At 63.2% G+C, this 115,343-nt stretch carries 93 protein-coding genes and 1 tRNA gene (1 of these 94 running past the window's edge); 63 read left to right on the top strand and 31 right to left on the bottom strand.

The window, feature by feature from the left end:
* The 5 genes from CDV46_RS21495 to CDV46_RS21475 all read left to right on the top strand — a co-directional run.
* Positions 1-929, top strand: the 3' portion of a protein-coding gene (locus CDV46_RS21495) for an Ldh family oxidoreductase (RefSeq protein WP_087724851.1). Its footprint begins 109 nt before the window's first position; 929 of the gene's 1,038 nt are visible here — the last part of the coding sequence; the start codon falls outside the window, past its left edge; its stop codon occupies positions 927-929.
* Positions 926-2,158: an iron-containing alcohol dehydrogenase gene (locus CDV46_RS21490; RefSeq protein ID WP_087724849.1), complete on the top strand. Its 1,233-nt coding sequence runs from the start codon at positions 926-928 to the stop codon at positions 2,156-2,158. The genes CDV46_RS21495 and CDV46_RS21490 overlap by 4 nt, the downstream gene beginning before the upstream one ends.
* 8 nt (positions 2,159-2,166) lie before the next feature.
* Positions 2,167-3,621 carry an NAD-dependent succinate-semialdehyde dehydrogenase gene (locus CDV46_RS21485; protein WP_087724847.1) on the top strand — a complete coding sequence of 485 codons (1,455 nt, stop codon included), beginning with the start codon at positions 2,167-2,169 and terminating at the stop codon, positions 3,619-3,621.
* Between the two features lie 119 nt (positions 3,622-3,740).
* The gene (locus CDV46_RS21480) at positions 3,741-5,189 is read left to right on the top strand and encodes an MFS transporter (protein ID WP_176399149.1); all 1,449 of its coding nucleotides are present in this window, start codon (positions 3,741-3,743) and stop codon (positions 5,187-5,189) included.
* A gap of 63 nt (positions 5,190-5,252) precedes the next feature.
* A complete protein-coding gene (locus CDV46_RS21475; protein WP_087724844.1) occupies positions 5,253-6,059 on the top strand; it encodes an acetoacetate decarboxylase family protein in 807 nt (268 codons plus the stop codon).
* Positions 6,060-6,645: 586 nt separating this feature from the next.
* Here CDV46_RS21475 and acnB read toward each other — a convergent pair.
* From acnB to CDV46_RS21455, 3 genes are all read right to left on the bottom strand, one after another.
* Entirely contained in the window at positions 6,646-9,231 is a 2,586-nt protein-coding gene (gene acnB, locus CDV46_RS21465; RefSeq protein WP_087724842.1) for a bifunctional aconitate hydratase 2/2-methylisocitrate dehydratase, read from the bottom strand.
* 221 nt (positions 9,232-9,452) lie between these two features.
* The gene (locus tag CDV46_RS21460; RefSeq protein ID WP_058378073.1) at positions 9,453-10,238 is read right to left on the bottom strand and encodes an AraC family transcriptional regulator; all 786 of its coding nucleotides are present in this window, start codon (positions 10,236-10,238) and stop codon (positions 9,453-9,455) included.
* A 132-nt stretch (positions 10,239-10,370) separates the two neighbouring features.
* Positions 10,371-11,672, bottom strand: a complete 1,302-nt coding sequence (locus CDV46_RS21455) for an MFS transporter (protein WP_087724841.1) — start codon at positions 11,670-11,672, stop codon at positions 10,371-10,373.
* 246 nt (positions 11,673-11,918) lie between these two features.
* On the opposite strand from CDV46_RS21455, the gene CDV46_RS21450 reads away from it, so the two are divergent.
* The 8 genes from CDV46_RS21450 to CDV46_RS21415 all read left to right on the top strand — a co-directional run bounded on the left by CDV46_RS21450 (position 11,919) and on the right by CDV46_RS21415 (position 21,860).
* Positions 11,919-13,712: an FAD-binding protein gene (locus CDV46_RS21450; RefSeq protein WP_087724839.1), complete on the top strand. Its 1,794-nt coding sequence runs from the start codon at positions 11,919-11,921 to the stop codon at positions 13,710-13,712.
* Between the two features lie 61 nt (positions 13,713-13,773).
* Positions 13,774-14,739, top strand: a complete 966-nt coding sequence (locus tag CDV46_RS21445; protein ID WP_087686973.1) for a succinate dehydrogenase/fumarate reductase iron-sulfur subunit — start codon at positions 13,774-13,776, stop codon at positions 14,737-14,739.
* Positions 14,736-15,641, top strand: a complete 906-nt coding sequence (locus CDV46_RS21440) for a CoB--CoM heterodisulfide reductase iron-sulfur subunit B family protein (protein WP_087724837.1) — start codon at positions 14,736-14,738, stop codon at positions 15,639-15,641. The genes CDV46_RS21445 and CDV46_RS21440 overlap by 4 nt, the downstream gene beginning before the upstream one ends.
* Positions 15,642-16,224: 583 nt before the next feature.
* Positions 16,225-17,187, top strand: coding sequence for a hypothetical protein (locus tag CDV46_RS21435; RefSeq protein WP_254916152.1), 963 nt, complete (start codon positions 16,225-16,227; stop codon positions 17,185-17,187).
* A complete protein-coding gene (locus CDV46_RS21430) occupies positions 17,187-18,317 on the top strand; it encodes a hypothetical protein (protein ID WP_254916151.1) in 1,131 nt (376 codons plus the stop codon). Before CDV46_RS21435 ends, CDV46_RS21430 begins: the two co-directional genes overlap by 1 nt.
* 49 nt (positions 18,318-18,366) lie before the next feature.
* Positions 18,367-19,017, top strand: coding sequence for a hypothetical protein (locus CDV46_RS21425; protein ID WP_087724831.1), 651 nt, complete (start codon positions 18,367-18,369; stop codon positions 19,015-19,017).
* Between the two features lie 21 nt (positions 19,018-19,038).
* Positions 19,039-20,457 (top strand): CsgG/HfaB family protein, encoded by a 1,419-nt coding sequence (locus CDV46_RS21420; RefSeq protein ID WP_254916150.1) that lies wholly within the window; start codon positions 19,039-19,041, stop codon positions 20,455-20,457.
* A gap of 83 nt (positions 20,458-20,540) precedes the next feature.
* Complete coding sequence (locus tag CDV46_RS21415; protein WP_176399148.1) at positions 20,541-21,860, top strand: alpha/beta hydrolase; 1,320 nt, start codon at positions 20,541-20,543, stop codon at positions 21,858-21,860.
* Positions 21,861-21,884: 24 nt separating this feature from the next.
* Here the strand turns inward: CDV46_RS21415 and CDV46_RS21410 are convergent, their stop codons facing one another.
* Positions 21,885-22,589: a TetR/AcrR family transcriptional regulator gene (locus CDV46_RS21410; RefSeq protein ID WP_087686977.1), complete on the bottom strand. Its 705-nt coding sequence runs from the start codon at positions 22,587-22,589 to the stop codon at positions 21,885-21,887.
* 184 nt (positions 22,590-22,773) lie between these two features.
* Between CDV46_RS21410 and CDV46_RS21405 the strand changes: the two genes are divergently transcribed.
* The 8 genes from CDV46_RS21405 to CDV46_RS21375 all read left to right on the top strand — a co-directional run bounded on the left by CDV46_RS21405 (position 22,774) and on the right by CDV46_RS21375 (position 30,701).
* The gene (locus CDV46_RS21405) at positions 22,774-24,060 is read left to right on the top strand and encodes an alpha/beta hydrolase (protein ID WP_087724824.1); all 1,287 of its coding nucleotides are present in this window, start codon (positions 22,774-22,776) and stop codon (positions 24,058-24,060) included.
* 57 nt (positions 24,061-24,117) lie between these two features.
* Positions 24,118-24,765 (top strand): VOC family protein, encoded by a 648-nt coding sequence (locus CDV46_RS21400; protein ID WP_369597121.1) that lies wholly within the window; start codon positions 24,118-24,120, stop codon positions 24,763-24,765.
* Complete coding sequence (locus tag CDV46_RS27675; protein ID WP_369597120.1) at positions 24,762-25,019, top strand: hypothetical protein; 258 nt, start codon at positions 24,762-24,764, stop codon at positions 25,017-25,019. Before CDV46_RS21400 ends, CDV46_RS27675 begins: the two co-directional genes overlap by 4 nt.
* A gap of 28 nt (positions 25,020-25,047) precedes the next feature.
* Positions 25,048-26,769: an AMP-binding protein gene (locus CDV46_RS21395; RefSeq protein ID WP_087724822.1), complete on the top strand. Its 1,722-nt coding sequence runs from the start codon at positions 25,048-25,050 to the stop codon at positions 26,767-26,769.
* Entirely contained in the window at positions 26,766-27,278 is a 513-nt protein-coding gene (locus CDV46_RS21390) for an acyl-CoA thioesterase (RefSeq protein ID WP_087724819.1), read from the top strand. The genes CDV46_RS21395 and CDV46_RS21390 overlap by 4 nt, the downstream gene beginning before the upstream one ends.
* A complete protein-coding gene (locus CDV46_RS21385) occupies positions 27,275-28,072 on the top strand; it encodes a maleate cis-trans isomerase family protein (RefSeq protein WP_087724817.1) in 798 nt (265 codons plus the stop codon). Before CDV46_RS21390 ends, CDV46_RS21385 begins: the two co-directional genes overlap by 4 nt.
* 34 nt (positions 28,073-28,106) lie before the next feature.
* The gene (locus CDV46_RS21380) at positions 28,107-29,255 is read left to right on the top strand and encodes an FAD-dependent monooxygenase (protein WP_087724815.1); all 1,149 of its coding nucleotides are present in this window, start codon (positions 28,107-28,109) and stop codon (positions 29,253-29,255) included.
* 69 nt (positions 29,256-29,324) lie between these two features.
* Entirely contained in the window at positions 29,325-30,701 is a 1,377-nt protein-coding gene (locus CDV46_RS21375; protein ID WP_087724813.1) for an MFS transporter, read from the top strand.
* Between the two features lie 62 nt (positions 30,702-30,763).
* On the opposite strand, the gene CDV46_RS21370 is transcribed toward CDV46_RS21375, so the two are convergent.
* The gene (locus CDV46_RS21370; RefSeq protein ID WP_087686984.1) at positions 30,764-31,690 is read right to left on the bottom strand and encodes a LysR family transcriptional regulator; all 927 of its coding nucleotides are present in this window, start codon (positions 31,688-31,690) and stop codon (positions 30,764-30,766) included.
* A gap of 170 nt (positions 31,691-31,860) precedes the next feature.
* On the opposite strand from CDV46_RS21370, the gene CDV46_RS21365 reads away from it, so the two are divergent.
* A complete protein-coding gene (locus CDV46_RS21365) occupies positions 31,861-33,264 on the top strand; it encodes a dipeptidase (RefSeq protein WP_087724811.1) in 1,404 nt (467 codons plus the stop codon).
* Between the two features lie 24 nt (positions 33,265-33,288).
* Positions 33,289-34,614 carry an MFS transporter gene (locus CDV46_RS21360; RefSeq protein ID WP_087686986.1) on the top strand — a complete coding sequence of 442 codons (1,326 nt, stop codon included), beginning with the start codon at positions 33,289-33,291 and terminating at the stop codon, positions 34,612-34,614.
* Between the two features lie 65 nt (positions 34,615-34,679).
* Here CDV46_RS21360 and CDV46_RS21355 read toward each other — a convergent pair whose 3' ends face one another.
* From CDV46_RS21355 to CDV46_RS21335, 5 genes are all read right to left on the bottom strand, one after another.
* Positions 34,680-35,381, bottom strand: coding sequence for an alpha/beta hydrolase (locus CDV46_RS21355; RefSeq protein ID WP_140413449.1), 702 nt, complete (start codon positions 35,379-35,381; stop codon positions 34,680-34,682).
* A gap of 150 nt (positions 35,382-35,531) precedes the next feature.
* Positions 35,532-36,221: an AroM family protein gene (locus CDV46_RS21350; protein WP_087724807.1), complete on the bottom strand. Its 690-nt coding sequence runs from the start codon at positions 36,219-36,221 to the stop codon at positions 35,532-35,534.
* A gap of 10 nt (positions 36,222-36,231) precedes the next feature.
* Positions 36,232-37,173, bottom strand: a complete 942-nt coding sequence (locus CDV46_RS21345) for a DUF1177 domain-containing protein (RefSeq protein ID WP_087724805.1) — start codon at positions 37,171-37,173, stop codon at positions 36,232-36,234.
* Positions 37,174-37,217: 44 nt separating this feature from the next.
* Positions 37,218-38,864 (bottom strand): OPT/YSL family transporter, encoded by a 1,647-nt coding sequence (locus CDV46_RS21340; RefSeq protein ID WP_087686990.1) that lies wholly within the window; start codon positions 38,862-38,864, stop codon positions 37,218-37,220.
* 34 nt (positions 38,865-38,898) lie between these two features.
* On the bottom strand, positions 38,899-39,675 hold the full coding sequence (locus CDV46_RS21335; RefSeq protein ID WP_176399147.1) for an IclR family transcriptional regulator: 777 nt from the start codon (positions 39,673-39,675) through the stop codon (positions 38,899-38,901).
* Positions 39,676-39,863: 188 nt separating this feature from the next.
* Between CDV46_RS21335 and CDV46_RS21330 the strand changes: the two genes are divergently transcribed.
* From CDV46_RS21330 to CDV46_RS21295, 8 genes are all read left to right on the top strand, one after another.
* A complete protein-coding gene (locus CDV46_RS21330; protein ID WP_254916149.1) occupies positions 39,864-40,715 on the top strand; it encodes a MurR/RpiR family transcriptional regulator in 852 nt (283 codons plus the stop codon).
* A 245-nt stretch (positions 40,716-40,960) separates the two neighbouring features.
* Positions 40,961-42,421 (top strand): MFS transporter, encoded by a 1,461-nt coding sequence (locus CDV46_RS21325; protein ID WP_087724799.1) that lies wholly within the window; start codon positions 40,961-40,963, stop codon positions 42,419-42,421.
* 64 nt (positions 42,422-42,485) lie between these two features.
* A complete protein-coding gene (locus CDV46_RS21320; protein ID WP_087724797.1) occupies positions 42,486-43,163 on the top strand; it encodes an aspartate/glutamate racemase family protein in 678 nt (225 codons plus the stop codon).
* Between the two features lie 109 nt (positions 43,164-43,272).
* Positions 43,273-44,631: an MFS transporter gene (locus tag CDV46_RS21315; protein ID WP_087724795.1), complete on the top strand. Its 1,359-nt coding sequence runs from the start codon at positions 43,273-43,275 to the stop codon at positions 44,629-44,631.
* 173 nt (positions 44,632-44,804) lie between these two features.
* Positions 44,805-45,650 carry an STN domain-containing protein gene (locus CDV46_RS21310; RefSeq protein ID WP_087724793.1) on the top strand — a complete coding sequence of 282 codons (846 nt, stop codon included), beginning with the start codon at positions 44,805-44,807 and terminating at the stop codon, positions 45,648-45,650.
* The gene (locus tag CDV46_RS21305; protein WP_176399146.1) at positions 45,647-46,165 is read left to right on the top strand and encodes an RNA polymerase sigma factor; all 519 of its coding nucleotides are present in this window, start codon (positions 45,647-45,649) and stop codon (positions 46,163-46,165) included. Before CDV46_RS21310 ends, CDV46_RS21305 begins: the two co-directional genes overlap by 4 nt.
* Before the next feature lie 96 nt (positions 46,166-46,261).
* The gene (locus tag CDV46_RS21300) at positions 46,262-47,272 is read left to right on the top strand and encodes a FecR family protein (protein WP_087724790.1); all 1,011 of its coding nucleotides are present in this window, start codon (positions 46,262-46,264) and stop codon (positions 47,270-47,272) included.
* 183 nt (positions 47,273-47,455) lie between these two features.
* Positions 47,456-60,076, top strand: a complete 12,621-nt coding sequence (locus CDV46_RS21295) for a filamentous haemagglutinin family protein (RefSeq protein ID WP_176399145.1) — start codon at positions 47,456-47,458, stop codon at positions 60,074-60,076.
* Between the two features lie 43 nt (positions 60,077-60,119).
* Here the strand turns inward: CDV46_RS21295 and CDV46_RS21290 are convergent.
* Positions 60,120-60,209, bottom strand: a tRNA-Ser gene (locus CDV46_RS21290).
* Between the two features lie 314 nt (positions 60,210-60,523).
* Between CDV46_RS21290 and CDV46_RS21285 the strand changes: the two genes are divergently transcribed.
* Positions 60,524-62,275 carry an acyl-CoA synthetase gene (locus CDV46_RS21285; RefSeq protein WP_087724786.1) on the top strand — a complete coding sequence of 584 codons (1,752 nt, stop codon included), beginning with the start codon at positions 60,524-60,526 and terminating at the stop codon, positions 62,273-62,275.
* Between the two features lie 118 nt (positions 62,276-62,393).
* On the opposite strand, the gene hemW is transcribed toward CDV46_RS21285, so the two are convergent.
* Genes hemW through rph form a run of 3 tightly spaced genes read right to left on the bottom strand, consistent with a single transcriptional unit; the run spans position 62,394 to position 64,968 of the window.
* Positions 62,394-63,614 (bottom strand): radical SAM family heme chaperone HemW, encoded by a 1,221-nt coding sequence (hemW, locus tag CDV46_RS21280; protein ID WP_087686997.1) that lies wholly within the window; start codon positions 63,612-63,614, stop codon positions 62,394-62,396.
* Between the two features lie 5 nt (positions 63,615-63,619).
* Positions 63,620-64,237 carry an RdgB/HAM1 family non-canonical purine NTP pyrophosphatase gene (gene rdgB / locus CDV46_RS21275; protein ID WP_087724784.1) on the bottom strand — a complete coding sequence of 206 codons (618 nt, stop codon included), beginning with the start codon at positions 64,235-64,237 and terminating at the stop codon, positions 63,620-63,622.
* Between the two features lie 2 nt (positions 64,238-64,239).
* Complete coding sequence (rph, locus tag CDV46_RS21270; protein WP_087686998.1) at positions 64,240-64,968, bottom strand: ribonuclease PH; 729 nt, start codon at positions 64,966-64,968, stop codon at positions 64,240-64,242.
* A gap of 179 nt (positions 64,969-65,147) precedes the next feature.
* Here rph and CDV46_RS21265 point away from each other — a divergent pair, with 179 nt between their 5' ends.
* The 4 genes from CDV46_RS21265 (at position 65,148) to CDV46_RS21250 (ending at position 69,551) form a co-directional block, all read left to right on the top strand.
* A complete protein-coding gene (locus CDV46_RS21265) occupies positions 65,148-66,077 on the top strand; it encodes a YicC/YloC family endoribonuclease (RefSeq protein ID WP_058378104.1) in 930 nt (309 codons plus the stop codon).
* Positions 66,078-66,082: 5 nt separating this feature from the next.
* Complete coding sequence (gene gmk, locus CDV46_RS21260; protein WP_087724782.1) at positions 66,083-66,760, top strand: guanylate kinase; 678 nt, start codon at positions 66,083-66,085, stop codon at positions 66,758-66,760.
* A 100-nt stretch (positions 66,761-66,860) separates the two neighbouring features.
* Positions 66,861-67,067, top strand: coding sequence for a DNA-directed RNA polymerase subunit omega (gene rpoZ, locus CDV46_RS21255; protein WP_039397582.1), 207 nt, complete (start codon positions 66,861-66,863; stop codon positions 67,065-67,067).
* Positions 67,068-67,130: 63 nt separating this feature from the next.
* Complete coding sequence (locus tag CDV46_RS21250; protein ID WP_058378106.1) at positions 67,131-69,551, top strand: RelA/SpoT family protein; 2,421 nt, start codon at positions 67,131-67,133, stop codon at positions 69,549-69,551.
* Positions 69,552-69,630: 79 nt separating this feature from the next.
* Here the strand turns inward: CDV46_RS21250 and greB are convergent, their stop codons facing one another.
* On the bottom strand, positions 69,631-70,191 hold the full coding sequence (gene greB / locus CDV46_RS21245; RefSeq protein ID WP_058378107.1) for a transcription elongation factor GreB: 561 nt from the start codon (positions 70,189-70,191) through the stop codon (positions 69,631-69,633).
* Between the two features lie 163 nt (positions 70,192-70,354).
* Here greB and CDV46_RS21240 point away from each other — a divergent pair, with 163 nt between their 5' ends.
* A complete protein-coding gene (locus CDV46_RS21240) occupies positions 70,355-71,272 on the top strand; it encodes a pirin family protein (protein WP_087724780.1) in 918 nt (305 codons plus the stop codon).
* 83 nt (positions 71,273-71,355) lie between these two features.
* Here CDV46_RS21240 and CDV46_RS21235 read toward each other — a convergent pair whose 3' ends face one another.
* Positions 71,356-73,917, bottom strand: a complete 2,562-nt coding sequence (locus CDV46_RS21235; protein ID WP_087724778.1) for a cation:proton antiporter domain-containing protein — start codon at positions 73,915-73,917, stop codon at positions 71,356-71,358.
* Positions 73,918-74,179: 262 nt separating this feature from the next.
* Here CDV46_RS21235 and trxA point away from each other — a divergent pair, with 262 nt between their 5' ends.
* The 11 genes from trxA (at position 74,180) to sugE (ending at position 87,304) form a co-directional block, all read left to right on the top strand.
* Complete coding sequence (gene trxA / locus CDV46_RS21230) at positions 74,180-75,034, top strand: thioredoxin (RefSeq protein WP_441339349.1); 855 nt, start codon at positions 74,180-74,182, stop codon at positions 75,032-75,034.
* 46 nt (positions 75,035-75,080) lie between these two features.
* Positions 75,081-75,668 (top strand): AAA family ATPase, encoded by a 588-nt coding sequence (locus tag CDV46_RS21225; RefSeq protein WP_087687002.1) that lies wholly within the window; start codon positions 75,081-75,083, stop codon positions 75,666-75,668.
* 325 nt (positions 75,669-75,993) lie between these two features.
* A complete protein-coding gene (locus CDV46_RS21220) occupies positions 75,994-76,926 on the top strand; it encodes an amino acid ABC transporter substrate-binding protein (RefSeq protein ID WP_176399144.1) in 933 nt (310 codons plus the stop codon).
* Between the two features lie 99 nt (positions 76,927-77,025).
* Positions 77,026-78,000, top strand: a complete 975-nt coding sequence (locus CDV46_RS21215; RefSeq protein ID WP_087724773.1) for an amino acid ABC transporter substrate-binding protein — start codon at positions 77,026-77,028, stop codon at positions 77,998-78,000.
* A gap of 330 nt (positions 78,001-78,330) precedes the next feature.
* Positions 78,331-78,423: a K(+)-transporting ATPase subunit F gene (gene kdpF / locus CDV46_RS21210; protein ID WP_064675054.1), complete on the top strand. Its 93-nt coding sequence runs from the start codon at positions 78,331-78,333 to the stop codon at positions 78,421-78,423.
* Positions 78,420-80,225: a potassium-transporting ATPase subunit KdpA gene (gene kdpA / locus CDV46_RS21205; protein WP_087724771.1), complete on the top strand. Its 1,806-nt coding sequence runs from the start codon at positions 78,420-78,422 to the stop codon at positions 80,223-80,225. Before kdpF ends, kdpA begins: the two co-directional genes overlap by 4 nt.
* A 28-nt stretch (positions 80,226-80,253) precedes the next feature.
* Positions 80,254-82,380, top strand: a complete 2,127-nt coding sequence (gene kdpB / locus CDV46_RS21200; protein ID WP_087724769.1) for a potassium-transporting ATPase subunit KdpB — start codon at positions 80,254-80,256, stop codon at positions 82,378-82,380.
* Positions 82,381-82,432: 52 nt separating this feature from the next.
* Positions 82,433-83,017, top strand: a complete 585-nt coding sequence (kdpC, locus tag CDV46_RS21195) for a potassium-transporting ATPase subunit KdpC (RefSeq protein WP_087724767.1) — start codon at positions 82,433-82,435, stop codon at positions 83,015-83,017.
* Positions 83,018-83,234: 217 nt separating this feature from the next.
* Positions 83,235-86,072, top strand: coding sequence for a sensor histidine kinase (locus tag CDV46_RS21190; RefSeq protein WP_087725078.1), 2,838 nt, complete (start codon positions 83,235-83,237; stop codon positions 86,070-86,072).
* The gene (gene kdpE / locus CDV46_RS21185) at positions 86,065-86,775 is read left to right on the top strand and encodes a two-component system response regulator KdpE (protein ID WP_087687006.1); all 711 of its coding nucleotides are present in this window, start codon (positions 86,065-86,067) and stop codon (positions 86,773-86,775) included. The genes CDV46_RS21190 and kdpE overlap by 8 nt, the downstream gene beginning before the upstream one ends.
* A gap of 211 nt (positions 86,776-86,986) precedes the next feature.
* Complete coding sequence (gene sugE / locus CDV46_RS21180) at positions 86,987-87,304, top strand: quaternary ammonium compound efflux SMR transporter SugE (RefSeq protein ID WP_058378116.1); 318 nt, start codon at positions 86,987-86,989, stop codon at positions 87,302-87,304.
* Between the two features lie 30 nt (positions 87,305-87,334).
* Here the strand turns inward: sugE and CDV46_RS21175 are convergent, their stop codons facing one another.
* On the bottom strand, positions 87,335-87,589 hold the full coding sequence (locus CDV46_RS21175; protein ID WP_087724765.1) for a hypothetical protein: 255 nt from the start codon (positions 87,587-87,589) through the stop codon (positions 87,335-87,337).
* On the opposite strand from CDV46_RS21175, the gene CDV46_RS21170 reads away from it, so the two are divergent.
* The 3 genes from CDV46_RS21170 to CDV46_RS21160 are packed head-to-tail and all read left to right on the top strand — an operon-like array spanning position 87,588 to position 91,202.
* Positions 87,588-88,184 (top strand): DUF4126 domain-containing protein, encoded by a 597-nt coding sequence (locus tag CDV46_RS21170; protein WP_058378117.1) that lies wholly within the window; start codon positions 87,588-87,590, stop codon positions 88,182-88,184. The two genes, CDV46_RS21175 and CDV46_RS21170, sit on opposite strands and share 2 nt — an antisense overlap.
* The gene (locus CDV46_RS21165) at positions 88,171-90,720 is read left to right on the top strand and encodes an ABC transporter permease (RefSeq protein ID WP_254916148.1); all 2,550 of its coding nucleotides are present in this window, start codon (positions 88,171-88,173) and stop codon (positions 90,718-90,720) included. Before CDV46_RS21170 ends, CDV46_RS21165 begins: the two co-directional genes overlap by 14 nt.
* Before the next feature lie 35 nt (positions 90,721-90,755).
* Entirely contained in the window at positions 90,756-91,202 is a 447-nt protein-coding gene (locus CDV46_RS21160; RefSeq protein WP_058378118.1) for a group II truncated hemoglobin, read from the top strand.
* Between the two features lie 27 nt (positions 91,203-91,229).
* Here the strand turns inward: CDV46_RS21160 and CDV46_RS21155 are convergent, their stop codons facing one another.
* Positions 91,230-92,132 carry a hypothetical protein gene (locus CDV46_RS21155; protein ID WP_087724760.1) on the bottom strand — a complete coding sequence of 301 codons (903 nt, stop codon included), beginning with the start codon at positions 92,130-92,132 and terminating at the stop codon, positions 91,230-91,232.
* 26 nt (positions 92,133-92,158) lie between these two features.
* The gene (locus CDV46_RS21150) at positions 92,159-92,674 is read right to left on the bottom strand and encodes a tetratricopeptide repeat protein (RefSeq protein ID WP_140413448.1); all 516 of its coding nucleotides are present in this window, start codon (positions 92,672-92,674) and stop codon (positions 92,159-92,161) included.
* A 302-nt stretch (positions 92,675-92,976) separates the two neighbouring features.
* On the opposite strand from CDV46_RS21150, the gene CDV46_RS21145 reads away from it, so the two are divergent.
* Together CDV46_RS21145 and CDV46_RS21140 are read left to right on the top strand one after the other, a co-directional pair.
* Positions 92,977-93,708, top strand: coding sequence for an alanyl-tRNA editing protein (locus CDV46_RS21145; RefSeq protein ID WP_087724757.1), 732 nt, complete (start codon positions 92,977-92,979; stop codon positions 93,706-93,708).
* 43 nt (positions 93,709-93,751) lie between these two features.
* Positions 93,752-94,396, top strand: a complete 645-nt coding sequence (locus CDV46_RS21140; RefSeq protein WP_087724755.1) for a DUF924 family protein — start codon at positions 93,752-93,754, stop codon at positions 94,394-94,396.
* Between the two features lie 39 nt (positions 94,397-94,435).
* On the opposite strand, the gene CDV46_RS21135 is transcribed toward CDV46_RS21140, so the two are convergent.
* The 11 genes from CDV46_RS21135 to CDV46_RS21085 form a co-directional block, all read right to left on the bottom strand.
* Positions 94,436-94,966 carry a DUF2062 domain-containing protein gene (locus tag CDV46_RS21135; RefSeq protein WP_087724753.1) on the bottom strand — a complete coding sequence of 177 codons (531 nt, stop codon included), beginning with the start codon at positions 94,964-94,966 and terminating at the stop codon, positions 94,436-94,438.
* A gap of 194 nt (positions 94,967-95,160) precedes the next feature.
* Complete coding sequence (locus CDV46_RS21130; protein ID WP_087724751.1) at positions 95,161-95,757, bottom strand: TIGR00730 family Rossman fold protein; 597 nt, start codon at positions 95,755-95,757, stop codon at positions 95,161-95,163.
* Between the two features lie 3 nt (positions 95,758-95,760).
* Positions 95,761-96,429 carry a TetR/AcrR family transcriptional regulator gene (locus CDV46_RS21125; RefSeq protein WP_058378125.1) on the bottom strand — a complete coding sequence of 223 codons (669 nt, stop codon included), beginning with the start codon at positions 96,427-96,429 and terminating at the stop codon, positions 95,761-95,763.
* 141 nt (positions 96,430-96,570) lie between these two features.
* A complete protein-coding gene (locus tag CDV46_RS21120; RefSeq protein WP_058378126.1) occupies positions 96,571-97,005 on the bottom strand; it encodes a diacylglycerol kinase in 435 nt (144 codons plus the stop codon).
* Positions 97,006-97,043: 38 nt separating this feature from the next.
* The gene (locus CDV46_RS21115) at positions 97,044-98,081 is read right to left on the bottom strand and encodes a glycosyltransferase family 4 protein (protein WP_087687014.1); all 1,038 of its coding nucleotides are present in this window, start codon (positions 98,079-98,081) and stop codon (positions 97,044-97,046) included.
* Between the two features lie 113 nt (positions 98,082-98,194).
* Positions 98,195-99,121: a UDP-2,3-diacylglucosamine diphosphatase gene (locus CDV46_RS21110; RefSeq protein ID WP_371328734.1), complete on the bottom strand. Its 927-nt coding sequence runs from the start codon at positions 99,119-99,121 to the stop codon at positions 98,195-98,197.
* Between the two features lie 269 nt (positions 99,122-99,390).
* Complete coding sequence (locus CDV46_RS21105; protein WP_087687015.1) at positions 99,391-100,377, bottom strand: esterase/lipase family protein; 987 nt, start codon at positions 100,375-100,377, stop codon at positions 99,391-99,393.
* Positions 100,374-100,877 (bottom strand): RDD family protein, encoded by a 504-nt coding sequence (locus tag CDV46_RS21100; protein WP_087687016.1) that lies wholly within the window; start codon positions 100,875-100,877, stop codon positions 100,374-100,376. The genes CDV46_RS21105 and CDV46_RS21100 overlap by 4 nt, the downstream gene beginning before the upstream one ends.
* A 262-nt stretch (positions 100,878-101,139) precedes the next feature.
* Positions 101,140-102,018, bottom strand: coding sequence for a DUF3106 domain-containing protein (locus CDV46_RS21095; protein WP_176399143.1), 879 nt, complete (start codon positions 102,016-102,018; stop codon positions 101,140-101,142).
* Between the two features lie 22 nt (positions 102,019-102,040).
* Positions 102,041-102,472 carry a DUF3619 family protein gene (locus tag CDV46_RS21090; protein WP_058378131.1) on the bottom strand — a complete coding sequence of 144 codons (432 nt, stop codon included), beginning with the start codon at positions 102,470-102,472 and terminating at the stop codon, positions 102,041-102,043.
* Positions 102,469-103,041, bottom strand: a complete 573-nt coding sequence (locus CDV46_RS21085) for an RNA polymerase sigma factor (protein ID WP_058378132.1) — start codon at positions 103,039-103,041, stop codon at positions 102,469-102,471. The genes CDV46_RS21090 and CDV46_RS21085 overlap by 4 nt, the downstream gene beginning before the upstream one ends.
* 447 nt (positions 103,042-103,488) lie before the next feature.
* On the opposite strand from CDV46_RS21085, the gene CDV46_RS21080 reads away from it, so the two are divergent.
* The 8 genes from CDV46_RS21080 to CDV46_RS21045 all read left to right on the top strand — a co-directional run bounded on the left by CDV46_RS21080 (position 103,489) and on the right by CDV46_RS21045 (position 112,686).
* Positions 103,489-105,258 carry an acetolactate synthase 3 catalytic subunit gene (locus CDV46_RS21080; RefSeq protein ID WP_058378133.1) on the top strand — a complete coding sequence of 590 codons (1,770 nt, stop codon included), beginning with the start codon at positions 103,489-103,491 and terminating at the stop codon, positions 105,256-105,258.
* An 87-nt stretch (positions 105,259-105,345) separates the two neighbouring features.
* Complete coding sequence (gene ilvN / locus CDV46_RS21075; protein ID WP_023595471.1) at positions 105,346-105,837, top strand: acetolactate synthase small subunit; 492 nt, start codon at positions 105,346-105,348, stop codon at positions 105,835-105,837.
* A 79-nt stretch (positions 105,838-105,916) separates the two neighbouring features.
* Complete coding sequence (gene ilvC / locus CDV46_RS21070; RefSeq protein ID WP_058378134.1) at positions 105,917-106,933, top strand: ketol-acid reductoisomerase; 1,017 nt, start codon at positions 105,917-105,919, stop codon at positions 106,931-106,933.
* A 222-nt stretch (positions 106,934-107,155) separates the two neighbouring features.
* Complete coding sequence (locus CDV46_RS21065) at positions 107,156-107,791, top strand: phosphatidylserine decarboxylase (protein ID WP_058378135.1); 636 nt, start codon at positions 107,156-107,158, stop codon at positions 107,789-107,791.
* Between the two features lie 181 nt (positions 107,792-107,972).
* Entirely contained in the window at positions 107,973-108,851 is an 879-nt protein-coding gene (locus tag CDV46_RS21060) for a CDP-alcohol phosphatidyltransferase family protein (protein WP_058378136.1), read from the top strand.
* Between the two features lie 222 nt (positions 108,852-109,073).
* A complete protein-coding gene (gene lysM, locus CDV46_RS21055) occupies positions 109,074-109,559 on the top strand; it encodes a peptidoglycan-binding protein LysM (RefSeq protein WP_058378137.1) in 486 nt (161 codons plus the stop codon).
* Positions 109,560-109,774: 215 nt separating this feature from the next.
* Positions 109,775-111,319, top strand: a complete 1,545-nt coding sequence (locus tag CDV46_RS21050) for a 2-isopropylmalate synthase (protein WP_058378138.1) — start codon at positions 109,775-109,777, stop codon at positions 111,317-111,319.
* Between the two features lie 224 nt (positions 111,320-111,543).
* Entirely contained in the window at positions 111,544-112,686 is a 1,143-nt protein-coding gene (locus CDV46_RS21045; protein WP_087724747.1) for a MerR family transcriptional regulator, read from the top strand.
* Positions 112,687-112,695: 9 nt separating this feature from the next.
* Here the strand turns inward: CDV46_RS21045 and CDV46_RS21040 are convergent, their stop codons facing one another.
* The gene (locus CDV46_RS21040) at positions 112,696-113,211 is read right to left on the bottom strand and encodes a hypothetical protein (RefSeq protein WP_058378140.1); all 516 of its coding nucleotides are present in this window, start codon (positions 113,209-113,211) and stop codon (positions 112,696-112,698) included.
* Between the two features lie 142 nt (positions 113,212-113,353).
* Between CDV46_RS21040 and CDV46_RS21035 the strand changes: the two genes are divergently transcribed.
* Both CDV46_RS21035 and rpsO read left to right on the top strand, forming a co-directional pair.
* On the top strand, positions 113,354-114,628 hold the full coding sequence (locus CDV46_RS21035; RefSeq protein WP_087687020.1) for a branched-chain amino acid ABC transporter substrate-binding protein: 1,275 nt from the start codon (positions 113,354-113,356) through the stop codon (positions 114,626-114,628).
* 251 nt (positions 114,629-114,879) lie between these two features.
* Positions 114,880-115,149 (top strand): 30S ribosomal protein S15, encoded by a 270-nt coding sequence (gene rpsO, locus CDV46_RS21030; RefSeq protein ID WP_087687021.1) that lies wholly within the window; start codon positions 114,880-114,882, stop codon positions 115,147-115,149.
* Positions 115,150-115,343: the final 194 nt, after the last annotated feature.

Genomic DNA, 115,343 nt, shown 5'->3' with positions numbered 1-115,343 from the left:
TCGAAGCGGAGTTGAGAGGGCGGGCCTCGCACGGTTTGCTCCGCCTGCCACGTATCGTCGAACGTCTTCGGAAAGGGCTCGCGCATCCGCTAAGCCATGGCGTGCACCAATGGCGCGGCTCGTCGCTGCTCGATGTCGATGGTGAGCGCGGGCTGGGGCCGGTGGTGGCATTCGCCGCCCTTGAAAAAATCTCGGCGCGCGCCAAAGAAACGGGTCTTGCCGCCGCGATGGTCCGCAACAGCAACCACTTGGGCATGCTGGCGCTTTATGCCGAGCGCATCGCGGCACAAGGGCAGGTGCTGATTGCGCTTTCCACCAGCGAGGCGCTCGTGCACCCGTGGGGCGGCAAGCACGCCATGCTGGGCACCAATCCCGTGGCGATCGGTGTGCCCGCGTTGCCGCATCCGTTTGTGTTCGACATGGCGACGAGCGCCGTGTCGATGGGACAGATTCACGACTATGCCAATCAGAACCGCCCACTGAAACCCGGCTGGGCGCTCGACGCCGAAGGCAATCCGACCACTGACGCTCATGCGGCCAAAGCCGGTGCCATCGCACCGTTTGGCGACGCCAAGGGCTATGCGCTCGGCATTGCGTTCGAAGTGCTGGTATCGAGCCTGACGGCGGCCGCACTCGGCACCGATGTGCGCGGCACGCTGGACGCCGAGCACGTCTGCAACAAGGGCGACGTGTTCATCGTGCTTGAGTCGGCACCGGGCGGCATGGCCGGGCAAATCTCCGCGTATCTCGATGCGGTTCGCGCGTGCGAACCCGCCGACCCAGACCGACCCGTTGTCGTGCCGGGCGACCGCGCACAGACGCAACGCGAGCGCAGTTTGCGCGATGGCTTTGCGCTGGCCCCCGACGTCTGGGCACGCATTCGCGAACTCGCCGGTATTTCCTCCGACTCCGTACAGGATCAGAAATGAACCCACTATTCGGCACTATGAGGGCGCCTGCCAACGTCATTTTTGGCGAAGGCCAGCGCTTCGGCCTCGGCACTGTCACGGCCCAGATCGGGCGCCGCGCGCTGATCTGCACCGACGAACGTCTCGGTGCTTCGAAAGAACTTCAGGAGATGCTCGGCAGCCTGCATGAGGCGGGTGTCGAGACGAAGGTCTCCACGCACACGCTGCCTGAACTGCCGTCCGCCAGCATCGAGCAATGCCTTGCATTCGCCTCGGCCTTCGACCCCGACGTGGTCATCGGCATTGGCGGTGGAAGCTGCATGGACATGGCCAAGCTCGTGAGCTTGCTGCTAGCCCACGGCGGCCCGGCGAGCCAGTTCTATGGCGAGCTGAAAGTGCCGGGGCCGATTCTGCCGGTCATCGCCATCCCGACGACGGCAGGGACGGGCTCGGAAGTCACGCCGGTGGCAGTGATGGCAGATGAAAGCCGCGATCTCAAGGTCGGCATCTCCAGCCCGTATCTGATTCCGCACATTGCCATTTGCGACCCGGAACTGACGCTGACGTGCCCGCCGGGGCTGACGGCCATCTCAGGTGCCGATGCGCTCACCCATGCCATCGAGGCGTTCACGGCGGTGCAGCATCCGCGCACGCCGACCTTGCCGCACGAACGTGTCTTTGTCGGCAAGAACCTGATGAGCGATCAGTTCGCTTTGGCGGCTATCAGCGCGCTCAGCGAGTTCTTGCCGCGCGCCGTACGCGACGGCAGCGATCGCGAAGCCCGCTCGATGGTGATGTACGGCTCGCTGTGCGCGGGTCTGGCGTTCGGTGCGGCGGGTACCGCTGCGGCGCACGCGATTCAGTACCCGATCGGTGCACTGACGCACACGGCCCACGGGCTGGGTGTGGCGGCGTTGATGCCGTACGTGATGGCTTACAACGCGCCGTCGTGCGCCGGTTCACTGGCGGAAATCGCCAAGGCGATGGGCGCGCAAGGTACCGATGTGCAGGCACTGGCCGAAGAAAGCATCGTCCGCGTCCGCGCGCTACTGGCCGAGATCGGCATTCCGTCGACGCTAGCCGGTCTGGGGCTGAAGGCGATCGATCTGCCTTGGGTTTCCGAGCAATCGATGCTCTCTGCACGACTGGTCAACAACAACCCCCGTCCGCTACAGGCGGCCGATATGGCCGAAATTCTGGAAGACGCCTTCCGTGGCCGTCTACGCGACACCCAACCCTCCAACGCTTGAGAACTGAAATGTCGACACTTGCTATTGGTATTGAAGTCCCTACCGACTTGTTCATTGGTGGTCAGTGGCGTGCACCGGCCTCGGGGCGTCGCATCGACGTCATCAATCCGTCGAACGAAGAAGTGCTGGCGACCGTCGCTGACGCGAGCGTTGAAGAGGCCATGCAAGCCGTCGATGCCGCTGCCGCTGCTGCGCCCGGTTGGGCGGCGACGTCGCCGCGCGCGCGTGCCGACATCCTGCGCCGCGCGTACGAACTGATGGTGCGCGACGCCGATAGCCTCGCCCGGCTGATCTCGCTGGAAAACGGTAAGGCGTTGGCCGATGCGCGGGGTGAAGTGGCTTACGCCGCGGAGTTCTTCCGTTGGTTTGCCGAAGAGGCTGTGCGCATCAACGGCGATATCAGCATCGCCCCGTCAGGCGCCAGCCGGATCATCGTGCAGTACCAGCCGGTGGGTATTGCGCTGCTGATCACGCCATGGAATTTTCCGGCCGCGATGGCCACGCGAAAGATCGGTCCTGCGCTGGCAGCCGGCTGCACTTGCATTCTGAAGCCCGCGACGGAGACGCCGCTCACGGCTTATGCACTCGCTAATCTGCTGGCCGAAGCCGGTGTGCCGGCAGGTGTGGTCAACGTGCTGACGACGTCGTCGGCGGGCAAGTTCGCCAATGCGATTCTGGACGACGCTCGCGTCAGAAAGTTGTCGTTCACCGGTTCGACGGAAGTCGGCCGCGTGCTGCTGCGCAAGGCTGCCGACTCGGTGGTGAACTGCTCGATGGAACTGGGTGGGAACGCGCCGTTCATCGTGTTCGACGACGCATCGATCGACGCCGCTATCGAAGGCGCCATGCTCGCCAAGATGCGCAATGGCGGAGAAGCGTGCACGGCGGCTAACCGCATTTACGTGCAACGCGGCATTGCCGGCGAATTCAGTCAGCGTCTGGCGCAGCGCATGGGCGCGCTGACGGTGGGCGACGGCTGTCTCGACACCACGCAGTGCGGACCGCTGGTCAACGCCGGCGCGGTCGCCAAGGTGGCATCCCTCGTTGACGACGCGGTGGCGAAGGGCGCACGCGTCCTCACGGGCGGCGAGCGGCTGGATCGCAACGGTTATTTCTATCAGCCGACGGTGTTGGTGGACGTCGCACCGAACGCCGACCTGCTCCATGAAGAGATTTTCGGGCCGGTCGCACCGATCGTCATCTTCGACGACGAAGATGAAGTCGTCGCGTTGGCCAACGCGACCGAGTACGGTCTGGTTGCCTACGTGTACACCGGCGATCTGGCGCGCGGCCTGCGTGTGTCGGAGCGAATCGAGAGCGGCATGATCGCGCTCAATCGCGGCATTGTGTCCGACCCGGCCGCGCCGTTCGGCGGCGTGAAGCAAAGTGGTTTGGGCCGTGAGGGCGCTCACCATGGGCTGCTGGAGTTCTCTGAAGCCAAGTACATTTCGACGCAGTGGTAAAACCCCCGGGCGGTGGGGCGGGGCGTTTGCCGGCGTCACCACCGCATTTGCAATAGCCATAGCAACAGCCATCGCGAAATCTGCGGGACAGCAGAGCGCCAGCGTTTCAGGAGACGATTGTGAGTTCGAATCAGTCATCGATACCGCCCATCAACATCGCATCGATCAACGATGTGATCCGATTCATTGATTCACAGCCTCGTCTTGTCGGCGTTGCCCGGTTTGCGTGGCTGGTGGCCCTTGGGGGCCTGTTTCTGGACGCTTTCGCCAACTCGGCGCTGGGCTCCGCACTCGGGCCGCTGACTGCGCAGTTGGGTCTGAGCCCGCGCGAAGTCGGTTTGCTCACGGCGTCATCGGCGTTCGTGGCGCTGATCGTGAATCCGTTCGGCGGCTGGCTTGCCGATCGGTTCGGCCGCGTCAAACCGCTGATCGCGACGAAGCTGATCTACATCGCCGGGGCCATCATCGCGGCCGTCGCCGTGAATTTCGAGATGATTCTCGCCGGCCGGGTGCTGGTGGGCATCGCGTACGGGATCGACTTCAGCATTGCCATCGCCTTGCTTGCCGAGTACACGCCGGCCAAACACCGCGCAAAACTGAATCTGTGGAATGGCGTGTGGTACATCGCCGTCATCGGCAACTTGCTCGTCACGTTGCTGTTCAGCCAGTTGGGCATCGGGCAGAACATCTGGCGCTATTCCATCGCGTCGTCCGGCATTCTGGCGCTGGTGATTCTCGGTTTGCAGATCAAATATCTCTCTGAGAGTGCCACGTGGCTGGCGCGCCTCGGGCGGATGAAAGAGGCCGCGATCAGCCTCGGGAAATTGTTTCCGGACCACCGCTTCGTCGCACGCGAAACCGCGCGCAACGACGTGAACGAGAAGACGAAACGCGCGGGCAACTTTGCGCAATTGTTCCGGGGCAGCTATCTGCGCCGTACCGTGCTTTCCGGTGTGATTTCGCTCTGTCAGTACATGCAGTATTCGGCGGTAGGTTGGTACCTGCCGGTGATCTCGTTGCTGCTCTTCTCGAACAACTTCATCCACGCCACAATTGCTGCGATCGTGTTCAATTGCTTTGGCGTGTTGGGCGGCTTCTCGTCACCGTTTTTCGGACGTCTTTTCGGGTTGCGCAAGGCGGCGCTTTACGGCTTCGGCATCGTCTTTCTCGTGCTGGTCGGCATGGGGCTGCTCGACGGCAAGGTCGATCCGATGCTGCTCTCCATCTTCCCCGCGATGCTGATCTTCGCGCACTCCGCTGGCCCGGCATCGAACGGAAAGTCGATCGCCGCGCTGTCCTATCGATCGGAAGTTCGCGCGACGGGGACGGCTTTCACGGGCTTCCTCGCGAACGTGGGCGCTGCGTTCGGTCTCTTCGCGTTCCCGGTGCTGCGCGGCAGCTTTCCGCTGGGGACCGTGTTGCTCATCTTGAGTGTCGTACCGCTGGTCGGGTTGATCACCTGCATCGTCATTCAGTGGGACCCGACGCGCAACGGCTTCTCGGCGGACGAAGAGGCCGAGAGCGATGTGCCTTCCGGCCGTTCGGCGGCCATTCCCGCCCAACAATGAATCGTCTGAACAACGAGCAGAACAACGATGCCTGAGTGGCCTCAGGCAATTACGGAGAACGTTATGAGTCAATTGAAAGGATTTCTATTTCCGCAAACCCCGACGGGCGTGGCATCGCTGATTCCCGATCCGCCTTGGTACTACTCCGGCACGTGGCTGACCGTGGAATACCGCACGAACCCCGATCGCATCAAGGCGCTGTTGCCCGCGCCGCTGGAACTGGCCGACGAAGACCCGGGCCGTGTCGCGATGGTCTGGGCCGACTGGCAGTCGTGCTCGACCGGCGGTGCCGAGATGCTCGACCCCGTTCGCGCGCAGTATGCCGAGGCGTTTCTCGCCGTGAAGGTGAAGTTTCAGGGGCAGACATTTACGCGGATCGTGCACATCTGGGTCGATCGCGACTTCTCGCTGGGGCGTGGCATTCACATGGGGTATCCGAAGAAATTCGGCTCCATCTACCAGACGCGGCCGTTCCCCTATGGCCCGGCCCCGCGACTGGCGCCGGGCGGCCGCTTCGGCGCGAGTCTGACAACGTATGACCGCCGCATTGCGCAAGCCACGATCACGCTGCGCGAGCAGGTGAAAACGGGCGGCCCCACGGTCAACATCTATCCGCTGCTGCATACGCGCGTGCTTCAGTCGATCGAGAAGGGCGGCGGCGAGTCGCTCAACGAACTGGTGACGCACAAGCCCGCGAAAGCCGAGTGCGGCGACCCGTGGGTGGCCGACGCCGAACTGGCCCTGTTCGAATCGCCGACCGAGGAACTCGCGACATTGGCCGTCGAAGAAGTCGTGGGCGGGTACTACCAGCAGATGGGCACGGTGTGGGACGGCGGCGAGTTGCTGCTCGACAATCGCCAAGGCGGCTGATTGCATCACCCGCGGGCTACCGACCGGCTTCGCTTCTCGATAGAGGGCGAAGGCCGGCGAGTCGACGTTTGCGTTTGGCTGGTATTCCGGAAAAGTCTACTTTCTGAAATAGGATTTCTTTCCGCTGTCGGAATAGCAGAACGTTCCGCCTCGCGGGCCAGTGCAGTATTGCCCGGATCGGCAACTGCATTGGCTGTCCGAACTAAGCGACAGCGATTTGGAGTGTGACGCCGAAGCAACCGCCTCTGGCATGGAGCACACACGTTTTGACGCGCTGATCGATCCGTCACGGCAAAGGAATTGCTCGCCGAGACAGCGGTCCACGCCCCCTTTTACTTCCTGAGCAGGGGTAGTTCGCCGAATAAGCGTTCGCCGCGAAACAAGCGGTAAGCACTAACAGGAGAAAACGCATCGTTATCCTGATCAAGACAAGAATGAACGCATATTACGCTGGGCCGCCAAGATTTTCTGCGCGGGTTCAACGTGTTGCACCAGATGTGAAAATGGCGCCCCGAGTATTACACTCGGGGCGCCATTTTCTTTTGATGCTACGGCGCCACCTGCACGCCGTAACCCGACCGCAGGCTTACGCCTTGACGGTGTCGGCCACTTCCTTGAAGTCTTCGATCTGGTCGAAGTTCATGTACTTGTAGATCTTGTCGCTGTCGGCGCTCAGCACGCCCATGTCGGCCATGTACTCTTCCTTGCTCGGAATCTTGCCCAGACGCGAGCAGATTGCCGCCAGTTCCGCCGAGCCAAGGTACACGTTGGTGTTCTTGCCCAGACGGTTCGGGAAGTTACGGGTCGAGGTCGACATGACCGTCGCACCTTCGCGCACTTGTGCCTGATTACCCATGCACAGCGAGCAGCCCGGCGCTTCGGTACGGGCACCGGCCGTGCCGAAGACACCGTAGTGGCCTTCTTCGGTCAACTGCTTCTGGTCCATCTTGGTCGGCGGGGCGACCCACAGCTTGACCGGAATGTCGCGCTTGCCTTCGAGCAGCTTCGAGGCGGCACGGAAGTGACCAATGTTGGTCATGCACGAGCCGATGAACACTTCGTCGATCTTGGCGCCGGCCACGTCCGACAGCGTCTTCACGTCGTCCGGGTCGTTCGGGCAGGCCACGATCGGCTCGTGAATGTCGGCCAGATCGATCTCGATCACGGCAGCGTACTCGGCATCGGCGTCCGGGCCCAGCAGTTGCGGGTCAGCCAGCCATTGCTCCATGGCCGAGATACGGCGCTGGATGCTGCGCGGGTCTTGGTAGCCTTCGGCGATCATCCACTTCAGCAGCGTGATGTTGCTGGTGATGTACTCGATGATCGGTGCCTTGTTCAGGTGAACCGTGCAACCGGCGGCCGAGCGCTCTGCCGAGGCGTCCGACAGTTCGAACGCTTGCTCGACCTTCAGATCGGGCAGGCCTTCGATTTCAAGAATGCGGCCCGAGAAGATGTTCTTCTTGCCTTGCTTGGCGACCGTCAGCATGCCTTGCTTGATGGCATACAGCGGAATGGCGTTGACCAGATCGCGCAGCGTCACGCCCGGTTGCATCTTGCCCTTGAAGCGGACCAGCACCGATTCCGGCATGTCCAGCGGCATCGTGCCGGTCGCAGCGGCGAAGGCGACCAGACCCGAACCTGCCGGGAAGCTGATGCCGATCGGGAAGCGGGTGTGCGAGTCGCCACCGGTGCCGACGGTGTCGGGCAGCAACATGCGGTTCAGCCACGAGTGGATCACGCCGTCGCCCGGACGTAGGGCGATACCGCCGCGCGTGCTGATGAAGTTCGGCAGCGTGCGATGCGTCTTCACGTCCACCGGCTTCGGATACGCCGAGGTGTGGCAGAACGACTGCATGACGAGGTCGGCCGAGAAGCCCAGGCAGGCCAGATCCTTCAGTTCGTCACGGGTCATCGGGCCCGTGGTGTCTTGCGAGCCAACCGAGGTCATCTTCGGTTCGCAGTACGTGCCCGGACGCACGCCTTGACCTTCCGGCAGGCCGCAGGCGCGGCCGACCATCTTCTGGGCCAGCGAGAAGCCACGACCGCTGTCGACCGGTTGCTGCGGCAGGCGGAACAGGGTCGACGGGGCCAGACCCAGCGCTTCACGTGCCTTGGCGGTCAGGCCACGGCCGATGATCAGCGGAATACGGCCGCCAGCGCGCACTTCGTCGAACAGCACGTCGGACTTGACCTGGAACTCGGCGATCACTTCGCCGTTCTTGAGGGCCTTGCCGTCGTACGGGCGCAGCTCGACCACGTCGCCCATTTCCATTTGCGACACGTCGAGTTCGATCGGCAGGGCGCCGGCGTCTTCCATCGTGTTGTAGAAGATCGGGGCAATCTTGCTGCCCAGACACACGCCGCCGAAACGCTTGTTCGGCACGAACGGGATGTCTTCGCCCGTGAACCACAGCACCGAGTTGGTCGCCGACTTGCGCGAGGAACCCGTGCCGACCACATCGCCCACGTAGGCGACCAGATGACCCTTGTCCTTCAGCGATTCGATGAACTTGATCGGGCCGCGCTTGCCGTCTTCTTCCGGGGTGATGCCGGGACGCGTGTTCTTCAACATGGCCAGCGCGTGCAGCGGGATGTCCGGGCGCGTGGTGGCGTCAGGGGCCGGCGACAGGTCGTCGGTGTTGGTTTCGCCCGTGACCTTGAACACGGTGATCGTCAGGCTTTGCGGCACTTCCGGACGGCTGGTGAACCACTCGGCATCAGCCCAGCTTTGCAGCACTGCGCGCGCGTTGGCGTTGCCCTTGTCGGCCAGTTCCTTGACGTCGTGGAACTGATCGAACATCAGCAGGGTTTTCTTCAGTGCGTCGGCAGCCACGGTGCCCACTTCGGCGTCGGCGAGCAATTCGATCAGCGGGGCGATGTTGTAGCCACCCAGCATCGTGCCGAGCAATTCGGTCGCGCGGGCGCGCGAGATCAACGCGCACGGCGTCTGACCCTTGGCCACGGCGGCCAGGAAACCGGCCTTCACGCGGGCGGCTTCGTCCACGCCGGCGGGCACACGGTGGGTAATCAGATCGACCAGCGTTTGTTCTTCACCGGCGGGGGGATTCGTCAGCAGTTCCACCAGTTCGGCGGTCTGTTGAGCCGACAGCGGCAGGGGAGGAATACCGAGTGCGGCGCGTTCGGCCACGTGAGCACGAAAGTTTTCAAGCATTTGGGGACCTGCTGGTATTGAGTTTCAGGAGAAGGCCTTGTGGGCCTCCATGGGTGTTCCGGACACTGCTTTGCCCGCGATTTTAGTCCCCACAACTCATAAGGTCAAATGTCTTATGTCTTATATAAGAGTTGAAAAAGCAACAGTTGCCCGGCGGGTGCCGGGCAACGTGGATTTCAAGGGGGGGCGGCGCAGGCGCGCACGCGGGCGCCGGTGCGGGCTCAGGTGAAGTACTGGCCGGGCGTGCGTCCGAGGGATTTGCGGAACATTTCGATGAAACCGGTCGTGCTTTCGTAGCCGAGTTCGTTGGCGACCGCCGAGACGGCCCGGCCTTCGGCCAGCCGGTAAAGCGCCTCTTGCAGGCGCACGTGGCGGCGCCATTCGTCGAAGGTGAGATTGAGTTCGCGGGTAAAAAGCCGCGACAGCGTGCGTGCGCTGGCGCCGACGTGGTCGCCCCATTCCTGCAACGTGCGGTTATCGGACGGCTCGCGCAGGAACTCGGTGCACAAGCGGGCGAGGCGCCGCTCGCGCGGAATTTCGAGCGAGAGCGGAATCTCATCGCTGAATTCGAGCTCGTCGCGGATGATCTCGAAGAACTTGTCGACGTGGCGCTTGCGCAGCATGGGCTCGTCGGTGGCGGCGGCCCGCAGGATCAGTTCGCGCATCAGGTTCGAGACGACGAGTGGTTCGCAGGTCTTCGGCAGGTCGGCCACGACGTGCGGCGAGATCAGCAGGTTGTGCATGCCGAACGACGCACGCAAGCGCACGGCGTGCAGCGTCATCGGCGGAATCCAGACGGCGCGCTGCGGCGGCACGACCCAAGTGCCACGAGGCGTGTCCACGGTCATGATGCCTTCGCTGCCGAACAAGACTTGCCCATAGGGATGCACGTGGGGCTCGACCCCGCCGCCGGACGGAAACTCGAACGCCAGCCCGACCATGGGGGCGGGCGAGATTCGCGACTCGAAGAACTCGACATCCTGTGCGGTGATGATCCGGGTCTGCATGACGTGCCACCTGGCTTCAGGGGAAAGGAATGCGCGTTTCATTCTTTCCTTAACGTCGGTTGCAGGACATGGGGGTTAACACGAGGCTGGAGGGGGCGAGCCTCCAGCCTGCAACTGCCTGATTGGCAACGGTTATTCGAGCGCTCGGCCGCGCGTTTCCGGCATCCAGAGCACTGCGGCCACCGTCAACAGGTTGAGCGCAATCAGATACGCGGCGAACCACCCCAGATGCCCGTGATCGGCCAGCCAGTTCTGAAGGTACGGGGCCGTGCCGCCGAAGATCGCCACCGTCAGCGAGTAAGGGATGGCGACGCCCGTGGCGCGAATGCGCGTGGGGAACAACTCCGCGTAGACCGCCGGGGCGATGGCGGTCCACGCGGCCAGCACGACCAGCCCGATGCAGATTGCCAGCGTCAGCCGCACGAACGAGCCGTCGATGAGCATCAGCGCAGGCACGATGACCAGCGCCGATCCGCCCGCGCCCAGCAGCAGGTTGGGCTTACGCCCGATGCGATCGGAGAGCGCGCCCCAGAAAGGCTGCACGGCCATATAGACCAGACAGCCGATGCACAGCGCCCATAGCCCCTGACGCGCATCGACACCCTTGAAGTGCGTGGCGAACGTGATGGCCCCCGACATCCACGTGTTGAACGTCAGCGTCGGTCCGGCCGTGAGGGCAATGATCCGCAGCACCGACGTGCGGTGTTCCCAGATGGCCTGCGCCATCGGCTGCGTCGGCACGCCTGCGCGCGCCTCGCTCTGCTCCTGTTCGAACGCGGAGGTCTCTTTCAGGCGGCCGCGCAGGAACAGCGCGTAGACCCCGAGAGCGGTGCCGAAGAAGAACGGGATGCGCCAGCCGTACCGGGTCATCTCGTCGGCGGAGAACACCTGCGTGAGCACCAGCCCGACGGCGGTCGCCAGTAGCGAGCCGCCGGTAATGGCGATGAACATGCTGCTCGACCACAAGCCGCGCCGGTTCACGGGGGCGCTTTCCACGAGGAACGTGAACGATGCGCCAATCTCGCCGCCCAGACCGAAGCCTTGAAGCAGTCGCCCGAACACGAGCAGCGCCGGGGCCATCAGTCCGATGGACGCGTAGGTGGGCGACACCGCGATGACGAGGCACCCGGCGGCGGTGACGGCCATCGAGGCCACCATCGCAAAGCGGCGGCCACGCCGGTCGGAGAGCCAGCCGAAGTAGATGCCGCCGATGGGGCGCAGCAGAAAGCCGACGGCGAAGACGGCCAGCGTTGACAGAAAGGCGGCGGTCGGATCTTCGGCGTGAAAGAACTGCGTCGAGAAATAGCGCGAAAAGAGCACGAACGAGGCGAAGTCGTACCACTCGAGCGCGTTGCCGATACCCGCGCCCAAGATGACTGACTTCGCCGGCGAACCGCGCTCGTTGCGGGCGACGGCTTGCAGGGTCGCATCCATGGTGTGTCTCCTCTTACCAGATAGTCGTTGTTATGTGTTTTACGGCCCTGTTCACATTAGCGTGACTTGTCCGCCCGACACACCGCGCGCGGGACAACACATATCGCAAAGCGGACAAAATTTTCTGCCGAGGCGGCCGGTCTCGTCCGGGAGCGTTCGGGGCGTTCTTGCCGCGCCGCGCACTTTGGCCGCTTTGGTGGATGACGTGTCCCGATCGCTGCATCGGTGCCGGGCGGGCTGCCCACAATGGACACATTCGATTCCACACGTTTCGACAACCGGCCCGAGGAGGGCGCTGCTGCGATGAGGGTGATCCAGTGCGATGTAGTGGTCGTTGGCGGGGGCGGGGCTGGCACCTATGCCGCGTTGCGCCTGCACGATCTGGGCCTGAAGCCGATGCTGATCTCCAAGGGGCTGGTCGGCAAGAGTGGCGCGTCGATCATGGCGGGCGCAGTCATCGTCGGCTCGAAGATGCTCGGCGGCACCGACCAGAACGCGGCCGCCTCGCTCGAATTTTTCGCGAAGTACTACAGCCATTTCCTCGTCGATCAGTCGTATCTGGCCGCCGCCGGTCACTGGATCGAGAACACTTTCTATCCGGAGATGGAATCGCTGGGGTTGCTGTTCTCGCGTGAGGCCGATGGCCAGATCGCGATGAGCCATTCACCCGTGCGCTGGGCGGTCGCCCCCATGCAGGGACAGACTGGCATTTTGCTCATGGACATCCGGCGCAAGCAACTGCAAGCGCGAGGCATTCCGATGCATGAGGAGTGTGTGGTCACGGCGCTGCTGCGCAACGCGAATGGCGAAGTCTGTGGCCTGACGGCGCTGGACTATGTGCACGGCGAGATGTTTGCCGTGCATGCGAAGGCGGTCGTCATGGCGACGGGGCACGCGGACCGGTTGGTGCGCCGCTCCACGGGCACGCGCGAACAAACCGGCGACGGCATTGCGCTGGCGCTTCGCGCGGGGGCCGAGATGAGCAATCTGGAGATGCAGTTCTGGCACATCAGCGATTTCGCGAACCCGCCGACATGGCAGCGCCTGCACGTGTATCCGAACCCGCTGGTAGGGACCGACCAGAGTTCGCGTGTGTACAACGCGCAGGGCGAATGCTTCTTCGAGCAGGCACGCGATGCCCCTGCCGCACTCGCGCCGTATTCGCTTCAGGTGAAACGGCTCACGCAGCAGGTGCTCGCGGGCAAGGCGCGCTTTAGCGGCGGCTATTACACGTCTTACAGCCACATCGACGCCGATGTGCTGCGGCGCTATCAGTACGCCGGGTCAGCGTTCGAAAAGCTGGGACTGGACATCACACGCGACAAAGTCGAAGCCCGCACCACGATGCACTACCGGCAGGGGGGGATCGAGTCCGACCCGCACTCGATGCGCACCAGCGTCGACGGCTTGTGGGTGGCGGGCGGCGTAGGCGCTCACGTGACGGGCAGTCTGGCCGTCGCGATCTACGACGGCGGGCTGGCAGCGGAGTCGGTCGCCGGGGGCTTGCCAGACCGCCATCGCCACGACGATCTCACGGAACAGCAGATCCGGGCGGAGGAACAACGGGTCGAGGCGCTTCGCACAGGCGCGGGGGCTGACGGTAGCGGTCAGCAGCCTCTGGCCCCCATGCACGTCAAGACCGGCATCTGGGACGCAATGGGCGAAGCCTACGGCCTGATCAAGAGCGGCGACGCGATGCGCGAGGGACTGGCCCGGCTCGCCGTGTTCCGCGAGCGCGAGTTGCCGCGCATGACGCCGCCGAGTGCGTCGCGGCGCTTCAACACGGCGTGGCTCGATGCGCTGGATGTTCACAACCTGATCGATGTATGCGAGGTCACGCTGCAAAGCGCATTGAAGCGCGAGGAGAGTCGCGGCACGTTCTATCGGACCGACTTTCCGTACGTCGACAACACTGAATGGCAGTGCAAGAACATCGTGGCGCGTGACGGCAGCGACTACCGGTTCAGGAAGGAGCGCTATCCGGCAGGCGGCATCGCGCCGGGGTTCGACCGGCAGGAGTATTTCAGCGTGCCTTGGTGACCTGCGGCCATCCCGAATTTAACGATCCATCAATAACCACCCATTCGCGAAGAGGGCACCCATGCATTCGGACGTCAGGCAGTTTCGGGGCGACATCGGCAGCGGCAGTGAACTGACGACGGTGACGCTGCACATCTCGCGCTTCGATCCTGAGACGGACGCTGCGCCTTACGTTGAAACCTTTGCGGTGCCGGGGGTGCCGCACATGCGCATCATTGACGCTCTGAATTACGTGCAGGAAGCGCTCGCCGTGGATATCGGCTTTCGATGGTATTGCGGCACCAAGAAGTGCGGCACCTGCGCCGTGCGGATGAACGGACGCGAAGTGCTCGCCTGCTGGGAGGCGGCCGAAGCCGAGATGCATATCGAACCGCTGCGCCATCTGCCGCTGATTCGCGATCTCGCGGTCGATCGCGCGCCTGCCGAAGCGAAATTGGTGTCGTTGCAGACATGGCTTCAGCGGTCGAAGCCTTATGGCGGGTTTCCCGAACCGATTGACGCGGCCAACGCCGCGACGCTGCGCGCCACGATGGACTGCCTGAGTTGTCTGGCCTGTTATTCGGCATGCCCGGTGCTCGATTTTCCCGATGACATTGCATTTGCCGGTCCTGCACCGCTCGTGCATCTGGCCCGCGTCGCGCTGGACGCCCGCGACGACGCGCCCCGTCTGCAAGCCATTCTGGACGAGGCGCACGTTCACCATTGCGTGTCTTGTTATCAGTGCGAAGCCGTTTGCCCCGCGCACATTCCGATCGTGAGTGCCGCGATCGAACCGCTCAAGCAACTGGCTTACGCGCATGCCCGCGATGCGTCGCCGCATGCGCGCACGTTCATGGATATCGTCGCGCGACGCGGGCGTATCGAACCCATGCTGCTGGTGCTTGGCACGCGTGGCTGGCGTGCGGTGCTGCAACGCCCCGGCCGCACGCTCAAGCTGATGCTGCGCGGCAAAGTCAGCCCATTGGCGGCGCTACTGCGCCGGCCGGTAGACGGCATCAAGACGATCCGGCGAATTTTCTTTAAATGAGTGCTTCCCATCAAGGCCCCAACATGCAAATCGCCTTCTACCCCGGATGCAGCGCACGTACCACTTGTGGTGAGTTGCTGGAGGCCACACACGCTGTCGCCGACCGGCTGGGCATCGCGCTCGAAACGCTGAGTTCCGCCACCTGCACCGGCAGTCGCGAGATTCGTGCGGCCGACCCGGAGCGCTTCGTCGCGCTTAACGTGCGCATCATCGCGCTGGCCGAGGCGAAAGGCCTCGATCTCATGACGATCTGCAATACCTGTACGTTGAACCTGATCGAAGCGAAACAGCGCGTCGACAACGATCCGGCGTTGCGTGCTCGCGTGGACCGCAAGCTCGCCGAGGAGGGGCTGGTCTACCGGGGCACGGCACGTGTGACGCACTTTCTCTGGTATCTGCTGGAGGAAGTGGGGGAGGCGCGGTTGCGTGCGCTCGTGAAAACACCGCTGTCGGAACATCGGATTGCGGCGTTCTACGGCTGCCACATCGTTCGGCCACCGTCGATTTTCGGCGACACGGATGCGCGTGACGTCAGATCGATCGAAACGCTCGCACAGATTCTGGGCTGCACGACCGTCGACTATTCCGGCAGAACGGCATGCTGCGGTTTCCACTGTTCGGCGCAAAGCGACGTGATTCCCATCAAACTTAGCGGGCGGCATGTGGCGTCGGCAAAAGCGGCGGGGGCGGACGCAATGGTGACACCGTGTCCGCTGTGTCATACGGTGCTCGACACTTATCAGGACGACATGGCGCGCGATCTGAACACCTCGCTCGATCTGCCGGTGTTGCATCTGCCGCAGCTCGTCGGGCTCGCATTGGGCATCGATGCGGCAGCGCTCGGTCTCAAGCGGCACGTTGTGCCGGTGCAGGAAGTCCGGTGGGTTCAACGAGGTGTGTAGCGTTGGAAAAACGTAACCCTCACCGCCGTAATTCCTCCGAATGTAGGAAGAATGTATGTGAAATAACGAGATGCTTGATTGGCACAAAATATGTTGATCAGGCAACCTATCATTTCAAGTAGTCATTCGGCGAAACGCGCGGCCGAATTTAAACAAAGACGGCTGCATGTCATTGGCGGCCTTGGTTGTCAAAAGGCGATCATGTGAAATGATTTTTATTGATAGTGAGTACTACCATCTATTTTCGATATTCTCCGGTTTATCAGAATTTCACATCGAAAATGATTGACTGAAAAACGATACTCCGACAGTATTCGGCGGCTCGCGTCCATTGTTGTGGGCGCTAATGGGGGAGTCAAAGAATATGAAGGTGGGCGGATTGTTTTTCCGTCTTGCATTTGCATTTGCGATTGCATTTTCGGGGTGTGCGAAAGCACAAATCACTGATAAATCAGTGACATTTGCGGGCGCGGCATATGGCGGTGACGCCGCGAGTCTTGCCAAACGGTTTCCTTTTTCGCGCGCTTACGAAAACCAACTGAAAGCCGCTGGGGATTCTCCGTACAAGCGCCTTCTTGCTGCCGTGAATCAACATCCGGCACAAAACTTCAAACTTACGACCGAGCCGATCGAGCAACTCAAAGGCCGCGATCAGGCAATTGTGGTGTCGCTCGTCCTGAATTCCGAAACGGTGTCCGTCGAGCGCTTTGGCGCCGTGCGCAAGCTGTTCGTGATGCTGCGTGGACAAGCCTTGTTCTTCGATTTCAAGTCGATGACGGTGTTGCGGTCCTATCCGGTCAGCTTCGGCTATGTCGACAATCTCGATCATGAACCGACGCAGGCTGAAGTGCTCGATCGCGTGCGCATGGTCTACGACGGTGCCAACGGCAAACCCGGTTTGTATGCCCGTTTCGCGTCCGCCATCGGCGACGCGAAGCTGCCGGATCAAGCACCGCGCTATCTGCAAGTCGTCCATGTCGACGTGACGCCGGAAGCGGCCGCCGTGTTGCCCGATTACCTGAAGGCGACACCGACCAGCGCCCAGACGTGGGCGGCCGACATGGTCAGCGAGGCGATCTCCACGCGTATCGGTGTGCCGGTCATTCCGTATTCGAAGGGGCACGCCATCGGCAACGTCATGTCGATGCAGGTCATGGACGGTACGGTGTTCAACCTGACGCTGCCCAAGCCCGACTACGAAATCGACGTCACGCTCAAGAACTTCAAGAAGATCAAGTACAGCGAAAACGCGGTGGGTACGGCGTACATCTACGGTTCGTACGCCGACATCAGTATTCGCGAACCGCTCACGGGTGCCACGTATCTGAATACCTCGCTCAAGAACGGCGAGGTCAAGCCGGTGCCGGCTTCACAGACGTGGGTGGATGACTTTCCGGCTTACTACGACTCGATCAACGGGTTGTTCGTGAAGCTCTCGGAAGCGATCGCCGGCAAGGACGATTCATGGGTGAAGTCTGCCGCTTCGGCGTCGGACATTACGTCTCAGATTGATAAGACGACAGGGCTGATGAAGCTATGCAAGTAATGAAAAAACTGTTCCTTTTGCTGGCGGCGATGGTGTTCGCCTCAAGCGCACTCGCACAAGTGCAGCAAGCACGTGGCAAGGCGACCGTGACCTATGAAGGCTGGTCCATCTCCCGCGAAGACAAGGCGCGTGCGCTGTCTGCTGCGCAACTGAAGGCCGTGGAGTTCTATTACGCTGACGCGGGCGAAGCCGAGTCGGAGAACTTCGACGCGATTCGCCAGAAGATTCTCTCCGACCCGGATCGTTACATCCTCGACTCGACGATCCTCGCCGAGGACGAGAACTCCGACAAGAAGCAGTACACGGTGGCTGTGCGGGTCTCGCTCAACGTGGCAAATCTGCGTAACGCGGTGAAGGCGAATTCGGCTGTTGCCAAGGGCGGTGTGGCCGGGCGTTCGCCGCTGGCGTTCATCTTCGTCTCGCGCGAGGTGGAATCGTCGCGGGCGTATGACGACCGCGTCTACAAACGTGTCGACGGCAAGGTCGATGTGAAGGGGCAGTCGAATTACTCGGAGAAGGGCGTCGAGGGTGAAAGCATCCGTGGCGGCCAGATCGGCACCAGCGCGTCGACGAGCGCGCAGATGTCGGGTTCGATGCAGCGCTCAGTCTCGGTTGAAACCGGCGGCAGCCGGACCCGTCGCGCAACTGATTCGACGTTCCGTCTGATTCCTAGCGCAAACCTGTCGCAGGTGTTCACGTCGACCTTCGCGAAGGCCGGGTTCAAGGTCAATGAAGCCGCGCTGATCGAGCCGTACACCGGTGGTCAGTTCAAGGTGGCCAACGTCGAGAACGATTACCAGTCCGGCATGGACCTGAAGCCCGCCACGCTGGCATCGATGGTCGCCGGCATGCGCGTCGCGCACATGGCCTACATCGCACTCGGCACGCTGGACGTCGGTCTGGCAGACCGCGATCCGAATTCGGGCTTGATGCGCGTGGCCGTGACGGTCAACGCCAAGCTGCTCGATATCGGGCAAACCATTCCCGACACCATTGCGTCGGTGGGGCCTGTGCAGTATGCGGGCACCGGTCCGACCGAAGCAGAGGCGCGTAACAACGCGCTGCGTCTGGCCGCCAACAACGCTGCACGCGAGTTGACCAGCCAGATCACCAATCTCAGTTTGCGTTAATTGCGACATCCCTCCATTCAACTCGTAGACAACTCGTAGAAAAATCATCATGAAGAAAATTATTGCGTGTGCGGTTGCAGCTGCTCTGGTCGGTGCTTCGGGCGCCTCGTTCGCACAACTCGGCGGTCTGGGCAATCTGCTGGGCGGCAAGTCGTCGAGCGAAGGCTCGGCGGATCTGGGCGGTCAGCAAACCACGCTGGTGCGCAACTACGTTGCCGCCAACGTCGACGTGCTCAACGCCAACGCCAAGATGGGTGAAGCACTGGGCCTGAAGACGCAAGCCGAACAAGCGGCCGCTGTTGCGCAACAACTGTCGTCGGGTTCGACCGATGACAAGGACGCTGCCTCGAAGGCCGTCAGCGCCGTGGGCGATACGAGCGGTGCGATTGCCGCCAAGCTCAAGGAAAAGCCGGTGCTGGATGCGGCGAGCAAGAAGACGTTTGCACAAGGTCTGGGCCACCTGGCACTGGGCATGGTCCACTACACGGGCATGCGCAACGACGTGACGACCATGGGCAACAGCATGAAGAGCGCATCGCCGATGGCGCTGACGTCGCTGGGCGGTGCCGCTTATGTGGTGTCGAACTTCCCGGGTTCGGTGACGGAAGCTGGCAAGGCGCTGAAGAACGCCATCGACTTCGCCCGCAGCAACGGTATCGACGTGCCGGCAGACGCCACGAAGGCACTGGCAGCGCTGTAAGGCACAGCCACGAGGACACTCATGATGCGTAAGTCGCTCACGGGGGCCCTTGTGGCCCTCTTTTTTGTCGCCGGTTGTAGCGAAAAGCCGGCCGAGTCCACGCAGGCGCCGGCGTCTGCACCGAGTGCCGCCGCACCGGTGCCCGATGTCGGCAAGCTCGACACCGAAAAGGCAACCGCCGTTGGTTTCGGCACGACGGCTGGCGAAGCCATGCGCGAAGCCATGAAGATGGCGCTGCTTCAGGTCAACGGTGCTGTAATGCAGACCGATAGCGTGGCGGCCAAGTTCGGGCTCGACGTGAGTCTGGATCAGGATTCGGCATCGCTGCGCGGCAATGCGTTTGCCGAAGTCGTGCAGCAGCGCTCGGGCGGTGTGATCCAGCACCTGCGCGTTGTCAGTCTCGACGAGCCGGGCGTGCTGTCGAAGCGCTTCAAGGCGACCATCGAGGCGGACATCGCCAAGTTCAAGCCGTCGGCCGACATGCAGAAGCTCAAGGTGGTGGTTGGCCCGGTGGTATTCGATCAGCCGACGCTGCCGATGGGCGACATCACTGTGCCGTCGCGCGACGTTGCCGCAGCACTGCGTCAGCGCGTGAGCGACGCGCTGGTGCAGACCGGACGTTTCGCCGTTCTCGATCGCGAGATGAGTCCGGAACTCGAGCGCGAGCTGGACTTGATCGCGTCGGGGCAGGCACCGGGAGCTGAGCTCGCCAAACTGTCCCAAGCCGCCAGTGCCGATCTCGTCTGGAGTGCGCACGTCAATTCGTTTGCCTATAACCGCTTCGCGCGCCAACTGCGCACGAGCGACCGGCAGCTCGTGAGTTATTCGGGCGGTTGGGCGCTGTCGCAGAAGCTGGTGAATGTGGCGACGCGTCAGGTCTCGTCGTCGAGCACGCTGAGTGCGGCAATGCCGACGACGCCGCCGACGACGCTTGGCACCGGTGTCGACGGCCCGCGCATTCTCGCCGAGATGACCGATCAGGCCGGCAAGGCCATTGTCAGTGCGATTCTGCAATCGACGTTCCCGATTACGGTTGTGGCGCGCGATGGCACCAACGTGGTCGTCAGTCAGGGCGGACAGGCGTTGCGTGAAGGTGCACGCTACGCAGTCGTCGCGATGGGCAACGAGTTCAAGGACCCGCAGACGGGCCAGAGCCTAGGGCGTTCGGAGAATCCGTGTTGCGAGCTGGTGGTCGAGCGCGTGACGCAGAATCTCTCGTACGGGCATCTGGATAACGTGCGCGGCAGTCTGGATAACCTGCCGGTGGCCGGCTTGCAGGTGCGCGGCGAATTGGCGCGTACGGCATCGCAGGTGGCATCTCAAGCGGCACCTCAGGCCGCAGCGCCGGAGGGTGCTGCCGCGCCCAAGGCGGTGAAGAAGACGGCGCGGACGACGGAAGCACAGGCGCAGCCGGCGCCAGCCAAGGACGACAAGTGGTAAGCAGCAGGTAGTCGTTCAGTCGTAGAAAAGGCCCACATGTTCGCATGTGGGCTTTTTTATGGGCGGGGCAGTGGAACGGCTGCTTGAAGGGCTTCGACGGGCATGAGGTCATCGTCTGCCCTAGTAGGCGTGGGTTGGCGGATACGGTAGCGTTGCGCAAAATTGGTGGACCGCACTATCCACGCAAGCTGTCGTCAGAACAACGCATCGCGGAGGCTGCTATGAAACGGGGTTTGGGGCTCGGGGGAGTACTCGTGGGCACGCTGCTGCTTGCGGCGTGCACGTTGCCAACAGGGGTGTCTGACAAGACACTCAGCGCGGTGGGCTATCTGCCGCCGACAACCGCTGAAATTCCACTAAAGACCGGACCGACGGCGTCGACGTTCGACTATCCGGTCATGTTCGGCACGACACGCAAGGCATCGCCTGCTGGGGCGGGCTTCTCAGATGATCGGGATGAAGCGCTTCACTATGGCCGGGTGTTCGTGACGATCCCTAAAAATCACCGTGTGGGCTCGCTGGGGTCGGACATCGGGACGTACTTCGGAAGCGATCCGAAGCTGACGGTGAACCGTTTCGAGTCGATACCGGGCGAGGCGCAATTTCTTGCCATCGCGCAACGTGAACTTCGGCCGGTCACGGGCCCCGAAAACGGCTATGTCGTGGTCTTCATTCACGGCTACAACAACTCGTTCAACGACGCGGCATTGCGCGCGGCACAACTGGGCGCTGATCTGGATGTGCCGGCGAACAACATGTTCCTGTTCTCATGGGCGGCGAGAAGCGACGTCATCAAGTACACCTTCGACGAGGCAACCGTCGACACCAGCGAGGTGTATTTCCGGTCGTTTCTGGAGACGGTCGCCAAGGCGGCAAACGGACGAAAGATTCACATCGTGGCGCACAGCATGGGGAATCGGGCACTGCTTCGCGTGATTGCGTCCGGTGTGAACGCCGTCTCATCGGAGCGAGGGATTCGGTTTGGCCAGATCATCCTCGCCGCGGCCGACGTCGACCGCGATCTGTTTGCCCAACTCGCACCGAACTATCTGAAAGTGTCAGACAGAACGACGGTCTACCTTTCGCCGTACGACTTTGCGGTGGCGGCGTCCAGCCATGTTCACGACTATCCACGCGTCGGCTGCGGGACGGCCCCGCAGGTCATCGTCCCCGGCATCGACAACGTGGTGTCGAACCTGCCGGATGACTTCCCGTCGCATGCTTATTTTGCAGAGACGCTTCCGCTCCTGACGGATATCAAGAACCTGATGCTGCGCAATATGCCGGCGAGATCCGGAGATAAGTGGCAGCGAGTGGATGGCTACTGGGTAGTTGGCGGCAAGGCCAACAACGCGAAGGTTGTCTGCCGGACGCGCAATACGCTGACGCCCGCCGCCCGATAGCCATTCGCTGGGGCGGTGGGCGCGTTACGGCGCCGCTTTGCCGCGCTCGGTGGCGAGGTGCCGTTCCAGCAGGTCGATATCCTCGCGCAGCAGCTTGATCACGCCGGCGGCGCCCGGTTCCCCGGGTTGCCGCCCGGACGCCTGCTCGACCGTGCGCAACGCCATGTCGGCAATCTGCTCGGCGATCTCTTCGGCCTTGCGCGGGCCTGCGGGCGTGAACCACCACGCCGTCCAGTTGCACATGCCGATGATGGAAAACGCGGCGACCTTCGCATCCATCACCCGGAACTGACCCCGCTCGATCCCCAACTCGATGGCATGCCGGAACTGCTCCAGCACGGTGCGGCGGGACTGCTCGGCCAGCTTTTTCTGCTTGGGCGGCAAGTTGTCCTCATTGCGCTCGACGACCCGAAATTGCAGCGGGTGCGTGAGGATCAGATGCGCATGGCGCAGCACGAGATGGCGCAGCATCGCCGAGGGCTGCTGCAAGTTTTCCGGCAATGCCTCGGAAGCCAACTCCCCCGCCGCGCGGGTGACCACCGTGGTGAGGACTTCAAGAATCGCTTCCTTGCTCTTGAAGTAGTAGTACAGCGCCGGCCGGCTGACGCCGACGACATCGGCTATGTCGTTGAAACTCGTGCCGTCGAATCCACGGTCGATGAATAGCCGCGTGGCGACTTCCAGAATGTTTTCCCGCAACGCGTCGCTTTTGGTCTGTGCTTTGGTCATGGCCACTGTCTGGCGCGTCTTTTGACGCAGGCGTCAGAAAACCAACACCTTAACCAAATTCCCTCGCGGCGCAAAGCGCTGTGCCACGGTTGTTTACGGGTTTTTACTACTCCGTCAAATTTATGTAAAAATGTTTACTCATTCGTAAAAAATTAAACTAGTATGTAAAAAAAGGAGGTGGCAGATGAGTCAACAGCAACAGGGTCGCGGCGACGGCCAAAGCGCGACCGCAGGGTTTCTGAACACGGACTGGAATCCGCGCGACCTGCCGCTTGGCGCGAGCACCCGCAACGTGGTGCTGCGCACCGGCGACGGTGCGGCGACGAGCGGGTCGCTCTATACCGCCGGGTCGCCCGATACGGTGGTTTGCATCATGCATCCGCGCGAATTCATGGCGTGCCATTACCTGATTCCGGACATCGTCGACGCAGGCTTCGCAGCGTGGACGCAGGCGCCGCGCTCGGTGGGCAACGACATGCGGCTCGAGCATGAATTTGCGCTGTACGACGTGGCCGCCGGCATGCGCTTTTTGCGCGACGCGGGCTTCAAGCGCATCGTGCTTCTCGGCAATTCGGGCGGCAGCGGTCTTTACGCCCTTTATGTGCAGCAGTCGGGACTGGCGCCGGACGCGCGCATCGAACGCACCCCCGGTGGGCGTCCGACGAAGCTGGCGTCGCTCGACATGCCGGTCGTCGACGGCATGGTGTTCGTTGCCCCCCATCCGGGGCAGGGCGCGTTGCTGCAAATGTGTATCGACCCATCGGTTACCAACGAGCACGACGCACTGTCGGTCGATCCGGCGCTCGACCCGTTCGATACGGCCAATGGCTTCGTGCCGCGACAACCCGGGACTCCCGCATCGTCACGTTACGACGCCGACTTCGTCACGCGCTACCGTGCGGCGCAAACCGCCCGCGTGGCCCGGCTCGACGCGATGGCCCGCGATCTGATCGCCGCTCGTCAAGGCGCGCGCGAACGGATGAAACGCGACGGCGGCAGTGCCGACGGCGCACTGCGCCGCATGGCAGCCCACACGCCGCTGATGACCGTGTGGCGTACCGACGCCGACCTGCGTTGCTTCGACCTGACGCTCGACCCTTCGGACCGTCGCTATGGCTCGTTGTGGGGCAGCGACCCGTTCGCATCCAACTACGGATCGGTCGGCTTCGGGCGTGTCTGCTCGCCCGAAGCGTGGCTGTCGACATGGTCGGGACTGTCGTCAAATGCGCTGCTCTCGAAAACGGCGGCCGCCATCGTGCAGCCGACGCTCCTGATCGAATACACGGGCGATCAGGCGTGCTTCCCGCGTGTGATCGCAGACATTTACGCGAGCCTCGGCACGACACACAAATCCCATCGGCGCGTGCGCGGCGACCACCATGGCCGCGCGCTCGCGCCTGAGGACGAAGCCGGACGCTACGTCGCGGGACGGCTCTTGCAAGACTGGCTGCGCGAGACGTTTCCGCAATGACGGCATCGAGCGCTCTCTTTTAGCCAACCCATTGACCCGAACTTCGGGAGACACGACATGAAGTTGAATGACATCCCCGCTGCGGATCTTGCCTTGCGTCTGCATGGCGTTGATCACACCGCACGGCCGACGTGGCGCCTGCGCGAAACCGTCGAGTTTTATCGCGACGTGCTCGGACTGCCGCTGATCCACACGATCTCTGCACGCGGCTGGGGGCCTGCCACGCACCCCGACTTTCTGCATTTCTTCTTCGATAGCGGCAACGGCAGCACCATCGCCTTTTTCTACTATCTCGGCAGTGACGAGCCCGCGACGCTTGCTCGCCATCAGGGCAGCGCGCCGTTTCCCGACGATCACGTGTTCGACGCCACGCACACCGCATGGCTGGTCGACACGCAAGCCGATCTGCACGCGTGGAAAGTCCGTCTGGAAGCGCGCGGTGTCGAAGTGTCGGCCGAGACGGCACACGAGGTGATCGAGTCGATCTACTTCCGTGACCCGAATGGCTATTTCATCGAGATCACCCGGAAGCTGCGCGCGCTGGCGAGCATTGATGCGCGTGACGCTGCTGCCACGCTTGAGGCCGCGATGGAAATCGAAGACGAAGCCCGCGACGGCAGCGCACCATTCACGTGTATTGACGCCGTCTGGCTGCGCAAAGCGCAACACCTCAATCAACGCCTAGGCGGGGAGCGTCAGTCATGAGCGCCCAGCCGTTGCAGATTTTCGTATTGAACGTGCCGGAGTTCGCGTCGCTGATCGACGCGGCGCGGCGACTGCCTGAATGCCGTATCGAGACAGCCGGTGACTACACGGTGATTGCCAGCGACGTGCCGATCGCCTTCGAGCGCCGGGCGCTGGGGCTGAAGCCGGCCGTCTGGTATGGCCTTTTCACGGGCGGCCTCGACGGCCGGATCGATTACGAACGCGACATCGTGCGGATAGCCCCGCGCGCCTGAGTTCGCGACAGACCATGCAGGAGACAGCATGAGCGGTATTCATCACCGTATTTTTCATCGGATCGACGGCGTCACGTACTGTCCGCCGGAACTGGCGCAGCGATATTTTGCGTCGAATGCTTGGCAGGACACGACCCTTGGCGATGCGTTGCGGGCCACCGCTGCACGTGTGCCGGATCGCCCCGCCTATCTCAGCGATGAGGTCACACTGACCTTTGCCGAGCTGGACGCGCGTAGCGAGCGCCTCGGCGCGGCGCTGATCGAACTGGGCCTGCGACCCGGCGACCGCGCGATCTTCCAGATGGGCACGACAGTGGACACGGTCGTCGCGCTGATGGGCGCCTACAAGGCGGGCGTGGTGCCGGTTTGCGCCGTGCCGCAATACCGGGAAGTCGAAATCGGCCAACTGGCGGCGCAGTCGGGCGCTCGCGGTTACTTCGTTCAGGCGGATTTCTCGAGCTTCGATCTCGTCGCGTTCGCGCGTCAGATGATGGACCGGCATCCGTCGATCGAACACTTGCTGGTCGCCCGCGCAGCGAACGACAGCCTGACGAGCAGCGGTGCTCATGGCGTCGAGCGATTGATCGATGCCATGCCGGTCGAGCGAGCGCGTGCCGTGCTTTCCGATATCCGCATCGGCAGTGAAGACGTCTTGAGTTTTCAACTCTCGGGCGGCACGACGGGGGTGCCGAAGATCATCCCGCGCTTTCATGCGGAATATCTCGGCCACTCGCTCGCGTGGATGCGTCACATCGGCATGACCGAGCACAGCCGCATGATCTGGTCGTTGCCGCTGCTGCATAACGCCGGTCAGCTTTATGTGCTCGCATCGACCGTTGCCACCGGCATGACGACCGTGCTGATGCCGCGCGTCGACATCGCCCGCATGCTCACGCTGATCGAGATGCATCGCGTCACGCATGGCCTGTCGATCGGGCCGGTGGCGCCGCAGATGATCGCGTACAAGGACGTGGCCCGGCACGATCTGTCATCGCTGGAACTGTTCGGCACGATGAGCCGCGCCGACTCGCTGGAAGACCATCTCGGCGTGCCTTGCTTCAATCTTTACGGTACGACCGAAGGCTTGCTCATGGGCGCCGGGGCAGGGTTGCCTGCTGCTGTTCGACACCACACGCAGGGCTTGTCGGGATGTGAGGACGACGAGATTCGCGTGCTCGTCCCGGGCACCGACTTGCCGGTAGATGAGGGCACGCCGGGCGAGTTGTGCTTCCGTGGGCCGTCGAGCCTGCGCGGGTATTACCACGCCCCTGAAGCCACGGCGCAGACGCTCACGCCGGACGGCTTCGTGCGCACCGGCGACATGGTGACGGCGCGCGTCGTTGATGGTGTGCGCTGCTTCGCCTTCGAGGGACGCCTGCGCGACAACATTAATCGCGGCGGCGAGAAGATCGGTTGCGAAGAGGTCGAGGCGTTCGTGAGCCATCACCCTGCGGTGGCCGACGCCAAGCTGGTGGCCATGCCTGACGCGCTCTATGGCGAGAAGGGCTGTGTCTATCTGATTCTCCGGCCCGGGCATGCCGCGCCGACCGTGGCGGCGCTGGCGAGCTTTCTCGTCGGCCACGGGCTGGCGAAGTTCAAATGCCCGGAGCGCATCGAGACGGTCGACGAGTTTCCCGTCACGCGGGTGGGGAAGGTCGATAAAGCGTCGCTGCGTGCGGCGATTGCGGGCCGCATTGCCTCGGAGTCTGCCGAGTCGATGGCCGTGCATGCCGCGAAGGAGGGTAAATGATCAGCACCGAATACGTGTTGAGCGAGCAGCCCTTCGTCGTGCGCCGCCGGGTGCGCTGGGGCGAGTGCGATCCGGCGGGCGTCGTCTACACGGCGACGTTCTCCGACTACGTCATCTCGGTTGCCGAGTTGTTCTACGGGTCGCTCTTCGGCGGCACGCCGCAGGCCGTGAAGGATCGCCATGGCTTTGGCACGCCGACCCGCGCGCTCGAATTCGATTTCCGCCGCTCGCTCTGGCCCGACGACACCTTCGATATCAGTGTTGAAGTCGACGGTATCCGCACGCGCACCTTCACGTTGCTGATGACTGCGCGCAAGGCCGATGGCGAGATTGCATTCGTCGCGCGGCTCACGCCGGTCTGTATCCAGCGCGGCAAGCGCGAGTCCATCGAGATGCCAGCCGTTTTGCGCGAGGCACTTGACCAATACCAAACGCGCTGCCGAACGGACTGCCGAACGGACTGCGAAGCGGCAGGCGCGACCACATTTGCGGGAGAACCGACCCCATGACATCCACGAATTTTCGTAATTCTCAAAGTTTTCGCATCGGCCAGATCGTGCCCAGCTCGAACACCACGATGGAGACTGAGATCCCCGCGATGCTGCGTGCACGCGAGCAGGTGTTGCCGGAGCGCTTCACGTTTCATTCGAGCCGTATGCGTATGCATCGCGTGGTGAAGGAAGAGCTCGAAGCGATGAACCGTGAAGGGTTGCGCTGCGCTGCTGAGCTTGCCGACGCCCGCGTGGACGTAATGAGTACCGCGTGTCTGGTCGCCATCATGGCGATGGGGCCCGGCTACCACCGGCAGGTCGAGGAAGACCTGCGCCGCGTGGCGCGTGAAAACCATTGCGAAGCTGCGGTGATGACGTCGGCGGGCGCGCTCGTCGCTGGCCTGAAAACGCTTGGCGCTCGCAAGGTGTCGCTGATGGCCCCGTATATGAAGCCGCTCACGCAGGCAGTGGTCGAGTACATCGAGCACGAAGGTATCGAGGTGATCGACGCGCTGTCGTTCGAGATTCCGGACAACTTGGAAGTCGGACGTCGCGATCCGATGCAACTGCTCGACGACGTCAAGCGTTTGAACACGGCCAACGTGGATGCGGTGGTGCTGTCCGCCTGCGTGCAAATGCCGTCGCTGCCTGCGATTCAGTTGGCGCAGGACGCGCTCGGCTTGCCCGTGACATCGACCGCCGTGAGTACCGTGCGCCAGATGCTTGATCACCTTGGGCTGGCCCCGGTGGTGCCCGACGCGGGCGCGCTGCTGGCGGGTGCCGATGCCAAGGCACGCGTGCGGATCGCTTGACGCCACTGCTATCCCCAGAACAAAGGAGTTCATCATGAAAATCGCCGTCATCGGTGGCGGGCCGGCGGGCCTGTATTTTTCGCTGTTGATGAAGCAGCGCCATCCGGAGGACGAGATCGTCGTCCATGAGCGCAATGCTGCGCATGCCACTTATGGCTGGGGCGTTGTCTTCTCCGACATCGCACTCGCATTCCTGAAGGAGGCGGACGAGGCCTTCTTCCGCAAGTTCACGGCGCACCATACGCGCTGCGACTACATGGAAATCGTCCATCAGGGCGTGCCTGTGCGCCTGAGCAATAACCACTTCTCACGCACGTCGCGGATCGACATGCTGCGCGTGCTGCAAGAAGCCTGCGCAGAGGTGGGCGTGGAGGTTCGGTACAACAGCCACATCACGGACCCGGCACAGTTGCCTGACGCCGACGTCGTGATCGCCGCCGACGGTGTGAACAGTGAAGTGCGCACGCGTATGGCGGAGCATTTCGCGCCGAGCTTCGACGAGCGCCGCAACAAGTTCGCGTGGTACGGCACTTCGCAGTTGTTCCATCCGGTGTCGCTCATCTTCCGCCAGACGCCCCATGGCGTGTTCATGGCGCACGCTTATCAATACAGCCCGGGGCACTCGACGTTTCTCGTGGAGGTGGATCCCGAGACGTGGCAGCGCTGCGGACTCGATACCGCGACCGAGGATGAGAGCCGGGCGTTCTGTGAGCAGATTTTTGCCGACGATCTGGGCGGGAATGCGCTGCTCACGAACCGTTCCAACTGGTTTCAGGCGCGCGTGGTCAGCAATGCCCGGTGGTCGCACGGCAATGTTGTGTTGCTCGGCGATGCGCTGCGCAGCGTGCATTTCTCGCTCGGTTCGGGAACGCGCATGGCGATGCAGGACGCCATCGCGCTGTTCGACGCGCTTTGTGCGAATCGCAGCGATGTCCCTGCGGCATTTGCTGCGTTCGAGCAAAGCCGACGCGGTGCGTCCGACCGTTTTCAAGATGCCGCGAGACGCAGTCTGGACTGGTACGAGTCCGTCGACCAGCGCATGCAGCTCGACCCGGTGAGCTTCGCTTACGACTACATGCTTCGCACCGGACGCGTGAGTCACGAGGATCTGCGCCAGCGTGATCCGGCGTTCATCGCGCAGGTGGAAGCGGTGAAGTCTTCGCTGCGAGAGCACGCGGCGTAGCTGACAGAGCAATCCCGAACCATCCAAAACAAGGCGCAAAAAAGCGTCACATCAGGACAGGAGACATTCATGGACAAGCACGACACCCGGCAAGCGTCAGTCGACGTGCGGGACTTCATCAACGCGGCCCCTGTGTCGCGCTTTCAGATCATGATCAGCGTGATGTGTTTTCTGATCGTGGCGCTGGACGGCTTCGACATCGCGATCATCGGTTTCATTGCGCCGCATATTCGGGCGGAATGGAAGTTGTCGATGGTGTCGCTCGGGCCGTTGTTCAGCGCGGGATTGCTGGGCCTGATGGTTGGGGCGTTCTGTAGCGGACCGATGGCCGATCGTATCGGACGCCGCCGGGTGTTGATGCTGTCCGTAGCGTGGTTCGGTGCGGCGAGTGTTGCGGCGGCACTCGCACCGAACGTGACGTGGTTGATCGCGCTGCGTTTCCTGACGGGGCTGGGTCTGGGCGGTGCGATGCCCAATGCGATCACGCTGACGTCTGAATTCAGCCCAGAGCGTCGCCGGGGCACGCTGCTCACGCTGATGTTCTGCGGCTTCTCGCTGGGTTCGGCACTGGGCGGCGTGGTGACGGCGTATCTGGTGGCGGATTACGGCTGGCGCGGTGTGCTGGCGCTTGGCGGGCTGTTGCCGCTGGCGCTGGTGCCGGTGCTGTGGTTCACGCTGCCGGAGTCGGTGCGGTTTCTGGCGATCCGCAGCGGCACGCAGGCCCAGATCGCGGCGATTCTGAAGCGCGTGGCACCGGATCGCGTGACGGCGGGGCAGCAGTATTCGGCGTCGGATGACCGGCTGCCTGCGTCACCGGTGGTGCAACTGTTTCACCGCGACTATCGCCGGGGGACGTTGCTGCTGTGGCTGGCGTTCTTCATGAGTCTGCTGTTGCTGTATCTGCTCATCAACTGGCTGCCGATTCTGGCCGAACGTAGCGGGATGACGCTCAAGCAGGCGTCGATGTTTGGCGGTCTGTTGCAGGGCGGCGGGGTGTTGGGGGCGATCGTGCTGGGGCTGCTGATCGACCGGTTCCATCCGTACAAGGTGGTGGCGGTGGCGTATCTGCTGGGGGCCGTGTGCGTGGCGTCGCTGGCGGTGGCTGATAACGCTGTGTGGCTGGCAATCGGGATCTTCGTGACGGGATTCTGCGTGAGCGGCTCGCAAGTCTGCGCAAACGTGATTGCGTCGGCGTATTACCCGACATCCAATCGTGCGACGGGCGTGGCGTGGGCGCTGGGCATCGGGCGTGTTGGTGCGGTGGCAGGGTCGCTGGGCGGAGCGTTCTTGCTTGCCGCAGGGTGGAGCAACGCGGGGTTGTTCATGATTCTGGCGATTCCGGCCGCGCTGGCGGGGCTGGGGATTTGGCTGGCGGGGGGGAGGCGGGCGAGGGCGGTGGATATTGCGGCGGCGAGTGCGCCGGCGGAGACGGCTGCCTCCGCCTGAGCCGGATCGCGATGTCGAGGCTCAGCGCTTGATCGGTGGGTCGCGAACAGGCTTTCGCATCTTCATCGACTGGCGCGCTGGGTGCGCTGACTGTTCCGGGTAAGGTCGATGCAGAACTGGCGGACCGTCTCGAGAACAGGCGACTGGGTACGTCCCTCCAGCGTGATGAAGGCGTATTGCGCGTCTGCGCTCTCCGGCAGATCGAGGCGCACGACCGAAACATCGCCGCTGTTTACCCACGCGCGCGCTGCCGCGACGACGCCGAAGAAGACGGCGTCTGTCGCGAGCACCGTCTCGATGAGCGCGGCAACTGAGTCCGACGACGCACGTAGCAGACGCGCCGGATGCGCGTCGGGCCCGAAGCGCTTTACCAGTTCGCGCGTCATCTCGTCACTGAGCATGGTCCCGACAACCGGGTACTGCATCAGGTCCGCGAACTCGACCCGGCGGCGCTTGGACAACGGATGACCTCGCCGGCACAAAAACCCCGATTGCACGCTGCCCAGTAACTGGACGTGAAGATCCTCCTGTGGCGCGATAGCCCGTGAATGCACGAGCAGGGCGTCGAACGTGCGCTCGCGCAACGCTGCCAGTTGCGCTTCGGGATTGCCCGTCGAAAGGTAAATACCGACGTGCGGGTACTCGCGCAACATGTACGACAGCAACGGCCCGGCGAACATCGCATTGGGCGCCGATCCCAATCCCAGACGAACCGTTCCGCCATCGCCTTGCACCAGCAACTGCGCGGTGTGCTTCAGATCGACCGAGTCCGACACGATCTTTCGCGCCCGCTCTGCCACCAGCACGCCAAACGGCGTGAGCTCGTTGCGCTTCCCGATGCGGTCGATCAGCCTTACCCCGAGTTCCTGCTCAAGCATCTGAATGCTCCGGCTCAAGGCGGGCTGCGTGAGATGAAGCGCCTCCGATGCTCGGCTGAACGACCCCGTCTCGACTAAAGCCAGAAAGTGCTCAAGGTGATGCAAGTTCATCGCGAATTCCTGTGCGAGGGCTGGATGTGTCGCGTCATTCTCTCAAATGAGTATCAGCAAATGTAATCAAAATTACAAAAATAATGCATTGGACACATGATTTTTGGGTTTCTAACATGACTCATCACAAAGCGGCCTGCGAAGCCGATCATTCATTGATGGAGACACCCATGGTCCAGCGCGTACTGGAATTCCTTGAAGCCGAACACGATGCGATTCTGTCGCGTCTGAAGACCTATCTGCGCATTCCCAGCGTCAGCCCTGATCCGGCGTTCGGCGTGCACATGGCGCATGCGCGGCAATACCTCGCCGCGCGTTTGAAAGACATCGGCCTCGCGAACATTCGTGAACTGGACGGCGGCGGTGAGCCGGTCGTCTATGGCGAATGGCTGGGCGCGCCGGGCAAGCCGACGGTGCTCATCTACGGGCATTACGACGTGCAGCCCGAAGACCCCATCGAACTCTGGAAGAGTCCGCCGTTCGAGCCAACCGAGCGCGATGGGTGCTTGTTTGCACGGGGGGCGTCCGATGTGAAAGGACCGACGACCATCGCGCTGGAAGTTGTCGCAGCATTTCTAAAGGTCGCCGGTGGTTGCCCGGTCAACGTGAAGGTTTTTCTTGAGGGCGAGGAAGAGACCGGGAGTCCGACGCTCGCGGAAATCATCACGCGGCATCGCGAGTTGCTCAGTGTGGATGCTGTGTTGTCGGCCGACGGTGGGCGCGCGAGCGCTGTGGTCCCGACCATTAACACCGGTGCACGCGGTAACGGGCAGTTGGAGTTTCGCATTCAGACGGCGGTGAAAGACTTGCACTCCGGCCGCTATGGCGGCTGTGTTCGCAACGCGCTGCACGAGATGGCGAGACTGGTGAGCTCGCTTCACGATGTCGATGGCGCGGTCGCCGTCGACGGTTTTTACGCAGACGCGAAGGCGCTGACGCCGCTTCAGAAATCCGACACGGCGGCATTTCCCTTCGATGCGTCAGCGTTCATTGGCGACGTGGCCGCGAGTCATCATGGCGAGCCCGGTTTCACGCTGCGTGAGCAGGTGACGCTGCGCCCTGCGCTCGATGTCAACGGGATGTGGGGCGGCTATACCGGGCAGGGCGGCAAGACGATCATTCCGAATGTCGCGACGGCAAAACTTACCGTGCGGCTGGTCGAGGGGCAGCAATCGAAGGATGTGCTCGCACACGTCGTGGGGCACCTGCATCGCCAATGCCCAGAGGGGGTGTCGCTCGAAATTCTTCATCAGCACAACGGTGCGCCTGCTTCGTCGTTGCCGTCATGGCATCCGCTGGTGCTTGCCACGCAAACGGTGCTGCGCAACGAGACGGGCCGCGAGCCGATTCAGGTGCGCCTTGGCGCGAGCGTGCCGGTCACGGCGATTTTCAAGGAGATGCTGGGCATCGAAACGCTGATGTTCGGCTACAACCTGCCGGACGAAGATGTCCACGCGCCGAATGAGTTTTTCCGCATCCGGTCCATCGGCGAAGGGCTTCGCGGCTGGTCGCTTCTGCTCGACGAACTGGGCCGCTATGAGACCCCGGCGTTCCATGCCCAAGACGCACGATAACGAGAAGAACGTCAGGAGACGGACATGAGAGATTCACTGAAGACTGCCGTGCCCCAGCCTGCGCGCGTTACGCGCACGCGGCTGCTGGTGGCAACGACGATCGGCAATGCGATGGAGTTTTTCGATTTCACGGTATTCGGATTCTTTTCGATCGTGATCGGCCATCTGTTCTTTTCACCCCTTAGCGCGGACGGACAACTGATGTCGGCCGTTGCGACGTTCGGTGTCGGCTTCGTGATGCGGCCGATCGGCGGCATCGTCATCGGGATTTATGCCGACCGGGCTGGGCGCCGCGCGGCGATGACGCTCACACTCTCGCTCATGGCGCTGGGCGTTTGCATGGCAGGGCTGGCGCCGACCTATGCCGACATCGGTATTGCCGCGCCGGTCATCATGGTCGCGGCGCGTCTGATTCAAGGGTTCTCTGCGGGCGGCGAAGTCGGGCCCGCCACGACCGTGATGCTTGAGCATGCACCGAAAGGGGCGCGCGCCTTCTATACGAGTTGGCAGCTTGCGAGTCAGGGGATGGGGATCTGCGCCGGTGCGGCGATGGCGGCCGCCCTCTCTCATTTTCTCTCGCCCGAGGCGCTGTACTCGTGGGGATGGCGCGTGCCGTTCCTGCTGGGTGCGTTGATTTTGCCCGCAGGCATCGTCATTCGACGTCAGCTAGGTGCGTTGGAGCCGCAAGCGTCGGAGGTGGCGCCTGTGCCGGAGCATTCACCGCTGGGCGACCTGTTGCGCACGCAGCGACGCAATCTCTTCGCAGGCATCCTTCTGGTCATGGGCGGCGTGGTGACGGCATACATGCTGATCTTCTTCTTGCCGACGTACGCCATTCGGGAGCTGAAGCTCGACGAGTCGGCGTCGTATGCCTGTGCGATGGCATCGGGCTTGGTGCTCGCAGTCGTGTCGCCGATTGCGGGGAAGATTGCCGACGCCTACGGACGCATCAAACCGATCCTGATCTCGCGTCTGGTGTTGCTCGGGATTTTGTATCCGGCCTACATGTGGCTCAGTAGTGAGCCGAGCGTCTTGCGTCTGTTTGTGATCATCGTCGGGCTGAGCTTTGTGTACACCATTCAAGGCGCGCCGTCGGTCACATTGATTCCGGAACTGTTTCCGCGATCGATGCGCGCCACGGCCACCGGGGCGGTGTACAGCTTCGGTGTCGCGATCTTCGGCGGCCTCACGCAACTGGTCGCGGTCTGGCTGATTCACGCCACTGGCGACCGATCGTCGCCAGCGGTGGCCACGACACTTTGTCTGGTTCTCTCGACGTTCTCACTGCTCCTGATTCGGCGCGCTCCCGAGATGGAGGGGAGCGGCAAATTGGGCAGATATGCGGCTTGAGTCACGCAGCGCCAACAGGCGTTGTCGTCGGGCCTGCGCGCCGGGGCCTGGCGCCTGACTTCCCGTCAGTCGCCAGGGTTCCGAATCCAGTCGGCAATCAAGCGCACGGTCTGCGCCTCGAAGTTGGGGTAGCCATGCCAATGCTCGGCTTCGCAGGGATCGCCTTTGGGTGAGGAGCCGCCATCGACAAGGATGAACTTCTTGGCGGGCGCGTTCTTTAGCCCGCCGATGATGGCTTCTGCCTGACTTGGCACGCAGATCGGGCAGGCGTCGAACTTGTGGTGAAGCACTAGCGTCGGCACATCGATCTTTTCGATGTCTTGTGCACCGATCGCACCGGCCTTGCGATTGGTGACGCTGGAGGTCAACACCAATCCGGCGATATGCGCTTTCCCGAGGGCAATCGCGGCAGCGGTGCCGGAGACTGTGCCGCGACTGGTTCCCACGAGCCATACCGGCTTACCGAAGGTCTGAGTGGCATAGTCAACGACGTTGCTGATCTCTTTCACGTGCTCGCTGCTGATGCGCTCCGGGAAATCGAGCGTGCGCAAGTCACTGGCCCGGAACATCACCAGCACGTTGAAACCTTCGTCCGCAAACAATTGCCGTGAACGGACAAGGAAGTTCATGCTGCCGGGCTGACCATTGCTGACACGGCCAGTGCCCGAGTCACCACCGGGCAGCAGGATAAGCGTCGCAGTGGCGTTGGGGTTTGCCATCGCATACACGGGGACGTAGGCGTTGGCTCGTCCGGCATCGATGTGCACGAAGCCGTCAGCGGCTTGCGCAAAGACGGGCAGGGCGAGAGCGATGACAAAAAGGATGACGCGAGGTAGACGCACGATCGCCCCCTTGGCGGTGTGAATTCGATCGGATGATAACGGACGAATGTGACCCCCGGGGGCGGCGGTAATCCCTTACACCAGCGTCGCGGTCAAACTAGCAACGAGCGTGTTCGACAACACGACGGGCAGGTTCGATGCCGTCTGCGCGATGTCGCGATGGCGCTCGACAAAACCCATGCAGTCGAGCACGAGCATTTCGGCACCTTGTTCGCACAGGGCGCGTGCGGCACTGATTAGCGCTTCATCGCCTTCGGCACCCGTCGCATACGGCGAAGCGGCGGCGCAGATCGGCGGACGTTGCAGCGCCCCCCACTTGTGAAACTCGCTCTCGATCTGGCCAGCAAGCGGCACCACGATGCCGACCTGACGTTCACCGGCGAGCGCTGCGGCGGCTGGTGGAACGATGCGGTCCGGCTCGACCAGCCACGCGTGACGGCAAGCAAGACCTTCGAATTCCCCCGTGCACAAGATCAAAATCACCGTGCAGCCCAGCGCCTCAAGCGCGTCGAGTTTCGCCTGCAATGCGCGCTGAATCGCGGGCTTGTCGAGTTCCACCGAATCGCCGCTAAGCAGGCGCGAAATCAGAACACCATTGCCCGCCTGCGGTGCAAAAGCGGCGTCGATGGCGTCACGGTCCAGCCCGTCGAGCACGCCCATGTGGACCACCGGCACATGCGTTGGCAGATGCGCGTCGAGAATCGGCGTGATGTCGGCGCGCGGTGCTTGGCCGATGGTCAGTGTCCCCAGTTTGTGCTGGCGCATGGGCAATGCCTCAGTGGGGTTGGCGTTTGGAGAGGTGAGCGAGCGAGCCGTACAGCGCGAGCAAGCGGGCGTAGTCCTCGGTGTCGTAAAACTGGCAAGTTCCCCTGCCGAACTCTTTGGCGACTTCCACGGCGAACTTCACCGTGAGTGCGATATCGGCTTCGTGGCTGGCCCCCGTGCCGCAGCCGGGGACGATGCTCTGCGTGGTGATCGCCACGCCAACCACCGGTGCCCGCGTGGCGATCGACGGCTGCATGATGCTGTTCAGGTGATAGACGCCGTTACCGTAAGGCGTGATGTCCTGCGTGGTCACCGGGAACGTGACGGCGGGCTGCCCGCTCGTCATTTCCATGATCCGCAGCAGGTCTTCCGAGACGCGCAGGATGTAGCCCTCCTTGACGGTCGGCGAGATCGCATAGCCCTTGTGGTTGATGATGCGGTTGCCTTTGGTGGTGTCGAGGGAGAGCACCGCGTCCATCTCGTCCCACACTTCGTGGGCGTTCACATCTTCGGTGTCGATTGGCGAGTCCATAAAGTCGACAGGCTCGTGCGGACGCGTCGGCGCATCGGGGCAGATATGCGTCGTGATGAATACGTCACCGGCAAGGGCGTCGCCCTGTGTTCGCATATGGGCGAGCTTCAGCGCAGCGGCAACGGACGCGATGGCGCCGTCGGCGTCCGACACCAGACCTATCCGTGAGGGGCGGGCACCGATGCCCCCCAGACGGCCGACGATGCCCAGACTCGGGGCCGCACCACCGGCCCGCTTGCCGACGTCGCCGGGAATGCAGATTTTGACGAAATCGGTGGCCCCTTTCTTGCCCTCGATTTTCAGGACCTCGACGGTGACACCATGCGCGGCATAGGGGGCGAGCAGGTCGACCACGGTCTGGCCCGAGGCATGGGCGCTGTCGAAGGCTTCGAAGACTTGGAGAGTTTGGCTAAAGCTCATGATGACGATTCAGGTTCCAAAAAAATGGCAGGTTTCGTAACGCTTCAATGCGTGCGCGAGCGGATCAACGAACTGCCGAAACTGAAGATGGCGTCGCCCGCGATGATGCCGGCGGCAAAGACTTCCATGGTGTTGCGCACGCGCTCGCCGGCGGTGCGCTCGATCGCGAAGCGCAGGGCAATCCCGATGAGCACGGCCCACCCGGCGGCCGGGTTGGCGATGAGCAGCCCCGTGGAGAACAGCACGCCGAGTTGGCGCTTCGGGCCGCCGATGAACTGCAAGGCAGCGCCTGCAATGGCCCAGAGCATCAGGGAATGCAGCACTCCCGGTGCAACGCCGGCTTTGATCGTGGAAACGTAGACCGCTGCCACGGGCGGCACCTGCCCATTGGCGAAGAAGCTCGAATGCGCGAAATACACCACCGGAATCGCGATGACGAAGGCGAGCATCGCGGCCATGAGTTGCTGCCGGCGCCCGGCGAGTTCAAAGGCCGGGTTGCTGCCGTGACCGCGCAGGATGAACCCCGCACGCAAGTCGTAGCCCATGTCGGCGAAGGCGGGGCCGGTGGCGGCTGAAAAGCCGCACAGCACCACGAGCGCCGCGGGAGGGAATCCGATCAACATGCCGATCAAGAGCGTGATGAGCGCGACGGCAAAGGCCGGGAACCAGCCCGAGTGCATCGCGGCAATCCCGACGATCAATTCATGCACGAATGCGGCAAACGCGGCATACACGATGAACAGGACCAGCATGCCCGGCGACATGTCGGCATAGAGGCCCGCACCGAATGCCACGAGCGTTGCCAAGCCGATGTAGGCCACACCACCGAAACGCAATGACCGGCGGATACTCGGTGTGCCGGCCGCCGTGGGCACGGGCACTTCTGCCGCAACATCGGCGGCGCTGCGCACCGGCCGGTCGCGCCAAACCATTCGCACGATCTGGAGCAGGGCGACGATACCGGCGCCAATCATCATGCCGTGCGGAATGTAGGCCTTCTCGACGGCGAAACCGAACAGCGGCATCGAATAGCCGCGCAGCAGAAAGCCGAAACCGAGCATGGTCAGCGCCCAGATATTGCCGATGAACGCGGTGCCGAATGCCGACATCGGAATGCCGAACCACGAGCCGAGCATGCCGATGCCAAGACCGGCACCGAGCACGCGTGCCTGATGCCCGCCAACGTCTCCGGCCTTGATGGCTTCAGCCGCAGCCACACCCTGCGGCCACGTGCCAGTCGCGGGGAAAATCTTGGTGTCGAACATGCGATAGAGCATGTAGCCATCGAGCAGCATGGCCAGCGAGACACCGATGAACATCGGCATCACCAAGTCGGCACGGCCCATCAGGAACGGAATGCCGATCGGCAGCAACAGGCTGTTGGCGGCCCCGAACGTGGCAGCCGAGATGGCGCTTTGCGCGAGGTTCTGCACGTGAATCGAACGATATTGCGCAAAGGCTCGCAATGGCACGCGCGCACAGATCATCGCGACCAAGGCGCCGATGATGGCGGTGTTGGGCGTGACGCCCAGCTTCACAAGCAGCTCGATGCCGATGATCGCGCCGAACACGCTCAGGGCGCTTAACAGCAGCAGATTGGCCGGTGAGAAAGTCGACGGATGTTGCGGTGGCGGCGCCTCGGTGCTCGTGGCATCGGGAGGCGTCGGAAGGGCAGAGGACGACGTATTCATGATGAGAGATCGACAGGTCGTACGAGTGAGCGAACTAACGGGGCGAAGTCCAGAACGGATCGCCAACGGAGCGACCGATCAGCTCTGCGTGGGAGGCCACGCGCTGCGCAATCGCCTGAATTTCCGCCGCGGGGAGCATCGCGGCGGGAAACGTCATACAGAACGACAAGCACTCCCCGCTGTTGGGATCGGCAACCGCACATCCCACTGAACAGACACCGGAAAGGGCTTCGTTCTCTGCCACCGCATAGCGAAGATCGCGAACGGTCTGAAGTTTTGTGAGCAGGGCGTCGAGGGTCGCGGGGCCGCCAATGGGTTGCCCGTTTTCGCGCAAGGTCGGTAAGCCGTCGGGGAAGCGGCTGCGGATCTGGTCATCGGTCTCGCGCGCGAGAAGCGAACGGCCAGTGGATGTCGCCCATGATGCCAAACGATGCCCCGGATTGGTCATGGCGCGCAGGGCCTGCGAGCCGGGACGCACGCGCAGCACGACGACATCGTCACCGTCGAGCACCGAGACGTAGCCCGTGTGGCCGTATTCCTGACCCAGTTCGTCGAGCGCTTGTGCGCACATCTCGATCAGCGGCGTCGACGCGCGCACCAGATGCGAGAGTTCGAGCAGCAACAACGACGGGCGATAGGCCAGCGTCGTCGGGTTGCGGACCAGCAGCCCCTCTTCGGCCATCTGCTTGAGCACGCGCGAGGCAGTGCTCTTGGGCATGTCGAGTCGCTCGACCAGATCGGTCATCGTCACTTCGGCTTGTCGCGCTGCCATCAGGCGCAGCACCGCCGTTGCGGTTTCCAAGATGCTCATGTGCGTTGTAGGTTCCATAAAATGGAACCGAGTTCCATCTAATGAGATCCAGTCTATGCCGCAAAATTGAGCGTCAAAATGAAATCGATCTAGTTGTTTACCCTCGAATGGCGAATTCGCGCTGATTCGCGCGACAATAGCCGACCCTAAACTGCCCGCCCCAACCACGCTCGCTTATGGCACCTCACGTGAAGAAGTCCTTCGTCGGCAGGATTCGAGAACAGTTGGATCAACTCTCGCCATCGGAGCGGCGTCTGGCGGAGTTCGCACTGGATTTGCCGGGGGATCTGGCGGGGTACACGGCGTCGGAGCTTGCAACGTTGGCGCAGGTGTCCAACGCTACCGTTACGCGTTTTGTACGACGTCTGGGCTACGCGTCGTTCGACGATGCGCGCAAGCATGTCCGCTCGGAGCAACGCGCGGGCTCGCCGCTGGCGATGGCCGCGACGACACCCGCGACGGAAGCCGTCGCCGACGATCTCGTCGGGGCGCAACGTCAGCAGAGTCTTGCCAACATCGACGCGACGTATCGACGCCTCTCATCCAACGAAATCGCGCAGATCGCTGCGGCCATTCTCGCGGCCCGCAAGGTCTGGGTCGTGGGCTTCCGGTCGAGCCATCCGCTCGCGATGTATTTCCGCTGGCAACTGCTGCAAATCGTGCCGAGCGCGCAAGTGATTCCGGGCGCAGGGGAGACGTTGGGCGAGCACCTCGCGGGCATCGACGCGGATGATGTTGTGATCGTTTTCGCGCTGCGCCGCCGTATCCGCCAGATGCCGGCCATCGTTGCGCAACTCGCCAAGGCGTGCCCGAATCTCGTCTACATCACCGAGCGAGCCGAGCGTAACGTAGCGGCAAAGACGCCCGCGAAGTGGTCGTTGCAATGCGATGTGCAAGGGCCGGGCGTGCTCGACAATCACACGGCGGTGATCGGTCTGTGCCATCTGATCGTGACGCAAGTGATGACGCTGGCGGGCAATCCGGGGCGTCGCCATCTCGGTCTGGTGGAAGCTTTCCACGACGCGCTGGACGAAATCTAAGTCCGCCTTCTGCACGGGGACGCGGCGCGCCGTAGCGCCCCGGGCATCAAGCTTTTCCTAATTTTTCCCTGATTGATCTCTGCGATTGGCGTCTCTCGCCAAGGGCTTCGCACGTCCGGTGAAACCCTGATATGAAAAATAATTTTCAAAAACAAATAATCTGAAAAAATATTAACCGAACAAGGTTCATCAGAGGGCGAGGCAATCGGTCGCAAGGCGCCAATTGAGGCGCAGGGAGTTTTACGATGGGCGCAGAAGTGGTCGTATCCTCGTCGGAACCAAGGTTGCAGCAGCTCGAACGGGCGCTCGACGACATTGGCGTGACGCCGTCACACAAGAAAATCCTCGCACTGATTCTGTTCGGGGTGTTGTTCGACGTTTTCGAGCAGAACGCCGTCGGTCTCGTGGGGCCGTTGCTGCGCGAGTACTGGGGCCTTTCCGGTGCGCAGATCGGCTTTCTCAATACGCTGACGTTCGGGGCCGCCGCGATCGGGCGATTGGGGTCCGGCTACATCGCCGACCGCTACGGACGCCGCACCATGCTGAGCATCAACCTGATGCTCTTCACGCTGGGTGCATTGATCTGCGCCTTGGCGACGAACTACAGCATGCTCGCCGCAGGGCGCTTCATCGTCGGCTTCGGTCTGGGCGGCGAGATCTCGATTGCTGTCACGATGCTCGCGGAATTCTGTTCGTCGCGCTTCCGTGGCGTGGCCGTGGGCGCGATCAACGTCGCGGGTGGCGGGCTGGGCAATATGCTGGCACCGGCGTTTGGTCTCGCGGTCTTTGCGTTCTTCCCGGGGCCGGATAGCTGGCGCTGGCTGTTCGGCTGTCTGGTGCTGCCGGCGTTCTTCGTGCTGCTGTATCGCCGGTTTATTCCGGAGACGCCGCGCTTCTTGTTCTCCAAAGGCCGGGTGGAGGAAGCCAATCGTGTGCTCAACATTCTCGCGTCCGGCAAGCTCGGCAAGTCTGCCGGTGGGGAAAAGCGCTATCTGAGCGAAGCGCCGGATGGTGAGCACCGCGCCGAGAAAGTGCGCTTGCGTGAAGTTTTTGTCGGACCGCTGGCGCGGCGCACTGTCGCTGTGGGAATCGCCGTTTGCATGACGTACGGTGCGCAGATCTCGGTGCTCACGCTGATGCCGACGATTCTCATGGCGCAGGGCTACACGCTCAACAAGAGCTTTCTGTTCACCATCGTGATGCAGTCGGGCAGCTTGCTCGGTGCGATCACGGCGTCGTATTTCGGCTTCCGCTTCCCACGCAAACGTGTCCTGACGACCGGTGCCATCGCGGCGTGCGTCATCGGTTTGTGTTTCGGCTTTCTGTCGAAATCGCAGCCGCTGATTCTCGTGTTTGGCGCGGCCTTCCAGTTCTGTGTGCTGCTGCTCAATACGTCCATCTGGATATACGCCCCCGAGCTCTACCCGACGCGAGTGCGCGCGTTCGGCACGGCGTTCATCCTCGCGTTAGGCACGCTGGCAGGCGCGGCAATGCCGCTGGTTGCCGGGCGCGTGTTCGACCAATACGGCATCGGCGGCATGTTCGGAATGATGGCCGCGATGTACGCGGTGTTCGCCCTTGCGTTGACGTTCGCGCCGGAGACGTTCGGTAAGCCGATTGATGGTCCCGATGCGCCGGGTGATGCGCCGAACGATTCGACGCCTGCAACCGCGCGTGCTGCTGCCGAGGCGTCGCCTGCATCCTGATTTTCCTGACGCGCTTTGATTTGTTTTGACTCGTTCTGACTCGTTCTAACTCGCCGAGATTTTCATGACTCAAATACTGCTCCTCAACCCGAATACGTCGACGGCGACGACGCAAATGATGGTCGACATCGCCCGATCGTATTTCGCCAGTGTGATGGCGTCGCCACCGACCGTGATCGGGGCGACGGTGTCGCGCGGTGCCTCGATGATCGTCAACGAGCAGGATCTGGCCGTGGCCGCCGAGGCAGTGAACGACCCGCAGATCGTGGCGCTGGCGTCGCAAGCGGATGGGGTGATCGTCGGTGCGTTTGGCGACCCGGGCATGGAGGCTTTGCGTGCGCGTCTGGATGTGCCGGTCGTGGGGATCGGCACGGCCTCCGTGCGTGAGGCGGCAGAGGGCGGGCGCCGTTTCGGTATCGCCACCACCACGCCGCTGCTGGCCGATTCGATTGCGGCGAACGTGCGCAAGCTCGGGCTTGGCGCGAGCTTCACCGGATCGCGATTTACGACGGGCGACCCGCTGGCGCTGGGGGATGTGCCGGCGCAACTGGAGAACAGTCTTGCAAGTGCAGTGCAAGCCTGCATTGCGCAAGACGGTGCGCAGGCCGTGGTCATCGGCGGCGGGCCGTTGGGGGAGGCGGCGCAGGCGTTGTGCGAGCGCTTCGCTATCCCGGTGATCGGGCCAGTGCCTGCGGCGTGTCGTGCTTTGCTTCACGCCATGCGGCTTGATGAGGCTGCTTGAATGACGCCGCCTGAAAACCCCTTAAAGCGACAAAACAACGCAAACACGCGCGCCGTCGATGGCGCGTAATAAAACGTACGAGAGCATGCCGAACCCGGCAGGAGATGCCATGAACCAACAACCTGTGTCGCCGACTGGCGGCGCGACCAATGTCTTTGCGAATCCGAGTCAGCAAATGCTTGACCCGATCTACAAGAAGATCATGTGGCGGATCATTCCGTTCATCTTCGTGCTGTGGATGCTGGCGTGGATCGACCGCGTGAACGTCGGCTTCGCGAAGCTGCAAATGCAGCAGGATCTGGGCTTCAGCGAAACGGTGTACGGCATCGGTGCGGGCATCTTCTTCCTCGGGTATTTCTTTCTGGAGATTCCGAGTAACTGGCTGTTGCTGCGCATCGGTGCGCGACGCACGCTGGCACGCATTACGTTGGGCTGGGGGACGATCTGCGTGCTGATGATGTTCACGCATTCGCCGGCGTATTTCTATGTGATGCGTTTTCTGCTTGGGGCATTCGAGGCGGGTTTCCAGCCGGGCGTGCTGCTCTATCTCACGTTCTGGTTTCCGGCGCATCGGCGTGCGAAGGCGTTCGCGTGGTTCATCTCGGCGTCGGCAGTGTCGTCGGTCGTGGGGGCGCCGCTGGCGGGGGCGATCCTCAACGGGATGCATGGCGTGAACGGTTGGGCGGGGTGGCAGTGGCTGTTCCTGCTCGAAGGCGTGCCGACGGTGCTCGCGGGCATGCTGGCCGTTTGGTTCTTGGTGGATAAGCCGGAGCAGGCCAGTTGGCTGTCGGAGCAGGAAAAGCGACTGCTGCAAGCGGATCTGGATCGCGACGGCGCAAGTGCTGGCAAGCGCGAGCACAGCTTCATGCTGGCCGTGCGCAGCCCGAAGCTGTGGCTGCTGACGGGGATTTACTTCGGCATCGTGGCGGCGAACGCGACACTCTCGTTCTTCGCACCGACGATCGTTCGCGCGTTGGGGCCGACCAACCCGTTGCATATCGGGTTGCTGGTGGGCGTGATGTACGTGTTCGGTGCGATCTTCCAGATTGCGATTGGATACAGCGCGGACAAGCGCCGCGAGGCGCGCATGCATTGCGCGATTCCGGTGTTCATCGGGGCGTGCGGGTTGGCGGGCGTGGGGGTGTTTGCAGGAAGCAATGGCGTCGCGGCGTTCTTGTGTTTAGTGGTGGCCGTGTCGGGCACGATGGGCGCGATCCCGGTGTTCTGGCAATTACCGAACGCTTACCTTGCCGGTGGCGCTGCTGCGATGGGTGTCGCGTTCATCAACTCGGTAGCGAATCTGGCAGGGTTCGGCTCGCCGTACCTGCTCGGTATCGTCAAAGACGCCACGGGCAACTTCAACGGCGGCCTCTGGATCGTGGCGGCGCTCGAAGCGTTTGTCGCCGTGCTGATCTGGTGGCGGTTGCGTCGGCGGGAAGAGGCGGGTGGGGTGGGGGCGTTGGTTTGAGGCGGGCTGTTGATGCAAGGAATACTGGCAGCGGCGGTGGCTTAACAAGCCTGCTCCGCTCGTTGTGACGGGTTGTCACAATTCTTAAATGTAAGAACTGCTACATTTCTCCAGTAATTTGCACGTCTCTTGGGCGCTGTGGGTCGGTTCGGCGCCACGCCTGATTGCTACCTATGGCTTTTGCCCATATTCCCCGTCAACGCTATACCAAATTCGGTTATCCGTGCCTGTACATTGGTTGGCTGCTGGCAGCGCTATGCCATGTATCGTTTGCGGCCGACGGTGGGCATCCTATCGAGTTGCCAGACGCGGACAAACCGAGGAGGTTTGACATCGGACGCATGCCCCTGCGCGAGGCCCTGGAAGGTTTCTTTCGCGTAACAGGTCACTCGCTGCTGTACGACGACGCACTCACTGCGGGCAAGCGAACCGGTCCGCTGATGGGTGAGTTCACCCCAGAGGCGGCGCTGCGTACGTTGTTGTCAGGCACTGGCCTCGTTGCCAGACGCACGGCACCGAACGCGTGGGTGTTATTCGATACCAGTTCCCGTGCCGGTGACTCTGACATTAGCTCGTCTGCGCCGGATGTCTATCAGGTCGGGCCGGAAGCCACGACTCAGGCGACGCGCTATTACGCCACGCTGCAAACTGCCATCGCACGAACGCTGTGCATGGACCCGATGACTGCGCCGGGACATTACCGTATGGCACTACGCGTGTGGATCGGGGCCGATAACGTTATCGAGAAAGTCCTTTTGCATCCCACGGGGGACGCAGGTCGCGATAGCCGCGTGCAGTCGCGTCTGAGAGGCTTGCACCTGACCTCGGCGATGCCAAAGGGGGTCGTTTCGCCCATGACGTTGGTGATCTTGCCGCGTTCGCCGGCCGACAGCGGCGACTGTGCCTCGTCGACCGAACCGAAAGCGATGAGCACATCTGTGCCATTGAGCGCGTTCGACATCTCGACTATGCCGGACGTGCCGCGCACCGCATGGCCGTTGACGCTCGCTGCGCCATGACGCATCCCGCCGACCTGATCCGCTTTCTTGTCGAGCATTACGATCTCATCAAGCGTCGTGTGAGTTTTCGCGTAGGCTCGCGCGAACTTGCGGAAGACGTCATGCAGGACACCTATCTCCGTCTGCAAGCGCGCGAGAACACCGGCGCCGTACGCGATCCGTCCGCCTTTATCCTTCGAACGGCGCTGAACCTCGCCATCGACAGAGTGCGGGTGGATGGTCGTCTGCTTTCGGGCGACGAGGTCGAGCATCTGATCGAGCAGGAAGTGGCTCCCTTCGATCCGGTCGAGGAGACGATGGGACGCCGTGAGCTGGCGCGTCTCGCCGAGGCACTCGACCGGTTGCCGCCGCTGCGGCGTCAGTTGTTCATGGCGTCGCGGCTCGACGGCGTTCCGCAGAAAGAGTTGGCCAAGCAGTACGGAATCTCGCTACGAAAGGTCGAATCCGAGGTGCATCTTGCGCATGAGACACTAGCGCGCAAGATTCAGCGCTATGAGCCGGATTCGACGAATTGAAACAACTTTGCGGTTGCGCCGCGCTCGCCCGTCTTAATGGAAGGGACGTCCGGCAACGGGCCGGAGTAGCCGCGCAAGCACCTAATCAAGACTGACATGGCGCGCATTCAATCAGACAACGCTTCGGACGAGACGGGCGCGCTCGGTGCGCAAGCCCACGCGTGGCTGACGTTGCTGCGCAGCGGTGCCGCAACGGAGCAGGATGCCGAGCAGTTCAAAGCGTGGTGCGCCACAAGCCCGCTGCATCGACAGGCGCTGGCGCAGATCAACCATGAGTGGCGGACCATCGCTCAGGCACAGACCTACTACGAGAAGACCTATCCGAAGCGTCGGGCACAGACCGAGACACAGCTAAGACGAGAGGCTTCCCGCGACTCCCGTCGTTTCTTCCTGCGCGGCCTGGCAGCAGCAGGTGGTGCAGCGGCGGTCGCGGCCGTAGTGTTCCCGCCGTTCGGGTTGTGGCCGTCGATGCAGGCACTGGTAGCAGATCACCGAACGGCGACAGGCGAGCAGATGCGCGTCGACGTCGCGAAAAACGTCGAGTTGCTGCTCAATACGAAGACCAGCGTCGACGTGCAGCATGCAGCCGGAAATCAGGGCGCGGACCGAATCGTCCTGATCGACGGGGAACTTGCGCTGACCCAGAATCCGGGTGCGCACAGCATCGAGATCGTCGCGGGCGCCGGACGCATCCTGCCCGACGACGGCGGCGTCGAAGTGCGTCGCGTTGGCGCTCGCTACTGCGTGACGTGCACCTCAGGGAAGGCTCGGCTCTTGCACGACGGGCAGACGCTGGCGATGTCGCAGAGTGAGCGCATCTGGTACGACGAGCACCGTGTCGAACGAGGCACGCGCGTCGATCTCGAGGTGGCGAGCGCCTGGCAGCGCGGCGATCTGCTCTTTCGCGGCACGCCGCTCGGCGAGGCCGTCGAGGAAATCAATCGCTATCGCCCGGGACGCATCGTGGTATCGGACGCCCAACTGGCGTCACGCCGCATCAGCGGGCAGTTCAAGGTGGCGGATCTGGACGAGGCGATCCATCAGATTCAGCGGATTTATCACGCGGACGTCACTCGGCTGCCGGGCGGTATTGTGATCCTCGGATAACGAACGAAGGCTGACCCACACGACGTCACCCACCCGCCGTCGTGCGCCTTCTTCTCCGACATCGGAGATTGTCGAAAAAAGTTTGCGGGTCGTAGCAGTTCGCCCGTCTTGTTCTCATCGCTCGCGTGAATGTTGCCGATGTCACGCGAGGCAATGACGAAACGGATACCTCCAGGAACTGCCATGACGCCTCGCACCTCGTCGTTTCGCAACGCGCCGGTTGACCCGCAGCGCACCGAAGCCTTCGCGCCAAGCGCACCGCTGCGACACCGTCCCCTGACGAGCGCGATTGCGTTGCTCCTCGCGACGGGTGGCATGTGGGGAACGGCGCACGCGCAGCAGGCGTTCAGCAATGGGTGGTTTGCCGCACGGGGTGCCGCGCAGGCGGCGGCGTCGCAAACGGGGCGTCTGCCTAACGGCATGCCCGTCACGTCGCTGATGAACCCGTCGGCGCAGCAGCAACAGGCCAACACCCAACTCCAGAAATCGATTGCGAACCTCGGCACGGCCGCGCAGAGCATCGCCGTGATGCAAGCCGCCCAAGCGGGCGCTCGCGCCGCTGCCGCCGCCAGCGATTCGACCATCCCGGACGGCCTCGCCGAAGGCGGTCTCAAAGTCGACACCAACAGCCTCACCAAAGGTTGGGTCAACGCACAGGCGCCTGCGCAGACCTCATTGAACGGCAAGACCAACGTCGATATCCGTCAGACGAGCGACAAAGCGATCTTGAACTGGGAGACGTTCAACGTCGGACGCAATACGTCGGTGAACTTCCAGCAGCAAAGCCAGTGGGCCGTGCTCAATCGCGTGAACGATCCGAACGCGCGACCGAGCCAGATACACGGCCAGATGCACGGTGACGGCACTGTGCTGATCGTGAATCGTAACGGCGTGATCTTCGGCGCGACGAGTCAGATTGATACGCGCAATCTCGTCGCCGCCGCCGCGCGTATATCGGACGCCCAGTTCCAGACCAACGGCATCTACGGTGCGAACGGCAACGCGCCGAGTTTCACCGACGCACTCGGCAACGTCGAAGTGCACGCCGGCGCGATCATCACGACACGTACGCCGCCGTCGGTGACGCAGGGCGGTGGCTACGTATTGATGATGGGACGCGAAGTCAGCAACGCCGGCGGCATCATCGCGCCGCAAGGACAAGTGGTGCTGTCCGCGGGCGACAGCTTCTTCATTCGCAAGGGCATGGCTACCGACACCAATACGGCATCGACCACACGCGGCAACGAAATCGCGCCGCAATTCGTTGCACAAAGTCAGGCGGGCAAGGTCGTGAACAGCGGTTTGCTGATGGCACCGGAAGGCGACGTCACGCTCGCGGGTCGCGACGTCCAGCAAGCCGGCGTGGCCGTGTCGACAACCACCGTCAACACGCGCGGCACGATTCACCTGCTCAATTCAGCGAGTGACACGCAAGGCAAGGTGACGTTGGGCCGGGGCGCGCTGACGTCGGTCCTCATCGACGACAACGGCAAGACGGCGCTGGACAGCCAACGTGCCGCGCTGATCCAGGAGTCAGCCGCGAAGGACACGACCCGCGCGCTCTCATCGTCGGGCTTGTTCGATAACTTGTCGATGTTGCAGGACCGTCGCGACCGCTCGCGTGTGGAAATCGTGAGCGGTGGGACGGTCGAGTTTCAAGGTGATTCGCTGACGCTCGCGACGGGCGGACAGATTGCCGTGAGCGCAACGCGACGCAGCTTCGTGGCGGATCGCGCACAGCTCGATGTGTCCGGTGCGGTTGGCGTCTCGCTGTCGATGGACAGCAACAACATCAAAGTCAACGTGCAGGGCAATGAGCAGCGCGACGCACCCGGCAACCGCGATAATGCCGCACTGAATAACGCCAATTTGTGGATCGACCGGCGACGTTTGGTCTACGTGCCCGCCTCTGTGGGCGGCTATTCAAACGAACGCCTGTATACGGAAGGCGGGTTGCTCGAGGTCGGCGGCTATCTCGCGAATCAGGGCCACCGCATTGGGGAGTGGGCTGCTCAGGGCGGCACGGTGACGCTGTCGGGCAGCGAAGCGATCACGCAATCGGGGGCGAGAATCAACGTCTCTGGCGGCACGCTGGACGTGCAGACCGGCTTCCTGAATCAGTCGTGGCTCAAAGGCGCTGACGGTCAGATCTACAACGCCAATAGCGCGCCGGTCGATGTGATCTACACGGGCGTCTACACCGGCTTCGATGTCGCGCATCCGCGCTGGGGCAAGAACACCACCGAGTCGTACGCCTCGCCGCTGATTGCCCCGCAACGGGTACTCCAGAACGGCTACACCGTCGGACGCGACGCGGGCAGTCTGATCGTGTCTGCACCGACCGCCATTCTCGAAGGCGATATCACGGCCGGCGTCTATAACGGTCCGAGTCAGACGACGGCGCATGCCGCTGGAATGAACGACAGCTACCTGCTCTCGCATCGCGCGGCTGCATTGCCTGGCTCACTCGTCGTCGGCAAGCTTGACGGCTTTGGACTGACGAATGGCTTCGCCAGCGATATCCGCGTTACGCGTATCGACGGCGTCACTGCGCAGATGAACGTGTCCGACGTGCTGGCATCGGAGCGTGTCGGCACGGTATGGCTCGACGTCGCTCGTCTTAATGCGCAGCAGCTTGGCGGACTGACGCTGGTGAGCACGAAGGGCGTCGCGATGGATGCACCGCTTGCACTGGCCGATGGCGGGCAGTTGACCTTCACGGCGCCGAACATCGATATCCATGCAGGAATCGCGGCACACGGCGGCACGGTCGCGCTCGGCAACATCATGCATGGCGTGCGGCAGATCAGTCGTCCTGAAGAGTGGTGGCAACTGAATGACCCTAGTGGCGTATCGCACGTGGTGCTTGGCCCGAACGCGCACGTCGATCTGCGTGGGGTGTGGGTCAATGCCGTGCAGTCACCGGATTTTCTCGCCGGAATGCCGTACGTCAACGGGGGCAGTTTCACCGCAGACGGAACGGGCAGCATCGCTATGCTTGCGGGCAGCGTGATCGACGTGTCGTCCGGTGGCGCTGTCACGTCCAACGGCAAGATCGCGGGCGGCAAGGGTGGCAACGTGTCGCTCGTGAGCAACGACTTCTATCGTTTTTTGCCGCCGGCTACGCCAGCGTCGCTCACTCTGGGCGGCGAGGTGCGCGCTTACGGCTTCACCGGCGGTGGTGCGCTGACGATTCAGGCCGGACAATCCATCGCATTCGGTACGACAGACGACGCCACCGCCACGGCGGCGACCCTGCGTCTTCCTGAGACGTTGCTGCAAACGGGCTTCACGAGCTACAGCATCACAGGCATGGGCGGTATGCGTATCGCCTCAGGTACGACGCTGCGACCGCAAGTACCGGTCTACCGCGTCAGCGATGCGCTGGCGACGCTGCCCACCGGAGGGGATCTGCGCACTGCGGGCGACGTCTGGCTGCCGCCAGCGTTCGACAACGATGCCGTCAAGGGAAAGCAAACCCAGCGCGTCGGCGCCGATCTGACGTTGGTCACCACGCGCGGTGACCTGAGCGTGATGCCTGCGGCGGCGATCGAGGTCGACCCTGGCCGCAGCGCGAGTCTCTACGCCTACGGACAAACGACGATCGACGGCAGTGTGACCGCGCGTGGCGGCAACATCGTGATCGCCAGCGCTCGCGAACTGACTTATCCGGGGGCGGTGCTCGGTGGCCTTGGCGGCTTCTCGACGGCTCGCTCGATCTGGTTGAGTGAGAGCGCACTGCTCGACGTCTCGGGCCTCGCGAATACGGCGGTCGATCGACTCGGACTTCACTACGGTTCGGTATCGAATGGTGGCACGATCCAGCTCGGTGCTGTGGGTGACGGTGTCGCCACCGATGCGTTCGTCGTCATCCGGCCGGGGGCGCGATTGAACGCGTCGGGCGCGAGTGGCGTGATCGACGTCGTCACGAGCACCGTCGCGACGCCGATGCAGGTCGCCAGCAACGGCGGCACCATCGCGCTGAGTTCCAACAGCGGCCTCTATCTCGACGGCGAAATGACGGCGGCGGGTAGTGCTAATGGGCTCGGCGGCACGCTTCGCGTCAATCTCTTCGGACGCTATTACAACGACCCGCGCGCAGGCAGTACGGTCCCCGACAGCATCGGCGAGATTCCCGATGCCGTGCGCCAACTGCGCACCGTCACGCTCACGCAACACCGTGCGGGCAGCGCGTTGGCGAACAATCTGACGCCGGGGCAGGCCGACACGGGGCTGGTCTTCGGCCAAGCCGTCGTCAGCGCCGATCAGGTGAAGGACGGCGGGTTCGCGTCACTGGCGTTGCAGACTACCGACGTGCTCTCGTTCAAGGGTGACGTCGATCTATCGCTCTCGCGCAGCTTGTCGCTCAAGGGCGGCATTCTGGGCGTGTCCGACCAGACGCCGGACATTCGCGTCGCGCTGGCTGCCCCCTACGTTCGCATTGACGGCTTCACGGAGCAGGTCGCGGGGCTCGACCGCTTCCACCCGGGACTCACGAACATTCAAGGGCCGAGCCTCGCCCGTAACGATAGCGTGTTCTCGGTTTCATCCGATCTGCTCGACGTGGGTGGCACGGTGCGCTTCGGCGTACACGCGCATCAGGGCAGTGGCGCACTGGCGATTCGCCCGGGGGGCGTCGTGACGGTCCCCACTTTCGACGACGGCACGCATCTGAGTGGCGGCAACATCGTCGACGTCGCAGGCTTCGGCAAAGTCCAGTTGAACAGCCGCGGCGATATTCGTTTCGGCACCGGCGATGTCAGAACGACGGGCGATATTGCGCTTACCGCCGATCAGATTTATCCGCTTAGCGGAAAGTCGATGAGCATTTACGCGGGGCAGATGTTGCGCAAGAACGCCTACGGCGGCGTGCAACCGGGTGATTTCTACGACGACACGGTGCACAGCATCGTCATTCGCCGCAACGCCGGCCCTTTGCCTGCGCAACCGGCGTCAGCATTCGGCGTGCTGTCGCTCATTGCAGCGTTCATTGATCAGGGCGGTGTGGTGCGAGCGCCGCTGGGCACGGTCAACTTCAATCTGTTGTCGGACACTTACACGGCCACGCCGCCCGTTACGAACGTGATTTTCCGCACCGCAAGCGTGACGTCGGCGAGTGCAGCAGGTCTCGTGATGCCGTTCGGTGGCACCTCCGACGGCACGACGTACCAGGGCGCACCCGCCAACGTTGTGCCGTTGGGAAGCACTTACGGGCAGACAAATGCGGGCCTGCGCATCGGTAGTGGCATTGCGGTGTCGGCGACCTCGTCGGTGGCGGAGCCTGGCTCGCTGCTGGATGTGTCGGGCGGAGGGGATCTGCTTGGGGCAGGTTTCGTATCAGGGCGCGGCGGTTCGGTCGACATCCTCAAAACGTCGCTGACGAACGCGAATCCGACGAACGCGCGCTTCGCATCGAAGGACGCCAGGGTCTATGCCATCTTGCCGGGCTACGCGTCGGCTTACGCGCCAGCGATTGCCAGCAATGGCGCGGGCGATCCGGCCATCGGTCAGCAGATCACAATCCCGGCTGGTGTTGCCGGACTCGATGCCGGGACCTATACGCTGCTGCCGTCGAGTTACGCGATGCTGCCGGGGGCATTTCGCGTCGAGCTCGGTAACCGCAGCACACAGGCAGCCCCACCATCGCTGCTGCCCAATGGCTCATGGCGTCTGGCGGGCAACCTAGGAACCGCTTACACCGGCGCGCCAGACGCGCTACCGACGCAACTCATCGTGACACCCGGCAAGGTGCTGCGCACTTACGCGATGTACAACGAGACGAGCTATGCGGACTTCGCGCGAAAGCAGGCGGCGCAGTTCGGCAATCTCCGCCCGACATTGCCCATGGACGGCAAGACGTTGCAATTCTCCGTGGGCGCATCCGATGGCGTGACGCCGTCGCTCACGTTCGCCGGTCGCGCCGACTTCTCAGCGGCGAAGGACGGTATCGCCGGTGCCTTGCTGATCACGTCTGCGGACCCGGTCGGCGTTCTCGATATCACGGCGCCGGGGGCGCAGGCGAGCGTCGGTCACAGCGTGATCTCCAGCGCGGATATCAACGCGTTCCGCGCTGCCACGCTGTTCGTGGGCGCTGGCGCGTACTACCAGTTCGACCAGAGTGCCGCAGGCGACGGCACGACGCTGCGGTTGAGTGGCAGCACGTCGATCAATCTGCTGGAAGGGGCGATGCTAAAGGCCGGATCGGTTTTCCTGACCGGCTCGAACATCCACGTTGCGCGTGATGCCGGTATCGACACGCGAGGCATGGGCAATCTCGGGGTGAGTTCCGACACCGGCTACGTCTTCGGCAGCAACTCGGCGGTGCTCGTGGCCGGCAACGGCTGGTACAACTTCCTGCCTGTGGGCGGTCAGCAGACGATGCGCATTGACAGCGGTTCATCTCTCACGACCGAAGGGGGGATTGTGCTCGCAGCGCCGGGGGCACTCGACATCGGCGACGTCAACTTCGGTGCGCGCTACATCACAGTCTCGCAAGACCGAATCAATATGGGCGACGCGGCCTCGCTCGCGGCAGCAGGTGCGGCTGGCGTACTGCCACTCGGCTGGCGTCTTGATCAGCTCGCGCTCGACCGCTTGCTGAGACCCTCCACGGTCTCAGGTGCGCCAGCGCTGGAGCGATTGATTCTGACGGCAGGCGGCTCACTGAACGTCTTCGGTTCGGCGTTGCTCGATGCGCGTACACGCGGTGCAAATGCTGTGCCGCTCGAACTCGTGCTGAATACGCCGGCGATCTACGGCGCTGGCGCCCAAGACAGCACGGCGTCGTTAGTGGCAAACCGCTTCGTCTGGAACGGCATTCGCACCGTGACCGTACCATCCAACGATGCAAGCAAGCCTGTCTACGGAAGCAAAGCGCCAGCCGCTGTCACGCCGGGCGGCGCGGGCAGCGGTCGCGGCAGCCTGCGGGTGCAAGCCGACAACATCCTCTTCGGGTACGACGAGCACAGCCGGCCCACGGACGGTGCGTCGCTCGATCGCGTGGCGGTGGGTTTCGGCGACGTGACGCTGGCGGCGGGCAAGATCAGCGTGAACAGCGACGGCACGCTTTCCGTCGGCTTGCAGAAGGACGCGGCAGGCGTGTTGAGCGGCGGCAATCTGACCTTGAATACGCCGCTCATTATGGCAGACAACGGGGCGTCGATTAGCTTCAAGGCCGGCGGTGACGTGCGTGCCGTCGCACCGGCGGCCGGTGCAGGTAATCCTGCGTCGATCGCGGCTTATGGCGGTACGGTGTCCATCGCAGGGAGCAGCGTCGTGCTGGATACGGCGTTCGCCTTGCCGGGTGGGCGTCTGAACGTGAGCGCGGACAAGGACATCACGCTGGGTGATAACAGCGTCATCGATCTGTCCGGTCGCGCCATGCCGTTCTTCGATACCGTCAGGTACGGGTGGGGCGGTGATCTGGTGCTGCAAAGCGCGCACGGCAATATCACGCAAACGAGCGGGTCGCTGATCGACGTTTCGGCACAACACAACGATGCAGGGACGGTGACGGCGATCGCCGACGACGCGACGCAGGGCCGGGTGTCGATGAACGGACGCTTGCGCGGCGCGACGTCCGCACCCGACGACAGTCCGTTTCTTGGTGGCCAATTCAATGTGCGTGCGCAATCGCTCAGGGACTTCGTTGCACTGAATCGATCGCTTAACGACGGCGGATTCTTCGGCGCGCGCAACTTCGATTTGAAACAGGGCGATCTCGTCATCGGCGACGAGGTCAAGGCGCGCGCGATCTCCATCTCGGTCGACGGCGGAAGTCTTTCGGTGAACGGCCGCATGGATGCCACCGGTGTCGCACCCGGCACGATCCGGCTTGCGGCGCGCGATAACCTGTCGTTGGGGGCCGGTGCGGTGCTGGATGCCCGCGGTACGCGTCTCCAGCGCGACAGTTACGGCGCACCGATCGAAGCGAACAACGTCGCGCGCATCGAACTGACGACGTCACAAGGCAGCATCTCGCTCGCGCCGGGAGCCACGTTCGACATGCGTTCACCGGATGGGGCGGCGCGCGGGAAGCTGTCGATCAATGCACCGCGTCGTGGCGGCGCAGGTACACCGGGCGATGGTGATGGCGCCAATGACATTGCGATCAACGCGGCGGGCCCGCTCGTTATTCGCGGGGCGGCGAGCATCGCATTGAACGCGTTCCGTGGCTACAGTTTGCCGGGCGGCAGCGTCATCGATCAGGCTTATCTCGATACGGTCGACGTGGCCAACCGCGCGTTCATCAACGCGGCACAGGGCAACGGCGATTTACAAGCGCGTCTTGCCGGATTGCGCGCGTATGGCACGACATTTCACGTGCGTCCTGGCGTCGACATTCGTGGTGACGGCGATCTGACAGTGAGCGGCGACATCGATTTGTCGGGGTATCGCTACGGGGCGGGTGTCGATCCTTCGATACGCGGCTCGGGCGAACCGGGCGTACTGCGCCTGCGTGCTGCGGGCAACCTCAACGTCAAGGGCAGCATCAACGACGGCTTCGGATTGCCGCCAGGTACCCCTGACGATGGAGGCTGGATCGTTATGCGGGCGGGGCTGGTCGGGGCGGATCTGCAACTTTCCAAGGGCATCGTGCTCGGTCGCGGATCCACATTCCCGGTCGATAGCGTGCTGGGCTACAACATCCCGTTGCTCGGTTCCGAACGACTGGAGGCCGGCACCCCGGCAGGGCGGTCGTTCACGCTGCTGGGCGGGGTCACGTTGCCTGCGGGATACGTACTCAGCAACACGATCGTCGTCAACACGGTACTGGGGCCGGGACAGAAACTGACCGAAAAACTGGATTACGTCTATGCCGACACCGTGACGCAGGCGGACTGGTTCATTGCCCCCGGCTCACCCGAAGGCGACTACTTCGATCAGTTGCTTGGCGGTTTGGGGGCTGGCATTACCTATCCGGATGGGAGCTTCGAGCTTGTCAAATCCGGCATGACAGTGCCGAAGGGCTCGACATTGGCGGCGTTCGACTTTTTCTTTTCGTTGCCTGCGGGCTTCGTCGTCCCGCCGCTGGTATTTCCGAACGGCCTGCTCGCTGGTAATCCGCGTACCTTGGCGGCGGGTACACGATTGGATACCAGCTTGTACATGCCTGTCGGCACTTCGATTCCGGTGGGCTTCAAGTTTCCCGAGACGGTCGTGATGCAAACGGGCGCCACGCTTCGGGCGAACATTCGTGTTCCGCAAAGCGTGACGTTGGGGGCCGATGTCACCGTGCAGACGGTGTTCACCGCAGCGGCGGAAATCAAGACGCCTACGCAGACGTTCGCAGCCGGGAGTCTCGTCCCGCAAGGCACATTGCTGCCATACGGGACGACCATTGCGGCGGGCAACACGCTGCCGTTCGATGCGCCGCTGACCAATACCAACTGGGCGGCGGGCAATGCACTGAACCTGACGGGGGACGCGAAGACATCCACAGACGTCACGGTAGGCGCCGGCAAAACACTGCCGGGCGGGACGTTCGCGCTGGGGGCTGGCGGCAATGCGTCGTCCATCGGTGCCGCAGACGGCAAGAACTGGGCGGTCGCGCCAATGTTGCAGGCCGGCACGCAATCGTGGTCGATCAGCCTCGTCTCGGGGGCGGATCTTTCCGGTGCCGATGCGCGTCAGCTACGTTCGGCTGCGCAATTGCAGGGCGCGGGCAATCTGACGCTGGACGACCCGCACTTTCAGCCGCCCGATTTCGTGAAGCTCCGGCCAAGCGTCATTCGCACAGGCACCGGCGATCTCGAATTGCTCGCGGGCGGCGATTATCAGCAGAAGACGCCGTTCGGCGTCTACACGGCGGGCACGGCCATCGCCGGGACGGGAACGTCCGAGAACGCGGCGTTCAATGTGGGACGGGCGGTGCTTGCCGACGGCACTGTGCTCGGTGCGAATAACGCGGCGTACGAGCCGACGCTTGGTGCGCAACGCATGTATTACGCCGAACACGGCGGCGATCTGACGATTCAGGCGCAGGGCGATATCGGCGGCTATGTGACGGCGCGCGATACCGATGTCATCGGGAGCTGGTTGTGGCGTCAGGGCGGCGCGGGGCTGGGACAGGCGACTGCGTGGGGTATCAACTTCGGCAGCTACGTGGCAGACATCGCCTATAACGGCCCGTACCTCAACCTTGCGGCGTTCTCGGGCATGGGGACGCTGGGTGGCGGCAACGTCACGTTACGTGCGGGACGAGATGTCGGTAACGCTGGTCAGGCGGTCGTCGTCGCAGTGGGCGGTAGCGGACGTGTGCTCGACGACGGGACGTTGGTGCAGACGGGCGGCGGTGCATTGTCCGTGACGGCGGGCCGATACGTCGGCACGGGCGGCAACCAATTCGTCAACGTGCGTGGCGACTCGGTCGTGAGCGCCGGGAAGTTCGGCACGCTGACGCTCAATCAATTCGGCTCAAACGGCGAGGCGGACCCGCGTCCCGCCGACACGCTCAAAGGATATGGCGTGCGCAATCAGTCCGGCGGCGCGTTGGGCATTGGCGACGGCACGTTCACGGTGCGCACGCGATCGGATCTGGCGATGAGTACGATCAGCGATCCGGGGCGTGTGGGTGTGGGGCAGCAGACCAACGCCACTACGTCCGGCGCTCATGGTCAGGGCGCAACCTGGTTCACGCTATGGACGGGCAATACTGCGGTCGACATGTTCTCGGCGGGTGGCAATGTGGCGCCGCTTGCAGAGAATCAGGGCGGCGCGACGAACGACGTCTCGACACAGTTCCTGCCACCTGTTGTGCACGCGGTGGCCGGTACCGGCAGTCTCTTTGTCACGCCGGGGATGGGAACGTCATACCTCATGCCATCGGTCACTGGTGAGTTGCAGTTGTTGGCACGCGGCTCGATCATCCAGTCGTTCGTGGGGGCGGCCGCATTTGCGCCGCTGACGTCGTCGACGGCTTCGCTGGCTACACCGTTCCAGCCGGCGTGGATCGTGCAACAGAACACCAACGCGGGCTGGAAGGTGCTGGCGTCGAACGTCTGGGCAAACCCAGACGATCTCGGCGACGCGCCAACGAATGCGGCCTATTCGTACGACACGACGAACGGTGGATATGCCCCGAACATCGGACATCAGGGACGTGGCGGTGCACTGTTCGCTTTCGGTCCCAATACGGTGACGGATCACTCATCCGCAGGGACGGCGAAATCGCGGATTTACGCGGTCGATGGCGACATCACCGGCTTGCGGTACGGCGAGGTCTACACGGCATTCACGCCGGTGCAAACCGACTTCTACCGGGCGGGCAAGCCGGTGGACGTTCTGGCCGGTGGCGACATCGCGAATCTGGGCGGCTTGATCCAGCACGACAAGGCGACGGACGCGTCGACGATTGCCGCCGCGGGCAACATCATCTATGCGGGCGTGCGCAAGTCGGGGGGGCTGTTCGATTCGGCCGGGCTCCAGATTGCGGGGCCGGGAACGCTGATGCTGGTGGCCGGCAAGGACCTGAATTTCGGGGCGATATCGAGCGTCGAGAGTCTGGGTTCGCTCATCCCTGGCAGTTCGGGGGGCGCGAGTGTGATACTGCAAGCGGGGGCTGGATCCGGCGCGCCCGGTGTCGGTTCGGCCAACTGGGAGGCATTTGCGAATCTGTACCTCGTCGTGGCCAATCAACTGACTGACGGCACGCTGACCGATCAGAAGACCAAAGTTGTCAAAACGTATCAGGACGAATTGAATCAGTGGCTCAGCGCGCGATACGGCTACACCGGCAACGATGCGCTGGCGTACTTCAGGGCGTTGCCTGCCATCGACCAGCGTGGGTTCCTGCGTCAGGTGTATTACGCGGAGCTGCGGGCGAGTGGGCGGGAGTACAACGATGCGTCCAGCCCGCGATTCGCTTCGTATCTGCGCGGACGTCGGGCCATCGAGACGCTGTTCCAGGACGGCGCCGGTGGGGCCGGCGACATTACGATGTTCAGCGCATTCGGTCCGTCGTCGACCCGGATCATCAGCGGATCGGTGCGTACGGACTTCGGTGGCGACATCCAGTTGCTCGCACCGAGAGGCAAGGTGACGATTGGCGCCGAAGGATTGACGCCGGGTGCCAATGCCGGATTGATGACCCAGGGCAGCGGTGACATCAGCATCTATGCGAAGGGCAGTGTGTTATTGGGGTTGTCGCGCGTCATGACGACGTTCGGTGGGGACATTCTGGCGTGGTCAGCAGAAGGTGACATCAACGCGGGGCGTGGTGCCAAGACGACGGTGCTGTACACGCCGCCGAAACGCGTCTACGACGACATGGGCAACGTGACGTTGTCGTCACAAGCGCCATCGAGCGGTGCGGGGATTGCAACGCTCGCGCCGATTCCGGAGGTTCCGGCGGGCGACATCGATCTGATTGCGCCGTTGGGGACAGTGGATGCCGGTGAAGCGGGAATCCGCTACTCGGGCAACATCAACGTCGCCGCGTTGCAGGTGGTCAACGCCGCCAACATCTCGGGCGTCGGGAAGGCGAGCGGGTTGCCTGCCATTGCGGCGGTCAACGTTGGTGCGTTGACGAACGCCAGCGCGACCGCCACGCAGGCGGCAATCGCGGCGCAGGACGCCGTGTCGCGCGAGCGTGTCGCGCAACGTCAGTCGATGCCGTCGATGTTCACGGTGCGGATGCTCGGGACGGACGCTGGCACGTCGACCGCCCGGCCGGAAGATGGGCAGGCGATCCGGCCTGTCAGCTATCGTCCGGACAGCGCAGTACAGGTGCTTGGCGATGCAAGGCTTGGACCGTACGCGCGTGGGCAACTGACGGCGGACGAAAGGAAATCGCTGGGATTATGATGCGTCGAAAAACGTTGAATTTCAGATGATTTGCAAAGAATTTTGGCGGAGGCGGTGAGATTCGAACTCACGGAAGGGTTACCCCTTCGCTGGTTTTCAAGACCAGTCCATTAAACCACTCTGGCACGCCTCCGGGGCGTTGCGCACGACCAACTGTCGTGGCTGTTGATGCCGTCTGGAACGACGGCTTCGAGAAGCGTGCGGTCCGGGGGAATCGGCGTCGGGTTTCCGACGCAGTCCGGTACCGCACGGCAGCGCGCATTATACCCGCTCGCCTCCCGATGTGAAGCCTCAAACACACCAAAATCGCCTCACACCCCGCTTAAATCCAAGAGTTCCCCCATCTCCCCCTTGTTTTGTCCGCGTCCGGCATGCATCATGCTTCCAGACGTACGGTGACCGCTCCCGGCGTGCCGTGCGAGGCCAGACATGACCCGGAGACACCGCATGGATGCCGACACCTCCCGCGATTCCGCCCGTGAGACGTCAAATGACGCCAGTGGCGAGCGCGCGACCCATACCCGAAATTCCCCAAGCATCCCGAATGCCGCCAGCGACACCCCCTTCGCGTGGCAGATTCCCACGCTCTACAACATTGGCGTGGACGTCTGCGATAAGTGGGCCGATGGCTCCAACCGCCTCGCCCTCATTCACGAGAGCGCCGACGGCGTGCACGTACGGCTCACCTTCGACGTACTAAAAGAACTCTCCAATCGACTCGCCAACGAATGGCGCGCCAACGGCGTCAAGGCCGGCGATCGCATCGGCATTTTCCTGCCCCAGTCGCCCGCCACGCTCGTCGCCCACGTCGCCGCCTACAAGCTCGGCGCCATCGCCGTGCCGCTCTTCACGCTGTTCGGCCCCGAAGCGCTTGCCTATCGCCTGCAAAACTCCGGTGCCGCCGTCCTCGTCACGGACCTCGCCAGCATCGGCAAGATCGACGACATTCGCGGCGAATTGCCCGACCTGCGACTCGTCTACGTCGTTCACGACGATCTGCCCGAAGCCCATCACCATGTCTCGGATGACGAAGACTGGGGTGTCGCCGAAGACGGCTTGCTTGCGCTCTGGCCCGCTATCGCCCGGCGCGAAGCCGCCTTCGAGCCCGTGCAGACCCGCGCAGACGCGCCCGCGTTGATCATCTATACCTCGGGCACCACCGGCAAGCCGAAGGGCGCGCTGCACGCGCACCGCGTGTTGCTCGGGCACCTGCCCGGCGTCGAAACCTCGCACAACGGCTTTCCTCACGAAGGCGATCTGATCTGGACGCCCGCCGACTGGGCTTGGATCGGCGGTCTGCTCGATGTGCTGCTGCCCGCGCTGCATCACGGTGTGCCGGTGCTCTCGCGACGCTTCGAGAAGTTCGACCCGGTCGCCGCGTTCGATCTGATGGCGCGCCACGGCGTGCGAAACACGTTCCTGCCGCCGACTGCGCTCAAGATGCTGCGCACCGTTACGTCGCCGCGCGAGCATTGGCCGCTGCAACTGCGTTCGGTCGCCAGCGGCGGTGAATCGCTCGGCCCCGAACTGCTGGCGTGGGGGCGCGAACATCTCGGCGTGGACATTAACGAGTTCTACGGGCAGACGGAATGCAACATGGTCGTGTCGTCATGCGCGTCGGAATTCCCCGCACTGCCCGGCGCCATCGGACGTGCCGTGCGCGGTCACGCCGTGACCATCGTCGATGACGACGGCGTGCCTTTGCCCGTCGGCGCGGTCGGCAATATCGCGATTGCCCGGCCGAACCCGGTCATGTTCCTCGGCTACTGGCATAACCCCGACGCCACGATGGAGAAGTATCGCGGCGACTTCCTGCTCACCGGCGACGCGGGCTTTGTCGACGAACAGGGCTACATCACCTTCACTGGCCGCTCGGACGACGTCATCACCAGCGCCGGCTATCGCATCGGCCCCGGGCCTATCGAAGACTGTCTGATCCGGCATCCGTCGGTGCAATTCGCCGCCGTGATCGGCGAGCCGGACGAGCTTCGTACGGAAATCGTGAAGGCGTTCGTCGTGCTGCGTGAGGGCTTTGAACCGTCGGAAGAACTGTCTCGTGAAATTCAGAATTTCGTGAAGACACGGCTCGCCGCCCACGAATACCCGCGCAAGGTCGTGTTCCTGCCGGAATTGCCGATGACCGTCACCGGCAAGATCATTCGGAAGGCGCTGCGGGAGATTGGTACGGCGCTGGGGTGAGGGCAGGGCAGGGCGCTGTCGTTGCCTCAATGTGTGATCGCCCTATGAAAAATGCCCGCCACATCTATCAGGATGTGGCGGGCATTTCTACAACGATTTCGACTAGCGGTAGCAGCAGTTAGCTACCCGAGCGGTCCAGAAACATCCCTTGCAGGTCGTTCAGGAATCGCTGTCCCAACTCGGTAGGCGCAATGCGCTGCGGGTCGTCGACGAGCAGTCCCTTTTCGACGGCAGCCGTCAGCCCTTTCGCGATCTTCGACATCGGCAAGCCGGTGCGATCGGCAAACAACTCGCTTTTTACCCCGCCCGTAAGTCGCAACGCGTTCAGCATGAACTCGAACGGCAGATCGCGCGCATCGACTTCGTTCTCCTCCTGCACGGCGCTGCCAGCGGCAGCCGCTTCCATAAAGCGTTGCGGATGCTTGTGCCGAATCTGGCGCAAGACCCGATGCGGGAACGAAATCTTGCTGTGCGCGCCCGCGCCAATGCCGAGATAGTCGCCGAATTCCCAGTAGTTCTGGTTGTGCTTCGCGCGACGATGCGGCTGCGCATAAGCCGACACTTCGTAATGCTCGAAGCCGCCCGTCGCCGTACGCTCGGCAATCCAGTCCTGCATGTCGGCCGCAGTGTCATCGTCGGGCACGGTCGGCGGATATTTGTGGAATTGCGTGTTCGGTTCGAGCGTCAGGTGGTACAGCGACAAATGCGGCGGCGAGAACGACAACGCCGTTTCCACGTCCTGCTGACACTGCGCAAGCGTCTGGTTCGGCAGCGCGAACATCAGGTCGAGATTGAAATTGTCGAAGTTCGCCTGCGCGATTTCGATGGCATGACGCGCTTCGTCACCATCGTGAATGCGACCCAGCGCCTTCAGATGCTCGCTGTTGAAGCTCTGAATCCCGATCGACAGACGGTTGATGCCGCTCGCCCGGAAGCTGCGGAACTTGTCTGCTTCGAACGTGCCCGGGTTTGCCTCCATGGTGATCTCGGCGTCGGCGTCGAGCGGCAGCAGCGCGCGCAAGTCCGACAGCAACCGGTCGAGCCCGGCAGCCGACAGCAGGCTGGGCGTGCCGCCGCCGATGAATACGGTATGCACCGGACGCCCCCACACCAGCGGCAGCGATTGCTCCAGATCCTGACGCAAGGCATCGAGATACGCCTGCTCGGGGAACGCCTGCGCGCCGCCTGCGCCACGCCACTCGTGCGAGTTGAAGTCGCAATACGGGCACTTGCGCACGCACCACGGAAAATGCACGTACAGCGACATCGGCGGCAAGGCCGGCAAGCTGATTTTGCCGGGCCGCAGGAAGTTCTGTACGGACATCGTGGATTCAGTCATACCGGTCACGCCTCCCGGCCCAGCTTTTCGAGAAGCACACGCAGCGCGCGAGCGCGGTGGCTGTGGGCGTTCTTCACGGCAGGATCGAGTTCCGAAGCGGTCTGATTCAACGAACGAATCAGGAAGTGCGGGTCGTATCCGAAACCGTGCGCACCACGCGGTGTGTCGACGATTTCGCCGTCCCAGCGGCCTTCGGCAATGATCGGCTGCGGATCTTCGGCATGACGCACCAGCACCAGCGCAGCGAAGTAATACGCGTCGCGATAGCCGGGTTTGTCGGCGTGCGGCGCGAGTTGTTCGATCAAATGCTTGTTGTTGGCGGCATCCGACTTTTCACGACCCGCACGTGCGGCGTAGCGCGCCGAATAGACGCCCGGTGCACCGCCGAGAATCGGTACGCACAGCCCCGAATCGTCTGCGAGCGCGGGCAGGCCGGTGGCCGCCGCCGCATGGCGTGCCTTGGCCAGCGCGTTCTCGATGAAGGTCACGTGCGGCTCTTCCGCTTCCGACACGCCGAGCATGCCCTGCGGCACGAGTTCAATGCCGAGCGGCTCGAACAGCGACGCAAACTCGCGCAACTTGCCCGGGTTGTTCGACGCCAGCACGATCTTCTGCATCGCCATCGTTACACTCCCAGCGCGCGCTTTTGCGCATCGATCAACTGACGAATGCCAGCATCCGCCAGATCGAGCAGCACGTTGCTTTGTTCGCGCGTGAACGGGGTGCCTTCGGCGGTGCCCTGAATTTCCACGAAACCGCCTTCGCTCGTCATGATGACGTTCATGTCTGTGTCGCAGGCGGAGTCTTCGGCGTAGTTCAGGTCGAGCACCGGCTGGCCTTGATACATGCCGACCGACACGGCCGCCACGTGGGCGCGGATGGGCGACGCTTCGAGCTTGCCGGCGGCGATGAGTTTCGACACGGCGTCGTGTGCGGCGACAAATGCGCCGGTGATCGAGGCGCAACGCGTGCCGCCGTCGGCCTGAAGCACGTCGCAGTCGATCTGGATGGTGCGCGGACCGAATTTCTCCAGATCGAACACGGCGCGCAGCGAGCGGCCGATCAGGCGCTGAATTTCCTGCGTGCGGCCGCTTTGCTTGCCGCGTGCGGCTTCGCGGTCGCTACGGGTGTGCGTGGCTCGCGGCAGCATGCCATATTCAGCCGTGAGCCAGCCCTGACCGGAGTCGCGCAGAAAGCCCGGCACCTTTTCTTCGACGCTGGCGGTGCAGATGACCTTGGTTTCGCCGCATTCGATGAGCACGGAACCTTCGGCGTAACGGGTGTATTGGCGGGTGATGCGCACGGGGCGCAGTGCGTTTTGCGCACGGCCGTCCGGGCGGGTGATTTGCGTCATGGGTGAGTGTCCTGCGAGGGTGAGTTTATGCAGCAATACCCGAATGGTATCGCTAAACGCGATTCGCCAGCCCTTCGGCCGGAAAATGCGATAATCGCATTTCATCCATGCATGCAAAACCGGCTGCTGCATCCGTCCCGCTGACAAAGTGTCATGGGCGTGTGGTACCGGTCACCCCGATGAAAGACAACAATATCTATAGTATGACCGGCTACGCCAGCGTCACGCGCGACATTGCGCATGCCGATGGAGCCGCAGGCGCGAGCGTGTCGGTCGAATTGCGCACGGTTAATTCGCGCTTCCTCGATCTGGCTTTCCGTATGCCGGAAGAGGCGCGCGCGTGCGAGCCGACACTGCGCGAAGGCCTGACGGCCAAGCTCTCGCGCGGCAAGGTCGACATCCGCATAAACGTGCAACGCCCCGAAAGCGGTGTGAATGGCGCGCTGAACATCGACGCCGTGCGCCAGCTCGCCGACCTCGAACAACAGGTGCTCGCGCTCTTTCCCGATGCGGAACGGATGCGCACCGGTGAAATTCTGCGCTGGCCGGGCGTGCTCGGCGAAGAGTCGGTCACGGCCGAAGCTTTGCGCGAAGCTGTCATCGATGCAGGCCGCGCCGCCATCGGCGATCTCGTCGACGTGCGCAAGCGCGAAGGCGCGCAACTCAAGCAAAGCCTGATCGAGCGTATCGAACGCATGGAAACGATCCTCACGGGCCTGCAACCGCTCGTGCCGGAATTGGTCGCGCGCCATCAGCAGAAGATCGTCGATCGTCTGCATGAAGCGCTGGGCATCGTGATTCCCGAAGGGGCTGCGGCACCGGGCAAGGAAGAGATTGCCGATCGTATTCGTCAGGAAGTGACGATGTACGGCGTGCGCATCGACGTGGCGGAAGAACTCACCCGCCTCGATGCACACCTGAAGGAAACCCGCCACATCCTCGACAAGGGGGGCTTGGTGGGCAAACGGCTGGACTTCATGATGCAGGAGCTCAATCGCGAAGCGAATACGCTCGGCTCGAAGGCCGCCTCGAAAGAACTTGCCGATGCCTCGATGGAGCTCAAGCTCTACATCGAGCAGATGCGCGAGCAAGTGCAGAACCTGGAGTAACTCGCATGTCCCCGCAATCGCCCATCCCGCAAACCGCCTTGCATGCCGAATATCCCGGCAATCTGTTCATGGTGGTCGCCCCCTCGGGCGCGGGCAAATCCACGCTCGTGAACGCACTGCTCGCGCAGGACGACGAGATCCGTCTGTCGATCTCGAGCACCACACGCCCGCCGCGTCCCGGTGAAGAGGACGGCGTGCAATATCACTTTCTAACCGCAGAAGATTTCGTCGCGCGTCGCAAGCAGGGGGAATTCCTCGAAAGCGCCGAAGTGCACGGTAACTACTACGGCACGTCGCGCGTGTGGATCGAAGAGCAGATGCGCGACGGTCACGACGTGCTGCTGGAAATCGATTGGCAAGGCGCTCAGCAGGTGCGCAAGCGCTTTATCAATGCCGTGGGCATCTTCATTCTGCCGCCGTCGATCGCGGCACTTGAGGAGCGCCTTAAGAAGCGCGGTCAGGATGAGCCGAACGTCATCACGCGCCGTTTGCTGGCGGCCGGTGGTGAGATGGCTCACGCCCCGGAAGCGGACTTCATCATCATCAATGAAGACTTCCAGCGTGCGCTGGCGGAGCTGCAATCGGTGGTCACGGCCACGCGTTTGGGCTTCACATCGCAGCGCGCGCGTCACGAATCACTGTTCATCGAACTCGGCATTCACTCGCCGCAGGAAGACGAATAACCCGTTTTACGTATCGCTGCGCGCTGGCTGGCGTTCGCGTTTTGCGCGAGTGTTCGCCGGCTGCGATAGAATACGCCCTATATTGAGAAGGAACCTCCTTATGGCCCGAATTACCGTTGAAGATTGCCTGAAACAAATCCCGAATCGCTTCGAGCTCGCACTCGCTGCGACCTACCGCGCCCGCCAACTGGCGCAAGGTCACACGCCGAAGCTCGAGAACAACAAGGACAAGCCGACCGTCGTCGCGCTGCGCGAAATCGCTGCGGGTCAGGTGGGCATCGAGATGCTCAAGAAAGTGCCGCTCTGATTTTCGGGAGACAGCACTAATGCGATGTGACGTTCCGGGCCGCTCGACGATGCAGGTACACGTATGAGTCACGCGAAATCACCGGCTACGTCCATCGCTGCGGATGAACCCAAAGCGGGGGAGCCCAAGCCCGAGCGCAAGAAGAAAAAGGGCGAAAGCGCCACGCGGCAGTACATCGACGCACTGCTCGAACAGTCGTATCGGCACCTCTTCGGTCCGACTGCGACGCCCGAGCAGCCGCGCAAGCACGAGGTCGTATCGATTGCCCGTCTGAAGGGCATGCTTGGGGAGTACCTCAAGGAAAGCGAACTCGCGCAGATCAAAGAAGCCTTCCAGTTCAGCGACGAGGCCCATTTGGGCCAATATCGCCAGAGCGGACAGCCTTACATTACCCATCCCGTCGCCGTTGCCGAGATCTGTGCCGAGTGGAAACTCGACGCACAGTCGATCATGGCTGCGCTGCTGCACGACGTGATGGAAGACCAGGGTGTGACGAAGGCCGAACTCGCTGAGCGTTTCGGTCCGAAAGTCGCCGAACTGGTCGACGGTCTGTCGAAACTCGACAAGATGGAGTTTCGCAGCCGCGAGGAAGCGCAGGCGGAGAGTTTCCGCAAGATGCTGCTCGCCATGGCGCGAGACGTGCGCGTCATCCTCGTCAAGCTCGCCGACCGGCTGCACAACATGCGCACGCTGGGCGTTACGTCGACCGAGAAGCGTCGCCGCGTGGCGCGCGAAACGCTCGACATCTATGCGCCCATCGCCCACCGGCTGGGCCTGAACAATACCTATCGCGAACTTCAGGATCTGAGCTTCGCGAATTACCATCCGCGTCGTTACGCCGTGCTCGACAAGGCCGTCAAGGCCGCGCGCGGCAACCGGCGCGAGGTGGTGGGCAAGATTCTCGACGCCGTCGAGAAAGCCCTCAAGGAAGGCGGCGTGAGTGCCGACGTCTTCGGCCGCGAGAAGACGCTGTTCAGCATCTACAACAAGATGCAGGAAAAGCAGCTCTCGTTCTCGCAGGTGCTCGACGTCTACGGCTTCCGTATCGTCGTTGAATCGAATCCGCAGTGCTACCTCTCGCTCGGTGTGCTGCACGCGCTCTACAAGCCGGTGCCGGGCAAGTTCAAGGACTACATCGCGATTCCGAAGGTCAACGGCTATCAGTCGTTGCACACGACCCTCGTCGGCCCGTTCGGCACGCCCATCGAGTTTCAGATCCGCACCCGTCACATGCACGAGATTGCGGAAGCGGGCGTGGCGGCGCACTGGCTGTACAAGAACGGCGGCGCCGACATGAACGATGTGCAGAAGTACGCACATCAATGGTTGCAGTCGCTGCTCGATATCCAGAGCGAGACCGGCGATTCGACCGAATTCCTCGAACACGTCAAGATCGACCTGTTCCCCGACGCCGTCTACGTCTTCACGCCCAAGGCACGCATCATGGCGCTGCCGCGCGGCGCCACGGCGCTCGATTTCGCCTATTCGGTGCACAGCGATCTGGGTAACCAGTGCGTGGCCGTGAAGATCAACAACGAGTTGCTGCCGCTGCGCACCGAGTTGAAGAACGGCGACATCGTGGAAGTGATTACCGCCCCGTATTCGAAGCCCAACCCCGCGTGGCTGGGCTTTGTGCGTACCGGCAAGGCGCGCTCGGTGATCCGGCATTACCTCAAGACGATGCGCTTTGCCGAGTCGGTACAGCTTGGCGAGCGTCTGGTCGAGCAGGCATTGAAGGGCTACGGCCTGACCATGAGCGAGATTTCTCCGGAGATCTGGGAAAAGCTCGCGCAGTGGACCGGCAACAAGGATCGTCAGGACATCTTCGCCGACATCGGCCTCGGACGCCGTGTGGCGGCCGTCATGGCCAAGCGCCTCGCGGTGCTCTCGTCGGGCAAGGAAGGCGAGAACGACGACAGCCCGGACGATCCGGATGCCCCGCGTACCGGCGACGAGAATGTCGGCCCGCCGGTGCTCATCACCGGCACCGAAGGCATGTCGGTACAGTTCTCCGCTTGCTGCCGCCCGATTCCGGGCGACGCGATCATGGGCTATATCGGTATCGGCCTCGGCATGGCGATTCACACGACCGATTGTCCGGTCGCGCGCCGCATCCATCGCAAAGATCCGACGCGCTGGATCGACGTGGCCTGGGCACCGCTGCCGGGCCGCATGTTCGACGTCGGCATCAAGGTGCTCGTGCATCACAACCGTGGCGTGTTCTCGCGCGTGGCCGCCGATATCACGGCGTCGGACGCGAATATCGTGCACATCGGGATGGATGAGGTGGTGCCGGACGAGTCGGCCACGCTGCGCTTCCTGATTCAGGTGAGCGATCGGGTGCATCTTGCCAACGTGATGCGCCGTATCCGCGTGAATCCGGACGTGATGCGTGTGGCCCGCGAGCGCCCGAGTGAACGGCATCAGGAAGAGTTGCACGCGAATCACGCGATGCGTATTGCCCGCGAGCGCGGTCCCTTCTGATGAAATGACGGCCGACGCACGCCAGTCTGGCGCTGCGTCGGCGTTTTCATGATTTCCCTCTAGTGACTTTGGGCTGCCGTCATTCTGACGGCGGATAGTGCACGTCCAGAATCTCGATCTGTTCGAGTCCGGCCGGCGTGCGCAGCGGCACGGTATCGCCGACCTTGGCCTTGGTGATGGCGCGTGCCATCGGCGAGATCCAGCTGACGCGGCCTCGGTCGAGATCGACCTCGTCGATGCCCACGATCATGATGGTGTGCTCGTCGCCCTTGCCGTCGGCATAAGTGACTTCGGCGCCGAAAAACACCTGATCGACGTTCTCCTGCCGGCGCGTGTCGACGACTTCGGCGTTGTCGAGCCGTTTGGTGAGAAAGCGAATACGACGGTCGATCTCGCGCAGGCGGCGCTTGCCGTAGATGTAGTCGCCATTCTCCGAGCGGTCGCCGTTCGACGCCGCCCACGACACGATCTTCACCACTTCGGGACGCTGATTGTCGATCAGATCGAGCAGTTCGTCCTTGAGCCGCCGATAGCCGGCCGGCGTGATGTAGTTCTTCGTACCCGCAGGAATTTCGGGGGCGCCGGCGTCGAGATCATCATCGTCGTCGCCGCTGTCTTCTTTGACGAATGCTTTGTTCATGAGCCTGAGCGCACCGTAGCGGCGCGCAGTAAAAGCGTTTCGGGATGCCTGCATTATAGGAGCGTTGCGGCGCGGCATTGCGACCGATGCGTCATGGAACCGCCGCGCAATGTCCTCTACAATCGATCATCGTTCCCCAACAGTCATTCAGGAGCTTCGCGTCATGACCGGTTCCTCAAGTTCATCCAGTCCCACTAGTCCCTTCCTTGCTGTCCTCAAGCCGCATACGAGCGATATCGGGGCGTTCACTGTGCAGCGCAGTCTGCCGAGCCTGCCGTACAAGACGGTCGGGCCATTTATCTTCTTCGACCACATGGGGCCAGCCACGCTCGCGCCGGGGCAGGGCATGGACGTGCGCCCGCACCCGCATATCGGGCTGGCGACCGTCACGTATCTGTTTGACGGGGAAATCAATCACCGCGACAGCCTCGGCAGCGATCAGCGCATCACGCCGGGCGCCGTGAACTGGATGACCGCCGGTCGCGGCATCGTGCACTCCGAGCGGACTCCGGATGACGTGCGCGAGCGCGGCGGTGACGTGCACGGTATTCAGACGTGGGTGGCATTGCCGCAAGCCGATGAGGAGACCGAGCCGTCGTTCTCGCATCACGAGGCGTCGTCGCTGCCCGACATCTTTGCTCCGGGCGTGCATATGCGCCTGATTCTCGGCGAGGCCTTCGGCGAGACATCACCGGTGAAAGTGTTCTCGCCGATCTTCTACCTCGCGGTGGAAATGGAGCCGTGCGCCGCATTCGTGTTGCCGCCGGAGTATGCGGAGCGCGCCATCTACACGGTGCAAGGCGAGGTCACGGTGAACGGCGAAACGCTGCCCGAGCAACGCATGGGTGTGCTCGCACCGGGCAGCGATGTGAACGTGGTGGCGGGTGATCAGCCTGCGCGGTTGATGCTGTTGGGCGGCGCGCCGCTCGATGGCGACCGCTTCATCTTCTGGAATTTCGTGTCGTCGAGCCGTGAGCGCATCGAACAGGCCAAAGCGGCTTGGACCGCGCAGCAAATGGGCCACGTGCCCGGCGAGACGGAATGGATTCCGATACCCGAACGTAAGCCTGCCGCAAAGTAAGTTCGTTTGCGGTTTAAAAAGCCCGCTGTCGGATCCCCCGGCAGCGGGCTTTTTTATGCTCGCCAATCACATGGACGACGCTGCTACGCGCTCAGCACGATCACGGAACAGCGGCGTTCTTCCAGCAAGCGATGTGAGATGGCACCAAAGTTGAGACGGTCACCGAAGCGCGGTTGGACGCCGAGCACGAGCAGATTGTGTTTGCCGTGATGGATCTGATGCAGCACCGCTTCGTCGACCTTGCCGCCAGCGAGCAGGCGCGTGCGCAGCGTCACGCCGTTGCGTTCTGCCAGTGCTTGCAGGTTTTCCAGCATGGCGGCCTCTGCCGCGTCGGGCCGCAGAGACCGTGGGCGCCAGCGCTTGTGCATCATCCCCGGTGCCATGCGTGCCGAGACGTGCAGGGCAGTCACCGGGGCGTTGGTGGCGCGTGCGAGCGTGATGGCAAGCTCGGCGGCGTGGCGGGAATAGTCGGTGCCCGAGACCGGCACGAGGATATCGAGCGGCGCATCGGGCGTGCGCGCGTGGTCGCCGTGAGCAAGGACGATGGCAATCGCACCGTCGAACGCCTTCGTGAGCGGCAGCACGCCCGTGGGCAGGGGCAGGGGCGGCACGTCGGAATCGGACTCTTCACCGGGGGCGTCGAAACCGGCGATCACGAACCCGTAGCCCTTGCCGATTTCGTCGGAAATGCGCGTGGCTTCGTGGCTCGTATCGGCTTGTTTCGCTTCCTGCTCGCGCGCCGCGTCGGAAGGATCGCTCGCGACGAACTCGCCGTCTTCCGTCGCGTTGCTCACGCGTTTGTCGTCGTGCGCTTCGCCGACGGGTTCATGCTTGGGGGCGGTTTCGCGTTGACGGGCGTCGTCGGGTGGTGACGAAGTGGCGCGACTGTCTGCCTCGCCTTCCTCGTCATCGACCGGCCCGTGCGGCAATTCGGGCGTCTTCTGCGGCGCTTTGCCCGTGCGTTCGCGCAGCACCAGCCGCTCGGCTTCGCGCCGCAGGACTTTAGCCGTGTCGTCCGGGTGTTTTTCTTCTTTGGCGGCGTCTTTGCGATCCTTGGCTTTGTCGTCGACACCCGGCGTCCCCGGCGCTCGGGGAATGGCGAGCATCGCGGCGCTCAGGGCAATGTCATAGGCATGGCGTCCGGCGCCTTCCTCGTCAGCGGCGTCATCGGCATCGGCGCGTTTTTTCTCCGATCGGTCCGGCGTACCTTCCTCTGCATCATCCGGCGCAGGCGCCAGCACGGTCGTCAGCGTGCCGCGCACACCGGCTGTCAGCCCCGCGATCCATGCGGCGAAGCGGCCGTTGGCACTGCCGTCCACCGCCGCGAGAATGCGTTCGACATTCGGCAGGAAATCCTTTTCCTCGGCGGCTTCCTTCTCAAGCCGTGCCTTCTCTTCGGCCGACAGCGGAATGCGCACCAACGCGCGCCGCAGCACGGGCGGCATGACGAGCGTGGTGATGAGCGCCATGATCACGACCATCGTGAACAGGTCTTTGCTCAGCACGCCCAGCGACAACCCGATGCTCGCCACGATGATTTCGGTCGAGCCGCGTGCATTCATCCCGGTGGCCAGCGCGAGCGCTTCCGCAGACGACATCCCGCCGAGACGTCCGCCCAGAAAGCACCCGGTGAATTTGCCGATGCTGGCAATCAGAATCAGGCCCGCCACCAGCCCGAGCATCCGCCAGTCAAAGAGGATGGTGAGATCGACCGACAGCCCCGCCACGCCGAAGAACACCGGCGCGAAGAGGGCCACGATCAAGCCGCGCAACTGCGCTTCGATCTGCTCGGTGAGAATCGGCGATTGCCCGATCATCACCCCCGCCATGAACGCCCCCAGCGCGGTATGCACGCCGAGCTTGTCGGTCGCGAGCGCCAGCACGAAGGTAATCACCAGAATGGCGCTCAGGACGGGCATCTCGCTGGTAAAGCGGTCGTTGGTCCAGCGGATCGCCACTGCGACCGCTCGCTTGCCGACGGTGAAGCACAGCACGATGAACAGCAGCGTGCCGCCCAGACTGAACGACAGATGACCGATATCGATCGTGCCGCTGGCGCCCAGCCCAGCGATGGCGGCGATGATGATCCACCCGGTGGTGTCGTCGAGAATGGCCGCCGCGAGGATGATCTGCCCGATATTGCGGCGCAGATAGTCGACCTCGCGAATCACCATGGCTACCACTTTCACCGACGAGATCGACAGCGCCGTGCCGATGAACAGCGACGTCACCAGCCGTGCCTCGGGGTGCGGGAGCAGATTGTCGGGGAGATGCCAGCCGAGGGCGAAGCCACAGGCAAACGGGATGATCATGCCGCCGGCGGATGCGAAGATCGCCATGCGTTTCATGCGCCGCACGAGACCCAGATCGGTTTCCAGTCCGGTTGAAAGCAGAAGCAACAGCACGCCGAGCTCGGACACCGCGTCGAGCATCTTCTTCTGCGTTTCGTTGTCGGGGAAAACGGCGTGCTGCCATGCGGGTAGCAGCGCACCGAAGACCGATGGGCCGAGCAGCACGCCTGCAAGCAACTGGCCCATGACGGCGGGCTGGCGCAGACGCTGCATGACCTCGCCGAGCAAGCGTCCGACGAGTACCAGCAAAAGCAGTTGTGTGAAGAAGATCGCCGTGCCGTGGCCTGCGTGCATGTGCCTCCCAGCTATTCATGCGACGGCGCGCAGCGCTCAGTGTGGCGCTCGGCGGCGATGACGGCCGGGACGGGAACCCGGCGCGCTCGCGCGCGTCCGTACCGATATGCCCAGTTTTGCGATTACCATGCGTTATTCATGCATCAAACAAGTCATGCATCCTGCAAGCGGCCGTTCATGTCGAATCAATGACGTATCAGTGATAAATCATTGATGGATTCACGGCCACCGTTCACGCAATTTACCACGCTCTATAGGTCATATGATCGACACCAACCTCGCCAGTTTCGACGACGACGTGCTGGCCGTCTCGCATCAAGTGCCCGTGCTTGCCGATTTCTGGGCGCCGTGGTGCGGCCCGTGCAACGCGCTCGGACCGTTGCTGGAAAAGCTCGAAGCCGAGGCGCAGGGCCGCCTGCGGCTTGTGAAGATCAACGCCGATGAGAACGCCCAGCTTTGCGCCGACTACGGCGTGCGCAGCTTGCCGACGGTCGTGGCGTTCGTCGATGGCGAACCTGTCGACCAGTTTGTCGGCGCACTGCCCGAGGGCCAACTTCGCGCGTTCATCGAACGTGTCGTGCCGAACCCTGCGGACATGGCGCGTCGTGTGGCGCGCGACGCCATCGCCGAAGGCCGGCCGGAAGTCGCTCGCGACGCACTGCAAGCCGCGCTGGCGCTTGACCCCGCGCATGATGAAATTCGACTCGATCTGGTCGACGTGCTGATCGAAATGGGGGATCTTGCGGGCGCGCGCTCGGAACTGGCGCTGATCTCGCCGCGCACGGCCGCCGGTGGCAACGTGCGCATCGCGGCGCTGGAAACGCGTCTGGCCGCCGCCGAGCAAGCCAGCCACCTGCCGCCCGCCGCACAATTGCTGCAACGGGTGCAGGCCGAGCCGGACAATCTTCAGGCGCAGCTCGATCTCGCCAATCGGTATCTGGCCGATCATTCGTACGAACAGGCGCTCGAAACGCTGTTGGGCATCGTGCAGCGCGATCGTACGTTTGGCGACGACGTGGGCCGCAAGTCGATGCTCGCCGTGTTCGACGCGTTGGGCAGCGCCGATCCGGCCACGGTGGCCACATGGCGCCGTAAGCTCAGCGCCGCGCTGAATTGACGAGCGTGCCCATGGACTTCAAGAAGCGCAATCGCAAGGTGACGGTATGACGCGCCTCGTATTCTTCTGCGGCCACGCCGGAGCGGGCAAGACGACGCTGGCCAAACGGCTGATTCGCCCGCTCATTACGCGCAGCGGCGAGGCCTTCTGCCTGCTGGACAAAGACACGCTCTACGGCGAGTTCAGTGCCTCCGTGATGGGGGCGCTCACGGGCAATCCGAACGACCGCGACAGCCCCATGTACTTGCAGACGTTGCGCGAGCCCGAGTACGCGGGGCTGCTGGAGACGGCGCGCGAGAACCTGCGGCTTGGCGTGAACGTGCTGGTGGTCGCGCCGCTTTCGCGCGAGTTGCGCGAAGGATTGCTGTTCGATCGCGGCTGGCTTCGGGTAGAAGACGACGTGAGCGTGCATGTCGTCTGGGTCGATCTCGATGAGGCGAGCGCCAAGGCGCGCATCGTGAGCCGTGCCAATCCCAACGACGCTTACAAGCTCGCGCACTGGGACGAGTACCGCGTGCGACGCATCCTGCCGCCGGCTGCCGCTTTTCCCGGTCTGCTTCGCTTCGACAATACGGCGCCGACGGCGGAAGACGACGAGCAGTTGTTGCTGACGTTGCTGGCGCACACGCGTTGATCGCGCTTGTGAAAATAGCGCAAGGGGAATAGTCCGAAAACGCAGGATGGGTCGTAGGCGCGGGCCCAAGGCATTGCTAAGGTGCGACTTTCCCCACCTTGAGCACGCCGCCATGACTCTCTTCTCACGCCGGAAATTGCAGCGGATATTGCAACCGATATCCCAACGGCTACCCCAGTGGCTATCCCAACGGCTATCCCAGCCCTCGCGCGTGCCGTCCGTGGGGCAGCACGCCCTGATTCGTCATGCCTTTGGTTACTTGGTCGCCGCCGGCGCAGGCTTTGCCTGCGTCGTGCCAGTCGGCGCGACGCCGATAGGCGCACCGATGACATCCACGCCCGAACTGATCGCACCAGCACCAGCAGTGGCTGATGCCGGGGACACCCTCACAACCGCCTCGCCCACGCTGGAGCGCATTCGCCAGCGCGGTCGTATCGAGCTTGGCTATCGGCAATCTGCCGTACCGTTCTCCTTTGCCGACAAGCATGAGCAGCCGCAGGGGCTGGCGTGGGCGCTGTGTCAGAAGATCGTACCGGCGATTCAGCGAGAGCTTGCGTTGCCGCAACTGGAGAGCGTGCCGGTGCGCGTGATCGAGCAGATGCGTGCACCACTCGTCAAAGGGGATGCCATCGACATCGACTGTGCCCCCTCGACGCTCACGCCTGAGCGCGCCGAACAGGTCGCCTTCAGCCTGCCTTACTACGCCGCCCATGTGCGCCTGATGGTCCGTCGCGGCAGTGGCATCGGCTCGATCGACGCGATGCGCGGCCTGCGACTCGTGGTGGTGCAGGGCACGACGGCAGAGCGTCTGGTGCGCGCGCGTCAGGCGGACGTGGGGTTTCAACTGCTGATGGCGCGCGATTACGACGAGGCGTTTCATCTGCTGCGTGAACAACGGGGGCAGGCGCTCGCGCTCGACGATGTGCTGCTTCAGGGCTTGCGCACCACGACCAAGACGCCCGATGCGTTCCGAGTCGTCGGACCACCGCTGGCCGATACCCCCGAGTACTACGCCCTTGTGCTGCGTAAAGACGACCCGGCCTTCAAGGCGGTGGTCGACGCGGCATTGGTCGAACTGTTCCGCAGCGGCGAAATGGCGCGTCTGCAAGGTCACTGGTTCCAGAATCCGACACCCCCCTACGGCGTGAACCTGCACATGCTGCCGTCGCCCGAGGTGCAGGCGCTTTGGGCGGCCGGAGGGCGGGAATTACCCACGGCATCACCGCGAGCCTCAAACCAAGAATCACGCCAAGAATAAGCTAATGACAAAAGTGGCTTTGCGCCGGGCGGCGCAATTCTGTAAATTGCTATCGTGCTGTTAATGCGATAGGAATTTGCTGTGAACGGTTGGCATGAAATGAATTGGAAAGTCGTCGCCCGACGCGTCGCCCTCAGTCTGTCGGTGAGCGTTGCCGCGCTGGGTACCCTCTCTGGCGTCTCTACGGCGGTCGCTGCGCCTGCAAAGGCCGCCAAGTCTGACGTCCCGGTGGTGGCACTGCCGAAGATCAACGGCGATCTGACGGGCACGCTCAAGAAAATCCACGACACGGGGCTCATTACGCTGGGTTATCGCGAAGCCGCGATCCCGTTTGCCTATGTGAACGACAAGGGCAAGCCCGTCGGTTACACCATGGACCTGTGCTACGCCGTGGTCGACGCGGTCAAGTCGGCGCTCAACATGCCGAACCTGAAAGTGCGTGAGATGTCGATCACGCCGCAGAACCGCATTCCGCTGGTGAAGAACGGCACGGTCGATCTGGACTGCGCCCCGAACACCATCACGCCGGAGCGCGCGGAACAAGTGGGTTTCAGCCACCCGTACTACGTGTCGGAAGTGCGCCTGCTGGTCAACAAGAAGGACAACATTCGCGGTCTGGAAGATCTGAAGGGCCAGAACCTCGTGGCGTCTGCCGGTTCAACCGGCGAGCGTCTGGCACGTATTCAGGCCGACAAGGGCGGTTTTCGCGTGATTCCGGCGCGTGACCATGGCGAATCGATGATGACGCTCGAAACCGGCCGCGCCAAGGCGTTTGCCCTCGACGACGTGCTGCTCGCCGGTTTGCGCGCCACGGCCCGTGAGCCGGGGGACTTCGCCATCGTGGGCGCGCCGCTCGAAACCGAGTTGAACGCGCTGATGCTGCGTCGCGACGACCCGCAGTTCAAGAAGTTTGTCGATACGACGCTGGCGCATGTGTTCAGCTCGGGCGAGATCCGCCGCATTCAGCACAAGTGGTTCCAGCAGCCGATTCCGCCGCGTAACGTCAACCTGAATCTCGAACCGAGCAAGGAAGTGATCGAGGTCTGGCGCGAGGGTTCTCAGGTCACGGAGTGATACACCGGGTGAAGCAGGCAACCTGACTGCGCGCTCCCCGAAAACCCGCAAAAACAAACGACAACGCCCGCCGATAGCGATATCGGCGGGCGTTGTCGTTTACACGTTGTTTACACCGTCTTTACCCCTTTTGTCCCCGTCTTTACGCGCCGATCCGTATCTTTCAGATCACGGCTGGCATGCGCATGCGAGGGCGCGTCGCGTCCGTGGTGTGCCGGCCGCCACACGATAGGGAGTTGTCATGGATTGGTTATATCTCGGCGTGATGGCAGTGTTTACCGCTGCGACCGTCGGCTTTGTCGCGTTTTGCGCGTCGGTAGGGGGGCAGCAATGACAGCCATGTACTGGCTGAGCGGCGGACTCACGCTCGCGCTGCTCGTTTATCTCGTCTACGCGCTCTTCAAGCCGGAGGATCTCGCATGACACTCAATGCCTGGATTCAGCTCGGCGTATTTCTCGTCGTGCTACTGGTGCTGGCGCGCCCGCTTGGCCGCTTCATGGCCAACGTGCTCGCCGGCGAGTCGCGTGTGAACCGGTGGTTTGCCCCGGTCGAGCGCGGCCTCTATCGCTTGTGCGGTATCGATCCCGAAAAGGAAATGCACTGGCGCGCCTACGCGATCGCTCTGATCGGCTTCAATGCCGTGGGGGCGTTTGCCGTCTACGCGCTGCAACGCTGGCAAGTCTGGCTGCCGCTCAACCCGCAGGCGTTCGGCGCGGTCACCCCCGATTCGTCGATGAACACCGCCGTCAGCTTCGTGGCCAACACGAACTGGCAGGGGTATTCGGGCGAGTCGACGATGAGCTATCTCACGCAGATGCTCGGCCTCGCGGTACAGAACTTCCTGTCCGCAGCCACCGGTATCGCGGTGGTGGTGGCGCTCATTCGCGGCTTCGCGCGTCATACGGCGAAGACGATCGGCAACTTCTGGGTCGACATGACCCGCATCACGTTCTATGTGCTGATTCCGCTGTCGGTGCTGTTTGCCGCGGCGTTCATGAGCCAAGGCGTGATTCAGAACTTCGACGCCTACAAGGACGTCGCGACGGTGCAGGCCACGCACTACGACAATCCGGTCCTCGGTCCGGACGGTCAGCCGAAGATGGACGCCGCAGGCAAGCCGGTGACGCAGCCGGCCGTGACGTCCACGCAGACGTTGCCGATGGGTCCGGTCGCCTCGCAAGAAGCGATCAAGATGCTCGGTACGAACGGCGGCGGTTTCTTCAACGCCAACTCGGCGCACCCGTATGAAAACCCGACGCCGCTGTCGAACTTCCTGCAAATTCTGGCGATCTTCCTGATCCCGGCGGCGCTGTGCTTCACGTTCGGCCGCATGGTCGGCGACCGTCGCCAAGGCGTTGCGATTCTCGCAGCCATGACGATCGCGTTTTCGATCGCGGCGGTGGCCACCGTCTCGGCGGAGCAGGCCGGCAACCCGGTGCTCACTACGCTCGGGGTCGATCAGCAAGTCAGCGCGACGCAGTCGGGCGGCAACATGGAAGGCAAGGAGACGCGCTTCGGCATCGTGGCGTCGGGCATCTTTGCGACGGTGACGACGGCCGCGTCGTGCGGTGCGGTCAATGCCATGCACGACTCGCTCACGCCGCTGGGCGGCATGGTGCCGATGCTGTTGATGCAGTTGGGCGAAGTGGTCTTCGGCGGGGTGGGTTCAGGCCTGTACGGCATGCTCGTCTTCGCGATGCTCGCGGTGTTCGTGGCGGGGCTGATGATCGGCCGCACGCCGGAATATCTGGGCAAGAAGATCGAAGCGTTCGAGATGAAGATGGTCGCCGTGGCCGTGCTCATGACGCCGCTGCTGGTGCTGCTCGGCACGGCGCTCGCCGTGATGGTGCAAGCCGGTCAGGTGGGGGTGGCCAACCCGGCGACACACGGGTTCTCTGAAATTCTTTACGCCTTCAGTTCGGCCGCGAACAACAACGGCAGCGCCTTTGCGGGGCTCTCGGCCAACACGCCGTTCTACAACAACACGCTGGCCATTGCGATGTGGTTCGGCCGCTTCTGGGTGATCGTGCCGGTGCTGGCGATTGCCGGTGGTCTGGCCGCGAAGAAGCGCATTGCCGCCACGTCGGGCACGTTGCCCACGCACGGACCGCTCTTTGTCGTGCTGTTGCTCGGCACCGTGCTGCTGGTGGGCGCGCTCACCTACGTGCCGGCGCTCGCGCTGGGCCCGATCGCCGAACATCTGGCGATGATCGGCGCGCATTGAACAATGAAATGAGGCATTCGAGGCACTCATGAATCAATCTGCAAGTAATACCGTCACCCGGCCGGTCGGCGAGGGTCATACATCGGCTGTGAAGTCGATGTTCGACCCCTCGATCGTGAAGCCGGCCATTGTCGACTCGTTCCGCAAACTTCACCCGCTCACGCAAGCGCGCAATCCGGTGATGTTCGTGGTGTACGTCGGCAGCATTCTCACCACGGTGCTGTTCGGCATGGCCCTCGCGGGGCATGCCGAAGCCAGCGCGCCGTTCATCCTCGCCATCACGTTGTGGCTGTGGTTCACGGTGCTGTTCGCAAACTTCGCCGAAGCACTGGCCGAAGGGCGCAGCAAGGCGCAGGCTGCATCGCTGCGTCAGGCCAAGAAGAACGTGCCCGCCAAGCAACTCCGCGCGGCGGCGCGTGATGCCGAATGTCTGGTCATCGACAGCGCCAGCCTGCGCCGTGGCGACTTCGTGCTGGTCGAAGCGGGCGACGTTGTGCCCGCCGACGGCGAAGTGGTCGAAGGCGTGGCATCGGTCGACGAGTCGGCCATTACGGGGGAATCGGCGCCCGTGATTCGCGAATCGGGCGGTGACTTCACCGCGGTCACAGGCGGCACGCGTGTGCTGTCCGACTGGATCGTCATGAAAGTGACGGTCAACCCGGGCGAGGCGTTTCTCGATCGCATGATCGCGATGGTGGAAGGCGCCAAGCGCCAGAAGACGCCGAACGAAATCGCGCTGACGATTCTGCTCGTCGCTCTGACGCTGGTGCTGTTGCTCGCGACGGCCACGCTGTTGCCGTATTCGATCTACAGCGTACTGGTCACGCAGGCGGGACACCCGGTCACGATTACCGTACTCGTGGCGCTGCTCGTGTGCCTGATTCCGACGACCATCGGCGGCTTGCTCTCGGCCATCGGTGTGGCCGGCATGAGCCGCATGATGCAGGCCAACGTGATCGCCACGTCGGGCCGTGCCGTGGAAGCCGCGGGCGACGTCGACGTGCTGCTGCTCGACAAGACCGGCACCATCACGCTGGGCAATCGTCAGGCCTCGCAGTTCGTGCCCGCCCCGGGTGTGGACGAGCGCACGCTGGCCGATGCCGCGCAACTCTCGTCGCTGGCCGACGAAACACCGGAAGGCCGCAGCATCACGGTGCTCGCCAAGCAACGCTTCAATCTGCGTGAGCGCGAAATGGCCGGCCTGCACGCCGTGTTTCTCCCGTTCTCGGCGCAGACGCGCATGAGCGGTGTGGATCTGGCCGACAAGCAGATTCGCAAGGGCGCTGCCGAGGCCGTCAAGCGTTACGTGGAGTCGGCCGGCGGTGTGTGGCCGGCGGCGCTGGCGACGTCGGTCGACGAGATTTCGCGTCGCGGCAGCACGCCGCTGGTGGTGGCCGAGCAAGACGGGCAGGGCACGCGTGCACTCGGTGTGATCGAGTTGAAGGACGTGGTCAAGGGCGGCATCAAGGAGCGCTTTGCCGAACTTCGTCAGATGGGCATTACGACGTTGATGGTCACGGGCGACAACCGCCTGACGGCCGCAGCCATTGCGGCGGAAGCCGGTGTCGATGACTTCCTCGCGGAAGCCACGCCGGAAGCCAAGCTCGCGACCATCCGCAAGTATCAGGCGGAAGGCAAGCTGGTGGCGATGACCGGCGACGGTACCAACGATGCCCCGGCGCTCGCGCAGGCCGACGTGGCCGTGGCGATGAACACGGGGACGCAGGCCGCGAAAGAGGCCGGCAACATGGTCGATCTGGACTCGAACCCGACCAAGCTCATCGAGATCGTCGAGATCGGCAAGCAGATGCTGATGACGCGCGGCAGTCTCACCACGTTCTCGATTGCGAACGACGTGGCGAAGTACTTCGCGATCATTCCGGCGGCGTTTGCGACCACGTATCCGCAACTGGATCAGTTGAACGTGATGCGCCTTGCCAGCCCGTCGTCGGCCATTTTGTCGGCCGTGATCTTCAACGCGCTGATCATCGTGGTGCTGATTCCGCTGGCACTCAAGGGCGTGAAGTATCGCCCGCTCGGTGCGGCAACGCTGCTGCGCCGCAACCTCGTGATTTACGGGCTGGGCGGCATTCTCGTGCCGTTCGTGGGCATCAAGGCGATCGACATGATCATCGCCGCGATGGGCTGGGCCTGATCGGCGGGCGCTGGTGCCCACGGTCATTGCAGAACTCAAAGGAATAGACGTCATGAAAACCCTGTTACGCCCGATGCTGAGCCTGTTCGTCGTGCTCTCGGTCATTACGGGCCTGGTGTATCCGCTGGTCGTGACCGGCATCGGCCGGGTCGCGTTTTCGCGCGAAGCTTCGGGCAGCCTGATCTACAAGGACGGCAAACCGGTCGGCTCATCGCTGATCGGGCAGAACTTCGACGAGCCGAAGTACTTCTGGGGCCGCCTGTCGGCCACGGCACCGATGCCGGACAACGGTCTCGCGTCGGGTGGCTCGAACTACGGCCCCCTCAATCCCGCACTCGCCGACGCCGTGAAGGGCCGTATCGCGGCGCTGCGCGAAGCCGACCCGACGGCAGCCCTGCCGGTGCCGGCCGATCTGGTGACGGCTTCGGCCAGCGGTCTCGACCCTGAGATCAGCCCGGCGGCTGCGGCTTATCAGGTCAGCCGTGTCGCTAAGGCACGTGGCCTGACGCCGGATGCCGTGCAAGCCCTCGTCGCCCGCTACACGCAGGGGCGCCAATGGGGAATTTTCGGAGAGCCTCGGGTGAATGTTCTGAAGCTCAACCTCGCGTTGGATGGGCTGGCATCCGGTAGCGTCTGAAAAGCCGGTAACGCTGCCGGGCGGGCTGGCGAATCGCTGGTCTTGTCCGGCAGCGTGCGGTAGATTGGCGGCACGCCCTCGACGCGTGCCGTTTTTGCTTTGCCTGAGGTACCGGATGCGCAGGAAATGCGCACGGCATGTGAACCGATTTTTGCGTATGTCTCGCGGATTTCCGAGATGGCGCGCGTCTTCCTGATGGATTGATCCGATGGCTGGCATTGAACGCCCGAATCCCGATGAACTGCTCGACAAACTGCAACGCGACGAAGCGCGCGAGCAGCGCGGCCGGCTGAAGATTTTCTTTGGCGCGTCGGCAGGGGTCGGCAAGACATTTGCCATGTTGCAAGCGGCGCGAAAGCTGCGCGAGGAAGGCACCGACGTGGTGGTCGGGGTACTGGAGACGCATGGCCGCGAAGAGACGGCGCAAATGCTCGAAGGGCTGGAAGTCCTGCCGCAGAAGTCGGTGGAGTATCGCGGGCGGTTGCTGCGCGAGTTCGATCTCGACGGCATGCTGGCGCGCAAACCGGCCGTCGCACTGGTGGACGAACTGGCCCACGCGAACGTGCCCGGTGAGCGCCACATGAAGCGCTGGCAGGACGTCGAAGAATTGCTGGTAGCCGGCATCGACGTGTACACCACGCTCAACGTGCAGCATCTGGAGCGGCTCAACGACGTGGTCGGCCAGATTACGGGGATTCGTGTCTGGGAGACGTTGCCTGACCGCGTGTTCGATCTGGCGGACGAAGTCAAACTCGTCGACCTGCCGCCCGATGAACTGCTCGAACGGATGCGTGAGGGCAAGGTGTACATGCCCGCGCAAGCCGAGCGGGCGGTGCGCAACTTCTTCCGCAAGGGCAATCTGATTGCCTTGCGCGAACTGGCGCTGCGCCGCACAGCCGATCGGGTCGATGCGCAGATGCGCGAGTACCGCGCCGATCAGTCGATCAGTCATATCTGGCAGGCGCGCGAACGTCTGCTGGTCGCGATCGGGCCGGGCCCGGAGGGCGTGGCACTTGTGCGCGCGGCGGCGCGGCTGGCGGCGAGCCTGCGGGCCGACTGGCTGGCGGTGCATGTCGAAACGCCAGCCATCTTGCGGCAGTCGCAGGTGCGCCGCGAAGGCACGTACGCCACGCTCAAGCTGGCGCAGGAGTTGGGCGCAGAGACACTGACGCTCGACGGTGCGGATGCCGCGCCCACGCTGCTCGCCTACGCGCAGATGCGAAACGTGTCGAAGATTGTTGTGGGGGCGAGTGGCGCGCGCCGGTGGTGGACTGCACGTACGCCGTTGCATGAAGCCTTGATAAGGCTCGCAAGAGGCGTAGATGTTGTGCTGATCGGCCCGGCAGCGGGCGATGCGACGGCCGACAAGCGCGTGGTGCGGGGCGACTGGCGCGACTGGTTCGATACCGCGCCGGAACTCGGACTGGTGGGCGGGCCGTGGCGCGCTTACGCGTGGGCAGTCGGCATTTGCGGGGTGGTGTCGCTCGCGGCGGCGGAACTGACGCGGTTTCTCGATCTCGCCAATATCGCCATGCTCTACCTGCTGGGCGTGATCATCGCGGCCATGCGGCTGGGCCGTGGGCCAGGCGTGCTGGCGTCGTTCCTGTCGGTGGTCGCGTTCGACTTCTTCTTCGTGCCGCCGAAGATGTCGCTGTCGGTCTCGGACACGCAGTACCTGCTCACCTTTGCCGTCATGCTGACGGTGGCCCTTGTCATCAGCCATCTGACGACGAGCCTGCGTTTTCAGGCGCGCCTGGCGACCTGGCGCGAGCGGCGTACCGGCGCGGTCTATGCGATGGCGCGAGAACTGGCGGCGGCGCTGACGACGCCGCAGATCATCGAGATCGGCTCGCGTCACGTGCGTGAAGTGTTTCAGGCGCGCGTGGCTTTGCTGCTGCCCGACAGTCAGGGCAGCGTGCGGCAGCCGGTGGAGAACGCACAGGCCGAGACCATGCCGGCGCATATCGACACGGATGTCGCGCAATGGGTCTACGACCGTCAGCAGGCCGCCGGGCAGGGCACCGACACGTTGCCCGCGTCGGACGCCTACTACCTGCCATTGCGTGCCCCCATGCGTACGCGTGGGGTGCTGGTGGTGGCACCGGATAACCCCGCGACGGGGGCGATTGCGACGCCGGAGCAACTCCGCTTGCTGGATACCTTCGCCGCGCAAATTGCCTTGGCCCTTGAGCGCGTGCATTACGTCGAAATTGCACAGGATGCGCTGGTGACCATGGAGTCCGAGCGGCTGCGCAACTCGCTGCTGTCGGCGATTTCGCATGATCTGCGCACGCCGCTCACGTCCATCGTCGGCTTTGCGAGCATGCTCAGCCGCAATGCCGAAACGCCGGGGCCGTTGCGCACCGAACTGGTCGACGCGATTCACGAAGAAGCGCAGCGCATGACGGGGCTCGTGACGAATCTGCTCGATATGGCGAAGTTGCAGGCGGGCGGGGTACAGCTCAATCGTCAGTGGCAGATGCTCGAAGAAGTGGTCGGGACGTCATTGCGTGCATGTCGCCGGGTGTTGGCCGGGCACGAGGTCAGTACCCGGTTACCGGCGGATCTGCCGCTGCTGCGCTTCGACGCCGTGTTGCTGGAGCGGCTCTTTACCAACTTGCTGGAAAACGCGGCCAAATACTCGCCATCGGGCTCGCACATCGAGATTGCCGCCCGTACGCTCGGCGACGAAGTGGAAGTCAGCGTGAGCGACGACGGGCCGGGACTGCCGGTCGGGATGGAGGGGCGCATTTTCGAGAAATTCATGCGCGGCGAGAAAGAGTCGGCCAAGCCGGGGATCGGTTTGGGGCTCGCGATCTGCCGCGCCATCGTGGAAGCGCACGGCGGTAGAATCGAGGCCGCCAACGTGCCGCAGGGTCACGGCGCGCGTTTCAGTTTCACGCTGCCGGTGGAAACGCCTCCCGTCGAGCCGGAAGTGCCTGACATGAACGAGTCGTCGGGGGAGTCCGGGTTGAACCACGATCTTTCCGAGTTACCTGAATCACCTGAACCGCCAGCCTCGCCTGACGCCAAGGTCACAAAAAGTTATGAGTGAACCGACCATCACCATCGTGGTGATTGAAGACGAACGCCAGATCCGCCGGTTTCTGCGCACTTCGCTGGAAGCCGAGGGCATGGTGGTGCACGAGGCGGAAGCCGGGCGCCAAGGCATGGTCGAAGCCGCCACGCGCAAACCCGATCTGCTGATTGTCGATCTCGGGCTGCCCGACATCGATGGCGTGGAAGTCATTCGCGAAGTGCGTGGCTGGACGGATATGCCGATCATCGTGCTGTCCGCCCGCAACGAAGAATCGGAAAAGGTAGTCGCGCTCGACGTGGGGGCCGATGACTATCTGACGAAACCGTTCGGGGTATCCGAACTGCTGGCGCGCATTCGCGCCCAGTTGCGCCGCCATCATCGCGGCGGCAATTCCGAGACGCTGGGCGAAGCCTTCGCCTTTGGCGACATCAGCATCGATCTTGCACGGCGAAAAGTGACGCGGGCCGGTGAGGCCGTGCATCTGACGCCGATCGAATACCGCTTGCTTGTGACGCTCGTGCGCCATGCCGGACGCGTGCTCACGCACCGGCAATTGCTCAAGGAGGTGTGGGGGCCGTCGCACGTCGAAAGCAACCACTATCTGCGCATTTACATGGGCCACCTGCGCCAGAAGCTGGAGGCCGACCCCGCGCAGCCGAAGCACATCCTGACCGAGACGGGCGTCGGGTACCGGCTGGAAGTCGATACGACGGCGTAGACTCCCGCATCAATTCCATGTCACCGGTAGGGCGTCCTACGGAAGGGCGCCTGCTTTGCTAAAATCCGTGGGTTCCGTCGGCCGCCTCATGCGGCCATGATTCGAATTTGATTCGGTTTCCGATGGAACCCGTCGTGCCGGGACGACCCGGTGCACGGATTCACCTTTCTTCCGGGGACGACCCCGATCTGTCCATTCATCGGAGTCATTCATGGCCTGGATCCTTCTCGTCTTTGCGGGATTGCTGGAAGTGGCTTGGGCCGTCGGTCTGAAGTACACGCAAGGCTTTTCGCGGCTGGTGCCGTCCGTTTTCACCATCGTCTCGATGGTCGGCAGCGTGTGGTTGCTGGCGCTGGCCGTTCGCACGCTGCCGCTGGGCACGGCGTATGCCATCTGGACCGGTATCGGCGCGGTGGGCGCCTTCATTCTCGGCATCATCCTGTTCGGCGAATCGGCCTCGGCGGCGCGCATCGCCAGCGTCACGTTGATTCTGGCAGGGCTTGTCGGCCTGAAGCTCACCGCGGCGTAAGCACGGCAAGTGCGGCAAGTGCCCCGGCGCCTATGGGCCGAACGCCCCCCGGCGCGCGCGGCGCCCGCCGGAACGGCACTCGTGCCGGGCCCCCAAAATGTCACCGGTGGTGCGTTGCCGCAACGCGCGGCATAATGACGCCGTAACGACGATGCCGGTGATGTCGGCAAACTCGGCAATATCCGAAATGCCGGTGACATCGACCTTGAACACCGTTACCGCGCCGGCAGTGCGAGGCGCGTGATCGCACGACGCCGCCATACCGGCGGCAGCGAGGGTCACCATGCTGGAATCGATTGCGCTTGGCGCAGGGCTGTCCTGGGGCAGCGGCCTGCGGTTATACCTGACGGTGTTCTGCGCAGGGCTGGCGGCGCGTCTCGGGTGGTTGCATCTGCCGCCATCGCTGGCGGTGCTGGCGTCCACGTGGGTGTTGGCGGCGGCCGGTGTACTGGCCGCGATCGAGTTCTTCGCCGACAAAATTCCCTTCGTCGACAGCGCATGGGATGCGGTGCATACGTTCATTCGCATTCCGGCGGGCATCGTGCTGGGCGCTGCGGCGCTCGGCCAGATGGACCCGACGGTGACCGTGCTGGCCGGACTGGCCGGGGGCGCATTGGCGAGTACGGCGCATCTGGCCAAGGCCGGTAGCCGGGCACTCATCAATACATCGCCGGAACCTTTCTCCAATGTGGCGGCCTCAGCCGGCGAAGATGTTTCCACGGTGGGCGGTCTCGCGCTCGCATTCTTCCTGCCGGCCGTCTTTCTCTTGATGTTGCTGGTTTTCGTCGTATTGGCGTGGTGGTGGCTGCCGCGTGTCTGGCGTGGCTGGCGCTCCGTGCTGGCCCGGGTCAAAGGATTGAGGAACGATGGGGTTCACTGATGTTGCCCGCCAGTCGTGGCGGATGTTCCTGCGCGACTGGCGTGCAGGCGAGCTGCACCTGTTGCTCGTGGCACTGCTGTTGGCCGTCGGCGCGCTTTCCAGCGTCGGTTTTCTCTCCGATCGTATGCAGGGCGGCCTTGAGCGCGATGCGCGCCAGATGCTCGCCGCCGATCTCGTCGTTCGCAGCGACGCGCCGTTAACTCCCGATTTCTCCCGTCAGGCCCATGCCGACGGGCTCGCCACGGCGGTCGTCGCCAATTTTCCCAGCATGGCCAGTGCCATCGGCGAGAACGGTCAGGCAGGCGCCAGCCGGTTGTCCTCGCTCAAGGCCGTCAGCGACGGCTACCCGTTGCGCGGACGCGTGCGCACTGCGGCTGATGCCGCCGCCAACACGCCCGACGCCCCAGCCGCCGATATCCCGGCGCCCGGTACGGTCTGGGTCGATGCCGCGCTGCTCGACGCGCTGCACGTCAAACCCGGCGATAACGTTCGCGTGGGCAACCGCTCGCTGCGCATCGCAGCCGTCATCACGCGTGAAATGGATCGCGGCTACGGCTTCGGGTCGCTCGCACCGCGCGTCATGATGCGGTTCGATGAACTTCAGTCGACCGGTCTCGTGCAGTTCGGCAGCCGCATCACTTACCGGTTGCTCGTTGCCGGGACCGACGCGCAGGTCAGACAATTCCGCACATGGGCCGCGCCGGCGGCCGAGCAAGCCCGTGGCGTGCATCTCGAATCGCTCGAAGAAGGCCAGCCGCAAGTGCGCCAGACACTCGACCGGGCCGAACGCTTCCTCTCGCTCGTGGCGCTGCTGGCGGCCGTGCTGGCCGCAGTCGCCGTCGGTATTGCTGCGCGCCGGTATAGCGAGCGGCACCTCGACGCGTGTGCTGTCATGCGCTGCCTTGGCGTGTCGCGGGGTTCGCTGCGCGGCATGGTGACACTCGAATTCGTTGGTCTCGCACTGATTGGCGGCGTGTTGGGCGTGGCGCTCGGCTATGCCGCCCACTGGGCGTTGCTGGCCCAATTGGGGAATGTGATTCCAGCAGGGCTGCCTGCGCCGACGTGGCGTCCGGCGGCATTCGGTCTCGCCAGCGCGCTGGTGATGTTGCTGGGCTTTGCCCTGCCGCCGCTGTTGCCGCTGTCTGAAGTGGCACCGCTGCATGTGCTGCGCCGCGATGTCGTCGGCGGCGCGCGTCGTCAGGGCTGGCTCGCCTATGGGGCAAGTGCGCTGGCCTTCGCTGCGCTGTTGCTCTTTGCCGCCCGTGATCTGCGCCTTGGGGCGATGGTGGCGGGGGGCTTTGTGGCGGGCGCGATCGTGTTCGCGGCGCTCGCTTGGCTGGCGATTCGCGGGCTGGCCGCGTGGGCACGCCGCAGTGGTCCGGTGGGGGGGGCGATGGGGGGAATCGGCTGGCGATATGCGCTGGCCGGGCTGCGTCGCCGTGGACTCGGCAGCGCCTTGCAGGTGGTCGCGCTGGGGTTAGGCTTGATGGCGCTGTTGCTGCTCGCCGTCACGCGTAACGATCTGGTCGCGGGCTGGCGGCAGTCGAGCCCGGTCGATGCACCCAACCGCTTCGTTATCGATATTCAACCGGGTCAGGATGCCCCGGTGCTGGCCCAACTGCGCGCGGCCGGTTTGCCCGACGTGCAACTCTCGCCGATGATCCGGGCGCGGATGACGGCGATCAACGGCCAGCCGGTGACGGGTGACCGTTACACGGAGGAACGGGCGCGACGGCTGGCGGAGCGGGAATTCAATTTGTCGTACACGACGGCATTGCCCGACGGCAATCGCGTGACGGCCGGCCAGTGGTATGGCGATTCAACGACACCGCAGATTTCGATGGAAGAGGGCATTGCGAAGACGCTTGGCCTCAAGTTGGGCGACACGCTGCGTTTTGAAGTGACCGGACAGACGATCGATGCCCCGATTACCAGCCTGCGCAAGCTCGACTGGGGTTCGATGCGGGTGAATTTCTTCGTGGTCATGCCGCCGGCGGCATTGCGCGACTTCCCGATGACGTGGATTACGTCGTTCCATCTGGATGCGCCCCAGCAGAGCGTGGCCGATGCGCTCGTGCGCCAGTTTCCCAACGTGACGGTGATCGATACCGGCGCGTTGCTCGCACAGATTCAGCAGATTCTGTCGCAGGTGATCGATGCCGTGCAGGCGTTGTTCCTGTTCACGCTCGCGGCGGGGGTGCTGGTGCTCTATGCGGCGCTCGCGGGCACGCGTGACGAACGCATGCGCGAGAGCGGCATCTTGCGCGCGTTGGGTGCGTCGTCGCGGCAGTTGCGCGACGTGCATCTGGCGGAATTGGTGACGGTGGGGGCGCTGGCTGGTTTGCTGGCAGCGTTCGGTGCCGGGGCGTTGGGCTGGGCACTCGCGCGCTACGTATTCGAGTTCTCGCTGACGTTCAACCCATGGCTGCCGTTGCTGGGCATTGCGGCGGGCGTACTGTGTGCGCTGGCTGGCGGGTGGAGCGGCCTGCGGGCGGTGTTGCGCCAGTCGGCGCTGCGCACGCTGCGCGAGGTGTAAGGCGTTTGTTTCAGCGCTCGGGCACAATAGCGGCCATGACGACCGAAAACTCCTCCCAAACTTCCCCGATCGCGGACGACGATGCGCAGGACACGCCTGCGCAGCCGACCGCGTTCTCCTTGCTCGGCGGTGAAGCGCGCGTACGCGAACTCGTCGACCGGTTCTACGATTTGATGGACCTGGAGCCGGAATTCGCCGGTATCCGCAGCCTGCATCCCGAATCGATGGATGGCTCGCGCGACAAGCTGTTCTGGTTCCTGTGCGGCTGGCTCGGCGGCCCGAACCACTACATCGAGCGGTTCGGCCATCCGATGCTGCGTGCCCGTCACCTGCCGTTCCCGATTGCCAGCAGCGAGCGCGACCAGTGGCTGCGCTGCATCGCTCTGGCCATGCAGGACATCGGCGTGGAAGCCTCGCTTCAGGAACGGCTCATGCAGGCGTTCTACGGCACCGCCGACTGGATGCGCAACCGGGCAGGGTAAAGCCAGCGTTGCCGACGTTGCGCGCTGTCAGACCTGCGTGTGCGCTGCCGGGGTCTCGCCACTTCCAATGTCGATATGCCGCATGTCGACGGCAACCTCCCGGGTGATGCCCGTGACGGGGTCGGCCGTTGGCTCGATGGGCGTTTCATCCACTTTGGGCACGGCTGCCGGGGCGTCTTCCCCGGACAGCCGGCGCTTGAGGTCACTCGCCCACTCGGGTAGCGCGTTGAGCAGGCTGCGGCTGCTGTCGTAGAAGGCGGCTCCGGCCGCGCCGGTCATCATCGACACGGTGGCCGCGATCCCCAGATCTCTGTCGAATGTCTCTGCGGTTTCGGTACGCTGCTTGGTCGAGTTGTGGGCGTGGGCCTGTGACGCAATAGCCAGGCCCCCGGCCACGGCGATGCCGACGACGTGTTCGACGGTGTCGAGACGCTTTTGGGCAGTCTCCGAGTACCCGCGCTTGTTCGCCAGCCAGTGCATCCACGTCATGCCACTGATGTCGCTGGCTTTGGCGTCGGGGTGGGTTCGGTAATGGTCGATTTGCGCCAGCGCGTTGAGCACGCCGGAAACGCCGATCGACAACGCGACATCGACGCGCACCCACTCGCGGTAACTCTCTTCTTCGCTCTCGAATTCCGCTTCCATCATGTCCGTAAATGGCACCGCGAAGCTCATGATTCGTGCCGCCGTGCCGATCATTCCCTTGGCAATGGCATGCTGACATTCCCGGCGTTCCGGAGCCGGGTCGAGCAGCTGCACGTTCGCCACTTTCGATGCGAAGTGGCGGACCCGGTCGGTGAAGCCTTCTCGCAACTGCGTCAACGCGTTGCCGATACCCGACGAGGCGGCGCCCGCCTCGTTGGCGGCCGGATGGCCGGTGTTGACTGTGGGTTCGATGTAGGCAGGGTGTGTGCTGAAGCTCAAATTCATAACGATATCTTCGGGGGGAGGGGTGTTCAGAGGGTGGCGAGCAGTTGCCGGGCCCGGAGGCCGAATTCGGCATGCAACGGAAGGCGGCGACTGATTTCCGCTACCGCTTGCAATAGGCTTCGCGCCAGTTCGGGGTCTCGCGTCTTGATAAGGCAGCAGGCGGCGACGTACGCCGGCTCGGGGTCTTCCGAGTCAAGCATGGCGGCGGTGATCAGCGGGCTCGCGGCCAGCGCGTACGCTTGGCGCGCATACAGCGCATAGCCAAGCAGCTTGAGCGCACCCAGATGCAACGGGCGCTTGCGCAAGAGCGCCGTCAGGTGGGCGACCGTGCTTTCATGGTCGCCGGCGTCGTATCGGGCACAGGCATGCAGGAAGGACGCCCGATCGTCCGGATCGCCGTCGAGTTCTTGCAATGCTGCGTTCGGCAATTCGCGCGTCGGCGGCTTCGGCGTCGTGGTGCCCGGCAACTCGCTACGAGGAGGTTGCGCGGTATCGGCCGACTCGGGACGATGGGGGGCACTGTGAGCGGCTTCTGGTCTCATCTGGATTCCTTTCTGTTGACGTGCCACATCGACTGCGGCACTCGGAATCATCCTAAGTGGCCCTTTCGCCCCGTTCTGTTGCGGCAAGACATTGCTTTGGTTTGCGAGACGAATGTCAGATCGATTGGGAATCGCTGACCGTTTCTTTATGCGCCGTGACTCGTTCGTCCGGACTTTGGCCGGATGCCGGGAACTCGGGCGATGCCTTGCGCCGTGCACCGTACTGGTCCGAAAGCGAGGGATTGGCCCTTGTCATGGCAGCCGAAACCGCGCGACTATGTCCAATTCCAGAAGGAGACACCATGTCCACAGAAGCGCTGTTCCGACAAGACGCCTATCTGCGCCAATGCGAGGCGCGTATCACCCATATCGACGAGAACGGCATCATGCTCGATCGCACGGTGTTCTACCCGCTTGGCGGCGGACAGGCCGGCGATGCGGGCGCGTTCGTGCTGGCCGACGGCGCGCGCCTCACGATTGCCGACACCCGTAAGTCGAAGCACGAAGGCGCGACGCCTGACGACGCGGTGCACGTGCCCGCCGAAGGGCAGGCCGAGGCGCTTGCCGTTCTCAAGGTCGGCGACGTCGTGCAAGCGGAGATCGATTGGGAGCGGCGTTTTCGTCATATGCGCTTTCACACCGCGTCGCATCTGATGTGCGCCGTGTTGCCGCATCCGGTGGACGGTTGCAGCATCACGCCGGAATACGCGCGGCTCGACTTCGTGACCAACGACCCCATCGAGCGCGAAGCCGTCGAAGCGGGGCTGGCTGCACTGGTGGCAGCGGCGCGTGCGGTGCGCATCGACAGCATCAGCGATGAAGAGATGGCGGCGCGTCCGGAACTGGTGCGCACGATGAGCGTGAAGCCGCCGATGGGGCTCGGCCGCGTGCGTCTGGTGAGCATCGAAGGGATCGATCTTCAGCCTTGCGGCGGCACGCATGTGGCCAACACGGCCGAAATCGGTGCGTTGCGCGTGAGCAAGATCGAGAAGAAGACGTCGCGCACGCGCCGTGTCGTGCTGGCGTTTGCGTGAGTCTGGCATCATGCGGGCTTCCCGTCCCGAGATGAGAGGCACCATGTCGAACCCCTCCCCCGCAACTGCACCCTCGACGAACGCTACCAACGCTACGAACGCGGCGAACGACTCGCCATGGCAGGCGGTCCTCGATTTCTGGTTCGGCACGCCTGACGCCGAGGTGTACGGGCTGGCCCGGCCGGAGTGGTTCCGAAAATCGGACGCGTTCGACGAGGAGATTCGCACACGCTTCGGCGTCAGTTACGCGCAAGCGCTCGCGGGTGAACTCGACGACTGGGCGAACACGCCATTGGGCGCGTGCGCCTTGATCGTGATGCTCGATCAGTTCTCGCGGAATCTGTTCCGTGGCAAGGCGGATGCGTTTGCGGGCGATGCACGGGCATTGGCGGTGGCGCGCCGGTTGGTGGAGGCGGGCGACGATCAGCGTCTGCCGACGCCCCAGCATCGTGTGTTCGTCTACCTGCCGTTCGAGCATGACGAATCGCTCGAAAGTCAGCATGTCTCGCTTGAGCTATACGAACAGCTCGCCAAGTCACATGGGATGGTCGATAACCTCGATTACGCGCGCCGCCACGCGGTGATCATCGAGCGTTTCGGGCGCTATCCGCATCGCAATGCGGCGTTGGGACGTGCATCGACGCCCGAGGAAATCGCGTTTCTGAAGGAGCCTGGCTCGTCGTTCTGACGGCCGGTGCGCGGCGACGTGCTGGCGGCTGGCGAGCGGCTATTGCCGTGCCGCCACCGCAATCGCCTTGCGCTGCTGATGCCAGCGGATCGCAAAGAAGCCGATGACGTAAGCCAGTGCGGCGCTCACGCACGCGCTGGTGGCGAGGCCGGTGGCCAGATGCAGCGTTGCCGCGCCGAAATCGAAATTCATCATTTGCGTCCACAGGCCTTCACTCGCGCGTGTGGCGGCCGCAACGCCCGCCTCGATCTCTTCCCGGGGTGACCATTCCAGCATCCAACGCCCCAGACGGTGTGCCCCCAGATACACGAACGGCACCGTCAACGGGTTGGTGATGAAGGTGCCTGCCGCGGCGATAAACAAATTGCCGCGCAGAAAAGCCGCTGCCAGCAACGCCACGAGAATCTGTCCCACCGGGAACAGAATGCCGAAGAACACCCCGCACGCGAGCCCGATCGCCACACCGCGTGGCGTAGCCTGCCAAAGACTGCGACGCAGCAACAGGCCCGCATGCGGGCGCAGCCAGCGAGAGCGCAAAAGCCGCATCGGGCGAAGCATCTTTAACATCATGGGCAGGTCGCTCGTCGAGGAAGGGGAACCCGGGCGGGCACGGGGCAACTGATGTCTGAGTTGCGTGCGTCACAAGAGTTCAACGGCAGGCCCGGCATGGGCGAACGCTTGCCGCGACGGCGCAAAGTGAGGGGGAGGGCGAGGAGGAAGCCCGCGCGGCCATCACAATGACCGCGCGGCAGGGCGTTGAACCCTTAGATCTGCGTGCGCTGGTCGGACCAGCGATTGATTTGCGAAGGCTTGAAGTGGCGCACGGTGTCGAGCAACGCTTCGGGCGAAGCGGCAACCTGCAACTGATCGAGTTGCGGGCCCTTGAGGAATTGCTCCGTAACCATCGACTTGAGGAACACGAGCAGCGGATCGTAATACTGCTCGACGTTCAGCAAACCGATCGGCTTGGCGTGGTAGCCGATCTGCAACCACGTGAACACTTCGAACAGCTCTTCGCACGTGCCGATACCGCCCGGCATGGCGATGAACGCGTCCGACAGGTCGGCCATCATCTGCTTGCGCTGGTGCATGTTCTCGACCACATGCAATTCGGTCAGCCCGGTATGGCCGACCTCCTTCTCCATCAGCGCTTTCGGAATGATGCCGATGACCTGACCGCCATGCGCGAGCACGGCGTCCGCAATGATGCCCATCAGGCCGACCTTGCCGCCGCCGTACACGAGCCGGATGCCGGCTTCGGCCATGTGACGGCCCAGCTCGCGTGCCGCGTCGGCGTAGGCCGGGCGCACGCCGGTCGCGGCGCCGCAATAAATACAAATGGATTTGACTTCCGGGGTCATGCCTTACTGCACTCCTTTGGACGATGATTCGTGAGCCATCCGGTCGTACATCGCGCGTGAGCTGCCTTTCAGATACGGCGCCATTTGCGAGAGGATGTGATAGCTCGCCTGATGCAGGCCCGCGCCGATCTCCTCCGGATCGTTGTACTTGCGCGGATTCATCACGAATTGATAAGACAGCCAGTACGTGGAAAGCACCACCATGTTGGTGGTGACCACTTCGATCTGCTCCGACGTGATTTCCATTTCACCGTCGGCGACGAGCATGTCGCACATCTCGCGGGCGAAGCGTTTCTTATGGCCCACGATCTGTTTGAAGTGCGTCTCGAGCGTCCGGTTACGGGCGAGCAGATCGTTCAGGTCGCGGTAAAGGAAGCGGAAGCGCCACAGAAACTCGGACATGTATTGCAGATACGTCCAGACTTCATCGAGCGTCGGTTTGTGATCGTCGGGCAGCCGCAGTCGCCGTTCGATTTCCTGCTCGAACTGCGCAAAGATGCTGTTGATGATGTCGTCTTTGTTGCGGAAGTGGTAGTACAGATTGCCGGGGCTGATTTTCATCTCCTCGGCAATCGTGGTGGTCGTAACGTTGGGTTCGCCGATTTCGTTGAAGAGTCGAAGCGACACCTCAAGAATTCGTTCGCGGGTTCGGCGTGGCGGCTTTGCTTCCATGTCTGTCGGCCCCGGTTGGCGGCAAGCTCGGCGAAGGAGTTTCTCCGCTTGCGTTTATGAAATAAGTATCACTGGGTACGGCGCCGATTATACCCGGCAGCGGGGCGCTGCCAAGCGTGGGAAGGTGCGCCGTGAGCGATCTTAGAAAAACGCGGAGCGAACGAGTTCGACGATGACGGGGCCAGCCAGAGACGCCCAGGTGAGCAAGCACAGGCCGAGTGCAACCAGCACGGCGGCGCTGCCGAAATCCTTGGCACGTTTGGAGAGTTCGTGCCGTTCAAGGGAAATACGGTCAATGGCCGCCTCGATACTCGAATTGACCAGCTCGATGATCAGCACGAGCAGGATCGATCCGATGAGCAGTACGCGCTCGACGGCGGTGACCGGCAGGAAGATCGCTGCCGGCAGCAAGATGGCGGCAAGCGCCAGCTCCTGCCGGAAAGCGCTCTCTTCGAACACGGCAAACTTGAATCCGGACAAGGAGTACTTCAATGCACGCCAGGCGCGCATGACGCCCCGGTTGCCCTTGTACGGATTCGGCGTTTTGTCGCGTGGCGGCGGATGGTCGATGAACAAGCGTCAGGTTCCTCGCCGCAACGGGCTTGAGAGGGAGATCAGAGGGCAGGCGCGAGCGATGACGACTCGGGCGTGCGCGGGTGCAGGTGCGAAACAAACTCTTCTGAGGCAGCCTGCCACGAGAAACGTTCCGCCCATGCCCGTGCACTTTCGCGCGAAACCTTGAGCGCATCAAGGCACGCTTCACGCAGATCTTCGCGCAAAGCCCCCGCGTCACCTTCCGGGCACCCATGCATCACGTCGATGGGGCCGGTGACCGGGTAGGCCGCCACAGGCAGGCCGCAGGCCATCGCTTCGAGCAGCACCAGACCGAATGTGTCGGTGCGGCTCGGGAAGACGAACACGTCGGCCGACGCGTACACCTTCGCAAGCTCGGGCTGCGAGAGCATGCCGAGATAATTCACATCGGGATAACGCGAGCGAAGCTCCGCCAGTTGCGGCCCTTCACCGGCGACCCATTTCGAGCCCGGCAGGTCAAGCTTCAGAAATGCCTCAATGTTCTTCTCCACGGCAACGCGTCCTACGTAGAGGAAGATCGGATGGGCTGAATTTAACACATGGGATTCCTGCGGGCGGAAGATGTCGAGATCGACGCCGCGCGTCCACAGCACCACGTTGTTGAAGCCGTTGGCTTCGAGATCGCGCTTGACCACGGGCGTGGGGGCCATCACGGCGCGCGACGGCTTGTGGAACCAGCGCAGAAAGCGGTACGTGGTGGCCAGCGGCAAGCCGAAACGCGCCTGCACGTACTCGGGGAAACGCGTGTGATAGGCCGTGGTGAACGGAAAATCGTTGCGTTTGGCCCACTTTCGCGCGGCCATGCCGAGCGGGCCTTCCGTGGCGATGTGCAGCGCGTCGGGCGCGAACTCTTCGATTCGGCGCTTCACCTGAGCGCCGACGAAAAAGGCCAGTCGAATCTCGGGGTAGGTGGGGCACGGCAGCGTGCGGAATTCCTGCGGCGTGAGCAGCTCGACGCGATGGCCGGCGGCTTCCAGTTGAGCGCGCGTGTTCTTCAGCGTGCGGACCACACCGTTAATCTGCGGATCCCAGGCGTCGGTGACGATCATGATTTTCATCGGGCGCTCCTTCGCGCACTTGGCGCGAGTCATAGGTGAAGTCATCGGGGCCAGCGCTGACGTGCTGATGCGTAGATGCGTTGATGCGCTCAAGCGCTTACGCACATAAGCACTTAAGCGCTGACCGGCGTGCTCTTGGCCGTGGCGCGGACACCACGTTTTTGCGTCCAGTAGATGATGCGTAACTCGCCTTCGGTGGTTTCGACCAGCGCCGAGAGGCTCTCGACCCAGTCGCCGTCGTTGCAGTACAGCAGGCCATCGATTTCGCGAATCTCCGGCTTATGGATGTGACCGCACACCACGCCGTCGCAACCGCGGCGGCGCGCTTCGTCGGCCATGACGTTCTCGAACGCCGAGATGAAGTTCACGGCGTTTTTCACCTGATGCTTCAGGTACTGCGAGAGCGACCAGTACGGGAAGCCGAAGCGCGTGCGCACACGGTTGAACCAGCGGTTGAGCAGCAGCGTGAGCGTGTAGAGCGAGTCGCCCAGATACGCGAGCCACTTGGCGTGCTGAATCACGCCGTCGAACAGGTCGCCGTGGGTGATCCAGAGGCGCTTGCCGGTGAGCGTGGTGTGGAAGGCCTCGTCGCGCACGGCAATGTCACCGAAGGCGAGACCGCAGAACTGTCGCGCCGCTTCGTCGTGATTGCCCGGCACGTAGACCACCTGCGTACCCTTGCGCGCCCGGCGCAGCATCTTCTGCACGACGTCGTTGTGCGCTTGCGGCCAGTGCCAGCCCTTGCGCAGATGCCACCCGTCGATGATGTCGCCCACGAGATAGAGGTAGTCCGACTCGTGGTGGCGCAGAAAGTCGAGCAGGTAGTCCGCCTGACAGCCCTGCGTGCCCAGATGGATGTCCGAGAGCCAGATCGTGCGATAGCGCGTGATGCCTTCGGGCGGCGGATCGAGCGGATCGGGAGTGTCGGGCGGCAGGTCGATCGTGGAGGGCGGTGCGGCGGGGGGCGTGGCGGGCGGGGCGGTGGGGCGTCCCGGTGGTGCGTCGGCAAAGCGACCGGCGCGAGCCGCAGGGGGGGTGATCGGCAGCTCAAAGGTGGGTGTCGTCGTCATAGCGGCTCGCACGTCGCGTTGAACATGCGTGCATTACGCCGTGCCTTCGTGAAGGCACGATGACAGTCATGGACGTGTCTTGAATGTGTCTTGGACCGTGGCGGCGATGCGACAGGGTTTCGCGCCCTTGCGGCGGGGGCCTGCGTGTCGATTACTGCGGATTACAGCGGGGCGTTTGCGGGCAGGGTGGGCATGCGAGATCGGCGCTGCGTGCTGGGCGAGGTTGCCGACGAGCGGCCTCAAGCCCCGTGGCGAAGGCCTTGCGCGACACGTTCGAGGGTTTCCAGCACGAGCGCCCGCGCCCGCGGATGGGTGCCGAGCGACACGTGGCCGAGCTTGTCGAGTGCGATGTTGCGGGCGCCCGGTAATACGGAAGTGCGCACGGGATACACGACATTGTCGTGATACGTGTAAATCGATGTGATGCGCGTGCGCTCGGCGTCGCTTTCGCCGTTGGCAAGGGCGACCAGCCATTCGCTGCCGAGACCCATCTGGTGCACGTTGCGTCCGATGCCGTGACGGGCGTGCAGCGTGCCGAAATGCGGCGAGCCCAGCGTGACGGTGTGGATGACGGGCAGTGTCGGGAAGCGGCGCAGACAGGCGCGTGCCGCAATACCGCCCATGCTGTGTCCGACCAGCACGACCGGCAGACGGGTGCGTTCGGCCAAGGCTTGGGTGGCGTTGGCGATGGCCTCGGCGTAGTCGTCGATGTCACCGAATATCGGCCCGAGATTGATCGCGTCGTTGTGATATCCCGCATCGGCCAGATGGTGCGAGAAGCGCAGCCAGAAAGCGCGATTGCAGCCGTAGCCGTGCAGCAGCAACACGGCGACCGGGCGGGCCGGACCGGTCGGCGAGGCCGTGGGGGCGGTGCTGCGCCAAGGCTGGTAGATGTCGAGCAGCAGGATCGAGGCCGCGCACTCGTACGCCCAGACGGCGATGTTCGTGCCCCCGCTCGTGCGCCGCTCCGGCGTGGGATCGGCGTTGGCCGCCATGGTGAAGCCCGCCGCGAGGCCGACGGCATGCGACACCGGCAGCCAGAGCAGTGTCCACAGAAGCGTGGTCCATGGGCTGTGCCACGTGGCCCATGTGGCGATGGCGACGACGAGCGAAAGCAGAACCTCGACGCCGCCGAAGATGACGTGCGGGCGCGATGCGCGATAGGGGCGGACTGCCCCGGTGGTGCCGGATGGACCCGAGGGGCCAGCGTCGCGCGGTGGACTCATTTGCCCAGTACGCTCACGAGACGCGTGCCCGCGAGGCGGTCATGCACGAATTGATGATCGGGCATGACGCGCATGGCCAGCGCCCAGAGCACGATCCAGCCACTGAGCAGCGCAACGCTGTTCCAGCCGGTCAGGCCCAGCGTCCAGTCGAGCGCCATTGCAGGCAGAACCCAGAGCCACGCGAGCACGTAGCGCGCAATCGCGCGACCGAAGCCGAGCGGTTGGCCGTGGGCATCGACCACGCGAATCTTCCATGTCTTCATGGCGAGCGTCTGTCCGCCATGCGTCCAGAACCATACGAAATAGGCCCCCAGCACGAGGAACAGCCACGCCTGCATCGCGTGGCGGTACATCAGCCCGCTGTGCTGCTGGGTCAGTGCGCTGAACAGGTAGCCCGCGAGAAACAACACGCCGAAGAGCAGCAGCGACTCGTAGACCATCGACAACAGGCGACGGCGCAGCGTCGGCACGGCGTAGCTGCCGCCATCAGGCGCGGGCATGGCCGACCCGGGGCGTGACTGGGCAGTGGAGGGTGAGGCGGACGAGGGATCGCGGGTCGTGGCGGAGTCGGTCATCGCAGCGTGGTCTGAGGTCTTATAGTCGGGTGCGCCGGTTGCGGCGCGCCCGCACTGGGCAATGCGTCGCCCATTATGCGGAAGATTACGGCGATGGGCCAGCCAACGGGCAATTCGAGCGGGCGGCCCAATGCAAAACGGCCGCCCGGAGGCGGCCGTCTGATGACGCGTTGGCAAGGCCAAGCGATCAATTGTGGTGGTACAGATCCGAGTTGAAGACAGCGTCGCCGCGGTCGTTGACCGAATTGCCGTTGGCTGTCGCAGCACTGGCGGCGGCAGCGGTGCCACCTGCGGCGGCGGCCGAGGCGCTCTGGCCCGTGCCGGGTGCGGCCGCCGGTGACGATGCACCGCCCGGCATGGACGGGCCCGGTACCGGCAGGGCGCCGTTCTTGCCCGTGGTGCCGGCATCCTTGCGATGCACCGCGGCGTATGGATTCTTGACGCCTGTGCGGCCCGACGGCGGCGCGCTTACCACGTTGGGACGGTTGGACTGCTTCTTGTCGTCCGCGGCCAGGCGCTTCTTCTGATCGTCGGTGAGTTGCTGATACTGCTGCCAGACCTGCGCCTTACGGTCAGGCGGCAATGTCTTGGCGTTCTGATAGCTCTCGCGTGCCAGTTGGCGCTGCTCGGGCGTCAGGCGGACCCAGTCGGCCATGCGGTCGTGCAGGCGCTTGCGGCCTTCGGGCGAGAGCGTATCGAAGCGTTTGGCGATTTCGACCCACTTCTCGCGCTGGCGATCGCTCATGCGATTCCAGTCCTGCGCGAGCGGCGACAGGGCTTCACGCTGGGCGGGGGTGAGTTTGGCCCAGTAACCGCCGGGCGACGGCAGGGCGGCTGCCGGGGCACTGGCAGTGGCGCCCGAGAGGCTGCCTACGGCGGCGCTGGCGGCACCGGGCACGCCCGGCGTTGCCGAGGCGCCCAATGCACCCGAGGCGCCGGCATCGGCGATGACCGGCGGTGCGTCGGAGATCGGCTCAGGGGCTTGCGAGCGGCGCAGCGCTGCCGTGCCGGCGAGCGCGGCCACGATAAGCGCGGCGACCAGAAAAAGTACGTTGCGTCGCGTCACAGGGCGGTCTTGGAGGGTGGGACTACTGGGCACGCTTCAGATAGGCGTTGAAACCGTGATCGGCGTAAGCCGACAGCGGCAGTTCGTCGCTGAGTACTGCGGCATCGATGTCCGCAAGGTCCTGAATGTGTTGCTGATGTTCCCAGTAGGCGATACCTGCCAGACCGATCACCAATGCGGCGAGCGGCCAGAGCAAGCCCAGACGGCCCAGTTTGTCGAATGCGCGGCGCGGCCCGCCGATTTCCGGCGTACCTCCCACGGCACCGACACCTGCGAGCACCAGCGCCGGTTGCACAACGGCCACCGGTTCGGGCTTCTTGCGCGCAAGCGCTTCCTGACGTGCAGCCGCCAACCGGGCCGCGATGTTCGGCGACGGTGCGTCGGATGCTTCGTCAAGCAGCAGTCGCACGCGATGTGCGAAGCGAATTTCCCTCGTTTCCAGATCGTGACTCATAACCTGATCCCTTTTGCCTTCAACGCTGCCGCCAGCGCGTGTGTGGCGCGTGAGCAGTGCGTCTTGACGCTGCCTTCCGAGCACCCCATCGTGGCAGCGGTCTCGGCAACGTCCATGTCCTCCCAGTAACGCATGAGGAAGGCTTCTCGTTGACGTGCAGGTAGCTTCTGTATCTCGGATTCAATAATGGAGAGGATTTCCGCCCGTGAAACCTGGTCCTCGCTGCTCTCGGTCTGTACTGACCCATCTTGGGAGAGCAAGGTTTCCAGCGGATCGTAATCGTCGCGGTCGTCGTCGGCGGCGCCCCCGAGATTCGAGAATAGCGTCACCCAGGTGTTGCGCACCTTTTGACGCCGGAAATAGTCGTGAATCGTGTTTTGCAGAATGCGCGTGAAGAGCAGCGGCAGGTCGGCCGGCGGCTTGTCGCCGTACTTCTCGGCGAGGCGGATCATCGCATCCTGAACGATATCGAGGGCGGCCTCGTCGTCACGAACGGCATAGACGGCCTGCTTGAAGGCGCGCCGTTCGATGCCCGCGAGAAAATCCGCCAGTTCCTTGTCAGATGCCATCCGGTGGGGTGCACGCAGCGTTGCCCGCTGCGCCTTTGAAATGCCGTGTAAGCGTAAAGATTACGTAAAGATCGCGTAGTCGGTGCGGATGCTACCAAAAACGCGCGCCCATGTAACCGCTTTTCACCGCGTGTGCTTCATTGCCACACGTAATGAGCCGAAAGGCTTCCTATCGTGTAAGGATTGTGCACCAGCATGGGGCGCAATAGCGCATGGTGTGGGAATGTTGCGAAGCGGACTTTGCAATCATGCTGCAAATGCATAAACCCGCTTGACCATTTTGCTGCAAACCAGTAAATTTGCCAGTTCGCAATATCTGTGATTGTCTCAATATCGGCACGCTTAAAAGGTGTGTCCATCATTCAGACGCGCAGCTTGAGCCCGGACCATAAGTTCGCGGGGAGAGCACCCGATCAAAATTTTTGCCGAAACTTTGAAAGGTCGACAATGAACATGCCAAGCGCGGAATTCTCCGAGGCGGAAGCAACTCGCCATCAAAACACTTCCGAAGACATGATTGGCGCCGAGATTCTCGTGCGCTCGCTTCAGGAAGAGGGTGTCGAACATCTGTGGGGTTACCCCGGTGGTTCGGTGCTCTACATCTACGACGAACTCTACAAGCAGGACAAGATCCAGCACATCCTGGTTCGCCATGAGCAAGCTGCCGTGCATGCGGCCGACGCTTATTCGCGTTCCACCGACAAAGTCGGCGTGTGCCTCGTGACGTCTGGCCCCGGCGTGACCAATGCGGTCACCGGCATTGCCACGGCGTACATGGATTCGATCCCGCTCGTGATCATTACCGGGCAGGTGCCCACGGCCGCCATCGGTCTGGACGCCTTCCAGGAATGCGACACGGTCGGTATTACCCGTCCGTGCGTCAAGCACAACTTCCTCGTGAAGGACGTGCGCGACCTCGCCGCCACCATCAAAAAAGCCTTCTATATCGCCAAGACCGGCCGTCCCGGCCCGGTGCTGATCGATATTCCGAAGGACGTGTCGAAGGCACGCTGCCGCTTCGAGTATCCGAAGTCGGTGTCGCTGCGCTCATACAACCCGGTCACGAAGGGCCACTCGGGTCAGATCCGCAAGGCGATGAGCCTGCTGCTCTCGGCCAAGCGTCCCTATATCTATACCGGCGGCGGCATCATCCTCGCCGATGCATCGAAGGAACTGAACCAGTTCTGCGACCTGCTCGGCTACCCGGTGACCAACACGCTCATGGGCCTGGGCGGGTATCGCGCGAGCGATCCCAAGTTCCTCGGCATGCTGGGCATGCACGGCACGTACGAAGCCAACATGGCCATGCAGCACTGCGACGTGCTCATCGCCATCGGTGCGCGCTTCGACGACCGTGTGATCGGTAACCCGGAACACTTCACCTCGACGGCTCGCAAGATCATTCACATCGATATCGACCCGTCGTCGATTTCGAAGCGTGTGAAGGTCGATATCCCGATCGTCGGCGACGTGAAGGAAGTGCTGCGCGAAATGATCGAAAACCTGCAAACGGCCGAACATGGCCCGGACACCGGGGCCCTGGCCGACTGGTGGAAGCAGATCGAGGAATGGCGCTCGCGCGACTGCCTCGCGTTCGATCGCGAGAGCGAAATCATCAAGCCGCAACATGTGGTCGAAACCTACTGGAAGCTCACGGAAGGCGACGCCTTCGTCTGCTCGGACGTGGGGCAGCACCAGATGTGGGCCGCGCAGTACTACCGGTTCAACAAGCCGCGCCGCTGGATCAACTCCGGTGGTCTGGGCACGATGGGCTTCGGCCTGCCGGCCGCCATGGGCGTGAAGATGGCGCATCCGGATGCTGAAGTCGCCTGTATTACCGGCGAAGGCTCGATCCAGATGTGCATTCAGGAGCTCTCGACGTGCCTGCAATACCGCACGCCGATCAAGATTCTGTCGCTCAACAACCGCTATCTGGGCATGGTTCGTCAGTGGCAGCAGATCGAATACAGCAAGCGTTATTCCAGTTCGTACATGGATGCGCTGCCTGACTTCGTGAAGCTCGCCGAGGCCTACGGTCACGTGGGCATGCGCATCGAGAAGTCGTCGGACGTCGAGCCGGCACTGCGCGAAGCGTTGCGCCTGAAGGACCGCACGGTATTCATGGATTTCCAAACGGATCCCACCGAGAACGTCTGGCCGATGGTTCAGGCCGGCAAGGGCATCAGCGAGATGCTGCTGGGTTCGGAAGATCTGTAACAAGGCGCGTGCGCGCCGCAGTGCGAACGGCCCAGGCCGGCGCACGGGCGCAGCGAACCCACAAAATTGGACAATCCGGGATACACCATGAGGCACATTATTTCTGTTTTGCTCGAGAACGAGCCGGGCGCGCTGTCGCGCGTTGTCGGCCTCTTCTCCGCACGTGGCTACAATATCGAGACCTTGACCGTCGCGCCGACCGAAGATCGTTCGCTCTCGCGCATGACGGTGGTCACGACGGGCTCCGACGATGTCATCGAGCAGATCACCAAGCACCTGAACCGGCTGATCGAAGTGGTGAAGGTGGTCGATCTGACCGAAGGCGCACATATCGAGCGTGAGCTGATGCTCATCAAGGTGCGCGCCGTGGGCAAGGAGCGCGAAGAGATGAAGCGGATGTCGGATATTTTCCGCGGCCGCATCATTGACGTAACTGAAAAGACCTACACGATCGAACTCACGGGCAACTCGTCGAAACTCGACGCGTTCATCGAAGGGCTCGATCGCACGGCGATTCTTGAGACGGTACGTACCGGCGGCTCGGGAATTGGTCGCGGTGAGCGCATCCTGAAGGTCTGACCGGTAACGGCAACGCGGTAAGCGGATTTCGATCCATTCTGATTTCAGTTTAATTTTAGTAATACGGGACAATTTCAAAATGAAAGTTTTCTACGACAAAGACGCCGACCTCTCCCTCATCAAGGGCAAGCAAGTCACGATCATCGGTTACGGCTCGCAAGGCCATGCCCACGCACAGAACCTGAAGGACAGCGGCGTGAACGTGACGGTCGGTCTGCGCAAGAACGGCGCTTCGTGGAACAAGGCGGTCAACGCCGGCCTGAACACGCAAGAAGTGGCAGAAGCCGTGAAGTCGGCTGACATCGTCATGATGCTGCTGCCGGACGAGCAAATCGGCGACGTGTACAAGAACGAAGTGCACGAAAACATCAAGCAAGGCGCTGCCCTGGCCTTCGCACACGGCTTCAACGTTCACTACGGCTGCGTGATCCCGCGCGCTGACCTGGACGTCATCATGATCGCCCCGAAGGCTCCGGGCCACACGGTGCGCTCGACGTACTCGCAAGGTGGCGGCGTGCCGCACCTGATCGCCGTGGCACAAGACAAGTCGGGCGCCGCTCGCGACATCGCTTTGTCGTACGCAGCGGCTAACGGCGGCGGCCGTGCCGGCATCATCGAAACGAACTTCCGCGAAGAAACGGAAACCGACCTGTTCGGCGAACAAGCCGTGCTGTGCGGCGGTACCGTCGAGCTGATCAAGGCCGGTTTCGAAACGCTGGTGGAAGCCGGCTACGCGCCGGAAATGGCGTACTTCGAGTGCCTGCACGAACTCAAGCTGATCGTCGACCTGATCTATGAAGGCGGCATCGCCAACATGAACTACTCGATCTCGAACAACGCCGAGTACGGCGAGTACGTCACCGGCCCGCGCGTCGTGACGGAAGAGACGAAGAAGGCGATGAAGCAGTGCCTGACGGACATCCAGACCGGCGAATACGCCAAGTCGTTCATCCTGGAAAACAAGGCTGGCGCCCCGACCCTGATCTCGCGTCGCCGTATCACGGCCGAGCACCAGATCGAGCAAGTTGGCGGCAAGCTGCGCGCGATGATGCCGTGGATCGCCAAGAACAAGCTGGTCGACCAGTCGAAGAACTAAGCACGAACCACGACGTAACGGTTCAAGCAGTATCAGCCGTCCGCCGTGCCGTGGCCTCCGCCGCGGCCCGGCGGGCGGTTTTTTTTGTGACGCGAGCGTGTCAGATGGCGAAAAAGTGTCGTCTCGTCCCGCGCATTGCTACAATGCCGCCACGCCACGGTTTGGCCCAAAGCAGGCCGACCCGCTCACTCAACCGTTTTCCCAAGGACGCGAGTCAATCGCATGAATTATCCTCACCCGATCATCGCCCGCGAGGGCTGGCCCTTCCTGGGCATCGCCGTCGCCGTCGCGCTTGTCGTGCACTTTCTGGCAGGCGTGTTGTGGGCCGCGCCGTTCTGGGTGATCGCCCTGTTCGTGCTGCAATTCTTCCGCGATCCGCCGCGTCAGGTGCCGCAGCAGGCAGGCGCCGTGCTTTCGCCGGCCGACGGCCGCATCGTCGCCATCGAAACCACGCAGGACCCCTATGCAGGCCGTGAAGCGCTGAAGATCAGCGTGTTCATGAATGTTTTCAACGTTCACTCGAATCGTGCCCCGGTTGACGGCACGGTGACCAAGGTGGAATATTTCCCGGGGCGTTTCTTCAACGCCGATCTCGACAAGGCATCGCTTGAGAACGAGCGCAATGCGCTGGTGATCGACGTGGGCGGTCAGATCGTCACGAGCGTGCAGGTCGCCGGCCTGATCGCGCGCCGCATTCTCTGCTACGTGAAGCCGGGCGAGACGCTCACGCGTGGCCAGCGTTACGGTTTCATCCGTTTCGGTTCGCGTGTCGATGTGTACCTGCCGCTGGGCTCGCGTCCGCGCGTGGCCATCGGCGACAAGGTGTCGGCCACGTCGACGATCCTCGCCGAGCTGTGATCGACACGGTTTGAACCCGTCGGGCCGTGCGGGGCGACGCCACTTTTTGTGAAATGGGGTGCGTCACCCTGCCGCGGTCTGCAACTGCTTTCGCTTCTCGCGTTCCAATAGCGGTGATCCGTCGCGCAATGGGGTGATCAGGCCCCTGCCCGCAGCCTTTAGCATCGTCAAGGAGGTTCAGATGCCGGAAAACCATCGCGGCCGCTTACGCAACAATGTCAGACACCTTTCGCCGTTTGGCCGTCATAAAAACCCTTCCGCGGACGCATCGATGAACGAAGACCACGACCAGGTTGTGGACGAAGAGCTGCCGGTACGCCCGCGCAGCCGCGGTATTTACCTGTTGCCGAACGCCTTTACGACGGCGGCGCTGTTCTGTGGCTTCTTTGCCATCGTGCAGGCCATGAACGACCGTTTCGAACAGGCCGCCATCGCCATCTTTTTCGCCATGGTGCTCGACGGCATGGACGGGCGCGTGGCCCGCATGACCAATACCCAGAGCGCGTTTGGCGAGCAATACGATTCGCTTTCCGACATGACGTCGTTCGGCGTGGCGCCGGCGCTGGTCATGTACGAATGGATTCTCCACGAGATCGGCAAGTGGGGCTGGCTGGCAGCCTTCGTCTATGTGGCCGGTGCGGCACTGCGTCTGGCGCGCTTTAACGCGAACATCGGCGTGGTCGACAAGCGCTTCTTCCAAGGGTTGGCCAGTCCGGCGGCGGCGGCGCTCATCGCCGGGTTTGTCTGGATCACGATCGACAACAAACTGCCCGTGAACGTGTTCTGGATGCCCTGGGTGGCGTTCGGTCTGACGATCTACGCCGGGATGTCGATGGTCTCGAACGCACCGTTCTACAGCGGCAAGGCGCTCGACGTGCGTCAGCGCGTGTCGTTCGGGGTGGTGCTGCTGTTCATGGTCGGCTTCATTCTGGTGTCGTCCGACCCGCCGCTGGTGCTGTTCGGCATGTTCTGCCTGTACAGCATTTCGGGCTACGTGCTGTGGGTCATCCGCTTCGTGAAGGGCCGCCGCCAGCGGATCTTCGGCGAGGTGGACGAGTAAAAGCGCGGTTGAATCACATAAGGGGCGTCCAAGGGCGCCCCTTGTCACATCTGCCTGTCAGTATTGTCAGGTGAACCTGTGTGGCGATGCTGTAGTCTAGTGACTTGTTGTCTTGCGAGCGCAGGCTCCGAATTACCCCCTCGGCGCGGACACCTCCCGGTCAATTTGACCGGGCCCCGGTTCGGCGCCGTTTCCGTAGTTCTACGTGACGAAGGAGAAATCATGGGCATTCTGGACTTCGTGAAGGAAGCTGGTCAGGCACTGTTGGGCAGCAAGGCGCAAGCCGCCGAGCCGCCCCCGCCGGGCCCCGATGCGGACGCCGCCAACCGGACGGCCGCCGAGGCCATCGAGAACTACATCAAGACGCAGAACCTTGATGCCACGGGACTCACCGTGACCTTCGACGGCGCATCGCGCACCGTGACGGTCTTCGGCGTGGCAGCCGATCAGGCGACCAAGGAAAAGATTCTGCTTTGCTGCGGCAACGTGAAGGGGGTTGCCCAGGTCGACGACAAGATGTCGGTGTCGACGGCGTCTGCCGAGGCGACTTATCACACCGTCGAGAGTGGCGACACGCTCTCAGCCATCTCGAAGAAGGTCTACGGGGATGCCAACAAGTACAACGTCATCTTCGAGGCGAACAAGCCGATGCTCTCCAGCCCGGACAAGATCTACCCGGGGCAGGTGCTGCGCATTCCGCCGGCCTGACATGGTGGTATTCGTCTCCTGTTGAGACAAAACGGCCCGGCAATTGTGAATTGACCGGGCCGTTTTTTTGGGCAATGATTTCGCACCGCTATCGCCACGCAGCCCGCCGTCTCCCGACCGGCCCCGCCCGCGCGCGCCGCTTGCCACCCGGGCAAGCGTGACGACAAGACGCCAAGAACAAACCAAACCCTACGAGATCCCCACAGGAGTAAGTCATGGCTGACAAGCTGATCATTTTCGACACGACCTTGCGCGACGGCGAACAGTCGCCCGGCGCCTCGATGACGCGCGACGAGAAGATTCGTATCGCCCGCCAACTGGAGCGTCTGCGCGTTGACGTCATCGAAGCCGGCTTCGCGGCCAGCTCGAACGGCGACTTCGAGTCGATCAAGGCAATCGCCGGTATCGTCAAGGACAGCACGGTGTGCTCGCTGGCGCGCGCCAACGACCGTGATATCGCCCGTGCCGCCGAGGCGCTCAAGGGGGCCAACTCCTCGCGTATCCACACGTTCATCGCCACTTCCCCGCTGCACATGGAGAAGAAGCTGCGCATGACGCCCGATCAGGTGTTCGAGCAGGCCAAGCTTGCCGTGCGCTTTGCGCGCCAGTTCACCGACAACATCGAATTCTCGCCGGAAGACGGCAGCCGCTCGGATCTGGACTTCCTCTGCCGCGTGCTCGAAGCCGTGATCGACGAAGGCGCCACGACCATCAACGTGGCCGACACGGTCGGCTACGGCGTGCCGGAACTCTACGGTCAGCTCGTGCGTACGCTGCGCGAGCGCGTGCCGAACTCGGACAAGGCCGTCTGGTCGGTGCACTGCCACAACGACTTGGGCATGGCTGTGGCGAACTCGCTGGCGGGCGTGCAGTTGGGCGGCGCGCGCCAGATCGAGTGCACGATCAACGGTCTGGGCGAGCGCGCGGGCAATACGTCGCTCGAAGAAGTGGTCATGGCGCTCAAGACGCGCAAGGACTACTTCGGTCTGGAACTGGGCATCGACACGACGCAGATCGTGCCGGCGTCGAAGCTGGTGTCGCAGATCACCGGTTTCAACGTGCAGCCGAACAAGGCCGTGGTCGGCGCCAACGCCTTCGCGCACGCGTCGGGCATCCATCAGGACGGCGTGCTCAAGGCGCGCGACACCTACGAAATCATGCGTGCGGAAGATGTGGGCTGGACCGCGAACAAGATCGTGCTGGGCAAGCTCTCGGGCCGCAACGCGTTTAAGCAACGCTTGCAGGAACTGGGCATCGAGATGGAGTCGGAGCAGGACGTGAACGCCGCGTTCGCCCGCTTCAAGGAACTGGCCGATCAGAAGTCGGAAATCTTCGACGAAGACATTCTGGCCATCGTCTCGAACGAAGCGCAGGCGGAGAGCGGCGAGCACTTCTATCTGGTCTCGATGGCGCAGCACTCCGAGACCGGCGAGCGCCCGAGCGCGCGCGTGGTGTTCACGGCGCAGGGCAAGGAACTGGTGGGCGAGTCCGAGGGCAACGGCCCGGTCGATGCGGTGCTTAACGCCATTGAATCGCAGGTGCAAAGCGGTGCCGAGCAGCTGTTGTACTCGGTCAACGCGATTACCACGGGCACGCAGTCGCAGGGCGAAGTGACCGTGCGTCTGTCGAAGGGCGGCCGTATCGTGAACGGCGTCGGCACTGATCCGGACATCGTGGCTGCGTCCGCCAAGGCTTACCTGTCGGCGCTCAACAAGCTGTATTCGAAGGCCGAGAAGCTCAACCCGCAACTCACGCCGTAATGTTGCCGGTGAGCGGGTAAGGGAGACTGCGGTGCAATGACAGGGTTGATTGGCTGTCGTTTCATCCGGCGCCTTATTCCTCCGGGCCGTAGAAAAAGCCGCCGCTTTCGTTGCAACGAGGGCGGCGGCTTTGTCGTCTCTGGCGGCGTGATTCAATTCGCTTGACCCGGCCCCCGGGGCCGACCCGAACATGCGCTCATCCCTAGCCCATGAAGGAGCGATGTATGGTGTCTTCCGATCGAAATCTCACGGCGTCCGAGGCGGCGCGACAGCTTGGCGTATCAGGCAAGGCGCTGCGCCTCTACGAGCAACATGGCTTGCTGGCGCCGGGGCGCACCGCTGCCGGTTATCGCCAGTACCGCGCGACGGATATGGCGCGTGCCGGGGAGATCGTGGCACTGCGCAAACTGGGCCTGAGCGTCGCGGAGGTCAAGGCGGTGCTGGACGGCGATACACAGGCGCTGGTGCGAGCGCTCGATATGCATGAAGCGAGGCTTCTGAGCGATATGGCTGCCCGGGCGCAGCAGATCGCCCGGGTGCGTGAGCTGCGCGCCGAGCTTCGTGATGGACGAATGCCGGCCACCGGCGCGCTGGCACAACTGCTGCGCGATCAGCGTCACGACGAGCCGGGTGGGGCGCCGCTGGACGTCGGCTTCGCGTTGCCTTGGCCGTGGGGCGGCGAATGGTTCGAATTGAAGGACTTGCCAGCGATCACCTTTCTGACCGGTCCGTTGGGCAGCGGCAAGACGCGGCTGGCGCTGCAACTCGCCGAATCGATACCGGGTGCCACGTTCGTTGGTCTGGATCGAGTCGCACCGGAAGGTGCACCCGCTTTGGCGCGGGCTTCCGCTGACGATGCCGCGCGCATGGCGCGTGTCGAGCGAGCCACGGCATGGATGCTGGAGGAGGGCGGAGAGGCCAGTGATGACTTGCGTGCACTGCTGATGGCGCTCGATGTTGACGACACCGCCGGGGACGACGTGGCCCCTGTGGCGGATGCCTCTGACGCAATTGGCGAAGCCGGCGAGGCCAACGGGAAACACACCTCTCCTGTCGTCGTTGTCGACATGGTGGAGCAGGGGTTGAATCAGGCGACGCAGGAAGCATTGATCCGTTTCCTGCGCCACCGTGCGGGCATGTCGTCGCAGCGGCTCATCTTGATGACGCGCTCGGTACACATCCTCGATCTGTCCGCCGTCGGGCCCAACGAACTGCTGATTCTGTGCCCGGCCAATCACGCGCCGCCGTTCAGCGTTGCACCGTATCCCGGCGCGCGAGGCTACGAAGCGCTCGCGTCGTGTCTGGCACCGATCGATGTGCGGGCGCGCACGCAGGGCATGATCTCGTGGCGCCCGCCCGCGACCTGAGCCAACGGCTCAGAACATGTTGTTGTCGCGCTTCTCGTGCAGCGGATCCGGGCTGATCTGTGTGGTCTTCACGACACCATCGACATCGAAGTAGAAATTCATCATCGTGAACCACACGTCATCCTGCTTGAAGCGGTAAGTCCAGACTTCACGCTTCATCAGCGGAAAGGCCGACGTCTCGACCGGCTCGCCGAAATGATGCAGCACGTCGGTCTTGGTCCACTTGTCGATCTCGACCTTGTTGAACTCCGGTGTGGACAGGACCTGCGTGGTTTTCAGCAGGCGGCCCTGTGCGTCGAAGTCCACGGCAATGGTTTCTTCCCCGAACGGCTTGGTCGGGTAGAGCCATCGGGTGACGCCGGGGGCGAGCGGGTAGACCTCCTTCGGCTTGCCGAGCTGGGCCTGAACGTCGGCTTGCGACAGATTCGGTGACAAGGTTTGCCATGCCGGGGTGTAGCAGGCGGTGAGCGACAGGGCCAGCGCAGTGGTGGCGAGCGTTGCGCACACTCTGGAAATCAGGGTCATGAATAGCCTCGCATTGACGCGGAAATACCGCACAGCGGCATGTCGCTAGCATACCGCCGTGTGACTTATCGTGGGGCGCCTCGGCTTGCCGGGTGCGGACCGGGCAGTTATGATTCGCGCCGAGAGAGTTACTGGGGCCTCGATGAAACTTCACGTCTTGCTGGCGCGCTTGTTGCCGTGCCTTTGCGCTGTTGGCCTGTTGGCTGCCACTGGACTGGCGCACGCTGCGCCGCCGATTCGCCTCGCGCTCATCGAAGGCATGAGCGGGCCGTTCGGCAATGCGGGGGCGATGGTCGAGCGCAATCTGCGCTTCGCGATCGAGCGCGTGAACGCCCGCGGCGGCGTGAAGTTACGCGACGGCGCCCATCCGCTTGAACTCACCGTTTTTGATAGCAAAGGGGCGGTCGAAGACAGTCTGGTGCAGCTCAAGGCAGCCGGCGATCTGGGCATTCCCTTTGTCTTGCAGGGCAACAGCTCGGCGGTGGCGTCGGCCCTGATCGACGCGATCAACAAGCGCAACGCCCGCGAGCCGGGCCAGCGCATGCTGTTCTTCAACTACTCGGCGGTCGATACCGCGCTCACCAACGAGCAATGCAGCTTCTGGCACTTCGCCTTCGATGCGAATGCCGCCATGCGCATGCAGGCGCTGACCGAGGCGATCAAGGAAGATCCGAGCATCCAGAAGGTTTATCTGCTCAATCAGGACTACAGCTTCGGCCGGCAGGTCGCCGGGCTGGCTCGCCAGATGATCGGGGCGAAGCGCCCCGACGTGCAGATTGTGGGTGAGCAGTTCAGCCCGGTAGGCCGCGTGAAGGATTTCACGCCGTACCTCGCGCGCATCCGCGCGGCGGGTGCCGATACCGTGGTGACCGGCAGCTGGGGCAACGATCTCACGCTGTTGGTGAAAGCCGCGCGTGAGCAGGGCATGGAACTGAAGTTCTACACGTTCTACGGCAACGCGCTGGGCGCGCCTGCTGCCCTCGGTGACGCCGGAGTGGGGCGCGTGTATGCGGTGGCCGAGTGGCACCCGAACGTAGGCGGCGAGGCCTCGGACGCGTTCTACAAAGCGTTTCGCGCGCGCTATCCGGAGGCCCGTGACGACTATCCGCTGCTTCGCATGAGCGTGATGGTCGACATGATCGCGTCCGCGCTCGAACAGGCGGGCACCACCGACGTGACGACCGTGGGCCGCGCGCTGGAGAACCGCCGCATTCGCGAGGCGCCCGCCGACGCGTGGATGCGCCCGAACGATCACCAGATGATCGAGCCGCTGTATGTCTCGGTCATGCGCCGTGCCGGCGAGCCGGGCGTGAAGTTCGACAACGAGGGCTCGGGCTACGGTTTCAAGACGGTGATGGAATTGCCCGCCAGCAAGGTGGCGCTGCCGAGCACCTGCCGGATGGCGCGCCAGCGGTGATTGATGCGATTTTCGCGACAATCGACTGATTTTGGGCCGATTGTCCGGCGGATTTCCGGATTTTTCACCCCGAAATCGAGGCGTCAGGCCCGCCCGCCGGGGCGGGGCACGGAAAATTGTGGCGGCCTGATGGCAATTCCCGTATAATCGCGCACTTGCAGTTTTTGTTTATGCGCGGCGATGTCGCGCATGTTTTTGTAAGTTCACGGCACGGCCATTCTTCCGTGACCGCTTGTATCCAAGGAAAGCAAATGTCGAACGCAGAAATCAAGAAGTCGGACGTCGTGGCGCAATTCGCCCGCACGGCCAATGACACGGGTTCCCCCGAAGTGCAAGTTGCGCTGCTGACCACGCGCATCAACGAACTGACGCCGCACTTCAAGGCTCACATGAAGGATCACCACAGCCGCCGCGGTCTGCTGCGCATGGTGAGCCGTCGTCGTAAGCTGCTCGATTACCTCAAGGGCAAGGATGCAGACCGCTACCGCGCCCTGATCGAGAAGCTGGGCCTGCGTAAGTAAGCGATTACGATTACGACGAGATGCCTGTATCAGCGTGCTGATGCAGGCATTTTGTTTTTGGGCGACGCCAGACGAGCATCATTTTGATGTTTTTCCGGCGGCCAGCCCGGTCCTCGCACCGGGTTTCCGAGTTACGGGGCCTCGTCGGCAAGCAGGGCTTGTGTCATTCCAGGGTCGCATCAGAGAGCAGCACG

The organism is Pandoraea sp. PE-S2T-3 (assembly GCF_002179965.1).
Classification (GTDB): Bacteria; Pseudomonadota; Gammaproteobacteria; order Burkholderiales; family Burkholderiaceae; genus Pandoraea.
This window is presented reverse-complemented; position numbering and strand designations above follow the sequence as displayed.

Coding starts and splice junctions, on each gene's coding strand:
- CDV46_RS21490 (WP_087724849.1), top strand. CDS start 926: ATGAACCCACTATTCGGCACTATGAGGGCGCCTGCCAACGTCATTTTT.
- CDV46_RS21485 (WP_087724847.1), top strand. CDS start 2,167: ATGTCGACACTTGCTATTGGTATTGAAGTCCCTACCGACTTGTTCATT.
- CDV46_RS21475 (WP_087724844.1), top strand. CDS start 5,253: ATGAGTCAATTGAAAGGATTTCTATTTCCGCAAACCCCGACGGGCGTG.
- acnB (WP_087724842.1), bottom strand. CDS start 9,231: ATGCTTGAAAACTTTCGTGCTCACGTGGCCGAACGCGCCGCACTCGGT.
- CDV46_RS21460 (WP_058378073.1), bottom strand. CDS start 10,238: ATGCAGACCCGGATCATCACCGCACAGGATGTCGAGTTCTTCGAGTCG.
- CDV46_RS21455 (WP_087724841.1), bottom strand. CDS start 11,672: ATGGATGCGACCCTGCAAGCCGTCGCCCGCAACGAGCGCGGTTCGCCG.
- CDV46_RS21450 (WP_087724839.1), top strand. CDS start 11,919: ATGGACACATTCGATTCCACACGTTTCGACAACCGGCCCGAGGAGGGC.
- CDV46_RS21445 (WP_087686973.1), top strand. CDS start 13,774: ATGCATTCGGACGTCAGGCAGTTTCGGGGCGACATCGGCAGCGGCAGT.
- CDV46_RS21440 (WP_087724837.1), top strand. CDS start 14,736: ATGAGTGCTTCCCATCAAGGCCCCAACATGCAAATCGCCTTCTACCCC.
- CDV46_RS21430 (WP_254916151.1), top strand. CDS start 17,187: ATGAAAAAACTGTTCCTTTTGCTGGCGGCGATGGTGTTCGCCTCAAGC.
- CDV46_RS21425 (WP_087724831.1), top strand. CDS start 18,367: ATGAAGAAAATTATTGCGTGTGCGGTTGCAGCTGCTCTGGTCGGTGCT.
- CDV46_RS21420 (WP_254916150.1), top strand. CDS start 19,039: ATGATGCGTAAGTCGCTCACGGGGGCCCTTGTGGCCCTCTTTTTTGTC.
- CDV46_RS21410 (WP_087686977.1), bottom strand. CDS start 22,589: ATGACCAAAGCACAGACCAAAAGCGACGCGTTGCGGGAAAACATTCTG.
- CDV46_RS21405 (WP_087724824.1), top strand. CDS start 22,774: ATGAGTCAACAGCAACAGGGTCGCGGCGACGGCCAAAGCGCGACCGCA.
- CDV46_RS21400 (WP_369597121.1), top strand. CDS start 24,118: ATGAAGTTGAATGACATCCCCGCTGCGGATCTTGCCTTGCGTCTGCAT.
- CDV46_RS27675 (WP_369597120.1), top strand. CDS start 24,762: ATGAGCGCCCAGCCGTTGCAGATTTTCGTATTGAACGTGCCGGAGTTC.
- CDV46_RS21395 (WP_087724822.1), top strand. CDS start 25,048: ATGAGCGGTATTCATCACCGTATTTTTCATCGGATCGACGGCGTCACG.
- CDV46_RS21390 (WP_087724819.1), top strand. CDS start 26,766: ATGATCAGCACCGAATACGTGTTGAGCGAGCAGCCCTTCGTCGTGCGC.
- CDV46_RS21385 (WP_087724817.1), top strand. CDS start 27,275: ATGACATCCACGAATTTTCGTAATTCTCAAAGTTTTCGCATCGGCCAG.
- CDV46_RS21380 (WP_087724815.1), top strand. CDS start 28,107: ATGAAAATCGCCGTCATCGGTGGCGGGCCGGCGGGCCTGTATTTTTCG.
- CDV46_RS21375 (WP_087724813.1), top strand. CDS start 29,325: ATGGACAAGCACGACACCCGGCAAGCGTCAGTCGACGTGCGGGACTTC.
- CDV46_RS21370 (WP_087686984.1), bottom strand. CDS start 31,690: ATGAACTTGCATCACCTTGAGCACTTTCTGGCTTTAGTCGAGACGGGG.
- CDV46_RS21365 (WP_087724811.1), top strand. CDS start 31,861: ATGGTCCAGCGCGTACTGGAATTCCTTGAAGCCGAACACGATGCGATT.
- CDV46_RS21360 (WP_087686986.1), top strand. CDS start 33,289: ATGAGAGATTCACTGAAGACTGCCGTGCCCCAGCCTGCGCGCGTTACG.
- CDV46_RS21350 (WP_087724807.1), bottom strand. CDS start 36,221: ATGCGCCAGCACAAACTGGGGACACTGACCATCGGCCAAGCACCGCGC.
- CDV46_RS21345 (WP_087724805.1), bottom strand. CDS start 37,173: ATGAGCTTTAGCCAAACTCTCCAAGTCTTCGAAGCCTTCGACAGCGCC.
- CDV46_RS21340 (WP_087686990.1), bottom strand. CDS start 38,864: ATGAATACGTCGTCCTCTGCCCTTCCGACGCCTCCCGATGCCACGAGC.
- CDV46_RS21335 (WP_176399147.1), bottom strand. CDS start 39,675: ATGAGCATCTTGGAAACCGCAACGGCGGTGCTGCGCCTGATGGCAGCG.
- CDV46_RS21325 (WP_087724799.1), top strand. CDS start 40,961: ATGGGCGCAGAAGTGGTCGTATCCTCGTCGGAACCAAGGTTGCAGCAG.
- CDV46_RS21320 (WP_087724797.1), top strand. CDS start 42,486: ATGACTCAAATACTGCTCCTCAACCCGAATACGTCGACGGCGACGACG.
- CDV46_RS21315 (WP_087724795.1), top strand. CDS start 43,273: ATGAACCAACAACCTGTGTCGCCGACTGGCGGCGCGACCAATGTCTTT.
- CDV46_RS21310 (WP_087724793.1), top strand. CDS start 44,805: ATGGCTTTTGCCCATATTCCCCGTCAACGCTATACCAAATTCGGTTAT.
- CDV46_RS21305 (WP_176399146.1), top strand. CDS start 45,647: ATGACGCATCCCGCCGACCTGATCCGCTTTCTTGTCGAGCATTACGAT.
- CDV46_RS21300 (WP_087724790.1), top strand. CDS start 46,262: ATGGCGCGCATTCAATCAGACAACGCTTCGGACGAGACGGGCGCGCTC.
- CDV46_RS21295 (WP_176399145.1), top strand. CDS start 47,456: ATGACGCCTCGCACCTCGTCGTTTCGCAACGCGCCGGTTGACCCGCAG.
- CDV46_RS21285 (WP_087724786.1), top strand. CDS start 60,524: ATGGATGCCGACACCTCCCGCGATTCCGCCCGTGAGACGTCAAATGAC.
- hemW (WP_087686997.1), bottom strand. CDS start 63,614: ATGACTGAATCCACGATGTCCGTACAGAACTTCCTGCGGCCCGGCAAA.
- rdgB (WP_087724784.1), bottom strand. CDS start 64,237: ATGGCGATGCAGAAGATCGTGCTGGCGTCGAACAACCCGGGCAAGTTG.
- rph (WP_087686998.1), bottom strand. CDS start 64,968: ATGACGCAAATCACCCGCCCGGACGGCCGTGCGCAAAACGCACTGCGC.
- CDV46_RS21265 (WP_058378104.1), top strand. CDS start 65,148: ATGAAAGACAACAATATCTATAGTATGACCGGCTACGCCAGCGTCACG.
- gmk (WP_087724782.1), top strand. CDS start 66,083: ATGTCCCCGCAATCGCCCATCCCGCAAACCGCCTTGCATGCCGAATAT.
- rpoZ (WP_039397582.1), top strand. CDS start 66,861: ATGGCCCGAATTACCGTTGAAGATTGCCTGAAACAAATCCCGAATCGC.
- CDV46_RS21250 (WP_058378106.1), top strand. CDS start 67,131: ATGAGTCACGCGAAATCACCGGCTACGTCCATCGCTGCGGATGAACCC.
- greB (WP_058378107.1), bottom strand. CDS start 70,191: ATGAACAAAGCATTCGTCAAAGAAGACAGCGGCGACGACGATGATGAT.
- CDV46_RS21240 (WP_087724780.1), top strand. CDS start 70,355: ATGACCGGTTCCTCAAGTTCATCCAGTCCCACTAGTCCCTTCCTTGCT.
- CDV46_RS21235 (WP_087724778.1), bottom strand. CDS start 73,917: ATGCACGCAGGCCACGGCACGGCGATCTTCTTCACACAACTGCTTTTG.
- trxA (WP_441339349.1), top strand. CDS start 74,180: ATGATCGACACCAACCTCGCCAGTTTCGACGACGACGTGCTGGCCGTC.
- CDV46_RS21225 (WP_087687002.1), top strand. CDS start 75,081: ATGACGCGCCTCGTATTCTTCTGCGGCCACGCCGGAGCGGGCAAGACG.
- CDV46_RS21220 (WP_176399144.1), top strand. CDS start 75,994: ATGACATCCACGCCCGAACTGATCGCACCAGCACCAGCAGTGGCTGAT.
- CDV46_RS21215 (WP_087724773.1), top strand. CDS start 77,026: ATGAATTGGAAAGTCGTCGCCCGACGCGTCGCCCTCAGTCTGTCGGTG.
- kdpF (WP_064675054.1), top strand. CDS start 78,331: ATGACAGCCATGTACTGGCTGAGCGGCGGACTCACGCTCGCGCTGCTC.
- kdpA (WP_087724771.1), top strand. CDS start 78,420: ATGACACTCAATGCCTGGATTCAGCTCGGCGTATTTCTCGTCGTGCTA.
- kdpB (WP_087724769.1), top strand. CDS start 80,254: ATGAATCAATCTGCAAGTAATACCGTCACCCGGCCGGTCGGCGAGGGT.
- kdpC (WP_087724767.1), top strand. CDS start 82,433: ATGAAAACCCTGTTACGCCCGATGCTGAGCCTGTTCGTCGTGCTCTCG.
- kdpE (WP_087687006.1), top strand. CDS start 86,065: ATGAGTGAACCGACCATCACCATCGTGGTGATTGAAGACGAACGCCAG.
- sugE (WP_058378116.1), top strand. CDS start 86,987: ATGGCCTGGATCCTTCTCGTCTTTGCGGGATTGCTGGAAGTGGCTTGG.
- CDV46_RS21170 (WP_058378117.1), top strand. CDS start 87,588: ATGCTGGAATCGATTGCGCTTGGCGCAGGGCTGTCCTGGGGCAGCGGC.
- CDV46_RS21175 (WP_087724765.1), bottom strand. CDS start 87,589: ATGGTGACCCTCGCTGCCGCCGGTATGGCGGCGTCGTGCGATCACGCG.
- CDV46_RS21165 (WP_254916148.1), top strand. CDS start 88,171: ATGGGGTTCACTGATGTTGCCCGCCAGTCGTGGCGGATGTTCCTGCGC.
- CDV46_RS21160 (WP_058378118.1), top strand. CDS start 90,756: ATGACGACCGAAAACTCCTCCCAAACTTCCCCGATCGCGGACGACGAT.
- CDV46_RS21155 (WP_087724760.1), bottom strand. CDS start 92,132: ATGAATTTGAGCTTCAGCACACACCCTGCCTACATCGAACCCACAGTC.
- CDV46_RS21150 (WP_140413448.1), bottom strand. CDS start 92,674: ATGAGACCAGAAGCCGCTCACAGTGCCCCCCATCGTCCCGAGTCGGCC.
- CDV46_RS21145 (WP_087724757.1), top strand. CDS start 92,977: ATGTCCACAGAAGCGCTGTTCCGACAAGACGCCTATCTGCGCCAATGC.
- CDV46_RS21140 (WP_087724755.1), top strand. CDS start 93,752: ATGTCGAACCCCTCCCCCGCAACTGCACCCTCGACGAACGCTACCAAC.
- CDV46_RS21135 (WP_087724753.1), bottom strand. CDS start 94,966: ATGATGTTAAAGATGCTTCGCCCGATGCGGCTTTTGCGCTCTCGCTGG.
- CDV46_RS21130 (WP_087724751.1), bottom strand. CDS start 95,757: ATGACCCCGGAAGTCAAATCCATTTGTATTTATTGCGGCGCCGCGACC.
- CDV46_RS21125 (WP_058378125.1), bottom strand. CDS start 96,429: ATGGAAGCAAAGCCGCCACGCCGAACCCGCGAACGAATTCTTGAGGTG.
- CDV46_RS21115 (WP_087687014.1), bottom strand. CDS start 98,081: ATGAAAATCATGATCGTCACCGACGCCTGGGATCCGCAGATTAACGGT.
- CDV46_RS21105 (WP_087687015.1), bottom strand. CDS start 100,377: ATGAGTCCACCGCGCGACGCTGGCCCCTCGGGTCCATCCGGCACCACC.
- CDV46_RS21100 (WP_087687016.1), bottom strand. CDS start 100,877: ATGCCCGCGCCTGATGGCGGCAGCTACGCCGTGCCGACGCTGCGCCGT.
- CDV46_RS21090 (WP_058378131.1), bottom strand. CDS start 102,472: ATGAGTCACGATCTGGAAACGAGGGAAATTCGCTTCGCACATCGCGTG.
- CDV46_RS21085 (WP_058378132.1), bottom strand. CDS start 103,041: ATGGCATCTGACAAGGAACTGGCGGATTTTCTCGCGGGCATCGAACGG.
- CDV46_RS21080 (WP_058378133.1), top strand. CDS start 103,489: ATGAACATGCCAAGCGCGGAATTCTCCGAGGCGGAAGCAACTCGCCAT.
- ilvN (WP_023595471.1), top strand. CDS start 105,346: ATGAGGCACATTATTTCTGTTTTGCTCGAGAACGAGCCGGGCGCGCTG.
- ilvC (WP_058378134.1), top strand. CDS start 105,917: ATGAAAGTTTTCTACGACAAAGACGCCGACCTCTCCCTCATCAAGGGC.
- CDV46_RS21065 (WP_058378135.1), top strand. CDS start 107,156: ATGAATTATCCTCACCCGATCATCGCCCGCGAGGGCTGGCCCTTCCTG.
- CDV46_RS21060 (WP_058378136.1), top strand. CDS start 107,973: ATGCCGGAAAACCATCGCGGCCGCTTACGCAACAATGTCAGACACCTT.
- lysM (WP_058378137.1), top strand. CDS start 109,074: ATGGGCATTCTGGACTTCGTGAAGGAAGCTGGTCAGGCACTGTTGGGC.
- CDV46_RS21050 (WP_058378138.1), top strand. CDS start 109,775: ATGGCTGACAAGCTGATCATTTTCGACACGACCTTGCGCGACGGCGAA.
- CDV46_RS21045 (WP_087724747.1), top strand. CDS start 111,544: ATGGTGTCTTCCGATCGAAATCTCACGGCGTCCGAGGCGGCGCGACAG.
- CDV46_RS21040 (WP_058378140.1), bottom strand. CDS start 113,211: ATGACCCTGATTTCCAGAGTGTGCGCAACGCTCGCCACCACTGCGCTG.
- CDV46_RS21035 (WP_087687020.1), top strand. CDS start 113,354: ATGAAACTTCACGTCTTGCTGGCGCGCTTGTTGCCGTGCCTTTGCGCT.
- rpsO (WP_087687021.1), top strand. CDS start 114,880: ATGTCGAACGCAGAAATCAAGAAGTCGGACGTCGTGGCGCAATTCGCC.